At 66.1% G+C, this 112,175-nt stretch carries 112 protein-coding genes (2 of these 112 only partly in view); 69 read left to right on the forward strand and 43 right to left on the reverse strand.

The window, feature by feature from the left end:
* Positions 1-254, forward strand: partial view of a prolyl-tRNA synthetase associated domain-containing protein gene (locus AC4PRM_RS05240; protein ID WP_492039045.1) — the 3' portion only. 274 nt of this gene lie to the left of the window's left edge; only the last 254 of its 528 coding nucleotides appear in the window; the start codon falls outside the window, past its left edge; the stop codon is at positions 252-254.
* 9 nt (positions 255-263) lie between these two features.
* Here AC4PRM_RS05240 and AC4PRM_RS05245 read toward each other — a convergent pair whose 3' ends face one another.
* Positions 264-2,759, reverse strand: a complete 2,496-nt coding sequence (locus tag AC4PRM_RS05245) for a hybrid sensor histidine kinase/response regulator (RefSeq protein ID WP_492039046.1) — start codon at positions 2,757-2,759, stop codon at positions 264-266.
* Positions 2,760-2,945: 186 nt separating this feature from the next.
* Between AC4PRM_RS05245 and purH the strand changes: the two genes are divergently transcribed.
* The 7 genes from purH (at position 2,946) to AC4PRM_RS05280 (ending at position 9,906) form a co-directional block, all read left to right on the forward strand.
* Positions 2,946-4,550, forward strand: coding sequence for a bifunctional phosphoribosylaminoimidazolecarboxamide formyltransferase/IMP cyclohydrolase (gene purH / locus AC4PRM_RS05250; RefSeq protein ID WP_492039047.1), 1,605 nt, complete (start codon positions 2,946-2,948; stop codon positions 4,548-4,550).
* Positions 4,551-4,661: 111 nt separating this feature from the next.
* On the forward strand, positions 4,662-5,417 hold the full coding sequence (locus tag AC4PRM_RS05255) for a dienelactone hydrolase family protein (RefSeq protein WP_487921265.1): 756 nt from the start codon (positions 4,662-4,664) through the stop codon (positions 5,415-5,417).
* A gap of 44 nt (positions 5,418-5,461) precedes the next feature.
* The gene (gene rpe / locus AC4PRM_RS05260; protein WP_492039048.1) at positions 5,462-6,121 is read left to right on the forward strand and encodes a ribulose-phosphate 3-epimerase; all 660 of its coding nucleotides are present in this window, start codon (positions 5,462-5,464) and stop codon (positions 6,119-6,121) included.
* Positions 6,122-6,123: 2 nt separating this feature from the next.
* Positions 6,124-7,950 (forward strand): heparinase II/III family protein, encoded by a 1,827-nt coding sequence (locus AC4PRM_RS05265; RefSeq protein ID WP_492039049.1) that lies wholly within the window; start codon positions 6,124-6,126, stop codon positions 7,948-7,950.
* Between the two features lie 86 nt (positions 7,951-8,036).
* Positions 8,037-8,933 carry a thioredoxin gene (trxA, locus tag AC4PRM_RS05270; RefSeq protein ID WP_492039050.1) on the forward strand — a complete coding sequence of 299 codons (897 nt, stop codon included), beginning with the start codon at positions 8,037-8,039 and terminating at the stop codon, positions 8,931-8,933.
* An 11-nt stretch (positions 8,934-8,944) separates the two neighbouring features.
* Complete coding sequence (locus AC4PRM_RS05275; RefSeq protein WP_373256695.1) at positions 8,945-9,604, forward strand: LON peptidase substrate-binding domain-containing protein; 660 nt, start codon at positions 8,945-8,947, stop codon at positions 9,602-9,604.
* A gap of 107 nt (positions 9,605-9,711) precedes the next feature.
* Positions 9,712-9,906, forward strand: coding sequence for a Trm112 family protein (locus tag AC4PRM_RS05280; RefSeq protein WP_492039051.1), 195 nt, complete (start codon positions 9,712-9,714; stop codon positions 9,904-9,906).
* A gap of 78 nt (positions 9,907-9,984) precedes the next feature.
* Here AC4PRM_RS05280 and AC4PRM_RS05285 read toward each other — a convergent pair whose 3' ends face one another.
* The gene (locus tag AC4PRM_RS05285; RefSeq protein ID WP_492039052.1) at positions 9,985-11,238 is read right to left on the reverse strand and encodes a UbiH/UbiF/VisC/COQ6 family ubiquinone biosynthesis hydroxylase; all 1,254 of its coding nucleotides are present in this window, start codon (positions 11,236-11,238) and stop codon (positions 9,985-9,987) included.
* Between the two features lie 161 nt (positions 11,239-11,399).
* Here AC4PRM_RS05285 and AC4PRM_RS05290 point away from each other — a divergent pair, with 161 nt between their 5' ends.
* The 3 genes from AC4PRM_RS05290 (at position 11,400) to AC4PRM_RS05300 (ending at position 15,729) form a co-directional block, all read left to right on the forward strand.
* Positions 11,400-13,793, forward strand: coding sequence for an FtsK/SpoIIIE family DNA translocase (locus tag AC4PRM_RS05290; RefSeq protein WP_492039053.1), 2,394 nt, complete (start codon positions 11,400-11,402; stop codon positions 13,791-13,793).
* Positions 13,794-14,059: 266 nt separating this feature from the next.
* Positions 14,060-14,692 (forward strand): LolA family protein, encoded by a 633-nt coding sequence (locus tag AC4PRM_RS05295; protein WP_373256688.1) that lies wholly within the window; start codon positions 14,060-14,062, stop codon positions 14,690-14,692.
* A gap of 242 nt (positions 14,693-14,934) precedes the next feature.
* On the forward strand, positions 14,935-15,729 hold the full coding sequence (locus tag AC4PRM_RS05300) for an exodeoxyribonuclease III (RefSeq protein WP_492039054.1): 795 nt from the start codon (positions 14,935-14,937) through the stop codon (positions 15,727-15,729).
* A gap of 364 nt (positions 15,730-16,093) precedes the next feature.
* On the opposite strand, the gene AC4PRM_RS05305 is transcribed toward AC4PRM_RS05300, so the two are convergent.
* A complete protein-coding gene (locus AC4PRM_RS05305; RefSeq protein ID WP_373256685.1) occupies positions 16,094-16,780 on the reverse strand; it encodes a response regulator transcription factor in 687 nt (228 codons plus the stop codon).
* Between the two features lie 61 nt (positions 16,781-16,841).
* Positions 16,842-17,543: a YggS family pyridoxal phosphate-dependent enzyme gene (locus tag AC4PRM_RS05310; protein ID WP_492039055.1), complete on the reverse strand. Its 702-nt coding sequence runs from the start codon at positions 17,541-17,543 to the stop codon at positions 16,842-16,844.
* Between AC4PRM_RS05310 and AC4PRM_RS05315 the strand changes: the two genes are divergently transcribed.
* Entirely contained in the window at positions 17,542-18,195 is a 654-nt protein-coding gene (locus AC4PRM_RS05315) for a thiamine phosphate synthase (protein ID WP_492039056.1), read from the forward strand. The genes AC4PRM_RS05310 and AC4PRM_RS05315 overlap by 2 nt on opposite strands.
* A gap of 6 nt (positions 18,196-18,201) precedes the next feature.
* Here AC4PRM_RS05315 and AC4PRM_RS05320 read toward each other — a convergent pair whose 3' ends face one another.
* Positions 18,202-18,597, reverse strand: a complete 396-nt coding sequence (locus AC4PRM_RS05320; protein WP_373256680.1) for an NtrZ family periplasmic regulatory protein — start codon at positions 18,595-18,597, stop codon at positions 18,202-18,204.
* A gap of 308 nt (positions 18,598-18,905) precedes the next feature.
* Between AC4PRM_RS05320 and AC4PRM_RS05325 the strand changes: the two genes are divergently transcribed.
* From AC4PRM_RS05325 to holA, 4 genes are all read left to right on the forward strand, one after another.
* A complete protein-coding gene (locus AC4PRM_RS05325) occupies positions 18,906-19,379 on the forward strand; it encodes a DUF3576 domain-containing protein (RefSeq protein WP_373256679.1) in 474 nt (157 codons plus the stop codon).
* Positions 19,380-19,445: 66 nt separating this feature from the next.
* Entirely contained in the window at positions 19,446-22,004 is a 2,559-nt protein-coding gene (gene leuS / locus AC4PRM_RS05330) for a leucine--tRNA ligase (protein WP_492039057.1), read from the forward strand.
* Complete coding sequence (gene lptE, locus AC4PRM_RS05335) at positions 22,004-22,489, forward strand: LPS assembly lipoprotein LptE (protein ID WP_492039058.1); 486 nt, start codon at positions 22,004-22,006, stop codon at positions 22,487-22,489. Before leuS ends, lptE begins: the two co-directional genes overlap by 1 nt.
* A gap of 58 nt (positions 22,490-22,547) precedes the next feature.
* On the forward strand, positions 22,548-23,600 hold the full coding sequence (gene holA, locus AC4PRM_RS05340) for a DNA polymerase III subunit delta (protein ID WP_492039059.1): 1,053 nt from the start codon (positions 22,548-22,550) through the stop codon (positions 23,598-23,600).
* 36 nt (positions 23,601-23,636) lie between these two features.
* Here the strand turns inward: holA and AC4PRM_RS05345 are convergent, their stop codons facing one another.
* The 12 genes from AC4PRM_RS05345 to hemE form a co-directional block, all read right to left on the reverse strand.
* On the reverse strand, positions 23,637-23,822 hold the full coding sequence (locus AC4PRM_RS05345; RefSeq protein ID WP_373256673.1) for a hypothetical protein: 186 nt from the start codon (positions 23,820-23,822) through the stop codon (positions 23,637-23,639).
* The gene (locus AC4PRM_RS05350; protein ID WP_492039060.1) at positions 23,815-24,438 is read right to left on the reverse strand and encodes a class I SAM-dependent DNA methyltransferase; all 624 of its coding nucleotides are present in this window, start codon (positions 24,436-24,438) and stop codon (positions 23,815-23,817) included. The genes AC4PRM_RS05345 and AC4PRM_RS05350 overlap by 8 nt, the downstream gene beginning before the upstream one ends.
* A 1-nt stretch (position 24,439) precedes the next feature.
* Positions 24,440-25,279, reverse strand: a complete 840-nt coding sequence (locus AC4PRM_RS05355) for a ParB/RepB/Spo0J family partition protein (RefSeq protein WP_492039192.1) — start codon at positions 25,277-25,279, stop codon at positions 24,440-24,442.
* 81 nt (positions 25,280-25,360) lie between these two features.
* A complete protein-coding gene (locus tag AC4PRM_RS05360) occupies positions 25,361-26,173 on the reverse strand; it encodes a ParA family protein (protein ID WP_492039061.1) in 813 nt (270 codons plus the stop codon).
* Positions 26,157-26,729, reverse strand: a complete 573-nt coding sequence (rsmG, locus tag AC4PRM_RS05365) for a 16S rRNA (guanine(527)-N(7))-methyltransferase RsmG (protein ID WP_492039193.1) — start codon at positions 26,727-26,729, stop codon at positions 26,157-26,159. The genes AC4PRM_RS05360 and rsmG overlap by 17 nt, the downstream gene beginning before the upstream one ends.
* A gap of 44 nt (positions 26,730-26,773) precedes the next feature.
* Positions 26,774-28,633, reverse strand: a complete 1,860-nt coding sequence (gene mnmG / locus AC4PRM_RS05370; RefSeq protein WP_492039062.1) for a tRNA uridine-5-carboxymethylaminomethyl(34) synthesis enzyme MnmG — start codon at positions 28,631-28,633, stop codon at positions 26,774-26,776.
* Positions 28,634-28,726: 93 nt separating this feature from the next.
* The gene (gene mnmE / locus AC4PRM_RS05375; RefSeq protein WP_492039063.1) at positions 28,727-30,037 is read right to left on the reverse strand and encodes a tRNA uridine-5-carboxymethylaminomethyl(34) synthesis GTPase MnmE; all 1,311 of its coding nucleotides are present in this window, start codon (positions 30,035-30,037) and stop codon (positions 28,727-28,729) included.
* 160 nt (positions 30,038-30,197) lie between these two features.
* A complete protein-coding gene (locus tag AC4PRM_RS05380) occupies positions 30,198-30,428 on the reverse strand; it encodes a DUF6489 family protein (protein WP_492039064.1) in 231 nt (76 codons plus the stop codon).
* Positions 30,429-30,558: 130 nt separating this feature from the next.
* Positions 30,559-31,983 (reverse strand): transcription termination factor Rho, encoded by a 1,425-nt coding sequence (rho, locus tag AC4PRM_RS05385; protein ID WP_373256666.1) that lies wholly within the window; start codon positions 31,981-31,983, stop codon positions 30,559-30,561.
* A gap of 208 nt (positions 31,984-32,191) precedes the next feature.
* Positions 32,192-32,671, reverse strand: coding sequence for a CopD family protein (locus AC4PRM_RS05390; protein WP_492039065.1), 480 nt, complete (start codon positions 32,669-32,671; stop codon positions 32,192-32,194).
* Entirely contained in the window at positions 32,671-33,735 is a 1,065-nt protein-coding gene (gene hemH / locus AC4PRM_RS05395) for a ferrochelatase (protein WP_492039066.1), read from the reverse strand. The genes AC4PRM_RS05390 and hemH overlap by 1 nt, the downstream gene beginning before the upstream one ends.
* Positions 33,732-34,778, reverse strand: a complete 1,047-nt coding sequence (gene hemE / locus AC4PRM_RS05400) for a uroporphyrinogen decarboxylase (protein ID WP_492039067.1) — start codon at positions 34,776-34,778, stop codon at positions 33,732-33,734. Before hemE ends, hemH begins: the two co-directional genes overlap by 4 nt.
* Before the next feature lie 526 nt (positions 34,779-35,304).
* Here hemE and AC4PRM_RS05405 point away from each other — a divergent pair.
* Genes AC4PRM_RS05405 through dnaQ form a run of 5 tightly spaced genes read left to right on the forward strand, consistent with a single transcriptional unit; the run spans position 35,305 to position 38,931 of the window.
* Complete coding sequence (locus tag AC4PRM_RS05405; RefSeq protein WP_292173387.1) at positions 35,305-36,174, forward strand: pyruvate, water dikinase regulatory protein; 870 nt, start codon at positions 35,305-35,307, stop codon at positions 36,172-36,174.
* Positions 36,171-36,773 (forward strand): Maf family protein, encoded by a 603-nt coding sequence (locus AC4PRM_RS05410; protein ID WP_492039068.1) that lies wholly within the window; start codon positions 36,171-36,173, stop codon positions 36,771-36,773. Before AC4PRM_RS05405 ends, AC4PRM_RS05410 begins: the two co-directional genes overlap by 4 nt.
* Positions 36,770-37,576, forward strand: a complete 807-nt coding sequence (locus tag AC4PRM_RS05415; protein ID WP_492039069.1) for a shikimate dehydrogenase family protein — start codon at positions 36,770-36,772, stop codon at positions 37,574-37,576. The genes AC4PRM_RS05410 and AC4PRM_RS05415 overlap by 4 nt, the downstream gene beginning before the upstream one ends.
* Positions 37,573-38,214: a dephospho-CoA kinase gene (gene coaE / locus AC4PRM_RS05420; protein WP_492039070.1), complete on the forward strand. Its 642-nt coding sequence runs from the start codon at positions 37,573-37,575 to the stop codon at positions 38,212-38,214. The genes AC4PRM_RS05415 and coaE overlap by 4 nt, the downstream gene beginning before the upstream one ends.
* A gap of 6 nt (positions 38,215-38,220) precedes the next feature.
* The gene (gene dnaQ / locus AC4PRM_RS05425; RefSeq protein ID WP_492039071.1) at positions 38,221-38,931 is read left to right on the forward strand and encodes a DNA polymerase III subunit epsilon; all 711 of its coding nucleotides are present in this window, start codon (positions 38,221-38,223) and stop codon (positions 38,929-38,931) included.
* Between the two features lie 19 nt (positions 38,932-38,950).
* Here dnaQ and secB read toward each other — a convergent pair whose 3' ends face one another.
* Entirely contained in the window at positions 38,951-39,475 is a 525-nt protein-coding gene (gene secB / locus AC4PRM_RS05430) for a protein-export chaperone SecB (protein WP_373256651.1), read from the reverse strand.
* A 226-nt stretch (positions 39,476-39,701) separates the two neighbouring features.
* On the opposite strand from secB, the gene timA reads away from it, so the two are divergent.
* Together timA and AC4PRM_RS05440 are read left to right on the forward strand one after the other, a co-directional pair.
* The gene (gene timA, locus AC4PRM_RS05435) at positions 39,702-40,343 is read left to right on the forward strand and encodes a TIM44-related membrane protein TimA (protein ID WP_492039072.1); all 642 of its coding nucleotides are present in this window, start codon (positions 39,702-39,704) and stop codon (positions 40,341-40,343) included.
* Positions 40,344-40,480: 137 nt separating this feature from the next.
* Positions 40,481-41,485 carry an MltA domain-containing protein gene (locus AC4PRM_RS05440; RefSeq protein ID WP_492039073.1) on the forward strand — a complete coding sequence of 335 codons (1,005 nt, stop codon included), beginning with the start codon at positions 40,481-40,483 and terminating at the stop codon, positions 41,483-41,485.
* Positions 41,486-41,702: 217 nt separating this feature from the next.
* On the opposite strand, the gene AC4PRM_RS05445 is transcribed toward AC4PRM_RS05440, so the two are convergent.
* Positions 41,703-43,292 carry a helicase HerA-like domain-containing protein gene (locus tag AC4PRM_RS05445; protein WP_492039074.1) on the reverse strand — a complete coding sequence of 530 codons (1,590 nt, stop codon included), beginning with the start codon at positions 43,290-43,292 and terminating at the stop codon, positions 41,703-41,705.
* A 97-nt stretch (positions 43,293-43,389) separates the two neighbouring features.
* On the opposite strand from AC4PRM_RS05445, the gene AC4PRM_RS05450 reads away from it, so the two are divergent.
* The 14 genes from AC4PRM_RS05450 (at position 43,390) to AC4PRM_RS05515 (ending at position 59,616) form a co-directional block, all read left to right on the forward strand.
* The gene (locus AC4PRM_RS05450; protein ID WP_492039075.1) at positions 43,390-44,511 is read left to right on the forward strand and encodes an AI-2E family transporter; all 1,122 of its coding nucleotides are present in this window, start codon (positions 43,390-43,392) and stop codon (positions 44,509-44,511) included.
* 344 nt (positions 44,512-44,855) lie between these two features.
* Positions 44,856-45,698 (forward strand): outer membrane protein, encoded by an 843-nt coding sequence (locus tag AC4PRM_RS05455; RefSeq protein WP_492039076.1) that lies wholly within the window; start codon positions 44,856-44,858, stop codon positions 45,696-45,698.
* Positions 45,699-45,899: 201 nt separating this feature from the next.
* On the forward strand, positions 45,900-50,777 hold the full coding sequence (locus tag AC4PRM_RS05460) for an NAD-glutamate dehydrogenase (RefSeq protein ID WP_492039077.1): 4,878 nt from the start codon (positions 45,900-45,902) through the stop codon (positions 50,775-50,777).
* A 130-nt stretch (positions 50,778-50,907) separates the two neighbouring features.
* Positions 50,908-51,378, forward strand: a complete 471-nt coding sequence (locus AC4PRM_RS05465; RefSeq protein WP_373256640.1) for a universal stress protein — start codon at positions 50,908-50,910, stop codon at positions 51,376-51,378.
* Between the two features lie 107 nt (positions 51,379-51,485).
* Positions 51,486-52,043 (forward strand): NifU family protein, encoded by a 558-nt coding sequence (locus tag AC4PRM_RS05470; RefSeq protein WP_373256639.1) that lies wholly within the window; start codon positions 51,486-51,488, stop codon positions 52,041-52,043.
* Positions 52,044-52,110: 67 nt separating this feature from the next.
* Positions 52,111-52,713: a helix-turn-helix transcriptional regulator gene (locus AC4PRM_RS05475; RefSeq protein WP_492039078.1), complete on the forward strand. Its 603-nt coding sequence runs from the start codon at positions 52,111-52,113 to the stop codon at positions 52,711-52,713.
* A gap of 109 nt (positions 52,714-52,822) precedes the next feature.
* Complete coding sequence (gene tsaB, locus AC4PRM_RS05480) at positions 52,823-53,524, forward strand: tRNA (adenosine(37)-N6)-threonylcarbamoyltransferase complex dimerization subunit type 1 TsaB (protein ID WP_492039079.1); 702 nt, start codon at positions 52,823-52,825, stop codon at positions 53,522-53,524.
* 35 nt (positions 53,525-53,559) lie between these two features.
* The gene (locus AC4PRM_RS05485; RefSeq protein ID WP_492039080.1) at positions 53,560-53,976 is read left to right on the forward strand and encodes a GNAT family N-acetyltransferase; all 417 of its coding nucleotides are present in this window, start codon (positions 53,560-53,562) and stop codon (positions 53,974-53,976) included.
* Between the two features lie 27 nt (positions 53,977-54,003).
* The gene (locus AC4PRM_RS05490) at positions 54,004-54,486 is read left to right on the forward strand and encodes a Fur family transcriptional regulator (protein WP_492039194.1); all 483 of its coding nucleotides are present in this window, start codon (positions 54,004-54,006) and stop codon (positions 54,484-54,486) included.
* 58 nt (positions 54,487-54,544) lie between these two features.
* A complete protein-coding gene (gene miaB, locus AC4PRM_RS05495; RefSeq protein ID WP_492039081.1) occupies positions 54,545-56,002 on the forward strand; it encodes a tRNA (N6-isopentenyl adenosine(37)-C2)-methylthiotransferase MiaB in 1,458 nt (485 codons plus the stop codon).
* Positions 56,003-56,005: 3 nt separating this feature from the next.
* Positions 56,006-56,989: a PhoH family protein gene (locus tag AC4PRM_RS05500; RefSeq protein ID WP_487921304.1), complete on the forward strand. Its 984-nt coding sequence runs from the start codon at positions 56,006-56,008 to the stop codon at positions 56,987-56,989.
* Positions 56,986-57,441 (forward strand): rRNA maturation RNase YbeY, encoded by a 456-nt coding sequence (gene ybeY / locus AC4PRM_RS05505; protein ID WP_487921305.1) that lies wholly within the window; start codon positions 56,986-56,988, stop codon positions 57,439-57,441. Before AC4PRM_RS05500 ends, ybeY begins: the two co-directional genes overlap by 4 nt.
* 10 nt (positions 57,442-57,451) lie before the next feature.
* Positions 57,452-59,059 carry an apolipoprotein N-acyltransferase gene (lnt, locus tag AC4PRM_RS05510; RefSeq protein WP_492039082.1) on the forward strand — a complete coding sequence of 536 codons (1,608 nt, stop codon included), beginning with the start codon at positions 57,452-57,454 and terminating at the stop codon, positions 59,057-59,059.
* 140 nt (positions 59,060-59,199) lie between these two features.
* On the forward strand, positions 59,200-59,616 hold the full coding sequence (locus tag AC4PRM_RS05515; RefSeq protein ID WP_487921307.1) for a helix-turn-helix domain-containing protein: 417 nt from the start codon (positions 59,200-59,202) through the stop codon (positions 59,614-59,616).
* Between the two features lie 22 nt (positions 59,617-59,638).
* Here the strand turns inward: AC4PRM_RS05515 and AC4PRM_RS05520 are convergent, their stop codons facing one another.
* Positions 59,639-60,160, reverse strand: coding sequence for an S-type pyocin family protein (locus AC4PRM_RS05520; protein WP_492039083.1), 522 nt, complete (start codon positions 60,158-60,160; stop codon positions 59,639-59,641).
* A 120-nt stretch (positions 60,161-60,280) separates the two neighbouring features.
* Here AC4PRM_RS05520 and coaBC point away from each other — a divergent pair, with 120 nt between their 5' ends.
* The gene (coaBC, locus tag AC4PRM_RS05525; protein WP_492039084.1) at positions 60,281-61,507 is read left to right on the forward strand and encodes a bifunctional phosphopantothenoylcysteine decarboxylase/phosphopantothenate--cysteine ligase CoaBC; all 1,227 of its coding nucleotides are present in this window, start codon (positions 60,281-60,283) and stop codon (positions 61,505-61,507) included.
* 12 nt (positions 61,508-61,519) lie between these two features.
* Positions 61,520-61,969: a dUTP diphosphatase gene (dut, locus tag AC4PRM_RS05530; RefSeq protein WP_492039085.1), complete on the forward strand. Its 450-nt coding sequence runs from the start codon at positions 61,520-61,522 to the stop codon at positions 61,967-61,969.
* A 6-nt stretch (positions 61,970-61,975) separates the two neighbouring features.
* On the opposite strand, the gene AC4PRM_RS05535 is transcribed toward dut, so the two are convergent.
* The 4 genes from AC4PRM_RS05535 to dnaK all read right to left on the reverse strand — a co-directional run bounded on the left by AC4PRM_RS05535 (position 61,976) and on the right by dnaK (position 67,074).
* Positions 61,976-62,884 (reverse strand): DMT family transporter, encoded by a 909-nt coding sequence (locus tag AC4PRM_RS05535; RefSeq protein ID WP_492039086.1) that lies wholly within the window; start codon positions 62,882-62,884, stop codon positions 61,976-61,978.
* A gap of 8 nt (positions 62,885-62,892) precedes the next feature.
* Positions 62,893-63,642 carry a 4-hydroxy-tetrahydrodipicolinate reductase gene (gene dapB, locus AC4PRM_RS05540; protein ID WP_492039087.1) on the reverse strand — a complete coding sequence of 250 codons (750 nt, stop codon included), beginning with the start codon at positions 63,640-63,642 and terminating at the stop codon, positions 62,893-62,895.
* 88 nt (positions 63,643-63,730) lie between these two features.
* The gene (gene dnaJ, locus AC4PRM_RS05545) at positions 63,731-64,906 is read right to left on the reverse strand and encodes a molecular chaperone DnaJ (RefSeq protein WP_487921313.1); all 1,176 of its coding nucleotides are present in this window, start codon (positions 64,904-64,906) and stop codon (positions 63,731-63,733) included.
* A gap of 251 nt (positions 64,907-65,157) precedes the next feature.
* The gene (gene dnaK, locus AC4PRM_RS05550) at positions 65,158-67,074 is read right to left on the reverse strand and encodes a molecular chaperone DnaK (RefSeq protein ID WP_492039088.1); all 1,917 of its coding nucleotides are present in this window, start codon (positions 67,072-67,074) and stop codon (positions 65,158-65,160) included.
* A 245-nt stretch (positions 67,075-67,319) separates the two neighbouring features.
* On the opposite strand from dnaK, the gene AC4PRM_RS05555 reads away from it, so the two are divergent.
* Together AC4PRM_RS05555 and AC4PRM_RS05560 are read left to right on the forward strand one after the other, a co-directional pair.
* On the forward strand, positions 67,320-67,928 hold the full coding sequence (locus AC4PRM_RS05555) for an alpha-ketoglutarate-dependent dioxygenase AlkB (RefSeq protein WP_492039089.1): 609 nt from the start codon (positions 67,320-67,322) through the stop codon (positions 67,926-67,928).
* A gap of 85 nt (positions 67,929-68,013) precedes the next feature.
* Entirely contained in the window at positions 68,014-68,919 is a 906-nt protein-coding gene (locus AC4PRM_RS05560) for a dienelactone hydrolase family protein (RefSeq protein WP_492039090.1), read from the forward strand.
* On the opposite strand, the gene grpE is transcribed toward AC4PRM_RS05560, so the two are convergent.
* Genes grpE through AC4PRM_RS05575 form a run of 3 tightly spaced genes read right to left on the reverse strand, consistent with a single transcriptional unit; the run spans position 68,916 to position 71,196 of the window.
* Entirely contained in the window at positions 68,916-69,506 is a 591-nt protein-coding gene (gene grpE / locus AC4PRM_RS05565) for a nucleotide exchange factor GrpE (protein WP_492039195.1), read from the reverse strand. The two genes, AC4PRM_RS05560 and grpE, sit on opposite strands and share 4 nt — an antisense overlap.
* A gap of 59 nt (positions 69,507-69,565) precedes the next feature.
* Positions 69,566-70,639, reverse strand: a complete 1,074-nt coding sequence (hrcA, locus tag AC4PRM_RS05570) for a heat-inducible transcriptional repressor HrcA (protein WP_373256615.1) — start codon at positions 70,637-70,639, stop codon at positions 69,566-69,568.
* Positions 70,636-71,196 carry a GNAT family N-acetyltransferase gene (locus AC4PRM_RS05575; RefSeq protein WP_373256614.1) on the reverse strand — a complete coding sequence of 187 codons (561 nt, stop codon included), beginning with the start codon at positions 71,194-71,196 and terminating at the stop codon, positions 70,636-70,638. Before AC4PRM_RS05575 ends, hrcA begins: the two co-directional genes overlap by 4 nt.
* Positions 71,197-71,241: 45 nt before the next feature.
* Between AC4PRM_RS05575 and rph the strand changes: the two genes are divergently transcribed.
* The 6 genes from rph to AC4PRM_RS05605 all read left to right on the forward strand — a co-directional run bounded on the left by rph (position 71,242) and on the right by AC4PRM_RS05605 (position 75,719).
* On the forward strand, positions 71,242-71,973 hold the full coding sequence (gene rph, locus AC4PRM_RS05580) for a ribonuclease PH (protein WP_373256613.1): 732 nt from the start codon (positions 71,242-71,244) through the stop codon (positions 71,971-71,973).
* Positions 71,974-72,060: 87 nt separating this feature from the next.
* Complete coding sequence (locus AC4PRM_RS05585; RefSeq protein ID WP_492039091.1) at positions 72,061-72,462, forward strand: hypothetical protein; 402 nt, start codon at positions 72,061-72,063, stop codon at positions 72,460-72,462.
* A gap of 54 nt (positions 72,463-72,516) precedes the next feature.
* Positions 72,517-73,671, forward strand: a complete 1,155-nt coding sequence (locus tag AC4PRM_RS05590) for an acyltransferase family protein (protein WP_492039092.1) — start codon at positions 72,517-72,519, stop codon at positions 73,669-73,671.
* 37 nt (positions 73,672-73,708) lie between these two features.
* Positions 73,709-74,236 (forward strand): CHAP domain-containing protein, encoded by a 528-nt coding sequence (locus tag AC4PRM_RS05595; RefSeq protein WP_487921321.1) that lies wholly within the window; start codon positions 73,709-73,711, stop codon positions 74,234-74,236.
* A 31-nt stretch (positions 74,237-74,267) separates the two neighbouring features.
* Positions 74,268-75,230 carry a magnesium transporter CorA family protein gene (locus tag AC4PRM_RS05600; protein WP_492039093.1) on the forward strand — a complete coding sequence of 321 codons (963 nt, stop codon included), beginning with the start codon at positions 74,268-74,270 and terminating at the stop codon, positions 75,228-75,230.
* A 12-nt stretch (positions 75,231-75,242) separates the two neighbouring features.
* Entirely contained in the window at positions 75,243-75,719 is a 477-nt protein-coding gene (locus tag AC4PRM_RS05605; protein WP_492039094.1) for a COG3650 family protein, read from the forward strand.
* On the opposite strand, the gene mmcB is transcribed toward AC4PRM_RS05605, so the two are convergent.
* From mmcB to hslV, 3 genes are read right to left on the reverse strand one after another with little or no spacing between them, the layout of a single operon-like run.
* On the reverse strand, positions 75,704-76,147 hold the full coding sequence (gene mmcB / locus AC4PRM_RS05610; protein ID WP_492039196.1) for a DNA repair putative endonuclease MmcB: 444 nt from the start codon (positions 76,145-76,147) through the stop codon (positions 75,704-75,706). The genes AC4PRM_RS05605 and mmcB overlap by 16 nt on opposite strands.
* A gap of 55 nt (positions 76,148-76,202) precedes the next feature.
* Positions 76,203-77,504 (reverse strand): ATP-dependent protease ATPase subunit HslU, encoded by a 1,302-nt coding sequence (gene hslU / locus AC4PRM_RS05615; RefSeq protein ID WP_487921323.1) that lies wholly within the window; start codon positions 77,502-77,504, stop codon positions 76,203-76,205.
* A complete protein-coding gene (gene hslV, locus AC4PRM_RS05620) occupies positions 77,504-78,091 on the reverse strand; it encodes an ATP-dependent protease subunit HslV (RefSeq protein ID WP_492039095.1) in 588 nt (195 codons plus the stop codon). The genes hslU and hslV overlap by 1 nt, the downstream gene beginning before the upstream one ends.
* A gap of 112 nt (positions 78,092-78,203) precedes the next feature.
* Here hslV and AC4PRM_RS05625 point away from each other — a divergent pair, with 112 nt between their 5' ends.
* Together AC4PRM_RS05625 and AC4PRM_RS05630 are read left to right on the forward strand one after the other, a co-directional pair.
* Entirely contained in the window at positions 78,204-78,593 is a 390-nt protein-coding gene (locus AC4PRM_RS05625) for a BLUF domain-containing protein (protein ID WP_373256605.1), read from the forward strand.
* A gap of 56 nt (positions 78,594-78,649) precedes the next feature.
* Positions 78,650-79,390, forward strand: a complete 741-nt coding sequence (locus AC4PRM_RS05630; protein ID WP_492039096.1) for a HesA/MoeB/ThiF family protein — start codon at positions 78,650-78,652, stop codon at positions 79,388-79,390.
* On the opposite strand, the gene AC4PRM_RS05635 is transcribed toward AC4PRM_RS05630, so the two are convergent.
* Together AC4PRM_RS05635 and AC4PRM_RS05640 are read right to left on the reverse strand one after the other, a co-directional pair.
* Positions 79,391-81,214, reverse strand: coding sequence for an alpha/beta hydrolase family protein (locus tag AC4PRM_RS05635; protein ID WP_492039097.1), 1,824 nt, complete (start codon positions 81,212-81,214; stop codon positions 79,391-79,393).
* Positions 81,215-81,483: 269 nt separating this feature from the next.
* Positions 81,484-82,470: a 2-hydroxyacid dehydrogenase gene (locus AC4PRM_RS05640; RefSeq protein ID WP_492039098.1), complete on the reverse strand. Its 987-nt coding sequence runs from the start codon at positions 82,468-82,470 to the stop codon at positions 81,484-81,486.
* 99 nt (positions 82,471-82,569) lie between these two features.
* Between AC4PRM_RS05640 and AC4PRM_RS05645 the strand changes: the two genes are divergently transcribed.
* From AC4PRM_RS05645 to AC4PRM_RS05670, 6 genes are all read left to right on the forward strand, one after another.
* Entirely contained in the window at positions 82,570-83,079 is a 510-nt protein-coding gene (locus tag AC4PRM_RS05645) for an SH3 domain-containing protein (protein ID WP_492039099.1), read from the forward strand.
* A gap of 73 nt (positions 83,080-83,152) precedes the next feature.
* Positions 83,153-83,686 carry a 3-hydroxyacyl-[acyl-carrier-protein] dehydratase FabA gene (gene fabA, locus AC4PRM_RS05650; RefSeq protein ID WP_373256809.1) on the forward strand — a complete coding sequence of 178 codons (534 nt, stop codon included), beginning with the start codon at positions 83,153-83,155 and terminating at the stop codon, positions 83,684-83,686.
* A 61-nt stretch (positions 83,687-83,747) separates the two neighbouring features.
* A complete protein-coding gene (fabB, locus tag AC4PRM_RS05655) occupies positions 83,748-84,977 on the forward strand; it encodes a beta-ketoacyl-ACP synthase I (protein ID WP_492039100.1) in 1,230 nt (409 codons plus the stop codon).
* Between the two features lie 59 nt (positions 84,978-85,036).
* A complete protein-coding gene (locus AC4PRM_RS05660) occupies positions 85,037-86,332 on the forward strand; it encodes a cation:proton antiporter (protein WP_492039101.1) in 1,296 nt (431 codons plus the stop codon).
* 26 nt (positions 86,333-86,358) lie between these two features.
* Positions 86,359-87,156 carry an enoyl-ACP reductase FabI gene (locus AC4PRM_RS05665; RefSeq protein ID WP_492039197.1) on the forward strand — a complete coding sequence of 266 codons (798 nt, stop codon included), beginning with the start codon at positions 86,359-86,361 and terminating at the stop codon, positions 87,154-87,156.
* 108 nt (positions 87,157-87,264) lie between these two features.
* On the forward strand, positions 87,265-87,444 hold the full coding sequence (locus tag AC4PRM_RS05670; protein WP_292169985.1) for a YegP family protein: 180 nt from the start codon (positions 87,265-87,267) through the stop codon (positions 87,442-87,444).
* On the opposite strand, the gene rimM is transcribed toward AC4PRM_RS05670, so the two are convergent.
* From rimM to ffh, 3 genes are all read right to left on the reverse strand, one after another.
* Positions 87,445-87,969, reverse strand: coding sequence for a ribosome maturation factor RimM (rimM, locus tag AC4PRM_RS05675; RefSeq protein ID WP_492039102.1), 525 nt, complete (start codon positions 87,967-87,969; stop codon positions 87,445-87,447).
* Between the two features lie 141 nt (positions 87,970-88,110).
* Positions 88,111-88,665 (reverse strand): 30S ribosomal protein S16, encoded by a 555-nt coding sequence (gene rpsP / locus AC4PRM_RS05680; RefSeq protein WP_487921331.1) that lies wholly within the window; start codon positions 88,663-88,665, stop codon positions 88,111-88,113.
* Positions 88,666-88,692: 27 nt separating this feature from the next.
* On the reverse strand, positions 88,693-90,219 hold the full coding sequence (gene ffh / locus AC4PRM_RS05685) for a signal recognition particle protein (RefSeq protein ID WP_492039103.1): 1,527 nt from the start codon (positions 90,217-90,219) through the stop codon (positions 88,693-88,695).
* A 296-nt stretch (positions 90,220-90,515) separates the two neighbouring features.
* Here ffh and ppc point away from each other — a divergent pair, with 296 nt between their 5' ends.
* Positions 90,516-93,212: a phosphoenolpyruvate carboxylase gene (gene ppc / locus AC4PRM_RS05690; protein WP_492039104.1), complete on the forward strand. Its 2,697-nt coding sequence runs from the start codon at positions 90,516-90,518 to the stop codon at positions 93,210-93,212.
* Positions 93,213-93,349: 137 nt separating this feature from the next.
* Positions 93,350-93,655, forward strand: coding sequence for a UrcA family protein (locus AC4PRM_RS05695; protein WP_492039105.1), 306 nt, complete (start codon positions 93,350-93,352; stop codon positions 93,653-93,655).
* A gap of 63 nt (positions 93,656-93,718) precedes the next feature.
* Here AC4PRM_RS05695 and AC4PRM_RS05700 read toward each other — a convergent pair whose 3' ends face one another.
* On the reverse strand, positions 93,719-95,899 hold the full coding sequence (locus tag AC4PRM_RS05700) for a M3 family metallopeptidase (protein ID WP_492039106.1): 2,181 nt from the start codon (positions 95,897-95,899) through the stop codon (positions 93,719-93,721).
* A 122-nt stretch (positions 95,900-96,021) separates the two neighbouring features.
* Here AC4PRM_RS05700 and AC4PRM_RS05705 point away from each other — a divergent pair, with 122 nt between their 5' ends.
* Positions 96,022-96,882: a glutamate racemase gene (locus tag AC4PRM_RS05705; protein WP_492039107.1), complete on the forward strand. Its 861-nt coding sequence runs from the start codon at positions 96,022-96,024 to the stop codon at positions 96,880-96,882.
* Positions 96,883-96,926: 44 nt separating this feature from the next.
* A complete protein-coding gene (locus AC4PRM_RS05710; protein ID WP_492039108.1) occupies positions 96,927-97,469 on the forward strand; it encodes a hypothetical protein in 543 nt (180 codons plus the stop codon).
* Here the strand turns inward: AC4PRM_RS05710 and ahpD are convergent.
* Both ahpD and AC4PRM_RS05720 read right to left on the reverse strand, forming a co-directional pair.
* A complete protein-coding gene (gene ahpD / locus AC4PRM_RS05715; RefSeq protein ID WP_492039109.1) occupies positions 97,466-97,999 on the reverse strand; it encodes an alkylhydroperoxidase, AhpD family in 534 nt (177 codons plus the stop codon). The two genes, AC4PRM_RS05710 and ahpD, sit on opposite strands and share 4 nt — an antisense overlap.
* A gap of 153 nt (positions 98,000-98,152) precedes the next feature.
* Entirely contained in the window at positions 98,153-98,707 is a 555-nt protein-coding gene (locus AC4PRM_RS05720; protein WP_487921339.1) for a peroxiredoxin, read from the reverse strand.
* Between the two features lie 222 nt (positions 98,708-98,929).
* On the opposite strand from AC4PRM_RS05720, the gene AC4PRM_RS05725 reads away from it, so the two are divergent.
* The 8 genes from AC4PRM_RS05725 to AC4PRM_RS05760 all read left to right on the forward strand — a co-directional run bounded on the left by AC4PRM_RS05725 (position 98,930) and on the right by AC4PRM_RS05760 (position 104,529).
* Positions 98,930-99,835, forward strand: a complete 906-nt coding sequence (locus AC4PRM_RS05725; RefSeq protein WP_492039110.1) for an SIMPL domain-containing protein — start codon at positions 98,930-98,932, stop codon at positions 99,833-99,835.
* Positions 99,835-100,263 (forward strand): HIT domain-containing protein, encoded by a 429-nt coding sequence (locus AC4PRM_RS05730; RefSeq protein WP_487921341.1) that lies wholly within the window; start codon positions 99,835-99,837, stop codon positions 100,261-100,263. The genes AC4PRM_RS05725 and AC4PRM_RS05730 overlap by 1 nt, the downstream gene beginning before the upstream one ends.
* Positions 100,264-100,381: 118 nt before the next feature.
* Positions 100,382-100,855 (forward strand): succinate dehydrogenase, cytochrome b556 subunit, encoded by a 474-nt coding sequence (sdhC, locus tag AC4PRM_RS05735; RefSeq protein ID WP_373256576.1) that lies wholly within the window; start codon positions 100,382-100,384, stop codon positions 100,853-100,855.
* Complete coding sequence (sdhD, locus tag AC4PRM_RS05740) at positions 100,852-101,256, forward strand: succinate dehydrogenase, hydrophobic membrane anchor protein (protein ID WP_492039111.1); 405 nt, start codon at positions 100,852-100,854, stop codon at positions 101,254-101,256. The genes sdhC and sdhD overlap by 4 nt, the downstream gene beginning before the upstream one ends.
* A 4-nt stretch (positions 101,257-101,260) precedes the next feature.
* Entirely contained in the window at positions 101,261-103,045 is a 1,785-nt protein-coding gene (sdhA, locus tag AC4PRM_RS05745) for a succinate dehydrogenase flavoprotein subunit (RefSeq protein ID WP_492039112.1), read from the forward strand.
* A 2-nt stretch (positions 103,046-103,047) separates the two neighbouring features.
* Complete coding sequence (locus AC4PRM_RS05750) at positions 103,048-103,845, forward strand: succinate dehydrogenase iron-sulfur subunit (protein ID WP_492039113.1); 798 nt, start codon at positions 103,048-103,050, stop codon at positions 103,843-103,845.
* Positions 103,846-103,885: 40 nt separating this feature from the next.
* The gene (locus AC4PRM_RS05755) at positions 103,886-104,206 is read left to right on the forward strand and encodes a 2Fe-2S iron-sulfur cluster-binding protein (protein WP_492039114.1); all 321 of its coding nucleotides are present in this window, start codon (positions 103,886-103,888) and stop codon (positions 104,204-104,206) included.
* On the forward strand, positions 104,203-104,529 hold the full coding sequence (locus tag AC4PRM_RS05760) for a PilZ domain-containing protein (RefSeq protein ID WP_487921688.1): 327 nt from the start codon (positions 104,203-104,205) through the stop codon (positions 104,527-104,529). Before AC4PRM_RS05755 ends, AC4PRM_RS05760 begins: the two co-directional genes overlap by 4 nt.
* A 74-nt stretch (positions 104,530-104,603) precedes the next feature.
* Here AC4PRM_RS05760 and AC4PRM_RS05765 read toward each other — a convergent pair whose 3' ends face one another.
* From AC4PRM_RS05765 to AC4PRM_RS05785, 5 genes are all read right to left on the reverse strand, one after another.
* Entirely contained in the window at positions 104,604-104,822 is a 219-nt protein-coding gene (locus AC4PRM_RS05765) for a hypothetical protein (RefSeq protein ID WP_492039115.1), read from the reverse strand.
* A gap of 246 nt (positions 104,823-105,068) precedes the next feature.
* Positions 105,069-106,055 carry a helix-turn-helix transcriptional regulator gene (locus tag AC4PRM_RS05770; RefSeq protein ID WP_492039116.1) on the reverse strand — a complete coding sequence of 329 codons (987 nt, stop codon included), beginning with the start codon at positions 106,053-106,055 and terminating at the stop codon, positions 105,069-105,071.
* A gap of 82 nt (positions 106,056-106,137) precedes the next feature.
* The gene (locus AC4PRM_RS05775) at positions 106,138-106,731 is read right to left on the reverse strand and encodes a peptidase S14 (protein WP_373256566.1); all 594 of its coding nucleotides are present in this window, start codon (positions 106,729-106,731) and stop codon (positions 106,138-106,140) included.
* An 87-nt stretch (positions 106,732-106,818) separates the two neighbouring features.
* A complete protein-coding gene (locus tag AC4PRM_RS05780) occupies positions 106,819-107,658 on the reverse strand; it encodes a haloacid dehalogenase-like hydrolase (protein WP_492039117.1) in 840 nt (279 codons plus the stop codon).
* Positions 107,659-107,748: 90 nt separating this feature from the next.
* Positions 107,749-110,085, reverse strand: coding sequence for a sensor histidine kinase (locus AC4PRM_RS05785; RefSeq protein WP_492039118.1), 2,337 nt, complete (start codon positions 110,083-110,085; stop codon positions 107,749-107,751).
* Between the two features lie 97 nt (positions 110,086-110,182).
* On the opposite strand from AC4PRM_RS05785, the gene AC4PRM_RS05790 reads away from it, so the two are divergent.
* Positions 110,183-110,599: a metallopeptidase family protein gene (locus AC4PRM_RS05790; RefSeq protein ID WP_492039119.1), complete on the forward strand. Its 417-nt coding sequence runs from the start codon at positions 110,183-110,185 to the stop codon at positions 110,597-110,599.
* A gap of 619 nt (positions 110,600-111,218) precedes the next feature.
* Positions 111,219-112,175 carry the 5' portion of a dual-specificity RNA methyltransferase RlmN gene (rlmN, locus tag AC4PRM_RS05795; RefSeq protein WP_492039120.1) on the forward strand. 207 nt of this gene lie beyond the right edge of the window, so only the first 957 of its 1,164 coding nucleotides appear in the window; its start codon is at positions 111,219-111,221; its stop codon lies off the right edge, out of view.

Here is a 112,175-nt window from a genome sequence, read left to right on the forward strand (position 1 = left end):
TGTCCTTCGGCAATGAGACCCTGATGTGGGAGACGCTGGGCGTCCGCCCGGGCTCGGTCACGGCCCTGGGCCTGATCAATGACACCGACCGGCGAGTGAGCTTCGTGCTAGATCAGGCGCTTTGGGACGCCGACATCGTCAACTTCCATCCGCTGACCAACACGGCAACGACAGCGCTGGATCAGGCGGCGTTTCGCAAGGCCCTGGCGTTGATGGAGCGAGAGCCGGTGGTCGTGGATTTCAGCGAGCTGTAAAGACGGGCCTCAGGCCGCCTCGCGCCAGGTCTTGCCGACCAGAACTTCGCTCATGGCGGTCAGCAGCGCGTTCATGGTGATGGGCTTCGTCAAATGTCCGTCCGCTCCGGCCGCCAGGCTCTGGGTGACATGTTCGGCCATGGCGTTGGCCGTCAGCATCAGAATGGCGGTGCGTTCCTTGCCCTGATCGGTCTCGACGTCGCGGATGGCCCGCGTCGCGCTCAGCCCATCCATGACCGGCATCTGCATGTCCATCAGCACGATATCGAAGGGCTCGGATTTGAAGCGCTCCAGCGCCTGCTGTCCATTCTCGACCGCCACCATCTCCATGGCCGTGACCCCCAGCATGATCTCGATCACCTTGCGATTGGCCGGATGGTCGTCGGCCAGAAGGATGCGCAGGGGCAGTCCGGTGATATCGGTTGCCGGGGTGATGGGCGAGGAGGCCGCCACCGGTGCTGCCGCCTCGGGCAGGTCGATCTCGAAGATGAAGGCCGACCCCTGGCCGGGCATACTGTCGCAATCCAGGGTACCGCCCATCAGCTCCACCAGCGCGGCGGAAATGGCCAGGCCCAGACCCGTTCCGCCAAAGCGGCGGGTGATCGATCCATCGGCCTGCTGGAAACGACCGAAGATTCTGGCCTTCTGGTCGGCGTCAAAGCCGATGCCGGTATCTCGGACCTCGAATCTGACGCGGCCGGCGTCCGCCGCCGTCACCGTCATCGTCACAGTCCCCTGCTCCGTGAACTTCAGCGCATTGGAGATGAGATTGGTCAGGACCTGGCGAAGCCGTACCGCATCGCCGCACACGTATTTCGGCGCGGAGGGATCGAGATCGAAGACGAGGGCGACCCCCCGATCCTCCGCCTTGGCCCGCCACAGAAGCGCGATGTCATTGACGGTGTGCTTCAGATCGAACGTCGTCTCCTCCAGCGCCACCTGGCCTGCCTCGATTTTGGCACTGTCGAGGATGTCGGTCAGCAGGCGTTCCAGCGTAGCCCCGGAAGACCGGATCAGATCGACCATCTCATGGGCATTCCGGTCCAGGTGTTGACGCGACAGGGCGTCGGCCATGGACACGACACCATTCAGCGGCGTGCGGATTTCGTGGCTCATATTGGCCAGGAATTCCGACTTGGCGCGATTGGCGGCTTCGGCCCGTTCCTGGGCCGCCTTCAGCCGTCGAGCCTGACGCATCTGCCAGACCAGGCCCGCGCCGACGCACAGCAGAAAAATGACCCCGACGGCGATGACCAGCCATTGCAGGCGCGTCTTGGTCCGGGCCGTTTCCAGCTGAGTGCGGCGGTCGTCGAGTTGCTGCTGCATGTCGCCCGTGACCTGATGGACGCCGGCAGAAAAGGCGCGCGCTTCAGCGACATCCTGCTCGGTTGTGAAACGCCGCAGCAGGGCAAAAGCCTCGGCCGGCCGTCCTTGGGCGAACAGGATTTCCGCCTGCACCTCGCTCAGACGCGAGCCGTCGCCCGCCGACGTCTCAAGCCCGCGCAGAACCTCCAGATCGCGCATGGCTCCGCCCACGTCGCCCGTCCTCGCTCTGGCGATCGCCCGCAAGGGCAGAACGTCCAGCGCCAGGAAGGCGGCGTCGCCAAGGTTTTCGCCATAGGGATCCAGACAGGCTAGTACGCCTCCCGGCTGTGCGCCGGCATCGGCGACGAGGGCGCACAAGGCGGCGTCGTAAATGGCCAGGGCGGGCAGGTCGGATCGGGACGCCACCGCACTGTGCGCAGCCGCAAACGCCCGACCTCGCTCCAGATCCCCCATCCGAACAGCCATCTTGGTCAAATTGTACAGGCTGTCGAAATCGGGGCGGGGATAGGCGGGATTGGAATAGTCGATCTCGAACTTGCGAAAGGCCGCGGTCGCGCCCTCGACATCGTCGATATCCTTCAAGCCCATGCCGACCACCTCCCAGATGCCGGCGCGGGCGGTGTCGGCATAGGGATCGCGCGCGGGAATGTCGGCTTGGGCGCGGGTGAGCAGTTGCAGACCCTCGCCGATCCGGCCCTGATCGACCAGATTCAGCGCGACCAGTCGCGCCGCGTGCGCCCGAACAAACCAGTCGTGACCGTGCTCTACATAGTCGGTCATCGCGGCGGCCGCCGCCGCTTCACCCTGATCGTAGCGAATGGTCAGGGCGTTCAGTGCCGCGATGTCGATATAGCGTTTGTCGTCCTGGTCCCGGGCGGCAGCGGCCAGACGGTTGTTCCACCGGGTCGCACGCTGAAACTCGCCCTGGTTCAGGATCGTCCAGGTGACGTGATACAGCCGGTTCAATCCCTCCCGGTCCTTGCGGGTCGCAGCGCGCTGACCGAAGGTTTCCAGCTCGGCGAAGCTGGTCGAGGCGGCGCGGCGTTCCACGAACCGGGCCAGGGCCTCGGCCTCTGCGGCAGGCGGCAACACAGGCTCCGGGGCCATCGCCGAGGCCGGCGCAGCCACCACGGATGCAAAGAAAATACTCAGCACCGCCAGAAAGACGCGGTTCGACATCGCAAAAACCCCAACCCCAAGCGACCATCTGACATGCAAGAGGTTGAGCAAGCTTTAGTGGCCGCGCGGTTATGGCGGCGCTCGTCGATTTTGACGGCCCAACGGTCGGCTGCGGTTCTATCGCGCCCCGGACAGTGCTAGAGCCGCCCGCGTCTCCCCGACCTCATTCCAGATACGGATGCCGCCATGCCCGCCGCTCCCGATTTTCCGCCTGCGCCCGATGCGGTGAGGCCTGTTCGCGCCCTGATCTCCCTGTCCGACAAGACGGGGCTGGAGGCGGCGGCGCGGACCCTGCATGAGCTGGGCGTCGAGCTGGTCTCGACCGGCGGCACGCGCGCGGCGATCGCGGCTTTAAGCCTGCCGGTGAAGGACGTGGCCGACCTGACCGGCTTCCCCGAGATGATGGACGGGCGGGTCAAGACCCTGCACCCGGTGGTCCACGGCGGCCTGCTGGGCGTGCGAGACGCCGCTGACCATGCCGAGGCCATGACCGTCCACGGCATCGGTCCCATCGATATCGTCTGGGTCGACCTGTATCCGTTCGAGGCCACGGTCGCCTCGGGCGGCGGCTTCGATGCCGTGGTCGAGAACATCGACATCGGCGGCCCGGCCATGATCCGTTCGGGATCGAAGAACCACGGCTATGTCGCCGTCTGCGTCGATCAGGCCTCGGTGGCCGAGCTGCTGGAGGCGCTGAATGCGGACGGCACGACGTCACTGGCCCTGCGCAAGCGGCTGGCCGCCCGCGCCTTTGCCCGCACCGCCGCCTATGACGCCGCCGTCAGCGGCTGGTTCGCCGGTCAGCTGGAAGACGCCGCCCCGGCCCGCAAATCCATCGCCGGCTCGCTGGCCCAGACCCTGCGCTATGGCGAGAACCCGCATCAGACCGGGGCCTTCTATCGCACCGGCGAGACCCGCCCTGGCGTCGCCCATGCGCAGCAGATCCAGGGCAAGGAGCTAGGCTATAACAATATCGCCGATGCCGACGCCGCCTATGAACTGGTCGCCGAGTTCGAAGCGCCGGCCTGCGTCATCGTCAAACATGCCAACCCCTGTGGCGTGGCGGTCGGCGACGACCTGAGCGAGGCCTATGGCCGCGCCCTGGAATGCGACGCCGTCTCGGCCTTCGGCGGTGTCATTGCCGTCAACCGGCCGCTGAACGGGGCCGATGCCCGTGCCATCACCGACATCTTCACCGAGGTCGTCATCGCACCGGGTGCCGACGACGAGGCCCGCGCCGTCTTCGCCGCCAAGAAGAACCTGCGCCTGCTGATCACCGACGGCCTGCCCGATCCGCACGGTCCGGGCGAGGTGTTCCGCAGCGTGGCCGGCGGGTTCCTGGTCCAGTCGCGCGACCGCAGCCTGATCAAGCCCGAAGACCTGAAGATCGTCACGCGCCGCCAGCCGACGCAGCAGGAGGTGCAGGACATGCTGTTCGCCTTCACCGTCGCGAAGCACGTCAAGTCCAACGCCATCGTCTATGCCAAGGACGGCCAGACCGCCGGCATCGGCGCAGGCCAGATGAACCGCCGCGACAGCGCCCGCATCGCCGCCATCCGCGCCAAGGAAGCCGGGGAAGCCAAGGGGCTGGCCCACTCCCTCGCCCATGGATCTGCCTGCGCGTCCGAAGCCTTCTTCCCCTTCGCCGACGGCCTGCTGGAAGCGGTCGCTGCCGGAGCCACGGCGGTGATCCAGCCCGGCGGCTCCATGCGCGACGCCGAGGTCATCGCGGCGGCGGACGAGGCCGGCATCGCCATGGCCTTCACCGGGGTGCGGGTGTTCAGGCACTGATTTTTGGGGGCGCTATCGCTCGCGACGCGGTCGCTCGCTGAATGAGCGCGATTAGGCGGTGATCCACGTCGCGCGGCTGTCGTTTGGTTCGACAAAGGCTAAGGTTCTGCCATGGACACTCTTTCCACCCGCTGGACCCAGCTTGAACCGCACGCAATCGTCGTTGGCCCCGACGACGACCGGCCGCGTCCGGCGGTGGTCCTGTTCCACGGTTGCGGCGGAATGCGGCCGCATCTCCCGCTCTATGCCGAGGCCGCAAGGGCCGCGGGCTGGCGCGCTTTCATCGTCGATTCCTATGCCCCGCGCGGCTGGAGCCGGGTCTATGCCCTGGCCACCGTCTGCTCGGGCCTGCAACTGCGCGGTGACAAGCGAGCGGGAGACGTGCTGGCCGCGCTGAACGGCGTGTCACAAAGGCGAGACGTAGACGCTTCGCGTGTCGTCCTGGCAGGTTGGAGCCACGGCGGCTGGGGCATCATGGAGGCGATGAGTTCGGCGCGGACGCCCGGAACGCTTGGGCTCCAGAACCCGGGCGAGGTCACCCTGGACGGCGTGAAGTCCGTCTATCTCTGCTACCCCTATATAGGCATTGCGGCCCTGAACCGGATGCGGCCTTGGACCCACTGTCCCAAGACCCTGGCCGTCATCTCGCGCACCGATCACCTGACCAGCGTCCGCAACGCCGAGCGGGTCCATGCGATGGTCCGCAACTGCGGAGCCGAAGTCGAGACCTGGATCGCCGAGGGCACCCACGCCTTTGACGAGCCGACCTCGGCCCCGCCCATGCGCCACGACCCGGACCTGACCGCCGAGGCCATCCGCCGCTTCTCGGCTCTGTTGAACGACACGGCCGTCGCGCCCCAGCTTTAAGCCCGCGCTTGCCCCTGCGGGCATCCCGGCTTATCCCCCCCGTCATGACCGCGCCCCTGATCTGCCCGTCGATCCTCGCCAGCGATTTTGCCCGTCTGGGCGAGGAGGTGGCCGCCCTGGAGGCTGCCGGGGCCGACTGGATCCATGTCGATGTGATGGACGGCCATTTCGTGCCCAACATCACCCTGGGGCCCGACATCGTGAAAGCCATCCGGCCGCACACCACCCTGCCGTTCGATGTCCACCTGATGGTCGCCCCGGTCGATCCCTGGCTGGAGGCTTACCGCGAGGCCGGGGCCGACATCCTGACCGTCCATCCCGAGAGCGGGCCGCATCTGCACCGGACGCTCGGTCGCATCCGCCAGCTGAGGGCCAAGGCCGGCGTGGTCCTGAACCCCGGCACGCCCGTCGATGTCGTGGCCGAGGTCGTGGACCTGGTCGACCTGGTCCTGCTGATGTCGGTCAATCCAGGCTTTGGCGGCCAGTCGTTCATCGACACGACGCTGAGGAAGATCGAGCGGACCCGCGCCCTGCTGGATGCCGCCGGATCGAAAGCGCATCTTCAGGTCGACGGCGGCGTGACCTCGGCCAATGCCGCAGCCTGTGTCGCGGCCGGGGCCGATGCCCTGGTCGCCGGGTCGTTCGTGTTCAAGGGTGGACCGGCCGCCTATGCGGACAATATCGCGGCGTTGAAGCGCGCGTGACTATGCCCGGCCAAAGCGAGCGGAACGCGCCCAATGCGGCTGATGTCGTCTCGGGTGGTGCCGTGTCCGACACCATTCCTGGTTTGCGCGGAGCTCCCGTGCGCACACCTGTCCGCAACAGCCAGACACATGGTGACGTGCGCCAATGGCCTGCCCTGGCTGGAAGGCTGATATCGCGCCAGCTGTGGATCGAGCTATACGGTCTGCCCGGCTATGCGCTGACCCTGGGCGGTCGTCCGGCGCAGGGATTTGCCGCCAGCCCGCGCGATCCGCGACCGGTCGATCCGAACCTGGGACGCTTGTTGCTGGCGGGTCGTTTCACTCTTGCGGGCCATAGCCTGGAGGCTCCGGCCCCCGAAGACCCCTGGAACCGTCCCAGTCCGACCCGTGCCTTCGCTTCTGAACTCCACGCCTTTCAGTGGCTGCCATCGCTGATGATGCAGGAGGAGCGCGGCGCACGAGAGGCCCTGCGGCTGACCCTGGCTTGGGCCAATACCTTCGCCCGCTGGTCGCCGTTCGCCTGGAACCCGTCGATCCTGGCGCGTCGAGTCTTCAACCTCGCCTGCGCGGCTCGCCGGATAGGCCAGGTCGCCACCGAGGCCGAACGACTGAAACTGGCCGACCTGCTGGCCCGTCAAGCCCGTCAACTATTGCGCCCGCCGCACAGCGTGGCCGAACAGGCGACCAGCCTGACCGCCGTCGCCGTCGCGGGCTGCACTCTGGCCGGTAAGTCCGGTGCGGGCCTGCGCCGGACCGCCCTGCACCGACTGACAGCGGCTCTGGCGCGCACGGTCATGGCCGACGGCAGCCATGCCTCACGCAGCCCCGAGGCGGGGATGGAGCTCTTGCTTGATCTGCAGACGCTGCATGACGTCCTGGGCCAGGTATCGGAGACGACGCCCGAGCCGGTGCGCCGCGCCATCCAGCGCCTGACCAAGGCTCTAAGCCTGCACACTCTGCCGGATGGGCGACTGATCACCTTGCAAGGCGGCGGGCCCTCGACGGCGGCTCGTGTGGCAGCGGCACACGCCCAAGGGGACGCCGGCCCCGATACCGATCTGTCCGGCATCGTTGGCGGCATTTCTCGGATCCGTAGCCCCCTGCTGACCATCATCACAGATGTCGCGGGTCCGGCGCGAGGGCCTTGGTCCGCCACAGCCTGTGCCCAGCCGATGGCGCTGGAGATTCTGTGCGGCAAGGACCGGTTGGTCACCGGCTGCGGCTGGACACCCCAGGCGCTGGATCGCCAAGGCCTTCGCCTGCCCCCCGGCCACTCGACCCTGACCCTGGGCGAAAGCTCGGTGGCCGAGCCACTGGGAGGCTGGAAGGCCGAGGTCATGGGACCGCGCCTGATCGGACCGGCGCTGCATTTCGAGGTCAACCACCGCGATGGCGAGGCCGCCGTCTGGCTGGAGGTCGAGCACGACGGCTGGGCCTCGCGCTTCGGACTGCTGCATCAACGACGTCTGTACCTGGACCAGAAGCTGGACGAGCTGCGCGCCGAGGAGCGCCTGCATCCCTCGCCCGGTCATCGTGATGGCGCTCGCCCGATCGCCGCCCCCTATGCTGTCCGCTTCCAGCTGGAGCCGGGGGTTCAGGCATCCCTGGCCCGCGATCGACGTTCCATCCTGCTGCGCGGCCATTCTGGCCGGGGCTGGTGGTTCCGCACCGACGGGCCGGACGTCGCCATCGAGCCCTCGGTCCATGTCGATGAGGGTCTGACCCGCCGCTCGCTCCAGATCGTGGTGCGCGGTTCGGCGCGCACGGATGCGGAAACGAAGATCCGCTGGAAGCTGAGCCCCGCCGGCGCCGGGTCCGATCCGTCCTGATCCGTCACCGCTCCACCTTGAGGTTCCGCCCTGCCGCGACCATCTGACGGTTGCCGCGTTACCGCTTGTCTGCACAGGATCGTTTCATGAGTTTCGCCGACCCCAAAGCTGCGTCCGATGACCTGATCAAGGACGGCTCCGACGCCGGCTTCATGGCCGACATCGTCGAGGCCTCGAAGGTCCAGCCGGTGATCGTCGACTTCTGGGCCACATGGTGCGGGCCCTGCCGGACCCTGACGCCCATGCTGGAAAAGGCCGTCCGTGCCGCCGAGGGCAAGGTCAAGCTGGTCAAGATCGATGTGGACGCCAACCCGGCCTATGCGGGCCAGCTGCGGGTCCAGTCCATTCCCACCGTCTATGCCTTCGTCGACGGCAAGCCGGTCGATGGTTTCCAGGGAGCGGTGCCGGAAAGCCAGCTAAAGGCCTTCATCGAAAAGCTGTCGGGCGGGCCCGGCATCAACTCGGACGTTATCCAGTTGTTGTCACTGGGTGAGGAGTCCCTTTCGCTGAACGACCTCGGCGGCGCGGCCCAGGCCTATGCCCAGGTCCTGACGCTGGAGCCGGAGAACGAGACGGCCATCGCCGGAATGGCGCGGGTCTATCTGGCCGACGGCGACGCCGATCAGGCCCGCCAGACCCTGGCCATGGCCTCGACCGATTCCAAGAATGCCGACGTCATAAGCCTGCGTGCGCAGCTATCGCTCGCTTCGGCCGCCCCGACGGGCGAGGCTGACGCGCTTCAGGCCCGCCTCACTGCAAATCCGTCCGATCATCAGGCCCGCTACGACCTGTCGTTGGCCCAGGCGGCGGGCGGCGATTTCAAGGGGGCGGTCGATAGCCTTCTGGCTATCGTCGCGGCCGACCGCGAGTGGAATGACCAAGCCGCCCGCAAGCAGTTGCTGACGGTGTTCGAGGCGGCGGGACCGGCCTCCGACGTGGCCCGCGACGGACGCCGCCGCCTGTCCTCCATTCTGTTCGCCTGAAGGAGCGCCGCGTGGCCCAGGGTTATGTGAAAGCCAGCGACCTGCCCCAGGTGATCCCGGTCTTTCCGTTGCCCGGAACCATCATCCTGCCGCGTGGGCAGCTGCCGCTGAACATCTTCGAGCCACGCTATCTCAACATGATCGACGACGCGATGGCGGGCGACAGGATCATCGGCATGATCCAGCCCACGGCCGGCCCGCGCCGTCTGCCCAGTCTGTCGTCAGTGGGTTGTGCCGGACGCATCACCAGTTTCGCCGAAACCTCTGACGGCCGGTATCTGATCACCTTGACCGGCTGTGCGCGCTTTCGTCTGGCCAGCGAAATCCCGGCCCAGACGCCGTATCGCCAGATCCGCGCCGACTTTGCGTCGTTCGAGGCCGATCTGACCGCGCCGCCCCGCGAGGACGACGACATGGATCGCGACCGGCTTCTGGATGCGCTGCGGGCCTATATGGAGACGCGCGGCCTGGACATCGACTGGGACACCGCCGAGACCGCGCCGCCCGAGGCCCTGATCAACAGCCTGTCGATGGCCCTGCCGTTTGACGGGGCCGAGAAGCAGGCCCTGCTGGAGGCCGTCACCCTGCCCGACCGCGCCGCTGTCCTGACCGCCCTGCTGACCATTGATGCCGCCGAGGCCGGAGACGGCGAAGCGCCGTCCATGCAGTGAAGCGAGGTTCCAGGGTCTAGGGATTAGGTTCTAGGGAGAAGGAAATCCAATCCCGACTTCTGCGTCTTTCCCTAGAACCTAGGACCTAGACCCTATAACCTTCGAGAATGTCCGACACATTCCACACGCCGACCGCCGTCGATCCTCGCCTGCTGGAGGTTCTGGTCTGCCCCGTTACGCGCGGGAAACTGACCTATGACCGGGAGCAGCAGGAACTGGTGTCCAGAGGAGCAAAGCTGGCCTTCCCCATCCGCGACGGCGTGCCGATCATGCTGACGGAAGAAGCACGGGTGCTGGATTAGGGGACTAGGTTCTAGGGAAAAAATCAGGATGTCCGGGTCCGACGGGTTTCGCGCTAGAACCTAACCCCTAGAACCTCCCTAAACCGCCTCACCCCGCAAAAGCTTCGGCAGATCGCCCGTCGCGCCGCCCGCCTCGTGCATGAAGGCGCGGCGGAGGGGGGCGATGCGGTTGACGGCGGCAATGCCCAGGTCGCGCGCTAGCCGGACCGGCGCGATATCGTTGGAGAACAGCCGCACGAAGGCGTCGAAGCCGGCCGCCAAAGCCGCATTGTCGAACCGGCGCCAGCGGGCATAGCGGTCCAGCGTCGTCTCCGAGCCGATATCTTCGCCCAGCCTCATCGCCTCGATCAGCACCTCGGCCAGGGCGGCAGCGTCCTTCAGCCCCATGTTCAGCCCCTGTCCCGCCACCGGATGCACCGCATGGGCCGCATCGCCGATCAGGGCCGTGCGCGGGGCCGTCAGGGCCTCCGCCAATTGCAGCGACAGAGGATAGACGAAGCGTGGTCCCGCGACCGAAACCTGACCAAGGAAGTCGCCGAACCGGCGGCGCAGGTGCGAATGGAAGGCTTCGTCGGACGCGTCGCGCAGCGCCTCGGCCCGGCGTGTCGTCTCGGTCCAGACCAGACTGGCCCGACGCTCCGTCAGGGGCAGGATGGCGAAGGGCCCGGCGGGCAGGAAATACTCATGCGCCACATTGCCGTGGTCGCGCTCCATCTGCACCGTCGCCACGACGCCGCTCTGGCCGTAGGTCCAGCCGGTGGTGTCGATGCCCGCCGCCTGGCGCACCAGCGACCCGCGCCCCTCGGCCCCGACGACGACGCTGGCGGTCAGGACCGATCCGTCGGCCAGGGTGACGGTGCTGAATCCCGGCCCGGCCTCGACCGCGCTCACCGCAGCGGGGGCGCGGACCTCGATCCCGGCGGCGGTAATGGCCTCGGCCAGGGCCGAGCGGATGCGCCGGTTCTCGACCATATAGCCCAGCGGCTCGCCGCCGTTTCGATCACCGATCTCGTCCGCATCGAACCGCAGCCAGGCCAGTGAAGCCGCCCTGGATGCGGCACCGGGCCGCCGCCCGTCGGTGACCAGGATGTGGTCCATCCGGCAGGCATGGGGCCGCAAGCCCTCTCCGACGCCCAGGGCGTCCAGCATGCGGAAGGTCGAAAAGGCGATGGCGGTGGAACGGCCATCGAAGGTTGGGGCCAACTGGGCGCTGAACGGCTGCGGATCGATCAGCACGACCTTCAACCCGCCCTGTGCGGCAGCCAGCGCAAAGGTCGCCCCCGCCATTCCGGCCCCGGCGATTACGACGTCGTAGCGATCAGCCTGTGTCATGCCGACAAGGTTAGAGGGATGAGGGATGAGGGTCGAGGGTGCTGCATGTCGCGGCATTCAAGCCACGAGCGACCGCGTTGCGAGCGATCTAGTAAATGCCCCCTTAACCCTGTCGGGGCGACAAGAGCATCCGCTTTCCCACTCCCGGAGTTCGCCACCGCATGTCCGCCGCCCTCGCCATTGGAATGCAGGCCTGGACCGGTGCGCGGATCCTGTGGGATGCGCCGATAGCCGTGAAGTTTCGCGGCGTGCTGCAGGCCCTGCTGGCGACCCTGCTGCTGGTCGCCCTGATCTCCTGGAACCCGTCCGATCCCAGCCTGAATGCCGCCTCGGGCGCGGCCCCGACCAACTGGCTGGGGGCCAATGGTGCCCTGTTCGCCGATCTGTTCATGCAGTCGCTCGGCCTGGCCGCCTGGCCCGCAACCCTGCTGCTGATCGCCTTCGGCCTGTCCCGCGCCATCGGCGACATCATCCAGCAAAGATTAAAGCCCACGCCGCTGAAGGCGTTGTCCGCGACCCTGGGCGTCCTGTGCCTGTCCGCCGCCCTGTCGGCCCTGGCCGCGCCCGCCGCCTGGCCGCTGGCCTCCAGCCTGGGCGGCCTGTGGGGTGACGGCATTGTGGGCCTGGTGCGCAGCCTTTGCGCCGCCATTCGCGTACCGGGCGCTCCGATCTGGGCGGGCGTGATCTTCCTGCCGCTTGGCCTGTGGGGCATCGGCTATGCCATCGGCCTTCGCTTCTCGGACCTGACCGACGGTCTGAGCTGGATGGGCGGCATGCGACGCAGGGCCCCCACTGCCAAGGCCGAGCGCGAAGCCGTCCCGCCTGCACCGAAACGTCAACGCCCGGCTCCCGAGCCTGATCTGGAAGCCGTCCCGACCGGACGCGTCGCTGCGGATGCTGCCGACACCCCGCCCTGGGCCGAGCCCGCCCCCGCCTATGCGCCCCTGCCCGCCCAGTCGGCCCCTGAGCCCAAGGTCGCCGCCGTCAAGGCGCCGAAGGCGTCGAAGCGCGAGGCCGACGATGCCCAGGTCGCCTTCGACTTTGCCCGTCCCTCGACGGGCTTCGACCTGCCGCCGCTGACCATGCTGACCAAGCCCGAGAAGCGCGTCGGCACGGTCGACGAAGAGGCGCTGAAGGCCAATGCCAAGATGCTGGAGGGCGTGCTTCAGGAGTTCGGCGTCCGGGGCGTCATCGACCAGATCCGGCCCGGCCCGGTTGTCACACTGTACGAACTGGTGCCCGCGCCCGGTGTGAAGCATGGCCGCGTCGTGGCCCTGTCGGACGACATCGCCCGCTCCATGTCGGCCCGCGCCTGCCGCATCAGCGTCGTGGCCGGCCGCAACGCCATCGGCATCGAATTGCCCAATGCCCGGCGCGAGACCGTCTATCTGCGCGACCTGCTGGCCTCGACCGAATACGACAAGACCAGCCACCTGCTGCCGCTGGCGCTAGGCGAAACCATCGGCGGCGAGCCCTATGTCGCCGACCTGGCGCGCATGCCGCACCTGCTGATCGCGGGCACCACCGGCTCGGGCAAGTCGGTCGGGGTCAACGCCATGATCCTGTCGATCCTGTACCGGCATTCGCCCGCCGAATGCCGCTTCATCATGATCGACCCCAAGATGCTGGAGCTGTCGGTCTATGACGGCATCCCGCACCTGCTGGCCCCGGTCGTCACCGATCCGAAGAAGGCCGTCGTCGCGCTGAAATGGACGGTGCGCGAGATGGAGGACCGCTATCGCCGCATGTCCAAGCTGGGGGTGCGCAATATCGCCAGCTACAATGAGCGCGCCCGCGAGGCCCAGGCCAAGGGCGAGCATTTCGAACGCACGGTCCAGACCGGCTTCGATGAACAGGGCCGCCCGGTCTACGAAAGCGAGAAGATCCGGCCCGAACCTCTGCCCTTCCTGGTCGTCGTCATGGACGAGATGGCCGACCTGATGCTGGTCGCCGGCAAGGACGTCGAGGGCGCAGTCCAGCGCCTGGCCCAGATGGCCCGCGCCGCCGGTATCCACCTGATCATGGCGACGCAACGCCCGTCCGTCGACGTCATCACCGGCACCATCAAGGCCAACTTCCCGACCCGGATTTCCTTCCAGGTCACCTCCAAGATCGACAGCCGCACCATCCTGGGCGAACAGGGCGGCGAGCAGCTGCTGGGCCAGGGTGACATGCTCTATATGGCGGGCGGTGGGCGCATCACGCGCCTGCACGGCCCGTTCGTGGACGACAAGGAGGTCGAGGCCGTCTGCAACCACCTGAAGGCCCAGGCCGAGCCCGACTATCTGGACCTGATCACCGACGATCCCGACGGCGACGGCGATGCCTCGCCCTTCGACGAGGGGGGCGGCTCCTCCGGGGACGACCTGTACGACCGCGCCGTCGCCGTGGTCACCCGCGACCGCAAGGCCTCGACCAGCTATGTCCAGCGCCGCCTGCAGATCGGCTACAACCGCGCCGCCTCCCTGATCGAGCGGATGGAACAGGAAGGCGTGGTCAGCCCCGCCAACCATGCCGGCAAGCGCGACGTGCTGGCCGGGCCGCCGCCCCTGTAAAGTGGGGCGCTAACGCTCGCGACGCGGCCGCTCGCTCCTTGAGCGCGTGACGGCATTTCCCCCTCCCACCTGGGGGAGGGTGGCCGAGCCGTCAGGCGAGGCCGGGTGGGGGCGCTTTGGCAAGACGAGCACCAACTTCGGAACCCCAACCGATGAACGGCGCTTCATCCCACGGTCCGATTATGGTCAGGCTTGTGTCATGACACCGCCGCGCCGACCGGGCATGACCTGACGCTTCAACAACCATCCCGAACGGGAGACGACCCATGACCTTCACTCGCCGCGCCTTTGCGCTGGGAACCGCCGCCATCGCCGGTGTCGCCGCCCTGCCGGTGCACGCCCAGGCCAATCTGTCCGCTGACGATCGCGCCATCCTGGCCCGCGCCCAGGCGACCCTGCAGAACTTGGCTTCGGCCCAGGGCAGCTTCGTCGAAACCTCGGGTGCCCAGCGCCGCGAGGGCCGGTTCTGGCTGCAACGCCCCGGCAAGATGCGGTTCGAATACAGCAACCCGGCCGGGCTACTGGTCGTGTCCGACGGCAACAACGTCAAACGCTACGACCCGCGCCTGAACGTCTTCCGTCAGGTTCCGCTCAGCCAGACGCCGCTGTCGACCTTCCTGGCCCGCACCGTCCGCCTTGATCAGGGCGTCCGGATCGACCGCGTCGTGCGCATGCAGGACGGCGGCTATTCCATCACCGCCTTGGACGCCCGGCGCCCCAACGATGGGGCCGTGGTCCTGATGTTCGGCGGCTCGCCCGAGCGCCTGCTGGAATGGACCATCCGCGATGCGCAGGGGACCATGACCCGTACCCAGCTGACCCGCGTTACCGCTGCCCCCAATCTGGCCGCCAGCCTGTTCCAGCTGCGTGACCCGACCCAGCGCCCCCGCCGCAACTAGAATTGGCGCAGCTAAGCTTGACTTTTTCTACGCCCTGTGTCTTTCTTGACACAGAGCGGCGAGAGCCGATCTGACCGTTTGGGATTGTCATCCCCTTCCCGGCGGCGAGAGAGACACCTGAAATGCCCGGTTGGAAACGACCGGGCATTTTTTTAGGCGCTATCGCTCGGCTCGCGGAGCCTCGCTGCTTGAGCGCGAGATGTGCGGTTTCGCCTTGGCGGCAGGGCGGCTAAGACCGGCGCATGCTTCGTATCGCCACCTGGAACATCAACTCCGTTCGCCTGCGCATCGATCAGGTCGCCCGCTTCGTCGCCGAGAGCGGCACCGACGTGCTGTGCCTGCAGGAAATCAAATGCCTGGAGGACCAGTTTCCCCGCGCGCCCTTCGAGGCGATGGGCATGTCCTACCTCAAGATCGGCGGACAGAAGGGCTGGCACGGGGTCGCCATCGCTAGCAGAAAGCCGATCACCGAGGCTCCTGTTCTCGACGTCTGTCGTGAGAAACACGCGCGCTGCGTCGGAGTGATGGTCGATGGCGTCGAGGTGCAGAATTTCTACATCCCTGCGGGCGGCGACGTACCCGACCGTGCGCTGAATCCCAAGTTCGATCACAAAATGGACTATTACGAGCGCCTGACCCGCGAGATGGCGGCGCGTGACAAACAGCGCCCGCTGGTCCTGGCCGGGGACTTCAACATTGCGCCGGGCGAGAACGACGTCTGGAACCACCGCTATATGTCGAAGATCGTCAGCCACACCCCGCTGGAGGTCGAGACCCTGCGTCGTCTCCAGGCCGCCGGAGGATTCTGCGACGTGATCCGCGACCAGATCCCGGAGCCGACGAAACTGGCCAGCTGGTGGAGCTATCGCGCCGCCGACTTCCGCAAGTCAAACCGAGGCCTGCGTCTGGACCACCTGTGGACCTCGCCCGGCCTGACGCCCGCCGTCCTGCCCGGCACGGCCCGCATCCACGACACCGTCCGCGAATGGACCCAGCCCAGCGACCATGCGCCGGTGACGATGGATCTGGCGCTTTAGTTGACTGGCTCGCAAGCGGGCAGATCGAACACGAACTGCGATCCTGGTCGGATAAAGTAAGCCGCCTCACGCCGCCACCAGTCCGCAGCTTCTGGTTGAGTTTCGGCCAGAACGTCCACCGCGCGGTCAGCGTGGACGACGTAGCCACTCGTTGGACGCCCGCGACCCAGCGTAAAATATAACCATTCGGACAAGCGGCTCTTAGGTCCGGATAATACGCCCGAGCCCTTGGTCTCCACTGGGTAATCGATCACGAGTGGAAGAACCAATCCGATCCAGGCATCCCTGACCCATTCCGGTGCCTCGCCTTCAGGACGCTGGACGATCCGAACCTGGGCCGGGCGCGGATCCCACGGGCCTGACCTCACGGCTGCAGCCGGTACCCGCCCGCATCCGTCAGCAGCAGCCGCGCCTGACCCGGCTCGGGCTCGATCTTCTGGCGCAGGCGATAGATGTGGGTCTCCAGGGTGTGGGTCGTGACCCCGGCATTGTAGCCCCACACCTCGGTCAGCAGCTCCTCGCGCATCACCGGCTTGCCGCCCGCGCGGTAGAGGTACTTCAGGATATTGGTTTCCTTCTCCGTCAGCCGGACCTTCTTGGCCTTGTCGTCTACCAGGATCTTGGCGGCGGGCCGGAACTCATAGGGGCCGATGCGGAAGACGGCGTCTTCGGACTGTTCATGGCTGCGCAGGTGGGCGCGGATGCGGGCCAGAAGGACGGCGAACCGGAAAGGCTTGGTCACATAGTCGTTAGCCCCGGATTCCAGGCCCAGGACCGTGTCGGAATCCGAAGACTGGGCCGTCAGCATGATGATCGGCGTCGTCACACCGCCCGCCCTCAGCAGGCGGCAGGCCTCGCGCCCGTCCATGTCCGGCAGGTCGAGGTCCAGCAGGATCAGATCGGCGCGCACTTCGCGGCCCATGCGCACACCCTCTCCGGCCGTCGAGGCCTGGATTGGACGAAAGGCCTCGTGCAGGGCGAGTTGCTCGGCCAGTGCCTCGCGCAGGTCGTCGTCGTCGTCGATGATCAGGATCGTCTTGGGTGCAGCCATGGCTGTAACAATGGCGAGCGTCGGGCCATTCGCCAAGAGCGGGGCGCGATTAGACGCGGTTTCAGCCGTCCCGTTGGCCAAAAAGGGCCGATCCGACCCGGACATGGGTCGCCCCGGCTGCGATCGCCGCTGGATAGTCGCCGCTCATGCCCATCGACAGGATGTCCAGCCCGTGTTCGCGCGCCATTTGCGCCAGCAGCGCGAAATGCGGTGCAGGGTCTTCGTCGGCGGGCGGGATGCACATCAGCCCCTCGACGGTCAGCCCCAGGGCCCGGGCCCGTTCGATCAGGGCCGGGGCTTGTGTGATCGCCACCCCCGCCTTCTGCGGTTCGGCACCGGTATTGACCTGGACCAATACGCGGGGAGCCACGCCCAACACCTGACCTACCGTCGCCAAGGCCTCCGCCAGCTTGGGCCGGTCCAGGGTCTCGATGACGTCGAACAGCGCCAGAGCCTCCCGGACCTTGTTGGTCTGCAGCGGTCCGATCAGGCGAAGATGCAGGTCGGGGTGATCCGCACGGCGGTCGGTCCAGCGTACCATCGCCTCCTGAACCCGGTTCTCGCCGAACACGCGCTGGCCGGCGGCCAGGGCGGCGTCGATGGCCTCGGGCGGCTGGGTCTTCGTCACGGCGGTCAGGGTCACGTCGCCGGGGTCGCCGCGTCCCGCAGCTCGACAGGCGGCCTCGATGTCGGCCCGCACGGCGGCGAACCGCGCTGCGATCAGGCTGGACGACGCTTCGGTAAGGGGAGAAGAGATGGCCATGAACCGGTCGGATGCCAAAACCCTGTGGGATGTCGCCAGCGTCCTAGCGCGCGACGCGGCCAAAGTCAGCCGCACCGAAGGTCGCGCGGTAGGCAACCTGCCGCCCCTGCTGTTCTTCACCGATCCCGACCGGACGCCTCGCCCTTGGGAGACGGCGGCGCGGCTACCCGCAGGAAGCGGCGTGGTATTCCGGCATTTTGGCCACGCAGACGCTCATGACACCGCCAGGCGACTGCGAGAGGTGACGGCTCGACGAGATTGCCTGCTGCTGATCGGCCTGGACGCGGAACTGGCCGAGCAGGTCGGGGCCGACGGTGTGCATCTGCCGGAACGGGCGTTGAGCCAGGCAAAGGCACTATCAATGGCCCAGCCGAACTGGCGCATCACGGGCACGGCCCACAGCCTACAGGCCTTCGAACACGCCGCTAACCTTGATGCCGTCGTGGTCTCGCCTGTGTTTGTGGCCGGCGGCGCATCCTCGACCAAGCCGTCTCTGGGTCTGGAGGGCCTGAAGCTGATGACTGCGACATCCAGCCGGCTTGTTTATGCACTGGGCGGCATCGATGGCGGCAATGCGCGATCGCTCATCGGTTCCGGTGTGTACGGCTTGGCGGGCGTCGGTGCGATACAGGCGGCCTTTGGGCCCCACTGACCGGGACTAGAACCGGAAGATCGATTCCAGGCGAAAGCGCGGGGCGGCGCGTTGATCCGGGTCACGGGCTCGCGCCGGATCGGCGTCAGGCTCGGCAAGACCGGCCGCAGCCCCCACGCGCAGGCGCGGATTGACGCGATAATAGGCCCCGGCCTCGACATCGCCGAGATTACGTTCACGGCTTACGGGCTGATTCAGATTGAGGTCGAGACCCCATCGGCCACGCTCGGTGAAACGAAGGCGTGACTGTCCGGACGGCACCACCGGGGTCGCCCGCTGGGTCTCGGTCAGATTGGCAGCAGGCACCGTGCGCGACCTTGACGTCTGGGCCGCAGCCACGTCAGCGGCGGTCAGGAGCATCAGCCCCCCAACCAGTCCAGCGATGACGTTACCTGCACGCATGTCCTGCCCTTGCCGCCGCGCTGGATTTTTTCCGCGCGATCCTTGCCGCGATTAGGCACCAGTCGCCCTCGCGGTCAACCGAACGTGGCGAGTGAGCGCCTGTTCCACAAGACTCCGTACCGCTGCTGTGGCGCTATCATCACGCCTTGCTCTGGTATGATCCGCAGCCGCAACGCGACTTCGCCTTGTCATCGCCCCTTTTCGCCGTGTTATAGAGCACAGCAATGAGACCTCTATCCTGTACGGATCGGGTCACGCTCGTGCGCGGATGGGTCCGCTGCACGCCTTCGATAGGGATGGAGTGTCTAATGGTGCTGGTTCGCGGCGCAACGATTGCCCTGATCGCTTCCGGCGTCCTGCTGAGTGGCTGCTCGGCGGACCGTCCCTTTGGACCGACGATCGGCGACGTCTTCGGAGGCGGCAACGCGACACGCGAAGCCGCAGCCAATGCCCAGACCGGCATCGGCGTAAACGCCTTCCTGTGGCGCGCCACCCTGGACACTCTCAGCTTCATGCCTCTGGCCAATGCCGATCCCTGGGGCGGCGTGGTGAACTACGACTGGTACAGCGACCCCCAGACGCCGAACGAGCGGTTCAAGGCGACCGTCTTCATCCTGGACACGCGCCTGCGCGCCGATGCACTGAACGTCACGGTCAACAAGGAAGTCCGCGACGCCGCCGGTCAGTGGACCGCCGCCCCGGTCGCCGCCCAGACCGAGACGGACCTAGAAAACGCGATCCTGACCAAGGCGCGTCAGCTCAACCTGTCCAACACCCGCTAAACCCGCTTTACCAAGACCTGCCTCCTTCAGGCTCGCCCTCTAGGAGCGACTGCCTGAAGGATACCCGTGGCCGCCACTCGCTACGAACCCAAGACCGCCGAACCCCGTCAGCAGTCCCGCTGGGCTGAGGCTGACGCCTTTTCGACGCCGACCGAAGGTACCGGAAAGCCGAAATACTACGTGCTGGAGATGTTCCCCTATCCGTCGGGCAACATCCACATGGGCCACGCGCGCAACTATGTGATGGGTGACGTGGTGGCGCGCTCCAAGCGGGCGCAAGGGTTCGATGTCCTGCACCCCATGGGCTGGGACGCCTTCGGACTGCCGGCCGAGAACGCGGCCATCGAGCGGGGCATCCATCCCGGCGACTGGACCTGGTCCAACATCGCCACCATGCGCGACCAGCTGAAGCTGCTGGGCCTCTCCCTGGACTGGTCCAGAGAGTTCGCCACCTGCGACCCGGCCTATTACGGCCAGCAGCAGGCCTGGTTCCTCGAGCTGTTCAAGCGGGGACTGGTCTATCGCAAGGAGGCTGTGGTCAACTGGGATCCGGTCGATAACACCGTCCTGGCCAATGAGCAGGTGGTCGACGGGCGCGGCTGGCGCTCGGGTGCCGTCGTCGAGAAGCGCAAGTTGAACCAGTGGTTCCTGCGCATCACCGACTATGCCGACGATCTGATCGAGGGGCTGAAGGAGCTGGAGGGCCGCTGGCCCGACAAGGTCCGGCTGATGCAGGAAAACTGGATCGGACGGTCCAAGGGTCTGCAGATGACCTGGCAGTGGGCCGGTGACGCCCCCGACGCCACGCCGGACGGTCTGGAAATCTATACCACCCGCCCTGACACCCTGTTCGGGGCCAGCTTCATGGGCATCGCCGCCGACCATCCGGTCGCCCGCGCCCTGGCCGAAACTCACGCCGGGGCCGCAGCCTTCGTCGCCGAGTGCCGCAAGGGTGGCTCGACCCAGGCCGAAATCGAACAGGCCGAGAAGATCGGCTTCGACACCGGCCTGAAGGTCATCCACCCCTTCGACGGGCGCGAAGTGTCCGTCTGGATCGCCAACTTCATCCTGTCGGACTATGGCACCGGAGCCATTTTCGGCTGCCCGGCGCATGACCAGCGCGACTTCGAGTTCGCGACCAAATACGGCCTGCCCATCCTGCCCGTGGTCAGACCCGATGGCGCAGGAGACGACTTCGGCGTTGATGGCGAGGCCTATACGGGCCCCGGCACCATCTTCCGCTCCGATTTTCTGGATGGGCTGGAGATCGAGGCCGCCAAGGCCGCAGCCATCGCCCGCATCGAGGCGGCCGGCCAGGGCGAGGGCAAGACCATCTACCGCCTGCGTGACTGGGGCGTCAGCCGCCAACGCTACTGGGGTTGCCCCATTCCCATCGTCCACTGCGATAAGTGTGGGGCGCTGCCCGCGGCGGACCTGCCGGTCGAACTGCCCAGAGACGTCACCTTCGACACACCCGGCAATCCACTGGACCGCCATCCGACCTGGAAGCACGTCAAATGCCCCTCGTGTCACGGTGATGCGACACGCGAGACAGACACGCTGGACACATTCGTCGACTCCAGCTGGTACTTCGCCCGTTTTACCGACCCGACGGCCTCCGAGCCAATCTCGCATGCTGCTGCCAACCACTGGCTGCCAGTGGATCAGTATATCGGCGGGGTCGAACATGCGGTGCTGCACCTGCTCTATGCCCGATTCGTCAGCCGTGCCCTCAGCGATGCCGGGCTGATGACGGTCAGGGAACCGTTTGCGGGCCTGTTCACCCAAGGCATGGTCGTCCACGAGACCTATCGCCGGGCAGACGGTGCCTGGGTCGAGCCCACGGATGTCGAGCTGACCAATGACGCCGGCAAGCGCTCGGCCCGCCAGCTCTCGACCGGCGAGACCCTGACCATCGGCGACATCGAGAAGATGTCCAAGTCCAAGAAGAACGTCGTCGCGCCCCAGGAAATCGTCGACACCTATGGCGTCGATGCCGGTCGCCTGTTCGTCCTGTCCGACAGCCCGCCGGAGCGGGACGTGCAATGGACGCCCGGCGGCGTCGAGGGGGCCAGCCGTTTCGTCCAGCGTGTCTGGGCTGAAGTCGATGGCTATGACCCCGCTTTTGCCGGGGAAGCCGAAGCCAATGCCGCCCTGGTCCGCGAGACGCACAAGGCGATCAAGGCCGTGTCCGAAGGGATCAGCGGCTTCCGCTTCAACTCCGCCATCGCCAAACTCTATGCCTTCGTCGCCACGATCCGCGACAGCGCCAAGGCGGGGGGCGAGGCCAAGCGTGAGGCGCTGAAGGCCCTGCTGGGACTGGTCGCGCCGTTCACGCCACACCTGGCCGAGGAAGGCTGGACGCGACTGGGCGGAGAGGGGATGATCCTGGACGCGCCTTGGCCGGTCTATGATCCGGCTCTGGCGGCCGACGACAAGGTCACCCTGCCCATCCAGGTCAACGGCAAACGTCGCGGCGAGATCCGCGTCGCCCGCGGGCTGGACCCGGCAGAGGTGGAGGCGATCGTCATGGCCGATCCAGAGGTGCAGGCACGACTGGAGGGTCAGACGGTGAGGAAGATCGTGGTGGTCAAGGATCGCATCGTCAATCTGGTGGTCGGGTGATGCGCGGGCTTGCTGTAACGGTTGTCGCGGTTGCGGGACTTTTGGTCTGCGCCTGCGGCTTTACGCCGATCTATGGCGATGGCGGTGCCGTCGGCTCCAGCCTGTCGCGCATCGCCGTGACGACACAGGACGATCGCCTCGGCTATCGCGTCCGCGAACAGCTGGAAGACGCCCTGGGCCGGAATGGGGCCGTCGCGCCTCTATACCGTCTGGAGACGGCCATCGAACAATCCCGCCGCCCGCTGGGACGCCGCATCGACGACACCGCAACCCGCTATGAGCTGACGGTGCGCGGGGCCTGGACCCTGACGCCTCTCAACGGCGGCGCGCCAGTCACGGGTATCGAAACCGTGACGACGACCTATGCCGCCGCCGATCAGCCCTATGCCGCCATCGCCGCCCAGCAGGACGGCGAGGAACGCGCCGCCGCCGAACTGGCCCGCCTGATCCGCCTGGACCTGATGCGGACTCTGTCGGCCGAGTGATGCTGGCCCCCTCCACCATGCTGCGCATGGTCCCCCTCGCCCAGCGGGGGAGGAGAACGTGATCCTGGCCAAACGGCCCGAGGTCGATCGCTTCCTGAAGGCCCCGGACAAGGGCGTCCGCGCCGCCGTCATCCACGGCAAGGACCGGTCCGGCGTGGCCGAACGCGCCGAGACGCTGTGCAAGGCGATCACGCCGGATCTGAACGACCCGTTCAACGTCACCCTGCTGACCGACAGTGACATCGACGGCGACGAGGCCCGACTGGAAGAGGCCCTGACCGCCCTGAGCATGATCGGCGGCCGCCGTCTGGTCCGCGTGCGTCTGGGGGCCGAGAAGGCCTCGATCGACAAGATGCTGGCCGCCGCCCTCAAGGTCCATGCCGAGGGCGGTTACAATCCCGACGCCATGCTGGTGGTCGAGGCCGGGGCGCTTGGCCGCGACTCGGCCCTGCGCAAGGCGGCGGAGGCTTCCAGCGGGGCCGTCGGCATCGCCTGCTATGAGGACGAGACGGGCGACGTCGCCCGCATGACGCGCGAGGCCCTGGCGGCGGACAAGGTCGGCCTGACCGGCGATGCCCTGGACCGGTTCGTCTCCCGCCTGCCCCGCGAGCGTGGCCTGATGCGTCAGGAGATCGAGCGGCTGGCTCTCTACATCGGCCCCGGCTCGGGCCGCACCATCGATGTCGAGGAGCTGGAGACCCATCTGGGCGTTGAACCCGATGCCTCGCTTCAGGACGCCGCCTTACAAGCCTTCGGCGGTCGCCCCGCCCCCGCCCAGGCCGGATTGCGCCGGGCTTTCGCCGAGGGGGAATCCCCGGTCATGGCCGTGCGCCAGGCCTCGATTCATCTGGGCAAACTACGCCGCATCAATGTGCTGCAATCCAATGGCGCCGGCTCGAAGGAAGCCGCCAAGGCCGCCGGCGTCTTCTGGAAACAGGAGGCGGAAATGCTGCGCCAGGCCCGCAACTGGCGTCTGGAGGACCTCGATCGCGTGCTGGACAGCGTCAATGCCGCCGACATCGCCACCAAGACGACCGGCTCGCCAGACCTGCTGATCGCCGAGCGTCTGATCCTGGAGATTTCGGCGCGCGCGAGGCGGCTGGGGCTTTGAATTTTAGGCCTAACGCGCTTCGCGCTACTTGAGGCCCTAGCCCCGCTTGGACGCCTTGCGGAACGCCGGCTTGTTGGCCGCCGCATTCTGCTGCGCGACCTTCTTCTCGGCATGCTGGCCAGGCTTGAAGCCGCCGCTTGAGGGCGCGGCGCTTCCCGCCTTCTTGGCCGCAAGGGCCTTCTTCATCGCTTCGGCGGTCGGGTTCGAGGGCTTTTCAGTCATGTCTGCAGTCTGACACGCGTCGTCGCGCCAGCCAAACGGTCGCGCCGCCACAGTGGGGGTCGCTGTTCCTATGTTGCAAAAGCTCGAACCCGGCGCGTGTCAGATGGTCTCGGTAAGCCTCGGGAGACAGGCTGCCATGGTAGAGGGGTTCGCCACGCCATTCACCGACGTGTTCGCCCGCCTCGGATGAGCTTGTGAACATCAGGACGCCGCCCGGCTTCATATGACGTCGATAGACATCGAACATGCTGTTCTGAGCTTCAGGTGTCAGATGGATCGCGCTGTGCCAGACGACCAATCCATCGAATTGCTGCGCCAGATCGAGGTCGCGCATATCCGCCACGATCCAGTTTTGATCAGCAAAGCGTTCGCGGCACAGGGCGATCAGACCAGGCGAAGCGTCCACGCCAGTCACTGAACGACCGCTCTGGATCAGATAGCGGGCGATCGGTTCGCCCGACCCACAGCCCAGATCCAGAATGCCGCCACTGAAAGGCACGTGCGCCAGAAAGGCATCAAGCCAGGCTCTTTCGAACAAGGTCTTGGTGCGATCGGCGTCGAAATCAGACGCACGGCGGCTGTAGAGATTGACTATCCCGTTCGCCGCCGTGGTCATGTCACAGCCGCATCAAACGGCGACACAGATCATCCAGCTGTTCCAGCGAGCCATAGCGCAGGGTCAGCTCGCCCTTGCCGCCCTTGTCGGCCAGGCTGACCTTCAGGCCCAGGGCGTCGGCCAAATCCTGTTCCAGCGCCGCGATGTCGGCATTGCCGCTCATGTCAATTTCGCCGGGCCGGGTCTTCTTCGGCTTGGGACCTTCGGCGGCGCGGCGGGCCAGGGCCTCGGCCTGACGAACGTTCAGCCCATCCCTGACGATCTGCTCAGCCAGCGCCCCAGAATTGGGTGCGGTGATCAGGGCCCGGGCATGACCCGCGCTCATCTGGCCGCTGCGGACATATTGCAGGACATCGTCCGGCAGCTGCAGCAGACGCAAGGTGTTGGCCACATGGCTGCGGCTTTTGCCGACGACGCCGGCGACCGCGTCCTGGGTGCGGCCGAACCGCTGCATCAGTTGGGTGTAGGCGTCCGCCTCTTCGAGCGGATTCAGGTCGGCGCGCTGGACGTTCTCGATGATGGCGACCTCGAAGACTTCGACGTCGTCCATCTCGCGCACGACGATCGGCACCTGGGTCAGGCGGGCCATCTGCGACGCCCGCCAGCGACGTTCCCCGGCGATGATCTGCCAGACGCCGTCCTCGCCCGGCTGTGTCCGCACCAGGATAGGCTGAAGCACGCCCTTGTCGCGGATCGAGACCGACAGCTCTTCCAGATCGGTAGCGTCAAAGATCTTGCGCGGCTGGTCCGGATTGGGCTTCAGGCTCTCGATCGGGGCCATCTGCACGCCGGTGGGCACGGGCGAGCCGTCGACCGGGGCCTCGTTCACCTGTTCGCCCAGAAGGGCCGAAAGGCCCCGGCCCAGACCCCGTTGCGGGCCACGTTTGGCGTCGGTCAAGATGCTGATTCCGTTCTGTTAAAGTCAGGCCGCCAGCAGGCGGCGCTTGCGTTCGCGCGACACGACCTCGCGCGCGAGGCGCAAGTAAGCCTGGCTGCCGGCGCATTTCAGGTCGTAGATCAGGGCGGGCTTGCCGAAAGACGGGGCCTCGGCCACCCGCACATTGCGCGGAATGATGGCGTCATAGACCTTGTCGCCGAAATGGGCCCGCACATCGTTGGCGACCTGGCCGGACAAGGCACTGCGTCGATCATACATGGTCAGCACCAGCCCCTGAATGTCCAGCGACGGATTCAGGCTCTGACGCACCATATCGATGGTCTTCATCAGCTGGGTCAGGCCCTCCAGTGCAAAGAATTCGCACTGCAACGGCACCAGAACCGCATCGGCGGCGGCCATGGCATTCAGCGTCAGCAGGTTGAGAGACGGCGGGCAGTCGATCAGGACATAGTCATACTTCGTATGGCCATCAGCGCCCTGCCCCGCCAAGGCATCCTTGAGCCGGAAGGATCGACGGTCCGCCTGGCTGAGCTCGATCTCGACGCCCGACATGTCGGCATCGGCGGGGATGATCCAGAGGCCCGGCACCGTCGTCTGCACAGCGGCATCGTCCACCGACCGCGAGTCCACCACCACGTCGTAGATGGTGACCCGCCGTGTTTCACGTGGAACACCGAGACCCGTGGACGCATTGCCCTGAGGGTCCATGTCGACGATCAGCACCTTTTCGCCGATTGCCGCCAAGGCTGTGCCCAGATTGATGGCGGTCGTGGTCTTGCCGACCCCACCCTTCTGGTTCGAGACGGCCAGGACGCGGGTCTTACCAGAATTTGACACGGCTGATGCCCCGAACAGATACGATACGGCCGCGCGGGTCACTGCGCGAGATGGAGAGGTTGCTTTTGAACTGCCAGACCTTGCGCGCCTCGGCTACCTCACCCTCGGCCTTTTCCCCTTTCAGGAACAGGCCTGTGGCACCGCGTTGTAGATAAGGCTGTGCATAGCCCAGAAGCTTTTCCATCGGGGCCACCGCGCGGGCCGTCACGACCTCGACGGTCACCGCATTATCTTCGGCACGCCCGTTCAACACGGTGGCCCGCAGGGACAGGCCATCGACCACCTCCTGCAGAAAGCGGCAGCGCTTGCGCAGGCTGTCGATCAGCCAGACGTGGCTCTTGGGCTGAGTCTTCAGCATTATGGCCAGAACGATGCCAGGAAAGCCAGCGCCGGCGCCGAGGTCGGCCCAGGTCTGGGCACCGGGTGCATGCTCAAGAAGTTGGGCGGAGTCCCAGATGTGGCGGTTCCAGACGTCCGGCAGGGTGTCGGGCCCGATCAGGTTCATGACCGCATTGGCCTCGGTCAGCCGTGTGATGAACCGTTCGAGATCACCCATCTGGGCGGGGGTTGCGTTGGTGAGGACTTGGAACTCTGTCGGGGTCAAGCGGCCACCTTGCGTTTCACGTGCGACAGCAGGGCCGTCAGAGCTCCCGGTGTCATGCCTTCGATCCGGCCGGCTTGGCCGAGCGTACGAGGCTGAACCAGGGACAGCTTCTCCCTCGCCTCGTTTGAAAGGCCGCCGATGGCCGCATAGTCCAGGTCGACAGGCAGAGCCAAGGCCTCCTCGCGGCGCAGCGCTTCGGCATCGGACGCCTGACGATCCAGATAGGTGGCGTAGCCTGCGTCGATCTCGACCTGATCTCGCACGGCGCGGGACCATGTGGCGATCTGGGGATAGGCGGCTTCAAAATCGGCCAGGCTGACATTGGGATAGGCCAGAAGCTCGCGCATCGTGCGCCGCTGGCCGTCAGCATTCACCGGAATCCCCAAGGCAGCCGCCTCCTTGGGCGTGAACCGTGTTTCACGTGAAACAACGGCGGCTTCGGCGAGTTGTGCCGCCTTGATCTCAAACGCTACTCGACGTTCCTGAGATACGATGCCCGCCGCGATAGCCAGTGGAGTCAGGCGCTGGTCGGCATTGTCGGCACGGAGCGTCAGGCGATACTCGGCCCGGCTGGTGAACATGCGATAGGGCTCGGTCACACCGCGCGTCACCAAGTCGTCGATCATGACGCCGATATAGGCTTGGTCCCGGCCGAGGATAACAGAGTCGGACCCCGAGGCGGCACGTGCGGCATTCAACCCGGCGATCAACCCTTGCGCCCCCGCCTCTTCATAGCCGGTTGTGCCGTTGATCTGACCAGCCAGATAGAGGCCCGGCCGCTTCTTGACCTCCAGCGCGGGGGTCAGTTCGCGCGGATCGACATAGTCGTATTCGATGGCATAGCCGAAGCGGAATACCTCGACCGATTCCAGCGCCGGAATGGTGCGCAGGAAGGCCGACTGGGTCGCATCCGACACCGAGGTCGATATGCCGTTGGGATAGACGGTCGGATCGTCCAGACCCTCGGGCTCCAGGAAGATCTGGTGCGAGGTCTTGTCGGCGAACCGCACCACCTTGTCCTCGATCGAGGGGCAATAGCGGGGTCCGCGACCGGACAGATGGCCGCCATAGACGGCGCTCTCGCCCAGGTTCTCCGCGATGATCCGGTGGGTTTCGGCATTGGTGTGGGTGATGCCGCAGGCGATCTGAGGGACGTCAATCCGGTCGGTCAGGAAGCTGAAAGGTACGGGCTCGTCATCGGCGGCCTGCATCTCCAGCCGGTCCCAGGCGACGGTGCGTCCGTCCAGACGCGCGGGCGTGCCCGTCTTCAGCCGGCCCATCATCAGGCCCGCGCCATAGAGGTCTGCTGCCATGCCGGTCGACGGGGCCTCGCCGTGGCGTCCGGCAGGAATACGCAGGTCGCCCTTGTGGATCACGCCATTCAGGAAGGTGCCGGTCGTCAGCACAACGGCAGCGGCGCGGAGCTCCAGCCCCTCCCCCGTCGTCACGCCTACGACGCGGGCACCGTCCATGATCAGCGCTTCGGCGGTCCCGGCCATCATGGTCAGATTGGGCGTCTGCGCCAGTTCGGCCTGCATGGCCTCGCGGTAGAGGCGGCGATCTATCTGGCTGCGTGGGCCCTGGACTGCCGCGCCCTTGGAGCGGTTCAGCAGGCGGAACTGGATGCCCGCCCGGTCACCCAGTCGGCCCATCAGGCCATCCATGGCGTCGATCTCGCGGACGAGATGCCCCTTGCCCAGACCGCCGATAGCGGGATTGCAGCTCATCTCGCCGATCGTTTCGAGCTTCTGGGTCAGCAGCAGGGTGCTGGCCCCGGCGCGTGCGGACGCCGCCGCGGCCTCGCATCCCGCGTGGCCGCCGCCGATCACAATGACGTCGAAAGGGGTGGAGTTCATGCGTGGGACATAGGACAGGCCGAGCCGAAAAGCCAGACGGCACAAGGTCATGCCGGTAAGACCGTACCGTGTTTCACGTGAAACAGACCGGCGTTACTTGCCGATGCAGAAGCTTGAAAAGACTTCGCCAAGCACGTCCTCAACCCCGATGGCGCCGGTGACGCGGGCCAGGGCGTCGGCGGCCCGTCGCAAGTCGTCGCCCGCCATTTCGGGGGCGATGTCCAAAGCCCGGCGGCCTGCCTCGACCGCGCTCAAGGCCTCGACCAGACGCAACCGGTGCCGCTCGCGGGTGACAGCCGGGAAGTCGGCCCCAGAAAGATCCGCCTGCAGCCGGGCGGCGAGCCAGTAGTGCAGGCCCTGAAGCCCCTCGCCGGTCGTGGTGCTGACGGTGAGTGCAGACGCATGAGCTAGCGGTACCGCCCCGAGGTCAGCCTTGGTGAAGACGGTCAGATCGTCGGCCTTGACGAATGTCGCCGCCACACCGTCGGGATCACCTGGACCGCGCACCCACACACGCAGGTCCGCTGCCTCGGCGCGCGCCCTCGCCCGCCGCACGCCCTCGGCCTCGATGGGATCGTCGCTGGCGCGCAGACCGGCCGTGTCAGACAAGGTGACCGCATAGCCGCCGATGACCAGTTCGGCATCCAGCACATCCCGGGTCGTGCCGGCGATCGGCGTGACGATCGCCGCCTCGCGCGCGACTAGGGCGTTGAACAGCGACGACTTGCCCGCATTCGTCTCGCCGATCAGGACGATGCGATAGCCGTCGCGGACCCGCTCTCCGCGCCGGGCGTCCGCCAGGGCCGCCTTCAGGTCCGCGATCAGTGCGTCCAGCACAGGCCCCGCCGTGCGAGCCAGATTGTCGGGCACTTCCTCGTCCGGAAAATCGATCTCGGCCTCGACTAGCGACAGGGCTTTCAGCAGGTCGCGGCGGAAACCGGCATAGGTCTGGGATAGGGCCCCGTCCAGCTGACCCAGCGCCTGGGCGGCCTGGGCTGTGGTCTCGGCGTCGATCAGATCGGCTACCGCTTCGGCCTGGGCAAGGTCCATGCGGCCGTTCTCGAAGGCACGGCGGGTGAACTCACCCGGTTCGGCCGGGCGGACACCGAGTGCGATCAGGGCGGCGCTCACGCCTTCCACGACCGCACGTCCGCCGTGAAGGTGAAGCTCGGCGCAGTCCTCGCCAGTGTAGGATTTCGGGCCCGGAAAGCGCAGGACGAGGGCCTGGTCGAGGATGGCCCCATCGTGGGTCAGCGTCCGGAGACTGGCCATGCGAGGCTTCAGTTCGCGCGCGCCGAGTTTCGCCAAGGCCTCATTGGTGCGCGGACCGGACAGTCGCAGGATGGCGATAGCCCCGCGACCCGGCGGGGTGGCGAGGGCGAAGATGGTGGGGTTCGCGGTCAATGTCTCCTCCCTGTTCGCCGCTGGGCGAATGGGGAGGTGGCAGCGAGCCCCTCGCGAGCTGACGGAGGGGTGAAGGCTGCGAAATACACCCCTCCGTCTCCTCCGCTTCGCTCCGGAGCCACCTCCCCATCGCTGCGCGACGGGGAGGAGACAAGAGCAACTACCCCTTGGGCACCGCCGCGTCCATCAGTTTGCGGAACTGGTCTTGGGCCTGGAGCCCATAGCTGGTCCAGGTCTTCATCAGCTCTTCGGGCTTCATGGCGGTGATGTTCTCGTCCATGCGGCGCTGCATCTCGGCGACCAGATGGTCGTTCAGCGGCGCGACGTCCGGCAGGCCCAGAAAGGCGCGCGCTTCCGCCGGGGTGCAATCCACCTCTACCGTGACCTTCATGGCTCCGCTCCGTACGTTTCACGTGAAACAACATGCTTGATGTTCCTAACGCCTGACACGCGGTGTCAGGCTACTTGAGGAACGGTCCCTCATATAGCGAGCGCCCGCGGCGCGAGCGATAGGGCCAGAATTATGTGTTCATGGACTGGAAGAAGTCCGCGTTGTTCTTGGACTGACGCAGCTTGTCGAGCAGGAATTCGATCGCGTCCTGCGGGCCCATGGGGTTCAGGATGCGGCGCAGGACATAGGTCTTGGCCAGCTGATCCTTGGGCGTGATCAGCTCTTCCTTGCGGGTGCCGGACTTCAGCACGTCGATCGCCGGGAAGATGCGCTTGTCCGCCACCTTGCGGTCCAGCACGATCTCGGAGTTGCCGGTGCCCTTGAACTCTTCGAAGATCACCTCGTCCATGCGCGAGCCGGTGTCGATCAGGGCGGTGGCGATGATGGTCAGTGACCCCCCCTGCTCGACATTGCGCGCGGCGCCGAAGAAGCGCTTCGGCCTTTGCAGGGCGTTGGCGTCGACACCGCCGGTCAGCACCTTGCCCGACGACGGCACGGTCGCATTGTAGGCACGGCCCAGGCGCGTGACCGAGTCCAGCAGGATGACGACGTCGCGCTTGTGCTCGACCAGGCGCTTGGCCTTTTCGATGACCATTTCGGCGACGGCGACGTGACGCGTGGCGGGCTCGTCGAAGGTCGAGGCCACGACCTCGCCCTTCACAGTGCGCTGCATGTCCGTGACTTCTTCCGGGCGTTCGTCGATCAGCAGGACGATCAGGAAGACCTCTGGGTGGTTGCGCTCGATCGACTTGGCGATGTTCTGCAGCATCACGGTCTTGCCGACCCGCGGCGGGGCGACGATCAGGCAGCGCTGGCCCTTGCCGAGGGGGGCGACGATGTCGATGACCCGCCCCGAGCGATCCTTGAGGGTCGGATCCTGGATTTCCATGATCAGACGCTCGTCGGGATAGAGCGGTGTCAGGTTGTCGAACAACACCTTGGTCGAGACCATTTCCGGGTCTGCGAAGTTGATGGTGTCGACCTTCAGCAGGGCGAAATAGCGCTCGCCTTCGCGCGGACCACGCACGGCTCCGTGGACGGTATCGCCGTTGCGCAGGCCAAAGCGGCGGATCTGCGAGGGCGAGACATAGATATCGTCCGGACCCGGAAGATAGTTGGCGTCCGGGCTGCGCAGGAAGCCGAAGCCGTCGGGCAGGATTTCCAGCACGCCCGAGGCGATGATCTCCACCTCCTCGTCGGCCAGGGTCTTGAGGATGGCGAACAGCAGGTCCTGCTTGCGCAGATTGCCGGCGTTTTCGATCTCCAGGCCTTCGGCGAAGGCGACCAGGTCGGCGGGTGTCTTGTCGTTCAGCTCCTGGAGCGTGATGCGACCGTTGGGGACGCTGGATTCGCCGCCCTCCTCATCCTCGTCCTCGCTGACCTCCTGATCGACCATGGGCAGGTCGGCAGCAGCGGGTGCGCCGTGTTCGACCTCGGTCGCGGCGTCATCGACGGGGGTTTCGGCTTCAGTGGGGGTGTCGGTCTGGTCGGTCATAAGGGCCATCAGCGTCATCGCCGCCGGACAGGGTGTCGGGCGGGCGGGAAAAATCTGGAAATGTCGGACCCGAGGGTCAGGGGAGTACGACGGGCTCCCACGGTCGAACCGGCGGGCGTCGCAAAGAGAGAGGGACCGCCCCAAGACGGAGGACGGTTCGCGGCCAGCGAAACCACGGCGCGACGCTCAGGTCAAGCGTCGCCGCTTTTCAGAACACCCACTGCGTCGTGACCGACAGCACCATGACGATGGCCAGCAGGAAGGGAATTTCGTTGGTCATGCGCCAGAAGCGGCCGGTGCGGGTCGAAGTCCCGGCCTGAATCCGCTTGAACTGCCCCGCCAGATAGCCGTGCCAGCCGCTGAGCAGGACGACGCCGATCAGCTTGGTCGCCATCCACGGCTGCGCCAGAAAGGCCCAGCCCTGGCCGAACTGGACGACATGGATCTCGATCATCCAGACACCGAAGATCCACGACGCGATCATGGCCGGGTTGAGGATGATCTTCAGCAGGCGGCGCTGCCAGGGACACAGCAGCGCGCGCATTTCGGACCGCAGCGGCTCGGGCTTGGCGGCCTGTTCGGCGTCATAGGCATAGAGGCGCGGCAGGAACAGCAGACCGGCCATCCAGGCGATGACCGCAAGGATATGAAGCCCACGGACGATCTCGAAGGTGGTGGCGACGTCCATCACGCCGCCTTGCGCTGGCATTGATAGGGACAGGCCTTCCAGCGCCCTTGGCAGCCCGGCCCGTGCGGGGCAACACCCTGTCGCGGCAGGGCCTCGATCACGGCATCAGCCAGGGTATCGACGAACAGGGGCGATACACCGACTGCCGGTGTCCTCAGATAGGGCGAGACCCCCAGCTCGTGCGCCAGTTCGCCGTATTCGATGTCCAGCTCGACCAGGGTCTCGATATGTTCGGAGACGAAGGCGACGGGCACGACGATCGCCCCCACCCCATCCTGGGCGGCCTGTTTGATGGCATCCGGCGTCGAGGGGCCCAGCCATTTCATCGGCCCGACCCGGCTCTGATAGCACAGGGTCCAGGCGTCGGGGGCCAGCCCGGCGGCGGCAGCGATGGCGGCACAGGTCGCCTCGACCTGTTCCTGATAGGGATCGCCCTTCCTGGTCACCAGCATTTCGGGGATGCCGTGGGCCGAGAACAGCACCCGCACGGCGGCGTCACCGGCCTCGGCCAGCTTCTGGCGCACGGCCTCGGCCTGGGCCTGGATCCAGCCGATCCCTTGCGGATAGCAGCAGACGGTCCGGCTCTGGCCCGATCCCGCATAGACCTCGTGCCAGCGCTTCAGCGAGGACTCCGTCGTCGTCGTCGAAAACTGCGGATAGAGCGGCAGCAGCACAATCTCGTCCGGGGCGAAGGCGGCGACATCGACCGCCGTCTCCTCGGTCAGAGGATGCCAGTAGCGCATGGCGATGAAGGCCCGAACCTCGTTCCCCGGCAGGCGATCGGCCAGCACGGCGCGCAAGGCCTCGGTCTGACGCCGCGTCTCGGGCAGCAGGGGCGAACCGCCCCCCATCAGGGCATAGTTGGCCTGGGCACTGGTCTCGCGTCGGCTGGAAATCAGCCTGGCGATGGCGGTGCGGAAGATACCGGGCAGGCCGATGATGGCCGGGTCATTGAACAGGTTGAACAGGAACGGCTTGACCGAGGCCTGGTCGTCCGGCCCGCCGAGGTTGAACAGGACGATGGCGATACGCCGTCCGCTGCGTGTTTGGCCAACGTCCGTCATTGGGCACCGATCCGGCGCAGGACTTGTTCGACATGGGCGACCGGCACATCCGGCATGATCCCATGGCCTAGGTTGAAGATCCACGGCCCGTCGCCCCAGGCGGCCATCAACTGATCAACCCGGCAATCCAGCGCATCGCCACCGGCCCGCAGCAGCAGGGGATCGAGCGCGCCCTGAATGGGTTTGATGGCCTGAACCCGCTTGCCGATCTCCAGTGGACAGGCGGTATCCAGGGCCACCGCCTGAACATCGACCTCGGCGGCATACCGTTCAGCATGGGCGGCAGAGCCTCGCGGGAAGCCGATCAGGGGCACGGTGACGCCCAGTTCGCGGGTACGGGCCACCAGCGCCTGATGCGGTCGCAGGACCAGGCGCTCGAACAGATCGTCCGGCAGACCCTCGGCCCAGCTCTCGAAGATCTTCAGGACCTGGGCCCCGGCATCGGCCTGCATCTTCAGATAATGGGCCGTGGCCTCGACCAGGACCTCCAGCGTGCCGTCGACGCGGGCGGGGTCCTCGTAGGCATATTTCCGGGCCGTGGCGCGCTCGCCCTTGCCGATCGTATTGTGATGTCCGTCCAGCATATAGGTGGCGACGGTCCAGGGGGCACCGGCAAAGCCGATCAGGGCTCGCTCGGGCTGCAGTTCGGCCCGGACCAGGGACAGGGTCTGGCCCACCTGATGAAGATAGCGGCCCGCGCCCTCAGCCTTCTCACGCATATGGCCGACGGACGGCATTTCGCCCAGGCGTGGCCCCTCACCGGTCTCGAACCAGACGTCCTGGCCCAGAGCCTGGGGGATCAACAGGATGTCGGCAAAGACGATGGCCGCATCAAAGCCCAGCCGCTTCATCGGCTGCAGCGTCGCCTCGGCCGCCATCTGCGGGTTCAGGCAGAAGGCGATGAAGTCGGGAGCCTGGGCCCGCAGAGCCCGGTATTCCGGCAGGTAGCGCCCGGCCTGACGCATGAACCACACCGGAGGCCGGTCGGTCGTCTCTCCGGCCAGAACGCGGAGAAGCAGGGGGGTGTCAGGGTGCGTGATCATTAGATTGGGGCTTAGCCTTCGGTACCGCCCCGCTCAAGCCCGCCCATGTCGCACCCCCTTCCTTCTCAATAAAAGAATCGAAGATTGAATTGAGGAGGAAGGTAGGGCCGGGGACAGCGGGGATAATCGTCAGCATCGCTCCGATTCCGGATCGTTTGTCCCAAGGTCGTCATGTTCGGTCGACGGGCGCATCGGCAGGCTGGGGGAAACGGGGATAAGTTCTAACGAGACCTTAACGGGCGGCCTTCTGAGGCTCATCGGGCCTGGGACCAGCTGGGGGTCGTTAAGACCTTGTTAAGGAACTCCACAGTCGATCGGGGGACAGGATTACCCTTCTGGACAGTTGGCACCCGAAGGCTCGCTGCCGTCCACCGTCGTCCCCGCTCGCCGGGTGAAGATGCGGGCGCTATAGGGATTGGACCCCGGTCTTCGCGTTTCGGCGCCCCGGCCCGTCCACAGGAGTCCGTGCCATCGTGAGCGATCATCCCCACCTGCGATCATCGACATCTGTCAGGGGCGCACAGGCATGAATGCGGCGCGCACAGCCGGGCGATCTCGCCTTGCCACCTATTTCCACGTGCATCTGGTGTCGGATTCGACCGGCGAGACCCTGAATGCCATGGCCAAGGCGGTGGTGGCGCGGTTCGATGGCGTCATTCCGATCGAGCACATCTATGCCCTGGTTCGCTCGGATCGTCAGATGGAGCGCGTCCTGGCCGAGATCGCCTCGGCCCCCGGCGTGGTTCTGCATACCCTGGTGGATCGCGAGCTGCGCGATCAGCTGGAGGAGGGGTGCCGTGTGCTGGACATGCCCCAGATCGCCGCGCTGGATCCGCTGGTCGGGGCCCTGTCCCGCTATCTGGGCGCGGCCCTGTCGACCCGGGTGGGGGCGCAGCATGCGCTGGACACCGACTATTTCAACCGCATCTCGGCCCTGGATTTCGCCATGGCGCATGACGATGGCCAGGGCACGACGGAGCAGCTGGAGGGGGCCGACGTGGTCCTGTGCGGCGTCAGTCGTACGTCCAAGACCCCGACCTGCATCTATCTGGCGCACCGCGGCATCCGCGCGGCCAATGTGCCCCTGGTTCCCAATCAGGAAGATGGCGAGCGGCTGGTGGGGCTCAAGAACCCTCTGGTCGTGGGCCTGACGGTTTCGCCCGACCGACTGGTCCAGATCCGGCGTAACCGCATCGATGGGCTGAACGCCTCCCACACCAGCGCCTATACCGATCAGGAGGCCGTGCGCGACGAGACGGTCAAGGCCCGCCGGGCCTTCGAGCGTCGCGGCTGGCCCGTCATCGACGTGACCCGGCGGTCGGTCGAGGAGACGGCGGCAGCCATCATCAACGTCCTCAATGAGCGCCGTACCCAGCGCGCGGGAGCCAACTGGTGAGCCAGAATAGCGAACGTCTGATCCTGGCCTCCAAGAGCGCTGCCCGCCACGCTATGCTGGAGGGGGCGGCCGTACCGTTCACCGTCCATGTCGCCGATGTGGACGAGGACGCGATCAAGGCGCAGCTGGCCGATCACGACGCCGCCGAGCTAGCCGTCGAACTGGCCCGGGCCAAGGCTCTGGCGGTGTCGCGCCATCATGAAGACGCGTGGGTGCTGGGCGCGGACCAGACCTTGGCCTTCGACGGCGGTCGGGTATCCAAGGCGAAGTCGCTGGAGGCAGCCCGGGTGCGGTTGGCGCAGATGCGGGGTCGGTCGCATCAGCTGCATTCCGGCGCGGCCCTGGCTCGAAATGGTCAGATCGCCTGGTCGGGCGTGGATACAGCGACCCTGACGATGCGCGATTTTTCCGACGGCTTTCTGGACCTCTATATGGCGACCGAAGGCGAGGGCCTGTTGTCCTGCGTCGGCTCCTACCGTTTGGAAGGCATGGGCGCGCAACTGTTCGAGCGGGTCGAGGGTGACTATTTCACCGTCCTTGGCCTCCCGTTATCGCCAGTCTTGGCTGAACTGCGCCGTGCGGGCGTGCTGATGTCATGACCGCCCTGTCGCGCCTCGCCGGAGTCGCCGGTCAGCCGATCGCCCACTCGCTCAGCCCGCTGATCCATTCGACCTGGATCATAGCGGCGGGGCTGGACGCCAGTTATGAGCCGTTCGGTCCGATGGATGAGCTCGCCTTCGCCGCCCTGGTGGACGAGGGCCGCGCGGGGCGGCTGACGGGGCTGAACGTCACGGCCCCTTACAAGAGCCTGGCGCTCGCCCTGGCGGATCAGACCAGTATCGTGGCCTCGACCTGCGGGTCGGCCAATTTGCTGACGTTTCAGGAGGGGCGGGTTCATGCGGACAGCACGGATGGAGAGGGTCTGATGCAGGCCCTGGCCGAACAGGCCCCGGATCTGAACGTGGCGGGCCAGTCCGTGGTCATTCTGGGCGCGGGCGGGGCGACGCGAGCGGCGGCGGTTGCCCTGAAGGCCGCGGGGGCCAAGGTCGGACTGATCAATCGCACGCGGTCAAAGGCCGAGTTGCTGGCCGAAGACCTGGGTATCGAGGTGGCGGACCCCGAGGTGCTGCAAAAGGCCGCGCTCGTCGTCAATGCCCTGTCGGTACAGCCGGATTTCGATGTGGGCCGGCTCAGCCGCGAAGCCGTCCTGATGGACATGACCTATCGACCGCTGGTCACGCCGTTTCTGGCGGACGGACGAGCGCAGGGTCTGCGCACCGTGGATGGGCTGGCCATGCTGATCGGCCAGGCCAGACCCTCATTCGAGGCGATGTTCGGGGTGCCGGTGCCGCCGGTGGATATCCGGCGCGTGGTTCTTGATGCTCTGGGGGAAACCGCATGATTGTGCTGGGTCTGACCGGCTCCATCGGCATGGGCAAGTCCACGACGGCGCAGATGTTCGCCGAGGCAGGAGCGCTCGTCTGGAATGCGGATGAGGCCGTGCATGCGCTCTATGCCAAGGGAGGGTCGGCGGTTGAACCCGTCGGTGCGGCCTTCCCCGGCGTGGTCGTCGATGGGGCCATTGATCGTACCCGTCTGGCCGAGGCCCTGGGGCGGGACGGTCAGGCGTTCAGGCGTCTGGAGCAGATCGTGCACCCGCTCGTGGCGAGGGGCCGCACTGACGATCTGGTGGTGGCGGAACGACGCGGGGTGAAACTGGCGGTTCTGGACATCCCCCTGCTGTTCGAGACCGGCGGAGACGCCGCCGTCGATGCCGTGGTGGTGGTCACGGCAGATGCGGACATTCAGGCCGCCCGCGTCCTGGCCCGTCCGGGCATGACCCGCGACCGCTTCGACGCCATCCTGCAACGCCAGACGCCCGATGCGGAAAAGCGTCGTCGGGCCCACTTTATCGTAGATACCGGCCACGGGCTGGAGGCTGCGCGGGCACGGGTGACCGAAATCGTGGGGACCGTTCTGGATCCGGCGTGGACACCCCCGCGCCGCTCTCTTTCGTCGGCGGACGAAGCGCCCCATTAAGACGCCATGTCACGCGAAATCGTCCTCGATACGGAAACCACCGGCTTTGATCCCCGCACGGGCGATCGGCTGGTCGAGGTCGGCTGTATCGAAATCCACGACCTGTTGCCGACGGGCCGGACGTTCCATCGTTTCGTCAATCCGGAGCGGTTGATCCCCGCCGGGGCCATGGCGGTGCACGGCATCACCGACGAACAGGTCAGGCATGCGCCCAAGTTCAAGGAGATCGTCCGTGATCTGATGGAGTTCATCGGCGACGCGCCGGTGATCGCCCACAACGCCGCCTTCGACCGCAGCTTCATCGACCATGAATGCGGTTTGTGCAGCCATCCAGTGCTGGAGGCTGACCGCTGGATCGACACGCTGAAACTGGCCCAGAGCCGGTTTCCGGGCATGCCCAACTCTCTCGATGCCCTGTGCAAACGCTACAAGATCAGCCTGGTCGACCGCACGATGCATGGGGCCCTGATCGATGCGCGGCTGTTGGCCGAGGTCTATCTGGAACTGCGCGGCGGCAAGGAACGCAGCCTGGACCTGTCGTCCGCCAAGGCGGTAGCCGCTGCCGTCGCCGCCGACCGCGCCCAGGGCTATGTCTCGCGCGAGCGCCCCTTGGCCGCGCGCTCAACCGACGAGGAACGGGCCATCCACGCCGCCTTCCTGAAGGCGACGCTCAAGGATCACTCGCTGTGGGCAGGGTACGGAGTGGAGGTCGGCTGAGCCGACCCCCGAAGCTCGATCAAGCCTGGCCAGTGTCCATTGGACCGCGCGCGATCTGCTGCTGGCGCGCCACATAGATGCCGGCGAAGTCGATCGGGTCCAGCATGAAGGGCGGATAGAAGCCACCGTCCGAGGTCGCGCCGGCGATGATCTCGCGCGCGAACGGGAACAGGTAACGCGGGCATTCGATCAGCAGCATCGGCTCGATGTCCTGCTCGGCCACGCCGGACAGGGCGAACAGCCCACCATAGACCAGCTCGACCGCGAAGACGGTCATGGTGTCGGTGGTCGCCTTGACGGTCAGACGCAGTTCGACCTCGAACAAGCCGTCGGGGCGGCCCTGGGCATTCATCTCGACACCCAGGTCGATGGCAGGCTTGCCCTCGATCCGCAGGCTGTCGGGCGCGCGCGGGTTTTCGAAGGACAGGTCCTTGGCGTACTGGGCGACGATGCGGAAACCGGGGCCGGTCGGCTGGCCTTCGGTGGGCGCGCCGTTCTGGCTGTCGGTCGGCGTGTCAGTCGGGGCGGGCGTTACGTCGGTCATCGTGAGGCGCGATCTGTCTGAAAGGTTGGGCGACGCATGCGGGCGTCAATGAGGCGCGGCGACTAACACGAGGGGGCGAACACGGCAATCTGGAGCGTTCTACCAACCATCCCGGGAATGGCCAGGGTGCCGCACGGCGTGGCGTTCGCCTTGCGCCGTCCCATATGAGCCCCTAATCCTCACACTTCGCGCCGCCCGGCTTCGGGCGACAGCCTAAGGAATACCAGTGCCGGCCCAGATCCAGATCGTCATCTACGCCGCCATCGCTGCCGTCGTCCTGTTCATGCTCTATAATGTGCTGGGCAAGAAGGTCGGTCGCCAGCCCGAAGAGGACGCCCGGTCCAAGCCGCCGTTGCCCGCCGGTGCCGGCCCTGTGCCCGAGCCTGCCAATGGCGCACGCCCAAACGTCCTGGACGCTGTCACCCTGGCCTCGATCGCGGGACTGAAGGCGCGCGATCCGAACTTCGACCCCGCCCGCTTTCTGGACGGGGCGCGTCAGGCGCATGAAACCATCGTACGGGCCTATGCCGAGGGGGACCGCGAGACGCTGAAGCCCCTGCTGGCCCCGGTGGTGATGGAGAGCTTCGAGGGTGGCATCGCGGCGCGCGAGGCACGGGGCGAGACCGAGACCGTCGAGTTCCTGCATCCCGCCCGCGCCGATCTGGAGCTGGCCACGGTCAACGAGAACCGCGCTATCACCAAGGTCCGCTTCCTGGCCGAGCTGCGCAACCGGATCAAACCGGCAGGCGAGGCGGTCGAGGAACAGGTAGAGGAGCGCCGCGTGGCGGAACTCTGGACCTTCGAGCGCACCCTGGGGGCCAGTGACCCGAACTGGGTTCTCGCCCGGACGGAATCCGCCTCGGCATGATGCTTGGCCACCGCGCGGATCGTTCCTTGGGAACGGTTCGGGCGGGTCTGGTCCTTATGGCCACGCTTGTGCTGGCCGCCTGTTCCAGCGGGCCGATGGTGCCAACCGGGCCCCTGTCACCGTCGCCATCATATCCAGTGCCCTCGCAACCGACGCCGGACGCCCCGCCGCCCGCCGACGGCCCGGCCAGTCTGGCCGGCTGGGCCAGCGAGGATCATCTGTCGGCCTTCAACGCCTGGGTCGACGGTTGCGGCGTGGCCCGCGATGCCGCAGCCAAGGTCCAGTGCGACCGGGCCATGCAGATCCGCCGCACGTCGCGCCCCGTCACCCCATCGATCGCGCGGGCCTTCTTCGAGACCGGCTTCGTCGTCGTGGCCGCGCGGACCGATGACGGCTCGCCCGGCCTGCTGACCGCCTATTTCGCGCCGGAGTATCAAGCACGGCGTCGGCCGGATGCGACCTTCGACGCGCCGGTCCTGGCCCGCCCTGCCGGGTGGTCACGCGGCCAGACCCTGCCCGACCGCGCCGCCATTGAGGCCGCGCCGCAGGCGGTGTCGAGCCAAGCCCCTCTGGCCTGGATGCGGGCCGAGGACCTGTTCTTCATGCAGATCCAGGGCTCCGGCTATCTGACATTCGAGGATGGGTCGAAGGCCCGCGCTTCCTACGCCGCCGATAACGGCCGCACTTTCGTCGGCATCGCCCGGCCGATGGCCCAGCAGGGGCTGCTGCCCGCCAACGGCACGTCCGGCGAAGCGATCCGGGCCTGGCTGGCCGCGCATCGCGGGGCTGAGGCGCGGCGCGTCATGGCCCTGAACCCGCGCTACATCTTCTTTGCCATGGATCCCGACGACGGGGGCGATCCCAATGGGGCGGCAGGCATCGCCCTGCCCGCCCGCCGCGCCATTGCCGTCGACCCGGCCCACTGGCGTTATGGCGACCTGGTCTGGATCAGCGCCGACGGCGGTAATCTGGCCGGGGCCCGCGCCAGCTATCAGGGTCTGGTCGTGGCGCTGGACACCGGTTCCGCCATCCGCGGCCCCGTCCGCGCCGATCTCTACATGGGCCGGGGCGAGGCGGCGGGCGAAGAGGCGGGAGCCGTGCGGCATCCGCTCAGGATGTGGCGGCTGGTGCCGAGGGGCTGAGATCCGCCCTCGCTCACCTCCCCATTGCCACTTCAAGGCGATGGGGAGGACCGATCGCGCAGCGATCAGGAGGGGGCGGCGCAGGCGTTGGACTGTTATCCGCCGACACCGCTGTTTAGGACATCTCCGGCTCTGACGGAGCCGCCCTCACCTGACCGCCGCTGACGCGCCGGTCTGTCCTCTCCATTCGCCTGCGCGAACGGAGAGGTGAACTGTCCTATCGCCGCTTCAGCCCACCCAATAGGCCGCGCAGCAGCTCCCGCGTGATCGTGCTCCCCGCCGTCCGCAGCACCGACTTCGTCGCGGCTTCGATCGGGGTTTCGCGGGTCGAGCGTCGGGCGGGGGTTCGCGCCGAGGTGCGGGCGCGCGCGGCGTCGCGTTCGTACTGGGCCTGCTGGCGAGCCTTGTCCTTCAGACGCGCGGCCTCGGCCTTGTCGGCTTCCTTGGCGGCGGCTGCATCGGCCTTGGCCTGGGCTTCGGCCAGCTTGGCCTCTGCCAGTGACTTGTCGGCCTCGCCCCGGCGGGCGGCCAGGACTTCCTCGGCGGACTCGCGGTCGATGGGGCTATCATAGATGCCGCGCACGGGGCTGGCGGCCATGACGGCGGCGCGCTCGGCGTCGGTGGCGGGGCCCAGGCGGCTGTCGGGCGGGCGAACGGTCGTGCGCGCCACGACGCGCGGCGCGCCCTTTTCGTCCAGGGTCGAAACCAGGGCCTCGCCGACACCCAGTCCCTGAATGGCCTCGGCGGTGTCGAAGGCGGCATTGACTCGGAAGCTTTGCGACGCGGCCTTTAGCCCCTTCTGCTCGGCAGGCGTATAGGCGCGCAGGGCATGCTGGATGCGGTTGCCCAGCTGGGCCAGGACGCTGTCGGGAATGTCGGCCGGGTTCTGCGTCACGAAATAGACGCCGACGCCCTTGGAGCGGATCAGGCGCACCACCTGTTCGACCTTCTGGCGCAGGGCGTCGGGCGCATCGGTGAACAGCAGGTGGGCCTCGTCGAAGAAGAAGACCAGGCGCGGCTTGTCCGGATCGCCGACCTCCGGCAGTTGCTCGAACAGTTCGGACAACAGCCACAGCAGGAAGGCTGCGTACAGGCGCGGGCTGTTCATCAGGCGGGTGGCGTCCAGCACATTGACCTGACCCCGGCCGTCCAGGCCGGTACGCAGCATGTCCTCCAGCCGCAGGGCCGGTTCGCCGAAGAAGGCGGCCCCGCCCTCCTGTTCCAGCTGCAGGATCGCCCGCTGGATGGCGGCGATGGAGACGGGCGCGACATTGCCGACCTCGCGTCCGATGCGCTCAGAGTTCTCGCCTACATGGGCCAGCATGGCGCGCAGGTCGTCCAGGTCCAGAAGCAGCAGCCCCTCCTTGTCCGCGACATGGAAGACCACCGACAGCACGCCCTCCTGCACCTCGGACAGGTTCAGCATGCGGGCCAGCATGACCGGGCCGATCTCGCTGACCGTCGTGCGGATCGGATGACCCTTCTGGCCATACAGGTCCCAGAAGACGACGGGTGCGGCCTTGGGCGTCAGCGTCAGTCCCATGCCGGCCGCGCGGGCCAGCAGCTTCTCATTGGGCGAGCCGGGCATGCAGATGCCGGACAGGTCGCCCTTCACATCCGCGCAGAAGACGGGGACACCGGCATCCGAAAACCCCTGGGCCATGATCTGCAGCGTCACCGTCTTCCCAGTACCGGTCGCGCCCGCGACGACGCCGTGCCGGTTCGCCCGGCCCAGCAACAGGGTCTGGAAGGCCTTGTCGGCGTCCATGGACTGGCCAAGGAAAAGACTGGGGGCGGTTTCGGTCATGGGAACTCCGAACGGGGGTTGCGCACTCATCGTCTACCGGCGGGCCACGAGGTTCAAGGCCGTTGACGACGCTCGCCGGGACCTTGACCATATGCCAATGAAATTGCCCATCACCTTCCCGACCTCGGCCGTGTCGCGCAACGCCATGGTGATCATCGCCGTGGTGGCAGTCGGGGCCGCCCTCTACTGGCTGAGGGGCATCCTCACACCCCTGGCCATGGCCATCTTCCTGATGATCATGATTGACGGGGTGAAGCGGTCGATCGAGAAGCGTACGCCGCTGTCCCCCCGCTGGTCGGGAATTGCGGCGCTGACGGTCGTGACCATCGGCTTCTTCATTTCCATCGCCATCATCGTCGATGGCGCGGCGGGCTTTTTTGGTCAAGCCAGTGGTGTCTCTGCCAGCATCGGGCCGCGTCTGGACCAGATCCTGCAGGATGTCTGGTCCCTGGTCGGAGCCAATGAGCCGCCGACAGCCACAGAACTGATCGCCCAACTGGATGTGCGTTCCTATCTGACCCAGGCGGCGATGCAGGCGCAGGGCGTGGCGTCCGGGGCCTTCTTCGTCCTGATCTATCTGGGCTTCCTGCTGGCCGCCCAGAAGGGCTTCGGACGCAAGATGGCTGGTCTGTTTCCGAAACGCGCCGACCGGGCCGAGGCGCTGGAGGTGTTTCATCGCATCCGGGGCGGCGTGGAGGGCTATCTGTGGGTCCAGACCGTCACCGGTGCCCTGATCTGTCTGGTGGCATGGATCCTGATGCGGGCCGTCGGGCTACAGAATGCAGAGTTCTGGACCTTCGTCATCTTCGTCGTCGGCTTCATCCCGGTATTGGGCGGAGCCGTCGCGGGACTAGTTCCGCCACTGTTCGCCCTGGTGCAGTTCCAGAGCTATTGGCCCGCGCTGATCCTGCTGGTGGGTCTGCAGACGATCCTGTTCATCAGCGGCAACCTGATCCAGCCGCGCATGCAGGGCGACAATCAGAATATCGACCCCATCGTGGTCCTGCTGGCCCTGGCCTTCTGGGGCCAGCTGTGGGGCGTGACCGGCATGTTCCTGTCGACGCCGCTGGCCGTCATGGCCATGGCGATCCTGGCCGAGTTCCGGGGCTCGCGCTGGATGGCCATCCTGCTGTCCGGCGACGGCGCGCCCTATGCGCACGAGGAGGAGGAGAAATCCGCCTCCCGTAGCCGACGCCAGGCTGCGGCCACCGCAGACTGACCCCGCGTCAACCTGCCGCGCCTCACTGCTCTTCAGGAGCCGGTCCTGCCCTTGATTGGCCACAACCCCTGCCTATTTCGAACCTGTCGCCACGGCCCTCCCCTCCCCCCGAAGCCGTGGCGCTAGAGATCGGTCCCTCCCTCCCCCTCCGGGATCGGTCCGACAGACCGCCGGACGAAAGTTCGGCGGTCTAGTCGTATCTGGGCCTCAGGTTGCAGGTGCGACCGTAAAGACACACAGACTGATCAGCCGCCGTTACGCGGGAACGCCAGCAAAATCATCGCGTTGTGTCGCCCGGAAGGGGGCTTCCCGGCGTGCGCGCCACTACCTTGGATTTGTTTCTCATGATCAAGACACTCTTTATGGCTTCGACGGCCCTGCTGATGACGGGCGTTGCCGCCCCGGCCCTGGCCCAGTCGGCCCCTGACTGGAGCGGCCCCTACGTCGGCATCTACGGCGGCTGGGCAGAGAACGACACCAACGACGATGAGCGTCTGGTGTTCGACCGCGACTTCGACGGCCAGTTCGACGACACCGTCGTTCTGAACGGCACCACCGACGACGCGTTCAGCCCCGGCTACTGCGCCGGCCGCGCCAGCACCCAGATTGCTGCCGACGGCTGCAGCGATCGTTCGGGCGGCGTGCAGGCGGGTCTGGTGGCTGGTTACGACTTCCAGTTCGGCAACTTCGTCGTGGGTGCCGTCGCCGATGTCAGCGCTCTGAACAGTGCGCGTTCGGTGACGGGCTTCAGCACAACCCCCGCCAACTATGTCTTCACGCAGGAAATCGAGAGCATGGCCGCGATCCGCGCGCGTGCTGGTTACGCTTTTGGGCCGGCCTTGGTCTACGCCACGGGCGGTGCAGCCTACGCACGCGCGGACAATACGTTCTCGACCACCAACACGGCCAACAGCTTCGTCGAGCAATCGAACGAGGACGACATGGACGGCTGGCAGGCCGGCGCGGGTCTGGAGTGGCGTCTGGCCCCCAACCTGTCGGTGACGGGTGAGTATCTTTATACCTCGCTGGACGGTGACGGTCAGGTGGTTCGCGCCGGCAACAGCGGCACGACGCCCGCAGGCAACCCCTTCATCCTGGCCCCGAACACGGCGGGCACGGATATCGCTACCAGCTTCGATTCGTACGACACTCACGCCGTTCGTATCGGCATGAACGTCCGCTTCTGATCCATGCCGGATCACTGAACGGCGATAAGTCGACGCCGGCCTCCGAAAGGAGGCCGGCGTTTCGGTTTTGGGGGTTCCGGTTCCAGCATGGGTGGCCTACGGACGGGCCTGCACACGGCCCGCTTGCCGAAAAAGCGAACCAGCCTAGTGTGAGTTCACCATCGGCGGTCCGGAGCGGATCGCGTCCAGAAGAGATATGCCATGTCAGGCGAAACCGCACCCGTGCTTCCTCAGGCTTTGACCCTGGAGGCGCTGGAGGCGAGCTTTGCGGTTGCGGTGGGCGGCCCTCCGGGCCCGGCGGCCAAGTCATTCCTGGTGCAAGCGCACGAAGACTATGCCGCAGACGAGGCCCCGGAACTGGGCGGCGAGGATCTGGCGGCCCTGCTGGCCTTGGCCTGGGCGGCGGCAGAAGGCCGTTCGCACGGCGAGCCAGCACGCATCACACTGTCGAGGCTGAATGGTGCCGACGGCCGACCGCTGGGATATGACGTCCTGATCGTCATCCAGGACGATCGACCTTTCCTGGTCGACAGCGTCATGGGCGAACTGGCCGAGGCGGGCGTCAGCGTCCGCTGCATGTTCCACCCGGTGACCGATGAGGACGGCGGGCGCGAATCGACCATCATCGTCGTACTGGACCCCCTGCCACAGGAGCGGCGTGATGCCTTGGGCGAGGCCATGGCCCAGACCCTGGCTGACGTCGCGGGCGCGGTGAATGACCATGCCGCCATGGCTGACCTGATGGGACGAGCCATCGCGCATCTGGAGGCCGGCCCCAAGGGTGTCGATCCTGCGATACTGGCCGAAAACATCGCCTTCCTGCGCTGGTTGCAGCAGGACCATTTCGTTTTCCTGGGCGCGCGTGACTATGACTATCCGCGCACTGCGGACGGCGGTTATGAGGCCGAGGCTCCACTGTCGCAGTCGGGCGATGGCCTGGGCGTCCTGGCCGATCCGGACCGGACCGTCCTGCGCCGCGCCAATGAGCCGGCCGTTCTGACGCGGCAGATGAAGCGCCAGCTCGACCTGTCCGATCCCGTTACCGTGGCCAAGGCCAACGCGCGGTCGCGCGTGCATCGCCGCGCCTACATGGACTACGTCGGGGTCAAGCGGTTCGGTGCTGATGGACGACCGTCCGGCGAGACACGGTTTGTGGGCCTGTTCACGGCCGAGGCCTATGACAAGGTCGCCAGCGAAGTCCCCCTGATCCGAGCCAAGGTTTCTGCGGCCCTGAAACGAGGCGGCAAGATCGAGGGCAGCCACAGTCACAAACGGTTGCGGAACATCCTCGAGAATTATCCTCGCGACGAGCTGTTCCAGATCAGCGAGAACGAGCTGCTGGACAGTGCCCTGGGCATTCTGCACCTCTATGATCGTCCCCGGATCAAGGCCTTCACGCGCAAGGACCCGTTCGACCGGTTCGTCTCCATTCTGGTCTTCATTCCGAGAGAGCGTTTCCACGCCTCCGTGCGCGAGCGGATCGGTCGGCTGCTGGCCCAGGCCTGGGGCGGGCGGATTTCGGCCTGGTATCCGCAGCTGTCGGACCAGCCCCTGGTGCGCATCCACTACATCATCGGCATTACACCGGGCGATCACCCCTGCCCCGATCCGGCCGAGATCGATGCGATGGTCCAGGAAGCGGGCCGTGGCTGGGTCGACCGGTTCGAGAGCGCCCTGCGAGAGGCGGGCGTGGACGATGTCTCCGTCGGCCCGACCAGCGCGCGCTGGGCCGAGGCCTACGGGGCCGGCTACCGCGACCGCTATACAGCTGCCGAGGCCGTGCTGGACTTCCAGCAGATCGACCGACTGAGCGCATCCGGCGTGCCTGAAGCCGATGGCGGCGACCACAGTGACGCGGTCGCCATCCGCGCCTTCCGCACGGCCGAGGACGGGCCGCTGAACTTCCGCTTCAAGATCTACCGGCGCGGTGCGGCGGCGGCGCTGTCGGACGTGCTGCCGATCCTGACCGACATGGGCCTGAAGACGCTTGAGGAGTGGGGGCATACCCTGCGCCCGGCGGGCGGGGAGGTCATCCACGTCGATGAGTTCCTGATGGAGGACCCCCGCGGCGGCGATCTGAAGTTCGAGGATGTGCGCAAGCCGTTCGAGGATGCCTTCGCGGCCGTCTGGCGCGGCCAGACCGAGAGCGACGGCTTCAACCGGCTGGTGATCGAGCTGGGTGTCGACTGGCGCGAGGCGGCCCTGATCCGCACCCTGGCCCGCTATCGACAGCAGACAGGAATGGACCCCAGTCAGGCAGTACAAGAGGAAGCCCTGCGCGATTATCCGGCCGTGGCGCGCAGCCTGCTGAAGCTGTTCAACACCAAGTTCGACCCGGCCGCGGGCGGCGATGCCGCATCGCGCGAACCAGCCGTGAAGGCCGTCTTCGATCAGATCATCGAGCAGCTCCAGGCCGTGAAGAGTCTGGATCACGACCGCGCCCTGCGTCGGCTGGCCCTGCTGGTCCAGGCGATCAAGCGTACCAACTATTTCGAGGTCGGCGAAGACGGACGGCCCAAGCCCTATATCTCGATCAAGATCGCCTCGCGCGAGCTGGAAGACCTGCCCCTGCCCAAGCCGTACAGGGAAATTTTCGTCTGGGCCCCGTGGATCGAGGGTGTGCACCTGCGCTTCGGTCCTGTGGCGCGCGGGGGCCTGCGCTGGTCCGACCGCCGCGACGACTTCCGCACGGAGGTGCTGGGCCTGGTCAAGGCGCAGCAGGTCAAGAATGCGGTCATCGTGCCGGTCGGCTCCAAGGGCGGCTTCTTTCCAAAGAAGCTGGCCGACATCGTCCGCGCCGGCGGCGACCGCGACGCCCAGCAGGCCGAGGCCATCCGAGCCTACAAGACCTTTCTCTCGGGCCTGCTCGACATCACCGACAATATCGCCGCCGATGGTTCCGTCGTCCCGCCCAGGGATGTCGTGCGGTTCGAGGGGGACGACCCCTATCTGGTCGTGGCCGCCGACAAGGGCACGGCGACCTTCTCCGACATCGCCAATGGCGTATCGGCGGACTACGGCTTCTGGCTGGACGATGCCTTCGCTTCGGGCGGGTCCGTCGGCTACGACCACAAGGTCATGGGCATCACAGCGCGCGGGGCATGGGAGGCGGTCAAGCGGCACTTCCGCGAGATGGGCAAGGATATCCAGACCGAGCCCTTCACCGTCGCCGGCGTCGGCGATATGTCCGGCGATGTGTTCGGCAACGGCATGCTGCTGTCGAAGGCGATCAAGCTGGTCGCCGCCTTCGATCACCGCGACATCTTCATCGACCCCAACCCCGATCCGGCCACCAGCTGGGTCGAGCGGGACCGCATGTTCAAGCTGCCGCGCTCGTCCTGGCAGGACTATGACAAGAGTCTGATCTCCAAGGGGGGCGGCGTCTTCCCGCGCTCGGCGAAATCCATCGAGCTGTCGCCCGAGATCAGGGCCCTCCTCGAAATCGACGCCGACGCTGTCGATCCGGCAACCCTGATGCAGGCCATCCTAAAGGCCCCGGTAGAACTGCTCTATTTCGGCGGCATAGGCACCTATGTGAAGGCTGCCCACGAGAGCGACGCCCAGGTCGGCGACAAGGCGAATGATGCTATCCGCATCGACGGTATCGAGGTCCGGGCCAAGGTCATCGGGGAGGGGGCCAACCTGGGCCTGACCCAGGCGGGTCGTATCGGCTATGCGCGAAACGGCGGGCGGATCAATACCGACGCCATCGACAACTCCGCCGGCGTCGACAGCTCCGACCACGAGGTCAATATCAAGATCCTGACCGGAGCGGCGATCGCGTCGGGGGCGTTGAAGGCTGAGGACCGCAATGCCCTGCTGGCTTCCATGACCGACGAGGTCGGGCTGAAGGTGCTGATCCACAACTACGACCAGACCCTGGCGGTGTCCTTGCAGGAGGCGGAGGGTGCCGGTGCGCTGGATGCCCAGCAGCGGTTCATGCAGTGGCTTGGGGCCAAGGGCAAACTGGACCGCAAGGTCGAAGGTCTGCCCGACGACGTCCGACTGGCCGAGATGAAGACCACGGGTCAGGCCCTGACGCGACCTGAACTGGCGGTGCTGACGGCCTATTCCAAGCTGGAGCTGTTCGACGACATCGTTGCGTCCAGGGCCCCGGACGATGCCTTCTTCAAGAAGACCCTGATCGACTATTTCCCGGCTCCGCTGGCGAAATACGAAGCCGACATGCAGCGCCACCGTCTGCGGCGCGAGATCATCTCGACCGTCCTGTCGAACGAGATCGTCAACATGACCGGGGCGACCTTCCCGGAACGTCTGCGCATCTCGGCCCAGTGCGACACAGGGGCCATGGTCCTGGCCTTCGAGGCCGCACGTCAGGTCTTCCGACTGGACGAGGCCTGGGCGCAGGTCTCGGCGCTGGACCTGAAGATCACGGCAGAAGCCCAGATGGCCCTCTATGCCGAAATCTCCACCGTGCTGCGTCGCCAGACCTCCTGGCTGGCGCGACGGGCCATGCAGCCGGGCGCGACGGTGGACAGCCTGATCGCCGCCTACCGTCCGGCGGCCGATGCCTTGAGGGCAGCGGGAGGCTCTGTGCTGTCACGCTTCGAACAAGCGCGTCTGGACAGCCGGATCGAGGCCTTTGTGGCCCTGGGCGCAACCCAGGCGATGGCGCGGGACTTCGCCATGCTCAGACCTCTGGTCGCCACGGCGGACATCGGCGACCTGGCTCGAGAGGCCGGATGGCCGGAACCGGCCATGGCCATGCTGTATCATCAGGTCGGGGCGGCTTTCGACTTCGACCGTCTGCGGGCCGCAGCGGGCAACGTCCCCTCGATGGACCATTTCGACCGTCTGGCCGTACGCCGCCTGATCGAGGATCTGATGGCCGAGCAAAGGGTCCTGACCCGCGCTGTGGCCAAGGCCTCCGGCGTCGGGGTCGGGGCCAGCGAGGCGGCGGCGGAGACGGCCGTCGATGCCTGGATCGGGCCACGTCAGAAGACCGTCGAGGGTGTGCGTGCCTCGGTGGACGAGATCGAGGCCTCGGGCACCGGCTGGACCTTCGCCAAGCTGACCATCGCCAACTCGGCCATTCGGGAAATCGCCAACTCGGTGTAGGGGCGCTACCGCTCACGACGCGGTCGTTCGCGGCTTGAGCGTATTCTCGAGCGCTCACGCTCGCGCTCCAGCGCGGGTGTTTGCGATCGTCCGCGATCTGCTAGGGTTGCCAGGCTGAGGGAGGCCTTCGATGCCGCGCAAGTTTCTGGTCGTCGTGGATGACAGTCCCGAGTTCGAGGCTGCCTTGCGCTATGCGGCAAGACGGGCGCGTTCGACGGGCGGACGCGTGGCCCTGCTCAGGGTCATTCCCCCCGCTGCGTCCGACGCCCACTGGGCCGGGGTGCGAGAGGAGATCGAGCGCCAGACCCGCGCCGAAGCCGAGACGCTTCTGAACGGCTGGGCGGAACAGGCGCATGAACGGTCCGGCGAGATGCCCGTGATCCTGATCGAACGCGGCGAGCCTCAGGACGCGATCCGAAAGGTCGTGGGCGAAGACAGCGAGATCAAGATTCTCGTGCTGGCGGCAGGTGAAGGATCGCGCGGGGCGGGGCCGCTGGTGACGGCGATCCTGAAACAGGGCGCGGCGTTCACGGGGCGCAAGCTGCCGGTGACGATCGTGCCGGGCGAGCTGACCGAGCAGGACATCGAGGATCTGGCCTGATTTTTTTAGGGCGCTAACGCGCGCGACGCGGTCGCTCGCTGCTTGAGCGCGTTGTGGCTTTTTCGTCAGGCCTTGAACACTGGCGGCACCGGGCGCACTTACCGGCCATGTTCATCCAGACCGAACCCACTCCGAACCCCAATGTCCTGAAGTTCCTGCCGGGGCGCGATGTCTCGGCCGAACCGCGCGAATTCCTGACGTCGAACGAGGCGTCGGTGTCGCCGCTGGCCGAGGCCCTGTTCGGACTGGAGGGGGTGACCGGCGTCTTCTACGGCTCCGACTACGTGTCGGTGACGCGAGAGGCGCAAGGGCTGGAATGGACCCAGATGAAGGCCCCGATCCTGGCGGCCATCATGGATCATTTCGTCTCGGGTGCGCCTCTGATGCGCGGCGGAGATTTCGACAGCACCAGCCCCGACGGCGACGACACCGAGGTCGTGGCCGAGATCAAGCAGTTGCTCGACAGTCGCATCCGCCCCGCCGTCGCCCAGGACGGCGGCGATATCCTGTTCGACAGTTTCGACGAGGAGACGGGGGTCCTCTCTCTTCGCCTGCGCGGAGCCTGCTCAGGCTGTCCGTCGTCATCCGCCACGCTGAAATCGGGGGTGGAGCAGATGATGAAGCACTATGTCCCGGAAGTGACCCGGGTCGAACAGGTCCTCTGAAACCATTGGACTTCAAACAAAAGTGTTACCAGTTCGATTTTGTCGTCCGACTCTGTAGAGTTTGGCCATGGCCAGGTTTGAAAGCGGCGCGGAAATTCGAAATTTGGGCTCGGCCTTGGCCGCTCTCAGGCTTGATCGTGGGTTGAGCCAGGCTGAGGCCGGTCAACGCGCCGGTATGACCAGTCAGGCTTGGGGTCTGTACGAGTCCGGCAAGCGTCCTGGACTGTTCCGGCCCGATGTCCAGCGGCGGCTCGCTCAGGCGATCGACGCAACCGTTGAGGAACTGGCGCACAAAGCCGGCTCGCCGAGACGCGTGACCGATGCGACGCCCAGATCCGGCAAAGCAAGCTTGGGGCAGGCATTCATTGGCACGCGACCCCTGCAGACCCTCGCCGCCAGCCGACACCGTTTCCAGGTGTCTAATGATGACCTCTGGCCCTGGGCAGCATCGGGCGTCGTGCTTGAATATGAAGTCGGTCGCTGGCCACGACGCGACCAGGGGTGCGTGATTGAACTTGTGGATGGCCAACGGTTAGCGCGGCTCTACCACAGCGCCGATGGAACGACGCTATATCTGCGCGGCGGTCCCGATGGTTTCGGCTCCGAAGAGAGGCTGGCTCGCGCCCAGGTGCGTTCAGTTTTTGCAGTCGTGGCGCGGCTGGATATATGAAACAATTCGCTTTTCAGGCGGTCTTCGGGATGAAAACGTTTCACGCAACGCCCGCAGGGTCGGCCAATACCGGGTCCCAGCGAATGGCCCGACCCCTAGGTCCTGCGCAATGAGGGTGCTGGTCATCGATACCGCCCTTGGGTTGTGTACCGCAGGCGTGTTCAGGGTTGAGGGCGGTCAGGTCGAGAGCCTTAGCCTTTGCTCTGAGGTCATGACGCGCGGCCATTCGGAGCGGCTGGCTGGAATGGTCCGCGATGCGGTGAGGCACTCCGGTGGAGGTTTTGGCGATCTGGACCGGATCGGTGTGACGGTAGGGCCAGGGTCCTTTACCGGCCTGCGCGTCGGTCTGGCATTTGCCCAGGGCCTGGGCGCTGCGCTGGGCCGGCCCGTGATTGGCCTTTCATCGCTGGATGCCTTGGCGGCCTCGGTCGCGCCTGCAGCCGTGACCGTGGCCGTGATCGATGCCCGGCGCGGTCAGGTCTATGGCCGTGTCTGGCGAAGTGGAGTGGCGAGCCAGCCACCGGAAGCCTGGACGCTCGAGCGGGCACAGACGATCGTCGCCGATGCGCAAATTCTGGTAAATCGGATCAGTGGCTCCGACGGGGAAGGCCTTATGATCGTGGGTTCCGGCGCCTCGCTGATTTCACAGGCGGAAGGTTGCCCGCTGGATGGCCCAGATCCAGCCGCATTGGCCCGACTGACGGCCGCTGCCGATCCCGCAGGTCATCCGCCACGCCCGCTGTATTTGCGGGCACCTGATGCAACCCCGCCGACACGTCTCCCGGGGCAGGCCAGAGGGCCGCGGCCGTGATCCCGGCCGTAGGTCGCTCCCCACCGGAGCCGGTGATGGCGCACCGTCTGGCGGAACTGCATGCCGAATGCTTTGATACCCCTTGGGACGCCCGAGCCTTCGCCGAACTTCTGGTTCAGCCTGGGGTGTTCGCCCTGCTGGAGGCGGCAGGATTCATCCTGATACGGACTGTCGCCGATGAGGCGGAAATCCTGACACTGGCGGTGCGGCCTCCGGCACGAAAGGCCGGCTTGGGGCTGTCTCTGGTACAGCGGGGGGCGGCGTTGGCGATCAGCCAGGGGGCCCGACGCCTGTTTCTGGAGGTTGCCGAGGACAACGGCGCGGCACGGGCCCTCTATGCCCGTACCGGCTTTGCCGAAGCAGGTCGCCGCCCCGACTATTATGCGCGGACAGACGGTTCGCGCGTTGGCGCCCTTGTGCTGGCGAGAGACCTGTCCCAGCCGCTTCCCTAGATGGCCTTTGCCCACTATCCTGAAACCATGGACCGGATTGAAAAGCTCTGCGCCGAGCGCGGCATGCGCATGACCGAACAGCGGCGAGTCATCGCACGCGTGCTGTCGAATGCCGAGGATCACCCGGATGTCGAGGAACTGTACCGGCGCGCCTCGAGCATCGACCCGCACATCTCGATCGCCACTGTCTATCGCACCGTGCGCCTGTTCGAAGAGGCCGGCGTGGTCGAGAAGCACGACTTCGGTGACGGCCGCAGCCGCTATGAAGAGGCGGGCGACGACCACCACGATCACCTGATCGACACCCGGACCGGCGAGGTGATCGAATTCTTCGACGCCGAGATCGAGCGGCTGAAAAGCGAGATTGCCCAGCGCCTGGGCTTCGAACTGGTCGGCCACAAGCTGGAGCTTTATGGCAAGGCCATCGAGGGAGCCGAGCCGTCGGGGCGTGAAGGCCTGATCTTCACGCGCCACGCGGCGCGGGTCGATCCCGAGGCCATTGATAGCTGATTGACGCAGCGTCACCCCTGCATGGCGTCCGTAGTCGCATGCGACTAAACAGTCGCGCATGACCGATATTCTTGTCCCCGCTCAATCCCTGCTGGCGCAGGCCGACGAAGCAGGTGCGCCCAAGCGTCTGTTCATCAAGACCTACGGCTGTCAGATGAACGTCTATGACAGCGAGCGCATGGCCGATGTGCTGCGCCCGCTGGGCTATGCCACGACCGATACCGCCGAAGGCGCGGACTTCGTCATCCTGAACACCTGCCACATCCGCGAGAAGGCGGCGGAGAAGGTCTATTCGGAACTCGGCAAGCTGCGCGAGATGAAGGAAGACCGTGCCGCATCCGGTCGCGGCATGACCATCGCCGTCGCGGGATGTGTCGCCCAGGCCGAGGGCGAAGAGATCATGCGGCGCCAACCCGCAGTCGATCTGGTGGTCGGGCCCCAGGCCTATCATCAGCTGCCCGAACTTCTGACCCGCACGGCGCGGGCGCGGGGCGAGCGGATCGGAGCCGACTTCGCGCCCAACGACAAGTTCGACGCTTTGCCGACCCAGCGTGGGGGCACGGGCGTGGCCGCTTTCCTGACGGTGCAGGAGGGGTGCGACAAATTCTGTACCTTCTGTGTGGTGCCCTACACGCGCGGTGCCGAATGGTCGCGGCCCGTGGCGGCGGTTCTGGCCGAGGCTCGCGAACTGGCGGCGCGGGGCGTGAGAGAGGTCACGCTGCTGGGACAGAACGTCAATGCCTATGATGGAGAGGGCGCGAATGGCAAGCCGTCCAGCCTGGCACGGCTGGTTCATGCCCTGGCCGACATCCCCGGCCTGGACCGGATCCGCTACACGACCAGCCATCCCAACGACATGTCCGATGACCTGATTGCGGCCCATGGCGAACTGCCGCAACTGATGCCCTATCTGCACCTGCCGGTGCAGTCGGGGTCGGATCGGCTGCTGCGACTGATGAACCGCAAACATGGGCGTCAGAAATATTTCGACCTGATCGACCGCATACGGGAGGCGCGGCCCGATATCGCCCTGTCCGGCGATTTCATCGTCGGCTTTCCCGGCGAGACCGACCGCGATTTCGAGGATACGATGGATCTGGTCCGCCGGGTTCGCTACGCCAGCGCCTTCTCCTTCCTGTATTCGCCGCGCCCCGGTACGCCCGCCGCGACAATGGGCGCGCAAGTGCCGGACGCCGTGGCACGCCCACGGCTGCATGCGCTTCAGGCCCTGCTGCTGGAACAGCAGGCCGCCTTCAATGCGGCCCAGGGCGGCAAGACCTTCGAGGTCCTGTTCGAGAAGAAGGGGCGGGAAAGACGTCAGGCCATCGGTCGGTCGCCCTATCTTCAGTCGGTCCACATGGAGGATGCGGATCATCTGATCGGTCAGATCGTTCCGGTCTTCATCGCCAGCGGCGAGCAGAACAGTCTGACCGGGCAGTTGCCCGGTGATCACCACCAAACCGAGTTGCGTCCTCAAGCAGAGAGCCGCCGCGCGGCAAGCGATAGGACACCATAAAGCATGGCGCGCGAAACCGAGTTTCTGGCCCTGGATGACACCGCTGTTCGCGCCGTGACGGGACCCAACAGTCGCCACGTCGCCCTGATCGAGGATGCCTTCAAGGTTCTGGTCGAGGCCCCCGGCGGCGGTGTCTCGATCAACGGCGGGGCTCGCGACCGGGCGAATGCCAAACAGGTGATCCAGACCTTGGCCACACGCGCCGCCAAGGGGGCCACGGTGACCGAAGCGGACGTCCGCGCGGCCTTGGGTGAGGTTCGCGGCGGCGGGCGGTCGACCAGCGATCCCATGGCACTGCCCATCGGCAAGCGCGGGGCCATCGTGCCCAAGACCAATGCCCAGGCGCGGTATCTGGAAACACTGGCACGATGCGAGCTGAGTTTCGGCGTCGGCCCGGCGGGTACGGGCAAGACGTTTCTGGCCGCCGCCTACGGTGCCAATCTGCTGCGCCGGGGCCAGGTGGATCGACTGGTCATCACCCGCCCGGCGGTGGAGGCGGGCGAGAAGCTGGGCTTTCTGCCTGGCGACCTGAACGAAAAGGTCGATCCCTATCTGGCTCCGATCTGGGAGGCGCTGAACGACATTCTGGGGGCCGAGGACGTCCAGCGCCGCCGCGACAAGGGCGAGATCGAAGCCGCCCCCATCGCCTTCATGCGTGGCCGAACCCTCAGTCATGCCTTCGTCATCGTGGATGAGGCGCAGAACACCTCGCGCCTGCAGATGAAGATGGTCCTGACCCGGCTCGGGGAGGGGGCTCGCATGGTGGTCACCGGCGATCCGTCGCAGATCGACCTGCTGAACCCGCGCGACAGCGGTCTGGCCCATGCGCTGCGCATCCTGCGCGATGTGAAGGGCGTGGGCGTGCTGGAGTTCGAGGCCCAGGACGTGGTGCGCCACGCCATGGTCGAGCGGATCGTTCGGGCCTATGACGCCGACGCTGCCGGCAAACGCTTGCCCGCAGATCTCGAGGACACGGCCGAGGCATGATCGAGGTCGAGGTCGATGACGAGGCCTGGCAAGACGCTGTGGCCGATGTCGCCGGGGTAGTCGAGCGAGCGGCGTCCGTGGCTTTGGGCGACACCGAGGGCGACGTCGTCGTTCTGCTGGCCGACGACGCCCATGTTCAGCAGATCAATGCGCAATTCCGTGACAAGGACCGCCCGACCAATGTGCTGTCCTTTCCGGCACCGGACAGCGCCCGGCCGCATCTGGGTGACCTGATCCTGGCCTACGGCGTCTGCGCGGCCGAGGCGGCGGAACAGGGCAAGTCCCTGTCCGACCATCTCAGCCATATGACCGTCCACGGCGTGCTGCATCTGCTTGGGCATGACCACGAGATCGACAATGAGGCCGAGGCGATGGAGGCCGAGGAGCGCCGCCTGCTTGCCAGCCTGGGCATTGCCGACCCATACAGCGTCGATGAGCCAGACCGCGCCTGATACCGCATTGATGACGACACCGCCCGCTCGGCTGAGTGGTCGGGGTTTGCGCTGGGCGCGGATCGGCCTGGCCCTGCTGGCCGGTGCCGGTGCGGCGCTGGCGCATCCGCCGTTCGGCATTCTGCCGGGCCTGTTCGGCTATGCCCTGCTGATGATCCTGTCGGAGCGGTCGGCCACGACGCGCGGGGCCTTCTGGATGGGCTGGCTGGCGGGGTTTGCCTATTTCCTGATCAGCTGCTGGTGGGTGGCGGAGGCGTTTCTGGTCAATCCGGCACAGGCCTGGATGGCCCCTTTTGCGGCCTCGGCCCTGCCTGCCGGACTGGGCCTGTTCTGGGGCGTGGCAACGGCGTTGTATCGTCGTTTCGGCCCGAAAGGTCTTCGGCGGGTTCTGGTTTTCACCGCCCTTTTCTGTCTGCTGGAGTGGCTGCGCGGCCATGTGCTGACCGGGTTTCCATGGAACCCGGCGGGGGCCAGCTGGAAGGCGGGCTCGGCCGCGTCGCAGTTCGCTGCCATCGGCGGTGTCTATGGTCTGGGTGTCCTGACGGTAGGAGCTGCAGCCGCGTTCGGGCCGCTGTTCAGTGCCGGACCACGCAAGGGACGGATCGTGACCGCCGTCCTTGGAGGCCTGATGATCGCGGGCCTGGTCGCCGGCGGCTCGGTACGGCTGTTGCAGGCACGGCTTCAGCTGACAGATACCACCGTCCGCATTGTTCAGGCCAATGTCGCCCAGGCGTCCAAATGGACGCCCGAAGCCTACGAAGGCATCGTCCGGCGCTACATCGCACTGAGTGCCCAGCCCGCCGCGGTGACGCCCGATCTGGTCATCTGGCCAGAGGGGTCGTTGCCAGCGTCGGGCAACGACGTCTTTGCTGCCGGAGCCTGGGAGGCCGCTGCAATCCAGAGCGCGCTCCGGCCCGGCCAGACCCTGCTGATGGGTCTGGGCATTGGCGAGCCTGACCCTTCGGTTCCGGAGGGGGGGCGATATTACAACAGCCTGCTGGTCGTCCAGAACCTGGGCGATCCGTCGCCGGCCGTCTCGGCGGCCTATGACAAATACCGTCTGGTGCCCTTTGGTGAGTATCTGCCCGCCGGCCGGCTGTTGGGTGCGCTCGGTGTGCGGGCCCTGACCCATATGCCGACCGATTTCAGTGCGGGGCCGAGACCTGCGCCTATCGACATTCCCGGCGCACCGCGCGCCCAGCCCCTGATCTGCTACGAAAGCCTGTATCCCGGTTTCACGACGGCCGGTGCCAATCGCCCACAATGGATCCTGAACATCTCCAACGATGCCTGGTTCGGAGCCACATCCGGCCCGCTTCAGCACCTGAACCTGGCCAGCTATCGCGCCATCGAGACGGGTCTTCCAGTGGTGCGCTCGACGCCGACAGGCACGTCGGCCATGATCGATCCCTGGGGACGGGTGATTGAAGATCAGCGTCTGGACAGCGGCCAGAGCGGCGTCATAGACGCGGCCCTGCCTAGGGCGACCGGGCTTACCGTATACGGGCGCTTCGGCGACTTGCTCTTCTGGCTTCTGATCGTCGCTGGCCTGACGCCATGCCTGTATCGGCCCCGTCTTTTTCAGCGCGGAGGCTCTACAAAAGCTAGAGCCACATAGGAATTCCCGCGAGGAGGGAATATTTGCGTGGTTATCGGGGTTCAGGTTGAAAGTCCTGTGACGCAAGCTCCATTTGTATGGTGACATAAGCGTCGCTGGAGCGCATTCAGGCGGAACTCTAACGCAAGGACGCATTAACGATGGCGAGAGGAACTGGCGAGGACGGCCCCCACCCCGTCGACCGGCATGTCGGTCGCAGGGTTTGCGAAAAGCGTCTGGCGCTTGGCTATAATCAAAGTGACCTGGGACGCGCGCTAGGCCTGACGTTTCAGCAGATCCAGAAATACGAGAAGGGCACCAACCGCGTCTCGGCGTCCAAGCTTTGGGACATCGCGCGCTTCTTCAAGGTGGATATCGGCTATTTCTTCGAGGGTCTGACCGGGTCCTCCGCCGTCGGCATGGCCGAAGAGGGCGCTGCCTTCGAGCATGACCATCCCGCCACCCGCTACACGATCGAAATCGGCCGATTGGCCCCGCAGCTGACCACGCGCCAGCAGAAGCTGGCTCTCGACCTGATCCGGGACATGGCCGATCGGCCGGAGCCAGCCGAAGACTGACGCCAGCAGCAGGCGCTGATATCTATTCTGACGATCCAGACGACCGGCGCTGACCAAAGGTCGGCGCCCTTTCTTTCTGCTCCGCCCAGTAAGATGCACCGTCGCGCGGCTTGAACATCGTCTTGGGCACGCCGTCACGCGAAACGACGGCAAAGGTGTTGGTCGAGGCCTGGTACAGCAACACGTCGCCATTGGGCCGCTCGACACGCTCGGTTCCTGCAGGCGGATTGCCCGTGAACTGCTCGACCTTGGTCAGATAGGCCTGCGGAGTCGCGGCATCGAAATCGGCACCATTACGCTCGAACAGGCGTGCGGTCTTGGCATCTACAGTCTCGCGCCGGTTGGCGGTCAGCGCAGGTTTTGGAGCGGCCGCTGCGCTGTCGGCGCTGCCACTTTCGAGCGCTGCACTGGTCAGAACCGCCTGAGGCGCTTCTGCAGAACGATCCCGCGTCTCCACGGCGGAGTCGCCATTGCCGCACCCAGTCAGGACCAGCATGGCCGACATGGCCAGAACGCCCACAATCGTCTTGTCGCTAATACCCATTGAACCCTCCCGGTTGAAACCCACCGAGGGTAGGGTAATCACAGGTTCTGTGTTCTTGCAATGTTCTTGTTTGCCGAACCGTCACTCGACGACCTGCCCTGGCCTCGCTAGACGGTGAACATGACCCAGCCATCTCTCACCGGCCGAAAGATTTTGCTGATCGTCGGCGGCGGTATCGCCGCCTACAAGGCGCTGGAACTGGTGCGGCTGCTTAAGAAGGCCGAGGCCGAGGTGATGAGCGTCCTGACGTCCGCCGGGGGCGAGTTCGTGACGCCGATGTCCCTGGCCGCCCTGACTGGCCATCCGGTGCGCCAGGCCCTGTTCATGCCCGAGGACGAGACGGCCATGGGCCATATCGAACTGTCGCGCTGGGCCGATCTGGTGGTGGTAGCTCCGGCGACGGCGGGGCTGATTGCCAAGGCGGCGAACGGGATGGCCGACGACCTGGCATCCACGACCCTGCTGGCGACGGACAAGAAGGTTCTGCTGGCCCCCGCCATGAATGTGCGGATGTGGCAACATCCGGCGGTCCAGGCCAATGTCGCGCGGCTGAAGGGTTTCGATGGCTTTCACGGCGTGGCGATGGTCGGGCCGGATGAGGGCGAGATGGCCTGCGGTGAGTTCGGACCTGGGCGGATGGCCGAGCCCGCAGCCATTCTGTTGGCCATTGAGGGTCTGCTGGCCGGGCCGGACGGCCGGCCCCTGGCAGGTCGCACGGCAGTGGTGACGGCCGGCCCGACGTTCGAACCGATCGATCCCGTGCGCGGCCTGACCAACCGCTCCAGCGGCAAACAGGGCTATGCGATCGCCGAGGCCCTGGCCCAGCTGGGCGCGACGGTGACGCTGGTGTCCGGACCCGTGGCGCTGGCTGCGCCGGTGGGCACAACGCGCGTCTGGGTGGAGACGGCCCAGGACATGAAGGCGGCCGTGGAGGCTGTCCTGCCCGCCGACATCGCAGTCATGAGCGCCGCCGTGGCCGACTGGCGCGTGGACGGCGTGGCCTCGGGCAAGATCAAGAAGGCCCCGGGCGGACCGCCCTCGCTGGCCCTGATCGAGAACCCGGACATTCTGGCGGGCGTCTCGGCCCCTGGTCCCAAAAGGCCGAAGCTTGTCGTCGGTTTCGCAGCGGAAACGACGGATCTGGACACCAATGCCCGGGCCAAGCTTTCGCGCAAGGGCTGCGACTGGATCGTCGGCAACGATGTATCCGACGATGTGTTCGGCGCCGACGGCAATGCCGTGACGCTGTTCACGCGCGATGCAGAGCCTGACGAATGGCCGCGCCAGAGCAAGGCCGAAGTGGCGCGTAAACTGGCCGCCCGCATCGCCGATCACTTCAAGGCCTGAGAGATACTGCCCATGACCACCCTGCGTATCCAGCGCCTGCCGCATGCCGAGGGCCTGGCCTTGCCCGCCTATGAGACGACGGGATCGGCGGGTATGGACCTGCGGGCGGCCGTGGCGGACGATGCGCCGCTGACGCTCGAGCCGGGTGCCCGGGCGCTGGTGCCGACCGGGCTCAAGATCGCGCTGGAGCAGGGCTATGAGGCCCAGGTGCGGCCCCGGTCGGGCCTGGCGCTGAAGCACGGCCTGACCTGCCTGAATTCGCCCGGCACGATCGACAGTGATTATCGCGGCGAGGTCGGCGTCATCCTGATCAACCACGGCGAGGAGCCGTTCGTGATCCGCCGCGGCGAACGCATCGCCCAGATGGTCGTGGCCAGACACGAGCAGGCCGAGGTGGTTCAGGTCGAGACGCTGGACGAGACAGTTCGCGGCAGCGGCGGGTTCGGCTCGACGGGGCGCTGAGAGCTTTCAGACTGTCGGAGTGGACGGCAGGGTGCTGTCCCGCCGGAGCACACGCTCGCGCCAGGCGATGTAGAGACCGCTACCGGCAATCAGGGCGGCCCCGCCCATGGTCGTCAAGGTGGGCACGTCGCTCAGCAACAGCCAGCCCAGCACCAGGGCCCCGACCATCTGCAGATAGTCCAGCGGGGCGAGGGCCGAGACCGGCGCGTGTCGCAGGGAGGTGGTCATCAAGAGCTGAGCCAGCCCGCCTGCCAGTCCGCCTGCGGCCAGTATGGCCAGAACCGTCCAGCCATGACTGTGGCCGTCGATCAGGGCGAGGGTTCCGCCCACGACCGAACAGGCGATGAAGAACCAGAAGACGATGGCCGTCGCAGATTCCGTCTTGCCCAACTGGCGCAGGGTGACGGTGACGGAGGCGGCGACGAAGGCTCCGCCGAGCGCAAACAGCAATCCAGCCAAGGGCGGTGCACCTTCGGCACCGGGTCGAACCATGACCAGTACACCCAGAAAGCCCACGGCGATCGCGGCCCAGCGATGACGCCGCACCTTTTCCTTCAGGAAGGCGATGGACAGCAGGGTGGCTAAGATGGGCGAGGTAAAGCCGATGGTCGTGGCGTCGGCGAGCGGCAGAAGTCGCAGACCCTGGAAGATCAGCAGTATGCCCGTCACCCCCAACAGACAGCGCCAGACATGAACGAGTGGCCTGCGGGTCGAGATCGAGGCCAGACCCCCTTTGGCGCTTGCGATCCAGATCAGCACGACCGGCAGGCCGAAGAGCGAGCGATAGAAGACCATCTCGCCAGCCGACACGGGCTCCAGCGTCGCGGCCCATTTCATCAGGGCGTACATCAGCGAGAAACACAGGGCTGCGGCGACCCGCAGCGCCATGCCATAACTGGTGCCGTGCCGGATCATCGGCCCGGTCAGGCCTGGCGAAAGCCCAGAACGTCCTGCATGTCATAGAGGCCGGGCGGGCGGCTGCGGACCCAGGCGGCGGCGGCCACAGCACCCTTGGCGAACAGGGAGCGGTCGATGGCCGAATGGCTGAGGGTCAGGGTTTCGTCGTCCGAGGCGAACAGGACGGTGTGCTCGCCGATCACGCCACCGGCGCGCAGGGAGGCGAAGCCGATGTGGCCCTCTTGTCGGGGCTCGCCGACGCCGTCGTAGGGGGCGCTGCGCACCTCGGCCAGATCGACATCACGACCGGAGGCCGCTGCTTCGCCCAGCATCAGGGCCGTGCCGGATGGAGCATCGACCTTCTTGCGGTGGTGGGTTTCCAGAATCTCGATGTCCCAGTCGCGGGCGTCCAGACGCTGGGCCGCGTGCTCGACCAGGCCGATAAGGATGTTCACGCCCAAGGAGAAGTTGCCGCTGCGGACGATGGCGATCTTTTCGGCGGCCTTGAGGATTTCGGCGTCCTGTTCAGGCGTCAGGCCGGTGGAGCCAATGACCAGGGCGGGACCACCCTTGGCCGCGCAGGCCTGCGCCAATTCGACGGAGGCGTCGGCCGTCGAGAAATCGATGACCACGTCGCACAGGGACAGGTCCGGCGTCTCGCCCCGATCAAAGCGGGCGGCGACGACGACATCCTCACGCGCGTCTAGCACGGAGGAAACGGCGCGGCCCATACGGCCCCGGGCCCCGGAAATACCGGCGTGGAAGATGGCGCTCAAACGATAGACCCCCGCTTGCGACCCGGATGGCGATCCGGGACCGGATGATTATGCACCTGAGGCGTGGCGGCTCCAGCCTGCAAACGCCCTACTGCGCCGTTTCCTTGCCGGTGTCGCCCAGGATGTCGGCCCAGAAGCGCTTGGCTTTGCCTGTGAAGGACGAGTTGCGCGGCGTCTGGGTCTCGCCCAGGGAGGCGGCCAGCTCTTCCAGCAGTTCCTTCTGACGCGCGGTCAGGTCGGTCGGGGTCTCGACGAACAACTCCACCACCAGATCGCCGCGCTGACGCCCGTTCAGATGGGGCATGCCCTTGCCCTTGATCCGAACCGTCTTGCCGGTCTGGGAGCCGGCGGGCACGTCCACATTGGCGCGGCAGCGGCCGTCGCAGGCTTCGGACACCAGGCACGGGGCCTCGATCTCGCCGCCCAGGGCCGCCGTGGTCATGGAAACGGGAACGGTGACCAGCAGGTCCAGATTGTCCCGCTCGAACAGTTCGTGCGGCGTCACCGACAGGAAGACATACAGGTCGCCGCGGGGGCCGCCGCGCATGCCGGCATCGCCCTCACCCGACAGGCGGATGCGCGAGCCGTCGTCGACGCCGGCGGGCACCTTCAGGTTCAGCGTGCGGTTCTTCCGGACCTGACCGTGGCCGTGGCAGGTGGTGCAGGGATCGGCGATCTGGCCTGAGCCGCCGCAGGTCGGGCAGGTGCGCTCCACCTGGAAGAAGCCGTTGGCCTGACGCACGCGGCCCGCGCCGCCGCAGGTACCGCAGGTCGAGGGCTGGGTGCCGACCTTGGCCCCCGAGCCATCGCAGGTGTCGCAGGTGGCGGTCGTGGGCACCCGGATCTCGACGTCGGCCCCCTTGTAGGCTTGTTCCAGAGTGATCTCGAGATCGTAGCGCAGGTCCGAGCCCCGGCGCGGGCCGTGCTGACGCGCACCACCGCCGGTCCGGCCGCCGAAGACGTCGCCGAAGGCGTCGCCGAAGACCTGGGAAAAGATGTCGTTGACGTCGTGGAAGCCCTGCTGCTGGCCGCCGCCGCCATTGACGCCTGCGTGTCCGAACCGGTCATAGGCGGCCCGCTTCTGGCTGTCGGACAGGACGGTATAGGCCTCGGAGATTTCCTTGAACCGCGCCATGGATTCCTCGGAGCCGCCGTTGCGGTCCGGATGGTGCGTCATGGCCAGTTTGCGATAGGCCGACTTCAGGCCGGCGGCGTCTATGGTCCGCTCGACCTCCAGGATTTCGTAATAGTCACGCGTCGCCATGCGGCGTTCGTCCTCTTACCCCTGCCCGTCAGGCCGTCTCCATTCGGAGACTGTTGTTGCCGGATTGGGCTGACCGGACAGACATGGGCGTCCGGCCCGATGATGCAAGTTGATCCTCCCCCGGAGCGAAGCGAGAGGGGGAGGGGGACCGCCCGAAGGGTGGTGGAGGGGGCCAGGCCCAGATACCGGAGTTTCCGGCTGGCCCCCTCCACCGCTACGCGGTCCCCCTCCCCCGATGGGGGAGGAATGATTCAGGCGCTCTTCTTGTCGTCGTCCGAGGCACCCTCTGGGGCGACTTCCTCGAACTCGGCATCGACCACGCCGTCATCGGCTGGGGCCGCGCCGTCGTCGCCTTCACCGCCGGCCTGAGACGCATACATGGCCTCGCCCAGCTTCATCGAGGCCTGGGCCAGAGTATTGGTCGCGGTCCGGATGGTCTCGGGGTCCGAGCCGTCGCGCGCAGCCTTGAGGTCGGTCAGGGCGGTTTCGATGGCGGTCTTGTCGTCGCCCTCGATCTTGTCGCCGTGCTCGGCCATGGCCTTTTCGGTGGAATGGATCAGGCTGTCGGCCGAATTCTGGGCCTCGACCAGTTCCTTGCGGGTCTTGTCGGCCTCGGCGTTTGCCTCGGCTTCCTTGACCATCTTGTCGATGTCGGCATCAGACAGGCCGCCATTGGCCTGGATGCGGATCGACTGTTCCTTGTTGGTCGCTTTGTCCTTGGCGGTGACGTGGACGATGCCGTTGGCGTCGATGTCGAAGGCGACCTCGATCTGGGGCATGCCGCGCGGTGCGGGCGGAATGCCCATCAGGTCAAACTGACCCAGCACCTTGTTGTCCGAGGCCATGGGACGCTCGCCCTGGAACACCCGGATCGTCACGGCCGACTGATTGTCGTCGGCGGTCGAGAAGACCTGGCTCTTCTTGGTCGGGATCGTCGTGTTGCGCTCGATCAGAGGCGTGAAGACGCCGCCCAGGGTCTCAATGCCCAGGGTCAGGGGGGTCACGTCCAGCAGCAGCACGTCCTTGACGTCGCCTTGCAGGACGCCGGCCTGAACGGCGGCGCCCAAGGCCACGACCTCGTCAGGGTTCACACCCTTGTGTGGCTCCTTGCCGAAGAAGGCCTTCACGGCTTCCACGACCTTGGGCATGCGGGTCATGCCGCCGACCAGGACGACTTCGTCGATGTCGGACGCTTTCAGGCCCGCATCGGCCAGGGCCTTCTTGCAGGGCTCGATCGTGCGCTGGATCAGGTCGTCGACCAAGGCTTCCAGCTTGGCACGGCTTAGCTTGATGTTCAGGTGCAGCGGGCCCGAGGCGTTCATCGTGATGAACGGCAGGTTGACCTCGTACTGGGCTGTGGAGCTCAGCTCCTTCTTGGCCTTCTCGGCCTCTTCCTTGAGGCGTTGCAGGGCCAGCTTGTCGGAGCGCAGGTCGACGCCCTGCTCCTTCTTGAACTCGTCGGCCAGGTAGTCGACCAGACGCAGGTCGAAATCTTCGCCGCCCAGGAAGGTGTCGCCGTTGGTCGACTTCACCTCGAAGACGCCGTCGCCGATCTCCAGGATCGAGACGTCGAAGGTACCGCCGCCGAGGTCATAAACGGCGATCTTCTGGCCGTCGCTCTTGTCCAGGCCATAGGCCAGCGCAGCTGCGGTCGGCTCGTTGATGATACGCAGGACTTCCAGGCCGGCGATCTTGCCGGCGTCCTTGGTCGCCTGACGCTGGGCGTCGTTGAAATAGGCCGGGACGGTGATGACGGCCTGGGTGACGGTCTCGCCAAGATAGGCCTCCGCGGCCTCTTTCATCTTGCCGAGGGTGAAGGCGCTGATCTGCTGGGGCGAATAGTCCTTGCCGTTGGCGCGGACCCAGGCATCGCCGGTCGGACCCTTGACGATCTCATAGGGGACCATCTTCTTGTCCTTGGCGACCACGGGGTCGTCGAACGAGCGGCCGATCAGGCGCTTGATGGCGAAGAAGGTGTTGGTCGGGTTGGTCACGGCCTGACGGCGCGCAGGCTGACCCACCAAGGTCTCGCCGCCGTCCTGGATGGCGATGACAGAGGGCGTGGTGCGGTTGCCCTCGGCGTTTTCGATGACCTTGGGGTTCTTGCCGTCCATGACGGCCACACACGAGTTGGTGGTGCCCAGGTCGATGCCGATAATTTTGGCCATGTCTTAGTCTTTCACTCCATGCAGCGGGCGATGCAGCGACCTTTTAAAGTTAAGCGCCGCGTGTGACCGCCCCCGTTTCAAGGGTCTTGGTCTGTTACAGGGTCCCGGATGGATAGCCCCACGAAGTTCGGGGTTTTCCAGCGGTTGTCGCCGATATGGGAAACACCCCCCCACCCGCAAGCCCTAATGCACGAATCAGCAGGCGATGTGTCTGTCCGTGATGCTAGTTTCTGGCGGTGGGCCCGATGCAGGAAATTCAGACGGGTATCGAGGGTTTCCGGCTGTGGCCGGGCGCGCTGTCGGTACAGGCGCAGGCCGAGCTTCTGGCACAGGTCCTCTCGGCAGAGGCGGAGGCCCCGTTCTACGGGCCGGTGACGCCCGGTGGTCGGCCCTTTTCGGTCCGGATGACCAACCTCGGGGCGTTGGGCTGGGTCTCCGATCGGGAGGGCTATCGCTATCAGGCGACCCACCCTGTGACGGGAAAGGCCTGGCCACCGATCCCGCAGACGCTTCTGGATCTCTGGAGCCATCTGACCGGCTGGCCCGAGCCTCCACAGGCGTGTCTGGTCAACCTGTACCGGGACGAGGCCCGCATGGGCCTGCACCAGGACAAGGACGAGGCGGATTTGACGGCCCCGGTGCTGTCGGTGTCGCTGGGCGATACGGCGGTGTTTCGGATCGGTGGGGCCGAGGGCGGGCCGACACGGTCGATCAGGCTGGCGTCCGGCGACGTCTGTGCCCTGACGGGTCCGGCACGCCTAGCAAGGCACGCCATCGACCGGCTGATCGCGGGGTCATCGACGCTGGTGCCGGGGGGAGGGCGCATCAACCTGACCCTGCGCCGCGCGCGCTGATGTCACGCCCTTCGTGAATGGACGACTGGTCAGGCTTGGGTCAGTGTCCCGTCTTCGTCATCGACCAACCTGCCGGAGATCGCCCATGCCCACCCTGGTTCGGCCTGAAGGGCCTGAAGCTGATGATCTCATTTTCAGCCGCCGGACGCTGGGCGTCGGTGCGGTGGGCGGACTGTTCTTCGCCGGCTATGCGCCCGCGGCCCTGGCCGCCCAGGCGGCACCCGTGGCGACCGATGCGACAGGTCTGGTCAGCGCCGACGTGACCTATGCCGCGCCCGACGGCTTTCAGCTGCCGGCCTATGTCGCGCGGCCCGAAGGCGACGGCCCCTATCCGGTGGTCATCGTGGTGTCGGAAATCTTCGGCGTGCACGAATACATCCGCGACGTCTGCCGTCGCCTGGCCAAGGCGGGTTATGCGGCGATCGCGCCTGCCTTCTTCGTTCGTGTCGAGGACCCGGCCCCCCTGTCCGACATGACCCGCATCCAGCAGATCGTGGCAGCGGCAGGCTATGAGCAGGTCATGGGCGACCTGTCCGCCACCTTGGAATGGGCCAGCCTGCAGGCCTGGGCCAATACGGACAAGGTCGGCATCACCGGCTTCTGCTGGGGCGGCAAGGTCGTCTGGCAGGCAGCGGCGCGGTTCGCGGCGATCGACGCCGGCGTGGCCTGGTACGGCCGTCTGGCTCCCGCCGCCAATGCCACGCCGGAACAGGTGGCGTCCGGCCAGCCTTGGCCCGTCGATCTGGCAGCAGATCTCAAGGCCCCGGTGCTGGGTCTGTATGGCGAGCAGGATCGGGGCATTCCCTTGGCCAGCGTGGAAGCCATGCGGGCGGCGCTGCAACGGGCCGGGCAAACCGAGAGCCGGATCGACGTCTATGACGACGCGCCGCACGGCTTTCATGCCGACTATCGCGACAGCTATCGGGCGGCGGATGCCGCCGACGGCTGGGCCAAGCTGCTGGCGCTGTTCGGGGCGAAGCTGAAGGGCTAGGCCTTGCCGTCGAAATTCCCGCCATCGGCTGTGCCTTCGGCGGCATAGGCGGCATTGCCCGCCGCTGCGCCAGAGCCCTTTGCGGCGACCACGACCATGGCCGGACGGACGGTGCGGCCGAACAGGGCGTAGCCGGCCTGAAGCGTCTGCAGCACCTTGCCGCCCGGAACCGTATCGGACGGCTGTTCCATCATGGCCTGGTGCAGGTGCGGGTCGAAGGCCTCGCCCGCCGCCGGGGCAACGCGCTTGAGATTATTGGCCTCGAAGGCCGTCAGCAGGGACTTCTGGGTCAGTTCCAGCCCGGTGACCAGACCGGCCTCTCCGGCATCGGCATCCTTGGGCGCGGCCATAAGGGCGCGTTCCAGATTGTCGGCGACGCCCAGCAGCTCGCGGGCGAACTTCTGGATGGCATAGGCGCGGGCGTCATTGTTCTGGGTTTCGGCGCGGCGCTTGGTGTTCTCGGCATCGGCGACGGCGCGCAGGGCGCGGTCTTTCCACTCATCGCGTTCGGCGATCAGGGCGTCGATGTTGGCCAGGGCCTGATCGTCCTCGGACGCGGCGGCCCGGTGGGTCTCAGGAATGTCCACGGCTTCGAACTCGGGATCGTTGTCCCAGCCGCTTTCGGGGTCTTGGTGTGGAGAGTCGTTCAACTGTCTTGTCCGTCCAGCATTCGGCCCAGCACCCGGGCGGTGTAGTCCACCAACGGGATGATGCGCGCATAGTTCAAACGTGCGGGTCCGATGACGCCGATGGCGCCCAGCACCCGCTGGCGGCCCGACATATAGGGCGCCGCGATCACGGCGGAACCCGAAAGTGAAAAGAGTCTGGTTTCAGCGCCGATGAAGATGCGCACGCCCTGGGCCGTCGACACACCGTCCAGCAGGCCGATCAGCTGTTCCTTCTGCTCCAGATCGTCGAACAGGACGCGGACCCGCTCTAGATCCTCGACCGTCTCGTGATCGTGCAACAGATTGGCGCGGCCGCGCACGATCAGGGCCCGCTCGCGCTCGGCCCCGCCGGACCAGGCGGCCAGACCGTCCTCGACCAGGCGGGCGGCGGCGGCGTCCAGTTCGCGCCGGGCCGCATCCAGCTCGACCCGCATTTCGCTGCGCGCCTCGTGCAGGGGACGGCCCTTGAGCCGGGCATTGAGGAAGTTAGACGCCTCCTGAAGGGTCGAAGGTGTAACCCCGGCCTTCAGCGGCATGAGCCGGTTCTCGACCGTGCCGTCGTCGCCGACCAGCACCGCCAAGGCCTGATCATGACCCAGGGCCACAAACTCCACGTGTTTGACGCCCGCATCGCGCACCGGGCTGGCCACGATGCCTGCGCCGCCGGCCAGACCCGACAACAGGGAAGAGGCTTCGTTCAACGCCTCTTCGAAGCCGCGCCCGCGACCGGCCAGGCGGCCGTCGATCTCGCGTCGCTCTTCGGCCCCGATATCGCCGATCTCCAGCAGGCCATCGACGAACAGCCGCAGGCCTGCATGGGTCGGTATCCGTCCCGCCGAGGTGTGGGGTGACGCCAGCAGGCCCGCCAGGGTCAGGTCCTGCATGGTATTGCGGATGGAGGCCGGCGACAGGGCGATGCCGGTCATGGACAGGGTCCGCGACCCGACCGGCTCTCCGGTTTCCAGATAGCCCTCGACGATGCGGCGGAAAATGTCGCGGGCCCGGCCGTCGAGCACCGACAGGGAGGCGGAGGGGGAGCCGATGAAGGTCATGCTTGAAGCGCCTGTCTGGATTGCCAGTCCGTCTTCTCAAGTCGCATGACCAGACAGTCATCCTCATCGAACATCCGGCGACCGACCTCGACGAAGCCGAGACGCCGGTAGAACCGCTGGGCCGCGGTATTGCTGTTCAAAGGGTCGATGATGACGGCGGTCACCCCCGCCTCGGCGAAGCAGCGGTCGATCATCCGGGTCATCATCTGGGTGCCCACGCCGCGCCCCAGCCATTCGGGCGGTCCGATCCAGATGTCGACGGCGCGCAGTCCCGGCTCTATGTCACCCCAGTAGTGGCTGGGTTCGGTGTGCGGATCGCAGACGGCCATCGCCCCGACGGGCCGGCCGTCGACCTCGGCGATCAAATAGGTCAGTTCGTAGGCCGAGTTGGTGACCTCCTCGGCCCAGTCGCTGCCGAACGCGACATCGGCATCCGGATCGTCGTTGGAGCAGGCGATGACGTGCGGCTCGCGGTCCCAGGCGGCCAGGGTCGGCGCATCGGCGAGCGTCGCCGGTCGCAGGGTGATGCCGGGGCTGGCGGGGGGGGACACGGTCATGGTTTCAGGATAAGCAGCGCGGCTGTTACCTCCAAGGACCATCTCATGACCGTCTCGCCCCGCCCCTCCGGCCGCACCCCCGAACAGCTTCGTGCCGTGACGCTTGAGACCGGCGTCAATCGCTATGCGGAGGGCTCGTGCCTGGTCACCTTTGGCCACACCAAGGTGCTGGTCACCGCCTCGGTCGAGGACAAGGTGCCGGGCTGGATGCGCAACTCGGGTCAGGGCTGGGTGACGGCGGAATACGGCATGCTGCCCCGGGCCACCCATACGCGGGGCCGTCGCGAGGCGGCGGCGGGGAAGCAGTCGGGCCGGACACAGGAAATCCAGCGTCTGATCGGGCGCTCGCTGCGGGCCGTCGTCGATCTAAAGGCCCTGGGCGAGCGGCAGGTCGTGCTGGACTGCGACGTGGTCCAAGCCGACGGCGGCACGCGCACCGCCGCCATCACCGGGGCGTGGGTCGCCATGGCATCAGCCTTCGATTACCTGCGCGCTGAGGGCGTCCTGAAGACCGATCCGATCCTGGACCAGGTCGCGGCTATCAGCTGCGGTGTGTGCAGCGACCAGCCGGTGCTGGACCTCGATTACGAAGAGGACTCCAATGCCGAGGCCGACAGCAATTTCGTCCTGACCGGCTCGGGCACCATCGTCGAGATCCAGGCCACGGGCGAGAAGCGCGGCTTCAGCCGGGGCGAATTCGACCGGCTGTTCCAGCTGGCCGAGGGCGGCTGTGCCGAGCTGTTCGCCCTGCAAAGGCAGGCCCTGGGGCGCGTTTGATCGCGTGAGGCGATGCCGGAGGCGGGTTTATTCGCGCCTTGAACCATGCCTAAGGTGACGGGTCCCGCGTTCGCATGGAGTCCCGTGATGCGCCTGCCCCTCCTCGCCGCCATTTCCCTGTCTCTGATGCTGGCCGCCTGCGGACAGAACACCTCGACGCCCGATATCGACGAGGCCAAGGGGGGCGATGAGGTGATTGCGGCCCCGTCGGCGGAAATGCCCATGGACGCCCCGCCCCAGGAAGAGGTCGGCCCGGGCGTTGAGCTTGCTCCGGGGGATCAGGCCGCCGCGGGTGAACCAGGTTCCTGCCTGGCCGAGGTCGGGGCCCAGGCCTCGGCCCGGCTGGTCGAGCGCTGCATCATGGTCAGCCCCGCGACCCGTCCGCCCTGCAATGCCGCCAATCCTTGCACGATGATCCAGGGCGAGATCGACCGGGCCTGCGGCCAATACGGGCCGGACGAGACCAAGCCGGCGGAATGCGCGGCCTGAGGCCTCCGGCACAGGTTTAACGGTTCCTAGACCCTGAGGTTGTAGCGTTTTGGCATGACCTCGATTCCGACCCTCGGTCAGGAGGCTCCGGCCGACCTGCGCGCCCTGACCACCCTGCGGTTCTTTGCGGCCCTGTGGGTCGTGCTGTTCGCCGCCTGGCCGCATCTGGACGTGGCTTTCACGCCCAATGTCGTGGCCAAGGGCTATCTGGGGGTCGAGACCTTCTTCATCCTGTCCGGCTTCATCCTCAGCCATGTCTATCTGGAGGGGGCGGGCACCAGGAACTTCTCCTATGGCGGCTTCCTGTGGGCGCGGCTGGCGCGGGTCTATCCGCTGCATCTGGCGACCCTGTTCGGTATGATCGCCCTGGGTCTGGGGGCGACCGTGGCCGGGATCGCGGTCAGCGACAGCCTGCTGGACTGGCGCTCGCTGTTCGCCCACCTGACCCTGACCCAGGCCTGGGGGCTGGCCCCTTCGGCGGCCTTCAACCATCCGTCCTGGTCGATCTCGGCGGAGTGGTTCGCCTATCTGAGCTTTCCCGCCTTCGCCTTCGTCGCCTGGCGACTGCGCGAGCGGCCGGTGCTGGCGACCGCGCTGGCGGCGGGCCTGGCCCTGGCGATCTATGCGACCTTCCAGCCGCTGGCCGGGTTTTCCCTGACTGAGGCCACCTTCCTGTGGGGCGCGCTGCGTATCGTGCCGTGCTTCATGCTGGGGTGCGCGCTGTATCTGGTGCATCGGCGCTGGACCTTGCCGTATGCGGGCTGGATCGCGGCAGTCTGCGCGGCGGGGATGGTGATCGCCGCCTCGCTGAACCTCTGGGACCCGATCATCGTCCTGTTCGCGGGTGGAGTGATCCTGGCGCTGGGGTCGGTCCAGAACGCCAGGGGTGGGCTGATGGCCTCGGCGGCCGGAGTCTATCTGGGCGAGATCAGCTATTCGATCTACATGGTCAATGCGCCGGTCCTGCTGGTGGGGGTCAACCTTGCGGCCAGGGCGACCGGGGCCGAGGATCGTCTTCACGTAATCGTGTGGTTAGGCGTCGTGGCGCTCATTCCTGTGGTGGCGGCGGGGACCTATCACCTGATCGAACGCCCGGCCCGCAAGGCTTTGCGCGGCATGGCGGATCGGCGTTCGGCGCGGTCGGCTGCGGCGAAGGCTCACAAGGAAAATGCCGAAAGGGGACTTCACCCCTCGGAAACGATCGGTTAGGTCTGGTTACAGTCAGTAACAATCCGGACTGCACCGTATGTTGAAACGCCTCTCGGCCGCCTTGGTTGCACTGACCCTCGGTTTTTCCGCCCTGGTCGCCGCACCCTCCGTTCAGGCCGATGCGCCATACTGGCAATGCGTGACCTTCGCCCGCATGTTCTCGGGCATCAACATCTACGGCGACGCCCTGACCTGGTGGGGCCAGGCTAAAGACAAATACACCACCGGTGAGCGCCCCCAGACCGGTTCAGTCCTGGCCTTCCGCCCCAGCGGCCGCATGAGCCGGGGCCACGTCGCCGTCGTTTCCGAAATCGTCACCGACCGCGTGATCCGCGTCACCCACGCCAACTGGGGTGGCAGCCGCGGCAAGGTCGAGGAGAACGTCACGGTCGTGGACGTCTCGGCCAACGGTGACTGGACCGCCGTCAAGGTCTGGTACAATCCGATCAACGACCTGGGCTCCTCGGTCTATCCGACCTACGGTTTCATCTACAAGGATGCGCCCGCCCCCTCGCGCGACGGCGTGATGATGGCCTCGGTCAACATCGGCAGCGGCCAGAATTGATCGGTTGAGGCCGCCGGGCTAGCTGTAGCCCATGATCCACATCTACTGCTCCAACGGACGGCGATGCGAACCGGTGGAGGTGGCCAGCGAGGAGTGGACGCTGCCCCCGAACGCGGTCTGGATCGATCTGATCGACCCGACGCCGGAAGAAGACCGCATCGTGGAGCGGTTCCTGGCCCTGTCCGTGCCGACCAAGGCCGAGATGGCCGAGTTGGAGGCCTCCAGCCGCCTGTATCGCGAAAACGGGGCCACCTATGTCACCGCCGACATCATCCATCGGGGTGATGAGGACATTCCTGCCGCAGATCCAGTGACCTTCGCCCTGACCGGCGGACCGCTGGTCACAGTGCGCTATTTCGATTTCAAGCCCTTCGCCATGATTGTGGAAAAGCTGCAGCGCGAACCCTCGTCCTGCGACACGGGCGTCGACGTCTTCCTGCATCTGATGGAGGCGATCGTCGACCGGGCCTCGGATGTCCTGTCGACGAACGGCGCGCGGGTCGAGGCGGTGGCCAACCACATCTTCACCGGCGGGCGTACGGTCGGTTTCGACCGGCTGATCGGCAAGCTGGGCCGGGCTCAGATCGCCAATGCGCGGATCGAACAGAGCCTGTCCGGCCTGGCCCGCATCTTCGCCTTCGCCGCCCTGGATCCCGGGATCGAGAAACATCCGGATTCGCGCGAGCATCTGCGCTCGCTCACGCGCGATGCCCAGAGCCTGATCGCGCACAATCAGTCGGTGGCCGCCTCGATCAATTTCCAGCTGTCGGCGGCGCTGGGGCTGATCAACATCGAACAGTCGTCGATCATCAAGATCTTCTCTGTGGCGGCGGTGGCCTTCATGCCGCCGACCCTGATCGCCTCGATCTATGGCATGAACTTCCAGCACATGCCCGAATTGGTCCAAGGCTGGGGCTATCCGGCGGCGCTGGCCGCCATGGTGGTGGCCGCTCTTCTCCCGCTGGCCTGGTTCAGGCACAAGGGTTGGCTCTAGGAGATATCAGCCATGCGTCTGCTTGCCCTCGCCACCCTGTCCAGCCTGGCCCTCGTATCCTGTTCACCGTCGGGTGACACCGAGATCGAGGCCTCCGAAGTCGCGGCACCGCCCCCGACGCTGGCCGGCGTCGATCTGAGCCAGCCGGTCCGCGCCCTCGGCACAGAGCCCTTCTGGAGCCTGGAGCTGACCGGCACCGACATGGTCTACACCAGCCCGGAGCCGGGCGAACTGCGCGCCCCGCAGCCGGCCGCGGTGGTGCAGGGCACGGTGGCGATGTTCGAGGCCGCGACCGCCGACGGCCAGCCGATGAACGTGACCCTGACGGCCACCGAATGCTCCGACGGCATGAGCGACCGAACCTATCCCCTGACCGCTCTGGTCGAGATGGGCGAGCGGACCCTGACAGGCTGCGCGGCCTCGACGGCAGCGATCATGAGCGCAGGCGAAAGCGGTCCGGTCGTAACCCCGGCTCAGCCCGCCGGCTGATCGCGCAGGGTTCGGAGCGCCCCCAAGCGGGCGAAGGCCAGCGTCAGGGCCTTGCGCCGTGCCGGGGCCAGCGGCGTCACCGGAGCCTCGCGCACCACCGCCCCGCCAAAGCCATCGGCCACGATCAGGCCGGGCATGTCCGATAATATATCCTGCGGAAACTCCGGTGCGACGGCAAAGAAGAAGGCATCGCAGAAGGGGGCGTACTCCCCCCATTTCCGGTCGACGCGATAGTCCTCGATCCCCGACTTGACCTCGCAGATGACGATGTCGCCGCGCCGCCCGATCGCCATGACATCGGCGCGCCGCCCATTGGGCAGGCAGACTTCAAGAAGCGGCGCATAGCCCAGGTCGATCATCAGCCGCGCCGCCCCGCGCGTGACGGCCAGGGTCGTCTGCGGGCGGCTGAAGACCAGGTCGATGGACAAAAGCTCGGGCACTCGCCCTTATGTTCCGCCTTCGTTCCAGACTCAAGGCCTGCAGCTACAGGATGAACCGGCTCAGGTCGGCGTCGCGGGCGAGGTCCCCCACCTTGTTGCGCACCTGATCGCCGTCGAAACTGACGGTCTGACCGGCGAGATCCGAGGCCTTGAAGCTGGTTTCCTCCAGCACCTTTTCCATTACGGTCTGCAGGCGTCGCGCTCCGATGTTTTCGATGGTGGTATTGGCCGCCACGGCGGCGTCGGCCATGGCCTCGACCGCGTCGGGGGTGAAGGTCAGGGTGACGTCCTCCGTCGCCAGCAGGGCCTGGTTCTGACGGATCAGATTGGCCTCGGGCTCGGTCAGGATGCGCACGAAGTCGTCCCGCGTCAGGGCCTTCAGCTCGACCCGGATGGGCAGTCGCCCCTGAAGCTCGGGCAACAGATCGCTGGGCTTGGCCACATGGAAGGCCCCCGAGGCGATGAACAGCACATGATCCGACTTCACCGGTCCATATTTGGTCGAGACCGTGGTGCCCTCGATCAGGGGTAGCAGATCGCGCTGGACCCCCTCGCGCGAGACGTCCGCCCCCGACGCGCCCTGGCGGGCGGCGACCTTGTCGATCTCGTCCAAAAAGACGATGCCCTCGTTCTCGGCCAGCAGCAGCGCCTCGCGGGTCAGGCTGTCCTGATCCAGCAGTTTGTCGCTCTCTTCGGTGATCAGGGGGGCGAAGGCATCGCGGACCGCCAGCTTGACGGTCTTGGTGCGATTGCCGCCCAGCTTGCCCAGCATTTCGGACAGATTGATCATGCCGACATTGCCGCCGCCGGGCAGGTCCATCCCCTGCATGGGCGAGGCGGTGTCGGCTAGCGACAGTTCGACCTCCTTGTCGTCCAGTTCACCGGCCCGCAGCTTCTTGCGGAAACTGTCGCGGGTGGCGGGCTGCGATCCCGGTCCGACCAGAGCGTCCAGGATGCGCTCCTCGGCGGCGGCCTCGGCCTTGGCCTTGACGCCCACGCGGCGGCTGTCGCGCACCATGATCAGGGCCGCCTCGACCAGGTCGCGCATGATCTGATCGACGTCGCGGCCGACATAGCCGACTTCGGTGAATTTGGTGGCCTCGACCTTGATGAAGGGCGAACCGGCCAATTTGGCCAGCCGCCGGGCGATCTCGGTCTTGCCCACGCCGGTGGGCCCGATCATCAGGATGTTCTTGGGCGTCACCTCGTCGCGCAGATCATCGGGCACGCGCTTGCGGCGCCACCGATTGCGCAGGGCCACGGCCACGGCGCGCTTGGCGTCGTTCTGGCCGACGATATAGCGGTCCAGCTCGGAAACGATCTCGCGGGGGGAAAGGTCGGTCATCAGAGGCTTTCCACCGTCAGGTTTCCATTGGTGTAGACGCAGATTTCGGCGGCGATCTTCATCGCCTTGCGGGCGACCTGCTCGGCATCCAGTTCCGTCTCCTCGATCAGGGCGCGGGCGGCGGACAGGGCATAGTTGCCACCCGAACCAACAGCGGCGACGCCGTATTCCGGCTCCAGCACATCACCCACGCCGGTAACGGTGAAGATCGACGAGGCGTCGGCGACCAGCAGCATCGCCTCCAGACGGCGCAGATAGCGGTCCGTCCGCCAGTCCTTGGCCAGATCGACGCAGGCCCGCGCCAACTGGTCCGGATACTGCTCCAGCTTGGCCTCCAGCCGTTCGATCAGGGTGAAGGCGTCTGCGGTCGCTCCGGCGAACCCGGCCACGACCTTGCCGCCCGCCAGGACACGCACCTTGCGCGCGGCCCCCTTGACGATGGTTGGCCCCATGGAGACCTGGCCGTCACCGGCGATGACCGTGCGACCATTCTTGCGCACCGCCAGGATGGTGGTGCCGTGCCAGCCGGGGGAGGCGGTGTCGTGTGTCTGCGTCATCCCGCTCAAATGGCGACCGAAATGCGGCATGCAAGACGAAACAGAAGCAAATTCAACGCCGCCTTTGAGTCACATTTCGACCAATGTAACGGGTTACATCTGCAAACAATTACCCCGCAAATGCCCAGATTGAGAGAACGTCGTGCTCTATCGCGTCATCTACGTGAGTGAATCCGTCGGTGCTACTGGTGTGTCGACCCAGTCGGTCGCGGAAATTCTGGGTGCCTCGGACCGCAACAATCGACGCGACCACCTGACGGGCTGTGTCCTGTTCCACGAAGGCCGCATTGTTCAGGCGATCGAGGGCGGGCGGGTCGATATCGACCGTCTGATCCGCCGCCTGCTGGTCGATCCGCGTCATACCGGAATGCGTATCATCGTCGATACGCCGATCAGCGCTCGCATGTTGCACGAGCCCATGGGTCTGTGCAGCGATCCCGCCGCCATGATGCGTCGGATTGGTCTGACCTCTCTGAACCGACTGACGGCGTCTGACGTCGAGGCGATGCTGGAGCAGCGTCTGGCTGCGTGATTCACAGCGCCTGATCGAGCGTGACCGCAGGCACGGATGCGACTATCGCAAGTGCCGTGACTTTTTCCGATGAAGAAATCGAACGCTATGCCCGGCACCTGATGCTGGCCGAGGTCGGCGGGCCGGGGCAGCAACGGCTAAAGGCCGCCCGCGTCGCCCTGGTCGGCCTGGGGGGTATCGGGGCTCCGGCCAGTTTGTATCTGGTGGCGGCGGGGGCCGGGACGCTGCGGCTGATCGATGACGACACGATCGCCCTGTCCAACCTTCAACGCCAGATCCTGTTCCAGAGCGCCGATGTGGGCCACGCGAAGGTCGAGGTCGGAGCCGAGCGTCTGACGGCATTGAATCCACACGTCCAGATCGAGGCCGTGCCCGAGCGGCTGACCGACAGCAATGCGGCGACCCTGCTGGCTGACTGTGATGTTGTCATCGACGGGACAGACGACTTCGAGACCCGTTTCGTCGTCAACGCTGCCTGCGTCGGCACCGGAGTTCCTCTCGTGTCAGGTGCCTTGGGCCGCTGGAGCGGACAGGTCGGCGTGTTCGCAGGCCAACCCTGCTACCGCTGCCTGGTTGCTGACACGCCGCCCGACGCCGAAACCTGCGCGCGTGTCGGCGTGGTCGGGGCGCTGGCCGGTGTGATCGGGGCCATGGCGGCGATGGAGGCCATGAAGCTGATCACCGGTGCAGGCCAGCCCCTGACCGGGCGGTTGCTGATCTACGACGGTCTGGCCGCCGCGACCCGCGTTGTTGCCGTCACCCCCGACCCGGGCTGTCCGACCTGCGGCGGCGCTTGATCAGGCGAAGGCCTGTTTCAGCAGAGTGACATAGCGCGTCATCAGCGCCTTTTCGCGCGACGCAGGCCAGTCGGCGTGGCCCTGGTCTTCGACTTCGATCAACTCGACCGACTTGTCGGCAGCGCGCAAGGCATCGCGCATCCGCCGCGACTGGATCACAGGCACGATTGTGTCGTCCACGCCATGAACCAGCAAAACGGGACAGACGATCTCGGAGGCCCGCCGTCGCGGTGAAGCGGTCGCCAGGGCAGGGCCGATGACATCGGGTTCGCCGATCCGCTTGGTCCAGAAGTCGTAGATCTGTTTGCCTGGTGTATCATCCTCACGGTTTTCCCATGCCAGCATCTCGGGCAGGTCTCCGACACCACAGATGGCGATACAGGCTTTGTAAAGTTCGGGGCGACGTACCGCCCCCATGAGGGCTGCATAGCCGCCGTAGCTGGTGCCCATTATGCCCACGCGATTGGCGTCGAGGCTCTTGGTGGCGATGACTTGGGCCACCGCATCTTCGACGTCTTCCTGCATCCGGTCGCCCCAGCGGGTCCATCCCTGCTGAGCGAAGGCCAGGCCATAGCCCCCGGACCCCCTGAAGTTGGGACGCAGCACCCACCAGCCCTGCGCTGCCAGGATCTGAACCTGCGTGTCCCAACTGCGTGTATCGCGCACCTCTGGCCCACCATGTGGCAGGACGACCAGTGGACCCGGTCTGCCACCGGGCGGCGCGGTCAGATAGGCCTCTATCTCCGCGCCATCGCGCGTACGAACGGCGAGGGTCTCTGTAACGCCCAGCCGTTCGATATCCAGCTCCAGCGCCGCGCCGACATTGACGATGGCGCGAGCTGTCCGGTCATAGAAAAACCAGGCTCCGGGCTCTGCGGGCCCCGTGACACGCAGCATGAACCGGTTCCGCTGGGCGTCGATGTCGGTCAGGTGGACATCGCAGTCGTCGTCGAAGAACCGGTTAAGCCCGGCGTGCAAGGGCGTCAGCGCGGGTTCGTTGAACTCGTACTCCAGCCGAGCGCCGTAATAGGCGGCCCCTACATATTTGCCCGCCGTGTCTTTCAGCCCATAAACGACATCCCGACCGGGACGGGCGCTCATGGCCGGACCCATGGTCAGGCTGCCCAGATCCAGTTCGCGGATGCATTCGGTATCCTCGCCCTCTGCCCGCGCCGAAACCAGGACGGTGCCGGGCCGGTCGGTCGCGGCGATCCAAGCGAAGTCTGGAGAGTCAGCCACCCGCGAGCGGCGCAGCAGCTTCCACTCGGTCTCGCCAGGCGGCCTGGCGAAGACGGTCTCCATCGTACCGCGCGCATTAATGTCGTGCCGCAGAACCGGCATGCCGTTCTGCGTGTTCCAGAAAAAGGTGTTGATGTTGCCGCGTTCTATGATCTCGGTGCTGCCGGTGTTGATGTCGACCCGGTGAATGGCCAATCGCCCATCGCTTTCCCATGCGGTCATCAGCACATTGTCCGGATCGTTCGGCAAAAGATCGATGACCCGGCCCATGTCCAGGGTTGCGCGCAGTCGTCTGCGCTGGCCCTGGAACAGCAGGACGACGTCACCCCGATCCGCCCCAACCGAAACAACGCGGCGAGACGTGTACTCAACGCCGGCGATCCGCCGATTGGATCCGGGTCGCGTCCGAGAATCGGTCGTCGCCGTTACGGCCACGCGGACCAGTAGCCGGTCGTCATTGCCCCATTCCATGGCTTCCGCCGTGATGTCGCCCAGGTCGATACGCTTGCGCTGGCCTTCGGGATCGTCGGCTTCGATCAGGTCTATGACGCCGTGAGGAGCTTCTTCCGTGCCAATGTCCTGCAAGACGGCGATACGCCGGCCGGACGGCGATAGAGACGCACCGCGCGTGTGTGGGCAGGGGAAGAAAGCCTCAAGAGGATAGGCAGTTGTTTCGGCCCTCGCACTTCGAGGCGGGGCCAGGCCGGCCAATGAAAGGGCTCCGGCCCCAGCCAGAACCATCCGCCGCGACAGCGCAACCTGCGCCGCTTCCGTCAATCCACAAGTCATGAACGTTCCCCCGAACCACCGTGTCAGCGGACCTCAGTCGGATGATCGCGTCAAGATGCCTGCGCCTAGAACATCGCCGGGATGACGCGGTCCGGCGGGCGGTGGCCGTTCTGGAAGGTCATGATGTTGGCGATCACGCGGTCGCCCATGTCTTGGCGGGCCTCCAGTGTGGCGGAGCCGAGATGGGGCAGGAGGACGACATTGGCATGGCCCAGCAGGCCGGGATGGATGGCGGGCTCGTTCTCATAGACGTCCAGCCCGACCCCGGCGATGCGTCGTTGGGAGACTGCCTCGGCCAGGGCCGCCTCGTCGATCAACTCGCCGCGCGCGGTGTTGATCAGGATGGCGTGGGCCTGGAGGCGGGCCAGCCGCTCAGCGGACAGCAGGTGGTGGGTGTCCTTGGTTGCCGGACAGTTCAGGGAGATGATGTCCATCCGGGCCAGCATCTGGTCCAGATCGTCCCAGTAGGTTGCGCCCAGGTCCTCGGCGATCAGGGGACTGACGGCCTTGCGGTTATGATAGTGGACCTGGATCCCGAAGGCCCTGGCCCGGCGCGCCAGCGCCTGGCCGATGCGGCCCATGCCGATGATGCCCAGCCGCTTGCCCCACAGTTTTCGCCCGCACATCCAGGTGGGGGTCCAGCCCTCGAACTTGCCGTCAGCGACGACCTGGGCTCCCTCGACGATGCGGCGGCTGGCGGCCAGAATCAGGCCCATGGCCAGGTCGGCGGTGTCTTCTGTCAGAACGCCCGGGGTGTTGGTGACGATCAGGCCGCGACCGACGGCGGCATCAATGTCGATGTGATCTACGCCCGCGCCGAAGCTGGCGATCATTTTCAGCTGTTCGCCGGCACCTGAGAGCAAATTGGCGTCGATGGTGTCGGTGATGGTCGGGACCAGGACATCGGCACGCTGCACCGCCGCTTCCAGCGCGGCGCGATCCATCGGGCGGTCGGTCAGGTTCAGTTCGGTGTCGAACAGCTCACGCATCCGCGTTTCGACCGCGTCCGGCAGGCGTCTGGTTAATACGACCTTAAGTTTGGGCGCGGACATTGGGAGCCTTCGATTCAACGAGCGTATCCGGTGTCTAGCAAAGCTCGCCCTCACATCCAAAGACGGGGCCTCCAAAGACTGGCTGTCGTCACGGCCATCATGGGTGCCGCCGTCCTGGCGGGCGCAGGCCAGGCCATGCCCGATGGTCGGCCGACACCGTCGGGCCAGCCCGTGCCGCGCTGGCTGTCGCTGAAATCGGACGAGGTCCGCGCCCGCCACGGTCCCGGTCTGGATTACCGAATCCTGTGGGAATATCGCGTCCGCAACCTGCCTGTGCAGGTGATCGCCGAGACCAAGGAGTGGCGCAAGATCTGCGACCCGGATGGGGCCGTCGCCTGGGTCCACCGCAGCGTGGTCTCCAGTCGCCGCAGCGTGATGAACCGCTCTGAGGCCGAGATCGGCATCCATGCGCGCCGCTCCGACAGCTCGCCGTTGCGTGCCCGCCTGTCGCCTCACGCCCTCGTATCGGTCGACGAATGCGAAGAGGGCTGGTGCCGGGTCCAGGCGGGACGCCGTCGGGGGTGGGTCCGCCAGTCCGGTGTCTTCGGGACGCAGGAACGGGCTCTGTGCAATGCTGCGCGCCCGGCCGGAACGGGACGCGCCTCCTAAATCATTTGAGCGGGGCGGACGGGTCGTGTACCCCCACGGCAACACCGACCTTTCGGAGCCCGCCGTCTTGAGCCTGTCGAAATATCCGTCGTCGTTCGATTACGAAGCCCTTCTGGCCTCGGGCCGGGGAGAGCTGTTCGGGCCGGGCAATGCCCAGCTACCCGCGCCGCCGATGCTGATGTTCGACCGCATCACCCAGATCAACGGCGACGGCGGAGCCCACGGCAAGGGCTATGTCGAGGCCGAGCTGGATATCCACCCCGACCTCTGGTTCTTCCAGTGCCACTTCATCGGCGATCCGGTCATGCCCGGCTGCCTTGGCCTGGATGCCATGTGGCAGCTGGTCGGCTTCTACCTCGGCTGGATCGGTGGCCCCGGAAAGGGCCGCGCCTTGGGCGTCGGCGAAGTCAAATTCACCGGTCAGGTCCAGCCCGACGTCAAGAAGGTGGTCTACAAGATCGACCTGAAGCGGGTGATCAACCGCCGCCTGGTCATGGGCATCGCCGATGGCGTGCTGGAGGCCGACGGACAGGTGATCTACACCTGCAACGACATGCGTGTCGGCCTGTTCGGCGGCGGCGAACCCGTGGACGCGGCGGCCAACTAACCCCACTTGCAGACAGACCGCGGTCAACGCGGCGACTGATAAAGATTTGAAGGAAACCACCATGCGTCGCGTCGTCGTCACCGGACTGGGCATCGTCTCCTCCATCGGCACCGGCCAGGATGAGGTCGCGGCTTCGCTGCGCGAGGCGAAATCGGGCATTCAGGCGGCTCCGGACCACATCCAGCATGGCTTCCGCAGCCAGGTCTGGGCCCCGCCGTCGCTGGGCGTGACGGCCGAGGACTGGGCTCCGCATGTCGATCGCCGCGCTGCCCGCTTCCTGGCCAACGGCACGGCCTGGGGTCACATCGCCTTCGAGGAGGCGCTGAAGGACAGCGGCATGACGGCCGACGAGATCAAGTCCGACCGCATCGGCCTGATCGTCGGCGAGGGCGGGCCTTCGACCCAGGTCATCCTTCAGGCGGCCGCAACGACCGTCGAAAAGAACTCCCCCAAGCGCATCGGGCCGTTCGCTGTGCCCAAGGCCATGGCGTCTGGGCCGTCCGCCGTGCTGGCGACCTGGTTCCAGCTCAAGGGCATTAACTTTTCGATCAGCTCGGCCTGTGCGACGTCCGCCCACTGCATCGGCGCGGCCGCGGAACAGATCGCCTGGGGCAAACAGGACGTGGTCTTCGCAGGCGGCGTCGAGGACATCGACTGGTCGATGTCCAACATGTTCGACGCCATGGGCGCCATGTCTTCGAACTTCAACGAAACCCCGGGCAAGGCCAGCCGCGCCTATGACAAGGACCGCGACGGCTTCGTCATCGCCGGCGGCGCGGGCATCGTGGTGCTGGAAGAGTATGAGCGGGCCGTGGCGCGCGGCGCGACCATCTACGCCGAGGTTACCGGCTACGGCGCCAATTCCGACGGCTATGACATGGTCGCCCCCTCGGGCGAGGGCGCCGAGCGCTGCATGAAGATCGCACTCGAGATGGCCGGCAATCCGCGGATCGACTATCTGAACCCGCACGGCACCTCGACGCCGGTCGGTGACTCCAAGGAAATGGGCGCTGTGCGCAACGTCTTCGGCGACCAGATGCCCATGATCTCCTCGACCAAGTCGCTGACGGGGCATTCGCTCGGCGCCGCCGGGGCCCAGGAAGCCATCTACTGCCTGCTGATGATGAAGAACGGCTTCGCCGCCGAGAGCGCCCACATCGAAAACCTCGACCCCGAGTTCGAGGGCATGCCGATCCTCAGGAAGCGCCACGACGGCGAACTGAAGCACGTCATGTCCAACTCGTTCGGGTTTGGCGGGACGAACGGGACGTTGATCCTGTCGAAGGTGTAATCGGCAACGGCTTCCGCCCGAGGACGCTATAGTCGGCCTCCACAGGCCAGGAGCGGTTCTTGAACTTCGACCCCTACATCGTCTTTCTGCTCGGTCTCGGCGGCGTGGTCCTGCTTGTTTCATGGGCCCCTGTGGGCCTGAAGCGTTTGCCACTGACGTTGGCGATACTTTGTGTCGCAATCGGTGTGTTGGTGTTCAGTGCCGGTGCGCTGTCGTTCAACCCGGATCCACGCACCTGGGACACGGCGACAGAACGGCTGACCGAACTGGTGGTGATCATCAGCCTTCTGGGGGCCGGGCTGAAAATTGATCGTCCGCCAGGTTGGCGGGCGTGGTCGACGACCTGGCGGCTTTTGGCCATAGCCATGCCCCTGACGATAGCTGCTGTAGCCTTGCTGGGATGGGCAGGCCTGGGCTTCAGCCTGGCCATGGCGCTGCTGTTCGGTGCCAGTATGGCTCCGACGGATCCGGTGCTTGCGGCAGACGTACAATGCGGACCGCCCGGTTCAGGCGAAGATGACGAGGTTCGCTTTGGCCTGACTTCCGAGGCCGGGTTGAACGACGCGCTCGCATTTCCTTTCGTCCACCTGGCCATCCTTGCTGCTGCGGGCGGACTGGCAACCCAGACCGGTCTCGTCGACTGGTTTGGCGTCAAGGTGGTCTGGAAGCTACTGGCAGGGCTTGGTGCAGGCTGGCTGATTGGCAAAGCTATAGGCTTCATGCTGTTCCGCAGTCGGCGCGGTCCATCGCGGCTCGGCGACGGCCTGATCGCCCTGGCCGCCACGCTGATCGCCTACGCCTTGACCGAGATGGTTCAGGGCTATGGTTTTCTTGCCGTCTTTATCTGCGCCGTCGTCATTCGCGGGTTCGAGCGAGACCACGAGTTTCATCAGGAGATGCACGACTTCTCCGACCAGATTGAGCGGCTGCTGATCATGTTGCTGCTCGTGCTGTTTGGGGGCGCGCTGGCCAATGGTCTTCTGTCCAGCCTGACATGGACGGACGCGCTGATCGGCCTGGCAGTGGTCCTCGTCGTCCGTCCCGTCGCGGGTCTGATCGCCATGACAGGCTCGCGCCAGCCATGGCGCGAACGGCTTCTGCTGTCCTTCCTTGGCATTCGCGGTGTGGGTTCGGTCTATTACCTGGCCTATGGCCTCAACCACGGCGAATTTGGCGACAGTGAGCGCCTGTGGGCGATCGTCGGCTTCATCATTTTGTTGTCGATCATCGTGCATGGGGTCACCGCCACGCCTCTTCTGGCCCGCCTGGCCAGGCGTGACAGCTCATGCGGTTCCCCGGCCTTTCCCGCTGCGCCCGCCCCTGCTAACCCTCCCCGCTCGAACAACGGAGACTGACCATGGCCACCGAATCCGCCTGGAACATGCCGACCGGCGAACTGATGAAGGGCAAGAAGGGCCTGATCATGGGGGTGGCGAACGCCAACTCCATCGCCTGGGGCATCGCCTCGCAGCTGGCCGCCCAGGGTGCCGAGCTGGCCTTCACCTATCTGGGCGAAGGGCTGGAGCGCCGGGTGCGTCCGCTGGCCGAAAGCGTCGGGGCCAAGCTGCTGATCCAGGCCGACGTCACCGACGACGCGTCCATGGATGCAGCGTTTGAGGAGCTGGAGAAACAGTTCGGCACCATCGACTTCGTCGTCCACGCCATCGCCTTCGCCAACAAGGACGAGCTGAAGGGCAGCTTTGTCGAAAACACCAGCCGCGACAGCTTCCTGCTGGCCATGAACATTTCGGCCTTCAGCTTTGTGGATGTGTCCAAACGCGCGTCGAAGCTGATGCCCAACGGCGGCAGCCTGGTCACCCTGACCTATCTGGGATCCGAGCGGGCCATTCCGAACTACAACACCATGGGCGTGGCCAAGGCCGCGCTTGAGGCGGCGACCCGCTACATCGCCCGCGATCTGGGTCCCAAGGGCATCCGCGTCAACGCCATCAGTGCCGGTGCCATGCGGACCCTGTCGCTGGCGGGCATCTCGGGCGGGCGGGGCATGATCGCTCAAGGCCGCGCCATGTCGGCCATGAAGGAAGACACCTCCATGGAGGGCGTCGCAGGGGCCGCCCTGTGGCTGTGCTCGGACCTGGGCTTCTCGACCACGGGCGAAGTCATCCACGTTGACGCGGGCTTCCACATGATGGGCATGGCGGCGGACGAAGAGAGCTGATCCGCACGGCAGCACCCCCACGATCCTGTGTAGGGTGGCCGACATTTGAACATTGACGGCCCTGATGGCTGTGCCAGCTTCACCGTGTCCAAACGAGGGAGTGGTCACATGGCCCACAAGTTCGAAATCTACAAAGACAAGGCTGGCGAGTTTCGAGTTCGCTTCAAGCACAACAGCGAGACCATGTTCTCGACCGAAGGCTATGCGTCCAAGGCGTCCGCCAAGAACGCCATAGAGTCGATCAAGAAGAACGGTCCCGACGCGCCGATCGACGATACGACGGACTGATCAGTCCGGCTCGCGCTCGCCGATCTCGACGGGACGCACCACTCTCAGCCAGCCGTCGGCGATGTGCAGGTCGGGTACGCACTCACGCGTAAAGGGCAGGTACCAGGTCTGGCCCCCCTCGGCGGGCGCGATCTCCAGCATGTCGTCGGCCCCGAAGTTCTGGACCGATTTGACCGTGCCCAGCACGACCTCGTCCGGGTCGCGCGCCTGAAGTCCGACCAGATCGGTCAGGTAGAATTCGTCCTCGTCGGGGGCGGGCAACAGATCGCGCGGCACGTGCAGCTTCAACCCGCGCAGGGCATCGGCCTGTTCCTTGGTGGCGATCTCCTTGGCGCGTCCGACGACTGCGGACTTCTCAGGCCGGGCGCTGGTCAGGGTCAGGCCGACGCTTCCGTCGGCGCGCAGCAGCGGGCCGTAGGCCAGCAGCGACATAGGGTCGGCGGTATAGGCGGTCACCCGCACCTCGCCCTTGACGCCGAACCCTCCGGCGACCTGGCCGACGAGGATGAGTTTGTCCTTGGACATCGAAAACTCCGCTCGTCCCGGCGATTGACGGGACCCATATCGAAAAGCCGCTGTCCAGATAGCAGAAAAGCAGCGCCCGAACGTCGAGCACTGCTTTCTGTCATCAAGGCCCCGACAGTCGTCGGGGTGAGCGGATGAGGCTTAGGCCTCGGTCTTCTCTTCAGCGGCAGGCTCTTCCGCAGCCGGGGCTTCCTCGGCAGCGGCTTCGGCAGGAGCCTCTTCCGCGGCAGGCTCTTCAGCCGGCGGGGCGTTCTTGGCGGCTTCGGCAGCAGCGGCGGCTTCTTCCTTGGCGCGGGCGGCGGCTTCGGCAGCCTCGACCTTGGCGGCGGCTTCGGCTTCGGCGCGGTCGGCTTCGCGCTGGGCGCGCTCGGCGGCACGTTCCTGGGCCTTCTTGCCGGGCTGGGCCTTGTTCGGGTTGTTGGACTGGGTCCACTTGACCTTGTCGGCCAGCGTCTCGTCCTGGCTCAGGAAGCGGGCGACGCGGTCGGTGGGTTGTGCGCCCTTGCCCAGCCATTCGGCGATGCGGTCGGCCTTCAGCACGACGCGCTTCTGCTCGCCGTCACGCGGCAGCATGGGGTTGTAGGTGCCGACGCGCTCGATGAACTTGCCGTCGCGCGGCGAGTGGCTGTCGGCGACGACGATGTAGTAGTAGGGGCGCTTCTTGGCGCCGCCGCGGGCCAGACGAATCTTCAGCATTTTCAGTCTCTTTCTAGGAAATAAAGGTCAGTTCTTCTTGGTGGGTAGGCCGGGCAAGCCAGGCAGCCCCCCCGGGAGTTGTCCGCCGCCCAGGCCGGCGAACCGGTCCTGGAGGGCTTTCATCTGTTCGGCGTCGGTATCGGGCAGCTTGCCGCCGCCCATGGCCTTCAGCCGGGCCATGTCGGCCCCGCCGGGCGCGCCGCCGCCCAGACCGCCCATCATGGCGGCCATCTGCTTCAGGCCCTTGCCGCCACCCTTGGACATGGACTTGACCATGTCGGCCATCTGGCGGTGCTGTTTCAGCAGGCGGTTGACGTCCTGCACCTCGACCCCGGCCCCCGCCGCGATCCGCTTCTTGCGGCTGGCGTTCAGCAGGTCGGGCTTCTTGCGCTCGACCTTGGTCATTGAGGAGATGATGGCTTCCTGACGCAGGATCATGCGGTCGTCGATGTTGGATTCGGCCATCTGGGCCTTCATCTTGGCGACGCCGGGCAGCATGCCCATGATGCCCTGTAGACCGCCCATCCGCTTCATCTGCCGAAGCTGCGCCGCCAGATCGTTCAGGTCGAACTGGCCCTTGGCCAGCTTGCGGGCCATGGCCTCGGCCTTGGAAGCGTCCAGGTCCTGCGACGCCTTTTCGACCAGGGCGACAATGTCCCCCTGACCCAGGATGCGTCCTGCGACCCGGCGGGCGTCGAAGACTTCGAGCTGATCGACCTTCTCGCCCGCACCGATGTATTTGATCGGCAGGCCGGTGACGGCCCGCATCGACAGCATGGCCCCGCCGCGCCCGTCGCCGTCGGCGCGGGTCAGAACGAGGCCCGTGAGGGGCAGGCGCTCATGGAAGGCGCGGGCCGTACGAACCGCATCCTGGCCGGTCAGGCTATCGGCGACCAGCAGGGTCTCGACCGGTTTGGCGATGGCGGCGACCTCGGCCACCTCGGCCATCAGGGCCTCGTCCAGGGTGATGCGACCGGCGGTGTCCAGGATCAGGACGTCGAAGCCCTGAAGCTTGGCCGACTGCAGCGCCCGGCGCGTGATCTGGACGGGGCTTTCGCCTGCCACGATCGGCAGGGTGGCGACCTCGATCTGCTTGCCCAGGGTGGCCAGCTGTTCCATCGCCGCCGGACGGCGTGTGTCCAGCGAGGCCATCATGACCTTCTTGCGGTCGAACTTGGTCAGGCGCAGCGCCAGCTTGGCCGAGGTCGTCGTCTTGCCGGAGCCTTGCAGGCCGGACATCAGGATGACGGCGGGCGGGGTGGCGTTCAGATTGATCGGCGTCGGCTCTTCGCCGCCCAGCATTTCGACTAGGCCGTCATAAACGATCTTGACCACCTGATCGGCGGGCTTAACCGAACGGATGACGTCCTCGCCCGTGGCGCGCTCGGTGGCGAAGGCGATGAAGTCCTTGACGACGGGCAGGGCGACGTCGGCCTCGAGCAGGGCCACGCGCACCTCGCGCATCGCCTCCGTCACGTCCTTTTCGGACAAGGCCCCGCGACCGGTGATCCGGTCGAAAACGCCTGACAGTCGCTCGTTCAGAGCCTCGAACATACAAACCTCATATGGCGCAGGCGAAACGGCTCCATACGACAACGGCCCCCGGCGACGATCACGTCGGCGGGGGGTTCTCGCCATCCTCGTCCTGAACTGTCAGGGGTCGTGATGGTGGAGACGCGAGTTTCACTTGCGTCGGAAGCGGCGGCTTATGGGGGAAAAGCGGCGGATTGTCGACCCCTGCGCACCGAAGTCTGCGCCACACACTCGGTTTCAGCGTTACCGATTGCTGTGGCCAGGCTGGAAAGCGCTGATACGGTGGGTTTCCAGCCTCCCCGCTGAGAGAAGAAGCCATGATGCAAGCCGCCGATGACCAACTGCGTGACGAGGTTCGCCTGCTGGGCGGTCTGCTGGGCGAGGTGATCCGCGACGAGGGTGGGCAGGATCTGTACGACCGGATCGAAGCCGTGCGGCAGGCTTCGGTAGCCTATCACCGCGATGCGGCATCGCAGGATGCGTCGAAACTGGAAGCCCTGCTGGCCGAGCTGTCGCTGGATCAGGCGGTTGGACTGGCGCATGGGTTCGCGGCCTTTTCCCTGTTGGCCAATGTGGCGGAAGACCGCGCAGGTAAGCGTCGGGCAAAAGATCAGAGCGCGGCCGGCGCGCGGGCCGATACGCCGGAAGGAGCCTTGGCGCGGCTTCAGGCAGCCGGACAATCCACGCAGGATGCGCGAACCTTGCTGGCAAGGGCGCTCATCTCTCCGGTCCTGACGGCCCATCCATCGGAGGTGCGGCGCAAGAGCGTCATCGACCGGATTACGACGGTTTCGGACCTGCTGGATGGCTGCGATCGCGAGGGAGACGCCTGTTCACCCGAGGTGCTGAACGACCGGCTGCGGCGTCAGGCCACCATCCTGTGGACCACGCGACTGGTGCGCCAGACGGGGCTGGTGGTGCAGGACGAGATCGACACGGTGGTGTCGTTCCTGGAGCGCATCTTCCTGAAGGTCGCCCCGGCCCAACTGGCCGACTGGCGACGGCGACTGGATGCGCCGGACCTTGGCCCCTTCATCCGCATCGGAGCCTGGGTCGGCGGCGACCGTGACGGCAATCCCAATGTGGATGCAGCCGCGCTGAAGGCGGCGTTTGCGACGGCGGCGCGGGCGGTGCTGCGCTTCTATCTGGACGAGGTGAACACTCTGGGTGCGGAGCTCAGCCTGTCAGGGTCTCTCGCCGGGGTGTCGCCAGAACTGGCGGCGCTGGCCGGAGGATCGGGTGATATCTCTCCGCATCGGGCAGACGAGCCCTATCGCCGGGCGCTGAGCCAGATCTATGCGCGGCTGTCTGCGACGCACGTCTGCCTGACAGGGCGGGCGGCGCCCAGGCCCGCGCCCTTCGAGGCCGATGCCTATCCCAATCCTGCGGCCTTCCGGGCCGATCTGGGGGTGCTCCACGACAGCCTGATCGCCCATCATGGAAGGGTTTTTGTCGACGATGCCCTGACGAATCTGATTGCTGCCGTAGATGTCTTCGGCTTCCACATGGCAACGCTGGACCTGCGCCAGAACTCGGATGTGCATGCGCGGGTGGTGGCGGATCTGCTGAAGGTCGCCGGCGTATGCGAGGACTATGAAGCGCTGGACGAGGAGGCGCGGCTGACGATGCTGGAGACGGAGCTGGCCTCGTCGCGACCCTTGTTCAATCCGTATGCGGATTATCGGGCTGAAACGCTCAAGGAGCGCGCGATTCTGGAGGCTGCAGCCCGGGCACTGACCGATTTCGGCCCCCAAGCAATCCGCACCCATGTGGTGTCCAAGACCGATGCGGCATCGGACCTGCTGGAAGTCTATCTGTTGCTTCGGGAGGTGGGGCTATATCGACCGGACGCCCCGCAGTCCTGTCCGATCCAGGCCGTGCCTCTGTTCGAGACGATCGACGATCTGCGGGCCTCGCGCCCGACGCTGGAGCGGCTGTTGAAAGCGCCTTCGGCTCTGGCGGTTGCCGAAGCGCGCGGCGTTCAGGAAGTGATGATCGGCTATTCGGACTCCAACAAGGACGGCTCCTACCTGACCTCCACCTGGGAACTGCACGAGGCGTCGCGCGCCCTGCTGGAGGTCACCGATGCAGCGGGTGTTCGACTGCAACTCTTCCATGGGCGCGGCGGGGCAGTCGGGCGCGGCGGAGGCTCCAGCTTTTCGGCCGTCCTGGCCCAGCCAGAGGGCACAGTGGCGGGTCGTATCCGAGTCACCGAACAGGGCGAGGTCATCGCCAACAAATATGGCGAGCCGGAAGTGGCGCGGCGCAATCTGGATGCCCTGACCTGCGGTGTTCTGCTGGCGTCCCTGGCTCCTCCGCCGGATGCGGACCTGACCCGGCGGCATGGATCGACCCTGGCGCGACTGTCCACGGCCTCCATGTCGGCCTATCGGGCGCTGGTGTACGAGACCGAGGGCTTCGTCGACTATTTCCGCGCCGCCACACCGATCGCCGAGATTGCCGACCTGAAGATCGGTTCGCGTCCGGCGTCGCGGACATCCTCCACCGCGATCGAGGATCTACGGGCCATTCCGTGGGTCTTCAGCTGGAGCCAGTCACGCGTCATGCTGCCCGGCTGGTTCGGCTTCGGCTCGGCTATTGCGGGCGAGGATATGGACGAGCTTCAGGCCATGGCCCGCGACTGGCCCTTCTTCCGCACCCTGATCCAGAACATGGAGATGGTGATGGCCAAGGCGGACATGACCATCGCCCGACGTTATGCCTCGCTGGTGCCGGACAGGGCGCTGGCCGACCGCGTTTATGGGGCGCTGCTGCAGGAGTGGGAGCGGACCCATGCCGCAGTCCTGGCCATCACCGGGCAGGATCGGCTGCTGGGCGGCCAGCCGGAACTGGACCGCCTGATCCGCCTGCGCATGCCCTATGTCGAGCCGCTGAACCACGTTCAGATCGAATTGATCCGTAGGCGGAGGAGTGGTGACGATGACCCCCGTGTGCGCGAGGGAATTCTGCTGGCCCTGAACGGCGTGGCCGCGGGTTTGCGCAACAGCGGCTGAAGCTGGGCCAAGCATGTCGGCGATTTAACGAAGACGTCGCCATTCCGACTTGGAAGTCGAAAGCCACTGCCACAGACCGTCGGTATCTCCCGCTGCGTCGCCGCCAAGAGCGACGTTGACCTCCGCAGGAGTTCGCCATGAAGACGCTTATCTCTCTCTCCGTCCTGATTCTGGCTGCTGTCGCTACGCCTGCGCTGGCCCAGTCGCCTCTCCTTGCCGACGGTCGCGTTCAGGTCCGCATCGGTGATCTGGACCTGTCCACTATCGCCGGAGCGGGCGTTCTGGACCGCCGCATCGACCGGGCTGCCCGCTCGGCCTGTGCAGGCGGTGTGGGCTTGCAGGTTCACCGCTGTCGTGTCGCCGTACGCAATGATCTGATCGAGGCTTTGCCGGTCGCCCGGCGTCACGACTACGCGCGCAGTCGCGCCACCAACGTAGTCTGAGCCTAGAAAAGGGGCCCGGCGGATCGCTCCACCGGGCCCATTCCTGTTTCTGTCTGATCGGCTTTAGTTGGTCGGGAAGCCCCGAACCTTCAGCAGTGCCGCCACGTCGGGGTCGCGTCCGCGGAAGGCGCGATAGGCCTCGGCGCGGTCGGTGGTGTTGCCCGGGGCCAGCATGATCGACTTGAAGCGGCCGGCGATGTCCGGATTGAACACGTCGCCCGACTCCTCGAAATAGGCCCAGGTGTCGGCGTCCATCGTTTCGGACCACAGATAGCTGTAGTAGCCCGCCGAATAGGCGTCCGAGGTGAACAGGTGATTGAACTGCGGCAGGCGGTGCCGCATCACGATCTCCTTGGGCATGCCATAGCGTTCCAGCGAGGCCTTCTCGAAGGCGTCGATGTCGGTCGGCGGCGTGGCCTGCGTATGCAGGTCCATGTCCACCAGGGCCGAGGACAGATAGCTGACCGTGGCATAGCCCTGGTTGAAGGTAGACGCGGCCTGAACCTTGTCCACCAGCGCCTGGGGCATGGGTTGGCCGGTCTCATTGTGCTTCAGGAAGCCGTCCAGGATCGGACGCGATAGCACCCAGTGCTCGTGCACCTGTGACGGATACTCCACGAAGTCGCGGGGCGTATTGCCATACGACGGATAGGTCACATTGGAGCTGTAGTAATGCAGGGTGTGCCCGAACTCGTGGAACAGGGTCTCGGCGTCGTCCAGCGAGATCAGAACCGGCTGGCCGGGCTCGGCCTTGGTGAAGTTGTTGTTGTTCGAGCCCAGGATCGCCTTGGAGCCATCCAGCGTCGAGAAGGATCGGTAGGTGGTCATCCACGCGCCCGAACGCTTGCCGGGACGGGCGTAGTCGTCGACGTAGTACAGGCCGATCAGGCGACCGCTGGCCTTGTCGTACAGCTCATAGACCTCCACGTCGGGGTGGAAGGTCGGCACCGTGCCCTTGGCCAGCGGGCGGAACTCGAAGCCGTACAGACGCTCGGCCATGGCGAAAGAGCCGGCGCGCACGGCATTCAGCTCGAAGTAGGGCTTCAGCTCGTTCTGATCCAGGTCGTACTTGGCCTTGCGGACCTTCTCGGCGAAGTAGAGGTAATCCCAGGGTTCGATGTCGAAACCGGCCAGGGCCTTCATGTCGGCGACCTCTTCGGCCACACGCGCCTTGGCCGGAGCCCAGACGCGGTTCATCAGCGACATGGCCGCAGCCGGCGTCTTGGCCATGGTGTCCTGCATGCGCAGTTCGGCATGGTTGCGATAGCCCAGCAGCTTGGCGCGCTGGTCACGCAGGGCCACGATCTCGGCAATGATCGCATTGGTGTCATTGGCGTCGCCATTGTCGCCGCGGTTGACGAACTTGCGCCAGACCTGCTCGCGCAGGGCACGGTCGTCGGCGAAGGTCAGGAAGGGATCGACGTCCGAGCGCGTGTTGACGATGGCCCAGCCCTGAAGGTTGCGCGAACGGGCGGCCGCGGCAGCGGCGGCCTTGTTCGAGGCGGGCAGGCCGGCGACGCCGGCTTCGTTCGGAATGACCGTCCAGGTGTTCTCGTCGGCGACGACGCGCTGGCCGAAGCGGGTGAAGGCGGTGGACAGGGCGGTGTTAATCCGGCCCAGCTCGGCCTTGCCGGCGGCGTCCAGATTGGCACCGGAGCGGATGAAGCTGTCGCGGCTGCGCTCGGCCAGGCGCTTCTGCTGGGCGCTCAGGCCCATGGCATCGGCATTGTCAGCGACCGTCTTCACGCGCTGGAACAGCGGCGCATTGAAGTTGATCTCGTCGAAGAAGGCCGACAGCAGGGGCGACATCTCCGTGTCCACCGCATCATAGGCCTCGCCGCCGATGTTGCCGGTCATCACGCTGTAGATGTTGACGATCTGGTCCAGCGGCGCGCCCCACAACTCCATGGCGACCATGGTGTTGGCAAATGTGGGGGCTTCGGGATTGTTGGCGACGGCGGCCACATCGGCGCGCGCCAGATCCATGGCCTCGATCATCGCCTCGCGCAGCTTGGGCGCGGTGACCTTGTCCCACGGCGGCACCCCGTCATACGGCCCGGTCCAGGGCTGCAGCAGCTCCGCGCGCGGGGTCTGGGTCGGCAGGACAGCACGGGCGATGCGCGCTTCTTCGGCCAGGGACGCCGCGCTGGGGGCGTCGGTGCCGGTCATTGACATGCCGTTGGAGGCGCAGGCGGACAGCGCCAGAAGGCTGCCCCCGGCGATAAGGAGTTGGCGTCTGTGCATAAGAAGCTCCGGTATTTCATGGGGTCTGAACCCTACATAAGCCGTTTGCGACGGATGTGTCACATGACACGGTCGAAATCTTGAACGTGGACGCCGCGCGGCCTCGACGGTAAAGCCGCGCCATGGCGATAGGCGTATTCGACTCTGGTGTAGGTGGGCTGACGGTCCACCGCGAACTGACGCGGCGGTTCCCCGACCGCGACTTCGTTTATTTGGCCGATCAGGCCAACGCTCCCTATGGCGGGCGCGGCGGCGAGGAGATCGTCGATCTGACACGCGCGGGCTGCGAGCGACTTTTCGAGGCCGGGGCCAATGTCATCGTGCTGGCCTGCAATACCGCCAGCGCCATCGCCCTGCGCCGCTTGCAGCAGACATGGGTGCCCGAGGCCAGAGCGCGGCATGGTCGCCCGATCAATGTGCTGGGCATCATCGTGCCGACCATCGAGGCGGCGACCGGCCTGCCCTGGACCTATGAGGGCGAGCGCGACCGGGCCGAGGGCGAAAAGAAGCAGGCGATCGAGATAACCGGCGTCTTCTCCACAGCGGCAACGGCCATGAGCCGAGTCTATGAGATCGAGATCGACAAGCGGCGCGAGGATCTGGCGGTCTTTTCCGAACCCTGCCCCGGCCTGGCCGGTCTGATCGAACTGGGGGCGCCGACCGAAGAGCTAAGGATGGTCGTCAACGACCATGTCGACGCCCTGCGTCGCCGCATCGGCCGTCACCCGGACAAGGCCATTCTGGGCTGCACCCACTACGAGATCGTGGCCGAGCTGTTCGCGGCAGCCCTGCCCGACGGCACGCCGATCATCCATCAGCCCGAGGCGGTGGCTGATGCCCTGGATCGCTATTTCGCGCACCACCCGGAATTCGAGCTTGGACAGAGCGGCCGCCGTGACTTCCTGACTACAGGCACGCCGGGCCCGCAGAGCGAACGTGTCAGCCAGTTCTGGGGCGCGCCGCTGAGCTTCGCTGCGGCTTGACGTCGGTTTCCGGTCGTCGGCCTATGGCGGCGGGAGAATTTTCCATGCTCAAGACCCTCATCGCCACCGCCGCCCTGTCCCTGACGGCGGCCCCCGCATCCGCAGAAATCGTGGCGCGCACCCCTGACAGTTTCACCCTGCGCTACGCAGGATCCGTCGGGGTGGGCCGTGGCGACGTCTTCGGTGCCGTCGCGCTCATCAACGAATGGTGGGATGGCGCTCACACCTACAGCGGCGATGCGGCCAACCTGACTTTGGACACCGAGGTCGGCTGCTTCTGTGAGGCTTTGCCGGACGGTACGATGTTCGAGCATGGGCGGGTCACAGCATTTGACGACGACCATCTGACCCTCAATGCCCCACTAGGCCCGCTCAAGGGCCGCACCACCCGCGCCGACTTGACCTTTAGCTGGCCCGAAAACGACGCGCTGTTAGAGGAAGACGAAACAGGCGTCGTGGTGGTTTTCGTGGTCGAGGGCCCGGGCTTGGGTGCCTTTGCCGACGCCGTCGATACAGTGATGCGAGGTCAACACGAGCGGCTAATTCATCGGGCCGAACTCGCCGGGCCGGCCTCTTCGTTCGACTAGCCGGCCAGCGCCGCTTCCGACGCCACGATCCGGCTGGCGGCGTGGACGACGGCACCGATGCGCAGGGCGGCCTGAATCTGTGTGTTGGGTACGCCGTGCTTGCGCAGCTCGCTTTCGTGCGCGTCCAGGCAGGCCCCGCACCCATTGATGGCGCTGACGGCGGTGGACCACAGTTCAAAGTCCATCTTGTCGACGCCCGGATTGGCCAGCACGTTCATCCGCAGCCGCGCCGGCAGGGTGGTGTACTCGTTGTTCTTCATCAGGTGCAGCGAGCGATAGTAGATGTTGTTCATGCCCATGATGGCGGCGGCCGATTTGGCGGCGCTCAAGGCCTCTGGCGACAGGACGGTCGCCGCCTGGGCTTCGAGCGCCTTCACGACGGGGGCGACGCCGACGGCATGGGCCGAGGCCAGGAAGGTGCCCCACTTCTGCTGGTCGTTCAGCACGCTTTCATTGGCCAGCGACGACAGGTTCAGCGAAATGTCCTTGGCATAGGCCGGGATAAGGTCGCGCAAGGTGTCGATAGACATTCGTTTTCCTTCGGAAAGGGGTCGGCTATCGCTCGACGCGCGGCGTCTCGCTGCTTGAGCCGAAGATTTCGCGAGGCGATCAGCGGCCAGTGGCTGCGGTTCGCAGCGGGTGACCCGCCACTAGCCACTCGTCACTGGCCACTCATCAACTTCTTAGGCCGCCAGCACCTCGCCGCCGACGGGGCGGTTGCAGGCGCAAAGCTCGTCGGTCTGCAGAGCGTCGACAACGCGCAGGGTGTCCGCCGGGGCGCGGCCCACGTTCAGGTTGGTGACATAGACGTGCTGCACGACGTTGTGCGGATCGACGACGAAGGTGGCGCGCAGGGCCACACCTTCGGCTTCGTCCAGGATGCCCAAGTCGCGGGCGAACTTGCCGCCGTTGTCGGCGAACTGCCAGATCGGCAGCTTGTTCAGGTCGGCATGGTCGCGGCGCCAGGCCAGTTTGACGAACTCGTTGTCGGTCGAGCCGCCCAGGACGACGGTGTCACGGTCGTCGAAATCACGCGCCAGCGAGGCGAACTCGGCGATCTCGGTCGGGCAGACGAAGGTGAAGTCCTTGGGGTAGAAGAAGATCACCTTCCACTTGCCCTCAAAGCTGTCCTGGGTGACCGCTTCGAAAGCGGACACGCCGTTCTCTTCGTGGCTGTTGAAGCCCGGCTTGACGCCGATGATTTTGAATTCCGGCAGTTTTTGACCGACGCCCAGCATAGGGTGCTCCTGAAACGATGATTGTGATTGGGGACGGCGGGGGAGCGCCGTTTGCAGGTGCGAAATGAGCGTTGCGCTGCACAAAGTCAATCGTTCCAGAGCGTTATCTCGATCAGTAATTTCTATAGCCATCATAGCCTGACCAAGTCTGACGATAGTCTTCCGATACCTTTACCATTGGGCATCCTCGGGCCAGTGTTCGACCACACCGGAGATTTTCCCATGCAATACCTTCTCGCTGCCCTGACCGCCTTGTCTGTTGCTGCGCCGATCATCGTGGCCGGCACCGCCCAGGCCCAGACTCCTCCGGCGACCATTGGCGATCGCTACGTCCCGGCCCCCTGGTGGATGCGCGATCCGGTCATCGCCTCGGTTGGCTATGTCCGCACCGAGGTCACGGCCAACCGCGCCGCCTTTGGGGCCAGCTTCCAGTCGGTCGAACGCACCGCCGCCGAGGCCTCGCGCAAGGCCGCCGATCAGGTCCGCGCCCTCAGCCAGGCCCTGGCGGCCTACGGGGTCGATGTCGTGCGGGTTGAGACGACGGTGTCCACCCGTCCTCTGTACGATCAGTACCGCGACGAGGCCGGCAACCTGCGCGACAACGTCCGGGCCGACCGCATCGAACGCTATGAGGCCCAAGCGAATGTCAGCGTGACGCTGCGCGACGTGCGCGTGCTGGAGCGGGTCTACGCCACCGTCGTGGCGTCCCAGCCGACCTCGATCAGTCCGGTCAACTTCAACCTGCAGCCTGACAACGCGACCAAGACCTGGCTGCAGGCCGAAGCGGTCAAGGACGCCGCCCGGCGTGCGCGCGAAGCCGCTTCGAACGCCGGCGCGACCCTGGGAGGTGTGCGCGTGATCGATCCCACTGGGCGCGCTTGCGAGACTGATGTGCTGGCCGGTTGGCCATCGTATGGTGGAGGCGCGTCGCAGGCCACGGATGTGGCCTATGCCGCCATGGAGGCCGCCTACGTCCCGCCACCGCCGCCTGCCGCCCCGGCCCCCGTCATGGCTACGGGGTCGCGCCTCGCGCCGTCGGAAGACCAGATCGAGGCCGCAACCCTCGCGCTGCAACCGCCGCTGCGGGAACTGAGCGATCAGGCCTGCGTCGTCTACGCCCTGAACTGATGGGCATCGAGTCCGAGTTTCTCGCCGATCCGGCATTCGAGGCTGGTTCAGTGTTGGCTGCCGACTGGCCGCTCTGTCAGGTGCGGTTGCAGGATGACGCGCGGTTTCCGTGGCTGATCCTGATCCCGCGCCGGGCCGGTCTGACCGAGCTGGATCAGCTGGAGCCGTCCGATTTGGCTCTGATGATGCAGGAGGTTATTCGCGCTGGAACTATCGTCCGCGATCTGGGGCATCGTCTCGAGCGGCCCGTCCAGAAGCTGAACGTCGCGGCCCTGGGCAATGTGACGGCGCAGTTGCATGTCCACATTATCGGTCGTCGTTCTGACGACCCGGTCTGGCCCGATCCGGTGTGGGGGCGGGGGTCAGCGGAGCGATGGGATCCCGGTCTGCTCGAAACCCTAATCGAGGCTCTCAGCCGGAACGCCTGAGCGATCAGTGATCACCCCGCGACGGTCTGGTGCGTTGACCCCCGGTCCCCTGCTGACTAAAGCCTGTTCACCGGCATTCCGTGCCTGAATTTTCACGGCTTTTTTGAGAACCGTTCGCATGTCAAGCTCCCCCCTGACGGGCGACCCCAGCAACGACCCTTCTGATGATCAGACCGGCCGCCTGGTGATCCAGCCCAACGGCCGACCGCGTCCGCTGTCGCCACACCTGCAGGTATGGCGCTGGCACGTGACCATGACCGCCTCCATCCTGTTCCGCGTCACCATCGGCGCAGCCAGCGTCGGGGCCGTGTTCCTGGTGGCGTGGCTGGCGGCGGTGGCGTTTGGCCCGGACGCCTTCGATGGTGCGGCCGCCTTCGCCGGTTCGCTTATCGGTCTGATCATTGGCTTTGGCCTGACTGTGGTGCTGTTCTCCCTGCTGCTGAACGGGGGACGCCATCTGATCAACGACACGGGCAATGGTCTGCAGATCAAGCCTGCCGACCTGCTGTCCAATATCGCGGTCTGGGGGCCGGTGCCGCTGGCGGTGCTGTTCTGGGTCGTCCTGTTCTCCACCGGGAGGGTGTCGCTGTGAGCGGTCGCGCTACATACAGAAACGGCGTACGCGTCTCCGAGCACCACGGCGCAGGCGAATGGGCCACCGAGCGGGTGGCATTGCTGCTGCTGATGCCGCTGGGCCTCTGGGTCGCGTCGAGCGCCTTCACCCTGGCCGGTGCCGACTACGAGGCGGTCACGGCCTGGTTCTCCAGCCCGCTGAACGCCCTCCTTGCAGGGGTGACGGCCGTGGTCTTCTTCGGCTTCGCCAGCCTGGCGTGGAAGGTCATCATCGAGGACTACATCCACAAGCCGGGCACCAAGGGCTTGCTGATTGGGCTGGTGAACCTGATCTGTTTCGCGCTGGCCGCTGCCAGCGTCTTCTTCATTGTGCGGCTGGCGCTAGGTTCAGCGCCGCTGCCGGCTGGTTTCGGAGTCTGACCGCGTGACCGCATACGAATTCGTCGATCACGAATATGACGTCGTCGTCCTGGGGGCCGGGGGCTCGGGCCTGCGCGCCGCGCTGGGGGCCGCCCAGCAAGGCCTGAAGGTCGCCTGCGTGACTAAGGTCTTCCCGACCCGCTCGCACACCGTGGCAGCTCAGGGCGGCATCTCCGCCTCACTCGGCAACATGGGCGAGGACAGCTGGCAATGGCACATGTACGACACCGTCAAGGGGTCGGACTGGCTGGGCGATCAGGACGCGATCGAATACCTGGTCCGCAATGCGCCCAAGGCCGTTTATGAACTGGAGCACTGGGGTGTGCCGTTCAGCCGGACCGATGAAGGCAAGATCTATCAGCGCGCTTTCGGCGGCATGACCCGCAACTTCGGCGAAGGCCCGGTGCAGCGCACCTGCGCCGCCGCCGACCGCACCGGCCACGCCATCCTGCACACCCTCTATGGTCAGTCGGTCCGGCGGGAGGTCGAGTTCTTCGTCGAATATTTCGGCCTGGACCTGATCATGCAGGACGGCGTCTGCACCGGCCTGACGGCGCTGAAGCTGGACGACGGCACCCTGCACCGCTTCCGCGCCAAGCTGGTGATCCTGGCCACCGGCGGTTACGGCCGCGCCTATTTCTCGGCGACCAGCGCCCACACCTGCACCGGCGACGGCAATGCCATGGTGCTGCGTGCCGGACTGCCGCTGCAGGACATGGAGTTCGTCCAGTTCCACCCGACCGGCATCTATGGTGCCGGTTGCCTGATTACCGAGGGCGCGCGCGGCGAGGGCGGTTATCTGACCAACTCCGAGGGCGAGCGCTTCATGGAACGCTATGCGCCCACCGTGAAGGACCTGGCCCCGCGCGACATGGTCTCGCGCTCCATGACCATCGAGATCCGCGAGGGGCGCGGCGTGGGTCCGAACAAGGACCACATCTTCCTGCACCTCGATCACCTGGATCCCAAGGTCTTGCACCAGCGCCTGCCGGGCATTTCCGAGAGCGCCAAGATCTTTGCGGGCGTGGATGTGACCAAGGCCCCGATCCCGGTCCTGCCGACCGTCCACTACAATATGGGCGGCATCCCCACGAACTATCACGGCGAGGTCCTGACCAAAGTCGGCGACAATGCCGACACCGTCGTGCCCGGACTGATGGCCGTGGGCGAGGCGGCCTGCGTGTCCGTGCACGGGGCCAACCGCCTGGGTTCCAACAGCCTGACCGACCTGGTCGTGTTCGGCCGTGCCGCAGGTCTCCGCGCGGGCGAGGTGGTGGACAAGGCGTCAAAGGTACCCGACGCCCCGGCCTCGACAACGGACGAACACCTGGCGCGGATGGACCGGTTCCGCCATGCCAATGGCTCGACCCCGACCGCGAAGCTGCGCATCGAGATGCAGCGCGCCATGCAGTCCGACGCCGCCGTCTTCCGCACCGGCAAGACGCTGGAGGAAGGCACCGCCAAGCTGCGCGCCATCCATGCGCAGGGGGCCGACATCAAGACCACCGATCGCGGCCTGATCTGGAACACCGACCTGGTCGAGACGCTGGAATACGACAATCTGATCGACCAGGCCCTGGTCACTATCGAAAGCGCGCTGAACCGCACGGAGTCGCGCGGGGCCCATGCCCGCGAGGATTATCCGGACCGCGACGACGCCAACTGGATGAAGCACACCCTGTCCTGGAAGGTCCCGGGCGAGGCGGTGAAGATCGACTACCGTCCGGTCCACAACTACACGATGTCGGACGACATCGCCTACATCGAGCCCAAGACAAGGGTGTACTGAAGATGGTCCAGCTTACTCTCCCCCGCGGGTCGAAGCCCTCCACCGGCAAGGTTCACAAGGCCCCGGCCGGTGCCAAGAACGTCAAGACCTACAAGGTCTATCGTTATGACCCCGAGGTCGATGCCGACCCGCGCTGGGACACGTTCGAGGTGTCGTCGGACGACCACGGCCCCATGCTGCTGGACGCCCTGATCCACATCAAGAACGAGATCGACCCGACCCTGGCCTTCCGCCGGTCGTGCCGCGAGGGCATCTGCGGCTCCTGCTCGATGAACATCGACGGCCGCAACACCCTGGCTTGCACCAAGGGTTGGGACGAGTGTTCGTCACATAACATCTCCATCGCCCCCCTGCCGCACCAGCCGGTGGTCAAGGACCTGGTGACGGACCTGACGCTGTTCTACGCCCAGTACGACAGCATCCAGCCCTATCTCCAGTCCGACGAGCCGGACCCGGAGACGGAGCGTATTCAGCTGCCCGAGGATCGGGCCAAGCTGGACGGCCTGTATGAGTGCATCCTGTGCGCCTGCTGCTCGACCTCCTGCCCCAGCTACTGGTGGAACCAGACGGAGTATCTGGGCCCGGCGGCCCTGCTTCAGTCCTACCGCTGGATCGCAGACAGCCGCGATGACGCGACGGACAAGCGGCTGGACGACCTCGAGGACCCGTTCAAGCTCTACCGCTGCCACACCATCATGAACTGCGCCCAGGTCTGCCCCAAGGGCCTGAACCCCGCAAAGGCCATCGCCGAAACAAAGAAACTGATGGTCGCCCCGGGACGCAAGAAGCAGGCGGCGTAGTCGTGTTGTGGTGCCCTATCGCTTCGCTACCTGAGGGCTGATGGCCAAGATCACCTATATCGAGCACGACGGCCGCGAGCATGTCGTGGAGGTCAAGACCGGGCTGTCCGTCATGGAGGGCGCGATCCGGAACAATGTGCCAGGGATCGACGCGGACTGCGGCGGGGCCTGCGCCTGCGCGACATGCCATGTCTATGTCGACGAGGCCTTCGCCGTCGAAACGGGCCGACCGTCGGCGATGGAGGAATCCATGCTGGACTTCGCCGAGAACGTTCAGCCCAACAGCCGTCTGTCCTGCCAGATCCGGGTCAGGGACGATCTGGACGGCCTGATCGTGCGCCTGCCCGAGAACCAGCACTGACCCAGACACCCGAGCGGCGGTTCGAGCCGCGCAGGTCGGCGCACAGTCGCGCCCTGATCGTCGCGCCGTCGGTGGAGCTTTCATGCCTGATCGTGGATCGATCCCCACGCGGGATGAAAATCCGCATGGACCGGGCCTTGTCCCTGCCGGCGCGGGTCATCGTGGTGGATCTGGAACAGGCCATCGCCATCGAGGCCGAAGTGGTGTGGAGCAAGGGCGTGGAAGCCGGAATGAAGGAAGGCGTCCGCACGTCCCTGCGCGGGCTGGTGCCGTCGCGACTTGCGGCGGCGCGGGCGGCCTGGATGCGATCGGGCGGTCGCTAGAGGCTGTCTGACGGATAAAGGTTGGAGTGAAGTCTGAGCCGAGTTGGACTGCGTCCCACACAGCCGATTTCGCACTAGTGGCGTGTCTGGCCGGCCGTCTGGAAATGTTTCGGTGCGGAGAGCGCGTCGGCATCGACGACAGGATCGTCACAGGCGACGGCGTTGTGCGGGTTCAGGCCGGGCTTGCGCGGGGCGGTCAACAGCCGGGACGCGCGGCCGAAGCTCTTGTCCTCGCCGATGTGGGTGTTGATGGGCGGGTTGTGACCGATGCCCTGTTTTCTGATCGTCGCCATGGTCCCCTCCTTTCCCGTTCGAGCCGTGGAAGGTCGGATCGAGCCCTGCCCGATCCGACATCGGCGTAGCCTCCAACTGGATGCACCTGCCCCGTCCACGATGGAAATCCCCTCGACCTCCAGCGCCGGGATAGGGGCGCGCCACCGGTCGCCCCGGACCGTGACCTCGCCGCTCAGTCCTGAACGCATTTTGCCGATACACCCGCGCTTGCGCGCCCGTTAGGACGACCGTCGCTGAATCTTGTATCAGCGTTCAGGGGCCGCACCCGTGCGCATCACCTGTAGATTGGTGGCCACAAGCTGGCGGTACTCGCGCGGGGTCATGCCGTAGCGGGCGCGGAAGGCGCGGCTGAGGTGGGCCGCGTCGCTGAAGCCCAGCCTGTGGGCGATGGTGCCGATGGTCTCGTGTCGATAGATGTCGACCAGGGCCGCGCGGGCCCTGTCCAGCCGACGGGTCAGGACAAAGGCCTGGACTCCGCCATCCTTGTGGAAGGCCGCGAACAGGCGGGCGCGCGATACGCCCAGCGCCTTGCAAAGGGCCTCGACCCCGACATCCCCCTCGACCAAGCGCCGCTCGATCTCTTCCGATGCCCGCAGGTGCAGCGCCTCATCGGCACTGATCAGGGGGGTCGTCGAGGGTCGGGCCGCTTTCAGCACGGTGGTGATGAGCTCCAGAAAGCTCCGCCCCAGAGGCTCCGCCTGGGCCTGGGTCAGGGTCGGCATGGCCCTGTAGACCTGTTCGCAGAAGCCGATCAGCAAGGCGGCCTGATCGACGGTCAGGACCAGGGCCCGAAGGTCGTGCAGGGGCGCAAACCAGGCCTCGGCCACCGGACGCGGCATGATGATGCTGTAGGTAAAGCTGCCGGTCGACATGTGCAGGGATGGCAACGACAGGTCGTGAAAATGGCCCATGCCGGCGGTTTCATGAAAAGGCAGGCCGTCGATCTGGCCCTGCGCCTCGCCCCGCACCATCAGGTTCAGGATGATGGGATCGAAGTCGGAGTCGCGAATGTCCTGGATATGCCGTTCCCACCGCATGGCCGTGATGGTGGCGACGGCAAAGATGATCGGGCCCAGCTGGGTCGTTTCCCAGGTGGTGTTGAACGGCTCTGTGGGCTGGGTGCGGTAGATCGGGCGCTGGCGCGGCCAGTCCCGCAGATACCATCTTGCGTACCGCTCTTCCGGCGGGAATTCTTCGGTCGAATAGCGCAGGATCGGCAGCGGGTTCGACATTCAGGGTCCGTAGCAAGACAGATATGGCCGGATCGTCAAAAGGCTCAATGGGTCTGAGGTTGCGTCCGTCATTAACCCTACCTTAGAGCACCCCTTCGATCAGTCCACGCTGTCGTGCGTCCTCGGCCTCCAGATACCAGTTGGACGGGGCCCGTTGCAGGACCTCGTCCATGGTCACCTGCGACCCCAGGATCAGATTTTCGAAGCCTTCGTTCTGGATGGTGATCGAGTGTTCGATCTCGTGCAGCATGGCCTTTACCGATGCCACGCAGGTCGTCAGCGGCCCGGAAATCTCCAGCGCCTTGTCCAGCTTCCGTTCGTGGATCATCAGCCGCGTTCCGCGTGTGAGATAGCGGTTCTGGCGCGCGAAGAAGCTCATGAAGGTGGCACCCGCCGAATAGATGGCGGTGCGCCCCAGGAAGACCAGCCGACGTTGCGGCCTGATCTCGCTCTGGAACCGGATGTCCTCTCCCATGATGCGGGCCACTTCCGGATCGCCTCCCAGGGTCGACAGGGCGACGACGACCAGCCCCTCGCGCGGAGCCCCGGCCATCTGGCTGAGGAACCGATCGTACATGGCATAATCCACGGTTCCGGCCAGGACGACAGCGGGTGTATCGAAATCGGCGGATCGCAGAGCCGGTGTCTCTGCTCCATCAGGCTGGCAGGCTGTCATGAATGTTTCCAGGGCTGATCAATCGCCACGCATAGCGCGAAGGCAGGCGCGTCGTTCCCTGGCCTGATTGTCACGGTCGCTGGCCAATCAAAGCCCGGCAGGCATGGTTCCGGAGTTGATGGCGATGCGGCCGATCAGGCCCTTGACGATCAGGTCCAGGGCGGTGCCCTCGCGGTAGTCGGCGGCGGCGACGAAGTTGACGCGGTCCTCGGAGATCAGGGAATAGACCTTCTTCTGGTCCTTCTCGTTCGAACGGGGATCATAGACGGCGATCGAGAAGCCGCCCTTGGTGTGCATCATCTTCATGGTCGGCACGTCGGTGTCGCCGTCGCCCAGGAAGATCATCCGGTCGAAAGGAACGCGGCGGTCTTCGTCCGGGATGAAATGGTTGATCCGCTCGTTCTCCCAGTGATTGTTCACGCCCTTGTTGATGCGGAACAGGTACTGGGTCTTGGTCGTGTAGTTGACCCCGACGGCGGGCCAGGCGGCCTCACCGTTCTCGTCGTAGACATAGTGGGAGGCGAAGACGTGGGTCAGGGCGGGCCGGATCGGCGTGCCCTCGATCATCTCCTCCAGCCCCGCGGAGATGATGTAGTGCTCGATGTCCAGGCCGTATTGCGCCCCGAAGGCATTCATCCGGTCGAACCAGGACAGGTCCTTCAGGCCCTCGAACAGCGCGACCTCGCGCCCCTGCTCGGCCAGGGTTTCGCGCGTGATCGGCGCGCCGTTGTCGCGCGCATGGCGCAGCATCAGCTGCATATACATCAGTATGCCGTCGGCATCGGCGGCCTGGGTCAGAGCCTCGGCCTCGGCCCAGAAAGCCCCGATGTCCATGCCGATGGACGGGATGAAGCTGACCTCCTGCATGTTGCCGCGCGCGAGGGTGCCGTCGAAGTCGTAGATCAGGGCGGTCTTGAGGGGTTTCATAGGGGCTAGGGGCTAGGGGCTAGGGGCTAGGGGTTAGGGTCTAGGGAGGACTGCGGACTCTGGCTTCTACGCTTCCCTAGCACCTAATCCCTAATCCCTAGAACCTAGCCGCAACTCCGGTGCGGCCGCGGCCACCGTCGCCTCCAGCGGCAGGTGCAGGATGAAGGCGGCCCCCTTGCCGGGCTCGCTCTCGACCTCGGCCCAGCCGCCGTGCAGTTCGACCAGGGCCTTGACCAGCGCCAGGCCGACGCCGGGTCCGCCGCGCTCGCGCCGGACGAAGCGATCGAAGACGTGGGCCTGCAGGTGGTAGGGGATGCCGCGCCCGGTATCCTGGACCCGGATTCGCACTTCCGAAGTAGTGGCCTCGGCGCTGAGAGTGACGGCTCCGCCGTCGGCCACGGCGCGGGTGGCGTTGTCCAGCAGATGCTCCAGGCACTGGGCGATGCGACTGGCGTCGGCGCGGATCGGCTTCAGTCCGGGCGGGCATGAGACGGCCAGGGTCGCGCCCCGCGCCTCGATCCGTGCACGGACTTTCGAAGCCGCCTCGTCCAGCAGGTCGAAGACGCGGATGTCGCCCAGCGTTAGTTCCATCTCGCCGGCGTCGATCTGGCTCATGTCCAGCACGTCGTCGATGGAGCGCGCCAGCTGACTGGCGGCGATACGGATGGCCCCGGCATGCTGGCGGCTGCGCTCGGGCAGGTCGCCCATGGTTTCCAGCAGTTCGGAATAGCCGACGATGGTCGTCAGCGGCGTGCGTAGCTCATAGGACACACTGCCCACGAACTCGCGTTTCAGGGCCTGGCTTTCCTCGAGGGCCGCTGCCTTGGCGGCCAGTGCCTGTTCCAGATCGCGCCGTGCGGTGACATCGGAAAAAGCCACCAGGGTCGCGCCATCGGGCAGGGGCCGGGTCTGCCAGGCGGCGACCCTTCCGTCGAGTGTGCGTCCCTCGCCCGAGATCGGCACGCGGCTTTCCGGATCGGGGTCGGCGACCCGGGCCTTCAGGCCCAGCCACAGGGCGGGATCCGGCATGGTCTGCTGGCACAGGGCGGCGATGGCGTCGAACACGCCGGCTGTTTCCAGCTGATCCGCACGCAGGCCCCAGAAGGCCTCGAAGGCCTCGTTATGCAGCCGGATCCGGCCGTCGGATCCGAACACCGCGACGGCGTCGTTCAGCTTGTCCAGGGTGGCGGTCTGGACCTGGATCTGGGCATTGAAACGGCTGCGCAGTTTGAGTTCGTCGGTGATGTCCGAAAACAGCAACAGCACCCCGCCCAGCGGGTGGGGTTGGCGCACGATGCGAAGGGTGCGCCCGTCCGGCAGCGACCAGCTGTCGTCCGGTGCAGCCTCAGCGGCCCCGTAGAACTCCAGCTCGTTCGCCTTCCAGCCGGCGTAGTCGATGACCTCGGGCAGCTGGCGGCGCTGGCGCAGGGCGTCCAGCAGTTCGGCATGGGTCGGCCGCTCGTCCAGCCAGGCCGGATCGATGTTGAACAGCTGCTGGAAGGCGGTGTTGTGAAACGCCAGCCGTTTGCCGGGCCCGAAGATGGCCACGGCGTCGGCCAGATGGTTCAGGGTCTCGTCGTGCGCCTCGACGTGGCGGCGCAGGGTGTCGCGCGTCTCTTCTGCCTCGGTCATGTCCAGGGCGAAGGCCAGGACCGCGCCCGCCCCGCCCTGCACCGGTTCGGCCACGATGCGCCAGGCCCGACGGCGGCCGTCGCCCGTGGTCCAGCGAAAGCCTTCCTGATGCTGGCGCAGGCGAGCGGCCTCGGCGACGATGGCATCGGCCCCTCGATCAAAGCTCAGTCCCTGTTCACGCGCGGCGTCCAGACTCTCGGCCTTGAGCTCCGCCAGCCATGCCTTGTTGGCCCATGCCAGCTTGCCCGAGGCGTCGGTGATCCATGTGGGGGCCGGGTAGGCTTCGGCCAGCAGGCCCAGTCCGCTTTCGGCCGCCGTGCCTACCAGGGCGAGGCGAGACAGACGAAGCCATGCCGCACCGGCGGATGATCGCCCTTCTACGGTCCAGGCTGCCGTCGCGCCTTCAAGTACGCCGTCGAACGCCTCGCCGCGCTCTATGAGAGCATCGACACGTTCGGCCTCTATCCGCCGCACGGCGTCCAGAACGATCAGGGCCGGATCGGTATCGGGGGCCGGGGTTTCCAGTGCCAGTTCGGAGACGATGGCCCGCCAGGCCATTTCGGACCCCAGGCGTCGTGTCTGGCCGTCAGGCGTCAGGGCCAGGCGGACATCCTCGAAGGCGGCCAGGGCCCCGTCGCGGTCGGCCAGATCGACATGCGCCGTAGCCAGATCGGCCTCGGCCTTCAGCGCCCGTGTGGCCAGTTGTCCACGCAGCCGTGCCGCCCAGGCGCTGAGCGCCAGCGCAAGACCCGCAGCTCCCGCGGTCGCGACATAGGCGATGTGGGCGTCGGCCATCCCTGATCCGTGAAGCGGAGCCCCGCGCCCCGATTCGGTAACCATAACCCGCGCTGCGTGATTTGCGAGGAGGGCGCGGACATCTGATATGGACGCCATGACCGACACAGCCTCCTCACCCTGGACTGACCAGACCGCCCCGTCTCTGGACGACTTCGCCCGGCTGGCGCGCGAGGCGTTCGATGCCCTGCCCGCACCATTCGGGGCGCTGGCGGGGGACGTGGTCATTCGTATCGACGACTTTGCCGACGAGGAAACGCTGGCCAGCTTCGGGATGGAGGACCCGTTCGAGCTCACGGGTCTGTATCACGGCGTCGATATCGGCCTGCGCGACGGCATGGGGGCGGCCCCTGAGCCGTCACGCATCTTCCTGTATCGTCGCCCGATCCTGGACGAATGGTGCGAGCGTGGTGACGTGGGGCTGTCGGAAATCATCGCCCATGTGCTGATCCACGAGATCGGCCACCACTTCGGTCTGGACGACGAAAGGATTCACGAGCTCGAGGCGGAGTAGTATAACGCTCAATCAGCGCAATTTATTAGTCTTTTGGCTCCAACCGTACCTGCGGAGAAATTATAGGTACTCCGTCCGAAGTTAGCTGCCGATTGATGACGAACACCGTCCCATTTACCAGCGACATGATATCGAGACGGATAGGCTCCTCCGGCAGCACGACCCCGCAGCCTTGTTCGCCGTTTTCAGTCAACCCTTCGAGCACCAGAACGGTTCGCGTTTGAGGTCCGGCCGGACCAGTTTCCTCTACGCGCCATTTGCCTTGGGTAACCAACATACCGGCCTGCGCGGTGAAGTCTCCACTGCTAGCTAGGCTCCAGCTGACTTCACACCCTTCGCGCCATCGTTGAGGCGGTATCGGTTGGAGCTGATAGGTTCGAGCATACTCTGAGGATACGTCCGTGACCGGCTCTTGCGGCGTGCTGAACGCTACGGTCAGAATCGCAAGTGTCGCTATCAACATTTTCTAGAACCTTGTCGCAAGCGGAGTAACTAGCCGTGTCGAGAGCATCAGTGCAAGAAGACTGCGTGGGCACATAAGTCCCTCATGCCGCCCTGCCTTAAATCCTGCCCGATCTGTGGTATAAGGCCCGCCTCCCGCCCGTCCAGGATATCGCCCTTGAGCCTCTCGCTCGACCTTACACGCACGACCGCCGCTGTGGCCGGACCCGTAAACCTGGCCGGCCTGACGCGCGCGGGCCTGCGTCAGGCGCTGGTCGATGCGGGCGTCTGTCCGCCCGAGAAGGCCAAGATGCGGGCGAGCCAAATCTGGGGCTGGATCCACCATCACGGCGTCACCGACTTCGCCCTGATGAGCAATGTCGCCAAGGACATGCAGGCGAAACTGGCCGAGGCCTTCACCCTGGCCCGGCCCGAGATCGTCGAGCGGCAGGTATCGAAGGACGGCACCCGCAAATATCTGATCCGCACCGCGCCGGGCATCGAGGTCGAGGCGGTCTATATTCCCGACGTGGGCCGCGCAGGCGCTCTGTGCGTGTCGTCCCAGGTGGGTTGCACCCTGAACTGCACCTTCTGCCATACGGGCACCCAGAAGCTGGTGCGCAACCTGACCGCCGCCGAGATCGTGGCCCAGGTGCAGGTCTGCCGCGACGATCTGGGCGAATGGCCGTCGCCGATGGAGGACCGCCGCCTGTCCAACATCGTCTTCATGGGCATGGGCGAGCCGCTGTACAATCTGGACCATGTCGCCGACGCCATCGAGATCATTTCTGACCCGGAGGGTATCGCCCTGTCGCGGCGTCGGATGACGGTCTCGACCAGTGGCGTGGTGCCGCAACTGGGCCCACTGGGCGACCGCACCCAGGCCATGCTGGCCATCAGCCTGCACGCCACCAACGACGCCTTGCGCGACGTGCTGGTACCGCTGAACAAGAAGTACAATCTGGAAGCCCTGATGGCGGGCATCCGGGCCTATCCGGGCCTGTCGAACGCGCGACGGGTGACGTTCGAGTACGTCATGCTGAAGGGGGTCAACGACAGCCCGGACGAGGCGCGGGCCCTGGTCAAACTGATCGAGGGCATTCCGGCCAAGGTCAATCTGATCCCGTTCAACCCC

The sequence above is a fragment of the Brevundimonas sp. DW-iso22 genome (assembly GCF_058725425.1).

Bases quoted from the DNA above. Each gene is read 5' to 3' on its own strand.
- miaB (WP_492039081.1), top strand. From the start codon at position 54,545: ATGACCGATATTCTTGTCCCCGCTCAATCCCTGCTGGCGCAGGCCGAC.
- ppc (WP_492039104.1), top strand. From the start codon at position 90,516: ATGATGCAAGCCGCCGATGACCAACTGCGTGACGAGGTTCGCCTGCTG.
- rimM (WP_492039102.1), bottom strand. From the start codon at position 87,969: ATGTCCAAGGACAAACTCATCCTCGTCGGCCAGGTCGCCGGAGGGTTC.
- AC4PRM_RS05750 (WP_492039113.1), top strand. From the start codon at position 103,048: ATGGTCCAGCTTACTCTCCCCCGCGGGTCGAAGCCCTCCACCGGCAAG.
- trxA (WP_492039050.1), top strand. From the start codon at position 8,037: ATGAGTTTCGCCGACCCCAAAGCTGCGTCCGATGACCTGATCAAGGAC.
- AC4PRM_RS05465 (WP_373256640.1), top strand. From the start codon at position 50,908: ATGCCGCGCAAGTTTCTGGTCGTCGTGGATGACAGTCCCGAGTTCGAG.
- lnt (WP_492039082.1), top strand. From the start codon at position 57,452: ATGACGACACCGCCCGCTCGGCTGAGTGGTCGGGGTTTGCGCTGGGCG.
- AC4PRM_RS05535 (WP_492039086.1), bottom strand. From the start codon at position 62,884: ATGATCCGGCACGGCACCAGTTATGGCATGGCGCTGCGGGTCGCCGCA.
- coaE (WP_492039070.1), top strand. From the start codon at position 37,573: ATGATTGTGCTGGGTCTGACCGGCTCCATCGGCATGGGCAAGTCCACG.
- AC4PRM_RS05600 (WP_492039093.1), top strand. From the start codon at position 74,268: ATGATCCACATCTACTGCTCCAACGGACGGCGATGCGAACCGGTGGAG.
- ahpD (WP_492039109.1), bottom strand. From the start codon at position 97,999: ATGTCTATCGACACCTTGCGCGACCTTATCCCGGCCTATGCCAAGGAC.
- rph (WP_373256613.1), top strand. From the start codon at position 71,242: ATGACCGTCTCGCCCCGCCCCTCCGGCCGCACCCCCGAACAGCTTCGT.
- ybeY (WP_487921305.1), top strand. From the start codon at position 56,986: ATGATCGAGGTCGAGGTCGATGACGAGGCCTGGCAAGACGCTGTGGCC.
- rpsP (WP_487921331.1), bottom strand. From the start codon at position 88,665: ATGCTGAAGATTCGTCTGGCCCGCGGCGGCGCCAAGAAGCGCCCCTAC.
- dnaK (WP_492039088.1), bottom strand. From the start codon at position 67,074: ATGGCCAAAATTATCGGCATCGACCTGGGCACCACCAACTCGTGTGTG.
- AC4PRM_RS05590 (WP_492039092.1), top strand. From the start codon at position 72,517: ATGACCTCGATTCCGACCCTCGGTCAGGAGGCTCCGGCCGACCTGCGC.
- AC4PRM_RS05560 (WP_492039090.1), top strand. From the start codon at position 68,014: ATGCCCACCCTGGTTCGGCCTGAAGGGCCTGAAGCTGATGATCTCATT.
- AC4PRM_RS05780 (WP_492039117.1), bottom strand. From the start codon at position 107,658: ATGAAACCCCTCAAGACCGCCCTGATCTACGACTTCGACGGCACCCTC.
- AC4PRM_RS05710 (WP_492039108.1), top strand. From the start codon at position 96,927: ATGCTCAAGACCCTCATCGCCACCGCCGCCCTGTCCCTGACGGCGGCC.
- rpe (WP_492039048.1), top strand. From the start codon at position 5,462: ATGACCGCGCCCCTGATCTGCCCGTCGATCCTCGCCAGCGATTTTGCC.
- AC4PRM_RS05450 (WP_492039075.1), top strand. From the start codon at position 43,390: ATGAAATTGCCCATCACCTTCCCGACCTCGGCCGTGTCGCGCAACGCC.
- AC4PRM_RS05645 (WP_492039099.1), top strand. From the start codon at position 82,570: ATGGGTGCCGCCGTCCTGGCGGGCGCAGGCCAGGCCATGCCCGATGGT.
- AC4PRM_RS05460 (WP_492039077.1), top strand. From the start codon at position 45,900: ATGTCAGGCGAAACCGCACCCGTGCTTCCTCAGGCTTTGACCCTGGAG.
- AC4PRM_RS05790 (WP_492039119.1), top strand. From the start codon at position 110,183: ATGACCGACACAGCCTCCTCACCCTGGACTGACCAGACCGCCCCGTCT.
- AC4PRM_RS05700 (WP_492039106.1), bottom strand. From the start codon at position 95,899: ATGCACAGACGCCAACTCCTTATCGCCGGGGGCAGCCTTCTGGCGCTG.
- lptE (WP_492039058.1), top strand. From the start codon at position 22,004: ATGCGCGGGCTTGCTGTAACGGTTGTCGCGGTTGCGGGACTTTTGGTC.
- AC4PRM_RS05305 (WP_373256685.1), bottom strand. From the start codon at position 16,780: ATGGCTGCACCCAAGACGATCCTGATCATCGACGACGACGACGACCTG.
- AC4PRM_RS05705 (WP_492039107.1), top strand. From the start codon at position 96,022: ATGGCGATAGGCGTATTCGACTCTGGTGTAGGTGGGCTGACGGTCCAC.
- AC4PRM_RS05500 (WP_487921304.1), top strand. From the start codon at position 56,006: ATGGCGCGCGAAACCGAGTTTCTGGCCCTGGATGACACCGCTGTTCGC.
- coaBC (WP_492039084.1), top strand. From the start codon at position 60,281: ATGACCCAGCCATCTCTCACCGGCCGAAAGATTTTGCTGATCGTCGGC.
- AC4PRM_RS05325 (WP_373256679.1), top strand. From the start codon at position 18,906: ATGGTGCTGGTTCGCGGCGCAACGATTGCCCTGATCGCTTCCGGCGTC.
- AC4PRM_RS05255 (WP_487921265.1), top strand. From the start codon at position 4,662: ATGGACACTCTTTCCACCCGCTGGACCCAGCTTGAACCGCACGCAATC.
- AC4PRM_RS05490 (WP_492039194.1), top strand. From the start codon at position 54,004: ATGGACCGGATTGAAAAGCTCTGCGCCGAGCGCGGCATGCGCATGACC.
- AC4PRM_RS05345 (WP_373256673.1), bottom strand. From the start codon at position 23,822: ATGACTGAAAAGCCCTCGAACCCGACCGCCGAAGCGATGAAGAAGGCC.
- hslV (WP_492039095.1), bottom strand. From the start codon at position 78,091: ATGCCGCATTTCGGTCGCCATTTGAGCGGGATGACGCAGACACACGAC.
- AC4PRM_RS05730 (WP_487921341.1), top strand. From the start codon at position 99,835: ATGGGCATCGAGTCCGAGTTTCTCGCCGATCCGGCATTCGAGGCTGGT.
- AC4PRM_RS05770 (WP_492039116.1), bottom strand. From the start codon at position 106,055: ATGTCGAACCCGCTGCCGATCCTGCGCTATTCGACCGAAGAATTCCCG.
- AC4PRM_RS05605 (WP_492039094.1), top strand. From the start codon at position 75,243: ATGCGTCTGCTTGCCCTCGCCACCCTGTCCAGCCTGGCCCTCGTATCC.
- AC4PRM_RS05390 (WP_492039065.1), bottom strand. From the start codon at position 32,671: ATGGACGTCGCCACCACCTTCGAGATCGTCCGTGGGCTTCATATCCTT.
- ffh (WP_492039103.1), bottom strand. From the start codon at position 90,219: ATGTTCGAGGCTCTGAACGAGCGACTGTCAGGCGTTTTCGACCGGATC.
- AC4PRM_RS05575 (WP_373256614.1), bottom strand. From the start codon at position 71,196: ATGACCGTGTCCCCCCCCGCCAGCCCCGGCATCACCCTGCGACCGGCG.
- fabB (WP_492039100.1), top strand. From the start codon at position 83,748: ATGCGTCGCGTCGTCGTCACCGGACTGGGCATCGTCTCCTCCATCGGC.
- AC4PRM_RS05300 (WP_492039054.1), top strand. From the start codon at position 14,935: ATGCTTCGTATCGCCACCTGGAACATCAACTCCGTTCGCCTGCGCATC.
- AC4PRM_RS05665 (WP_492039197.1), top strand. From the start codon at position 86,359: ATGCCGACCGGCGAACTGATGAAGGGCAAGAAGGGCCTGATCATGGGG.
- hemH (WP_492039066.1), bottom strand. From the start codon at position 33,735: ATGACGGACGTTGGCCAAACACGCAGCGGACGGCGTATCGCCATCGTC.
- AC4PRM_RS05310 (WP_492039055.1), bottom strand. From the start codon at position 17,543: ATGGCCATCTCTTCTCCCCTTACCGAAGCGTCGTCCAGCCTGATCGCA.
- AC4PRM_RS05595 (WP_487921321.1), top strand. From the start codon at position 73,709: ATGTTGAAACGCCTCTCGGCCGCCTTGGTTGCACTGACCCTCGGTTTT.
- AC4PRM_RS05585 (WP_492039091.1), top strand. From the start codon at position 72,061: ATGCGCCTGCCCCTCCTCGCCGCCATTTCCCTGTCTCTGATGCTGGCC.
- dut (WP_492039085.1), top strand. From the start codon at position 61,520: ATGACCACCCTGCGTATCCAGCGCCTGCCGCATGCCGAGGGCCTGGCC.
- AC4PRM_RS05315 (WP_492039056.1), top strand. From the start codon at position 17,542: ATGAACCGGTCGGATGCCAAAACCCTGTGGGATGTCGCCAGCGTCCTA.
- mnmG (WP_492039062.1), bottom strand. From the start codon at position 28,633: ATGAACTCCACCCCTTTCGACGTCATTGTGATCGGCGGCGGCCACGCG.
- AC4PRM_RS05265 (WP_492039049.1), top strand. From the start codon at position 6,124: ATGCCCGGCCAAAGCGAGCGGAACGCGCCCAATGCGGCTGATGTCGTC.
- AC4PRM_RS05320 (WP_373256680.1), bottom strand. From the start codon at position 18,597: ATGCGTGCAGGTAACGTCATCGCTGGACTGGTTGGGGGGCTGATGCTC.
- AC4PRM_RS05455 (WP_492039076.1), top strand. From the start codon at position 44,856: ATGATCAAGACACTCTTTATGGCTTCGACGGCCCTGCTGATGACGGGC.
- hrcA (WP_373256615.1), bottom strand. From the start codon at position 70,639: ATGACCTTCATCGGCTCCCCCTCCGCCTCCCTGTCGGTGCTCGACGGC.
- AC4PRM_RS05445 (WP_492039074.1), bottom strand. From the start codon at position 43,292: ATGACCGAAACCGCCCCCAGTCTTTTCCTTGGCCAGTCCATGGACGCC.
- AC4PRM_RS05520 (WP_492039083.1), bottom strand. From the start codon at position 60,160: ATGGGTATTAGCGACAAGACGATTGTGGGCGTTCTGGCCATGTCGGCC.
- AC4PRM_RS05775 (WP_373256566.1), bottom strand. From the start codon at position 106,731: ATGACAGCCTGCCAGCCTGATGGAGCAGAGACACCGGCTCTGCGATCC.
- dnaJ (WP_487921313.1), bottom strand. From the start codon at position 64,906: ATGGCGACGCGTGACTATTACGAAATCCTGGAGGTCGAGCGGACCATA.
- AC4PRM_RS05785 (WP_492039118.1), bottom strand. From the start codon at position 110,085: ATGGCCGACGCCCACATCGCCTATGTCGCGACCGCGGGAGCTGCGGGT.
- dnaQ (WP_492039071.1), top strand. From the start codon at position 38,221: ATGTCACGCGAAATCGTCCTCGATACGGAAACCACCGGCTTTGATCCC.
- rho (WP_373256666.1), bottom strand. From the start codon at position 31,983: ATGACCGACCAGACCGACACCCCCACTGAAGCCGAAACCCCCGTCGAT.
- AC4PRM_RS05475 (WP_492039078.1), top strand. From the start codon at position 52,111: ATGGCCAGGTTTGAAAGCGGCGCGGAAATTCGAAATTTGGGCTCGGCC.
- AC4PRM_RS05725 (WP_492039110.1), top strand. From the start codon at position 98,930: ATGCAATACCTTCTCGCTGCCCTGACCGCCTTGTCTGTTGCTGCGCCG.
- AC4PRM_RS05245 (WP_492039046.1), bottom strand. From the start codon at position 2,759: ATGTCGAACCGCGTCTTTCTGGCGGTGCTGAGTATTTTCTTTGCATCC.
- tsaB (WP_492039079.1), top strand. From the start codon at position 52,823: ATGAGGGTGCTGGTCATCGATACCGCCCTTGGGTTGTGTACCGCAGGC.
- hemE (WP_492039067.1), bottom strand. From the start codon at position 34,778: ATGATCACGCACCCTGACACCCCCCTGCTTCTCCGCGTTCTGGCCGGA.
- AC4PRM_RS05555 (WP_492039089.1), top strand. From the start codon at position 67,320: ATGCAGGAAATTCAGACGGGTATCGAGGGTTTCCGGCTGTGGCCGGGC.
- AC4PRM_RS05415 (WP_492039069.1), top strand. From the start codon at position 36,770: ATGACCGCCCTGTCGCGCCTCGCCGGAGTCGCCGGTCAGCCGATCGCC.
- AC4PRM_RS05280 (WP_492039051.1), top strand. From the start codon at position 9,712: ATGTCCGACACATTCCACACGCCGACCGCCGTCGATCCTCGCCTGCTG.
- AC4PRM_RS05405 (WP_292173387.1), top strand. From the start codon at position 35,305: ATGAATGCGGCGCGCACAGCCGGGCGATCTCGCCTTGCCACCTATTTC.
- AC4PRM_RS05515 (WP_487921307.1), top strand. From the start codon at position 59,200: ATGGCGAGAGGAACTGGCGAGGACGGCCCCCACCCCGTCGACCGGCAT.
- AC4PRM_RS05290 (WP_492039053.1), top strand. From the start codon at position 11,400: ATGTCCGCCGCCCTCGCCATTGGAATGCAGGCCTGGACCGGTGCGCGG.
- purH (WP_492039047.1), top strand. From the start codon at position 2,946: ATGCCCGCCGCTCCCGATTTTCCGCCTGCGCCCGATGCGGTGAGGCCT.
- AC4PRM_RS05295 (WP_373256688.1), top strand. From the start codon at position 14,060: ATGACCTTCACTCGCCGCGCCTTTGCGCTGGGAACCGCCGCCATCGCC.
- AC4PRM_RS05755 (WP_492039114.1), top strand. From the start codon at position 103,886: ATGGCCAAGATCACCTATATCGAGCACGACGGCCGCGAGCATGTCGTG.
- AC4PRM_RS05695 (WP_492039105.1), top strand. From the start codon at position 93,350: ATGAAGACGCTTATCTCTCTCTCCGTCCTGATTCTGGCTGCTGTCGCT.
- sdhC (WP_373256576.1), top strand. From the start codon at position 100,382: ATGTCAAGCTCCCCCCTGACGGGCGACCCCAGCAACGACCCTTCTGAT.
- AC4PRM_RS05670 (WP_292169985.1), top strand. From the start codon at position 87,265: ATGGCCCACAAGTTCGAAATCTACAAAGACAAGGCTGGCGAGTTTCGA.
- AC4PRM_RS05485 (WP_492039080.1), top strand. From the start codon at position 53,560: ATGGCGCACCGTCTGGCGGAACTGCATGCCGAATGCTTTGATACCCCT.
- AC4PRM_RS05720 (WP_487921339.1), bottom strand. From the start codon at position 98,707: ATGCTGGGCGTCGGTCAAAAACTGCCGGAATTCAAAATCATCGGCGTC.
- secB (WP_373256651.1), bottom strand. From the start codon at position 39,475: ATGACCGACGTAACGCCCGCCCCGACTGACACGCCGACCGACAGCCAG.
- AC4PRM_RS05350 (WP_492039060.1), bottom strand. From the start codon at position 24,438: ATGACCACGGCGGCGAACGGGATAGTCAATCTCTACAGCCGCCGTGCG.
- AC4PRM_RS05380 (WP_492039064.1), bottom strand. From the start codon at position 30,428: ATGAAGGTCACGGTAGAGGTGGATTGCACCCCGGCGGAAGCGCGCGCC.
- hslU (WP_487921323.1), bottom strand. From the start codon at position 77,504: ATGACCGACCTTTCCCCCCGCGAGATCGTTTCCGAGCTGGACCGCTAT.
- AC4PRM_RS05285 (WP_492039052.1), bottom strand. From the start codon at position 11,238: ATGACACAGGCTGATCGCTACGACGTCGTAATCGCCGGGGCCGGAATG.
- AC4PRM_RS05765 (WP_492039115.1), bottom strand. From the start codon at position 104,822: ATGGCGACGATCAGAAAACAGGGCATCGGTCACAACCCGCCCATCAAC.
- rsmG (WP_492039193.1), bottom strand. From the start codon at position 26,729: ATGGGTGATCTCGAACGGTTCATCACACGGCTGACCGAGGCCAATGCG.
- AC4PRM_RS05640 (WP_492039098.1), bottom strand. From the start codon at position 82,470: ATGTCCGCGCCCAAACTTAAGGTCGTATTAACCAGACGCCTGCCGGAC.
- AC4PRM_RS05470 (WP_373256639.1), top strand. From the start codon at position 51,486: ATGTTCATCCAGACCGAACCCACTCCGAACCCCAATGTCCTGAAGTTC.